The sequence below is a fragment of the Haladaptatus marinus genome (genome assembly GCF_051194195.1).
Genome location: NZ_JBLZNK010000004.1, coordinates 634,388 through 716,260, shown reverse-complemented (window position 1 = coordinate 716,260; position 81,873 = coordinate 634,388). Strand labels below are relative to the sequence as shown.

Genomic DNA, 81,873 nt, shown 5'->3' with positions numbered 1-81,873 from the left:
GAGACGGCAGTCTCACGTGTAAGCACAACGATGCCGGCGTTGACGAGACGCTTCGCGTCTCGTTCGCACACAAGAGCGAAGCTCTTGTGAACGCTGTATCCCCGCCGTAAACGACGGGGTTTTAGCGCCTGCAATTCAGATAACCCCTGCAATCAGACGAAGCGAGCGGAGATTCCGTTTTGGGCCGTCGCAATTGCTCGAACGCCACTTTTCGCTCAAACCACCGAACTCACGGATGATTTCCGTTTCGATGAGGAGGCTTTCGCCTACGATTCGAGGTAGTATATGCAACACTTGTGAGATACCGGCGTAAACGACAGTCGAGCAACGCTCGTTCGTATAGGGTCAGCAATCGAAATGATAGACACGTATCTGCTAAACCGAGGTGCGCCACGCTATGGACGTGTTTCCTAGACGCCGAACGGTCGATTGAAACGGACACAATTTCACTCCCGACCAGTCCAAGATATCGAGACGCTCTGATCGGCGGAGTTACTGGTGGTAATGAATAGTAGTTCCCTGCTCGGATGGCATGGCTTCCGTTCGAGCAGGGGGGAGGATGTGGCGGGGTGGGGTGGATCTAAAGTGATGGCGCCAGATCCATGGGAACCCGCTTAGGGCTTGTCAGAGGCGACCGCGCCACATGTATCCCTTTTCGGAGTGTGGTAAATGCTTTGTGGTAATGTTCGAAAATAATACAGTCGACTGAACGACAATGAATGGGGCTGCCAATAGTAGGTTGAAGAGCTAATGAATTGCACGTTCTCGAATCATACATTTCAGTTGTCACACCTCCGTGCCAGAGCATTTTATCAAAATATCTACAAAGCGGTTGTATATATCCTCACAGAACTATTTACAAACTAGATTAGCGAAAGTGACATCCTCCCGCGCCTGAAGACGCGGGCCTCCCACACCCACCAATGGGCGGTTCGTTGGGATGTTTACGGTTCGCACCCCGACGAGGTGCTGGCTATGCCACGTAGCCGGTACTCCTATCCCGTCCGGGGAACGGACGGGACTCGGAGTTACTTGGTTGTTTTGTGTCGGTCCGCCGTCCGAGGGCTTACTTTTTGATGCGGCAAACACCCAGTCAACTGCCAGTTGTCGGACTGTCAAACCCGATAGGGTACTATCGATTCGACACCGAGAGATACGCGGGGAGAGCACCTAAGACTATGCCGTACAGTGAAAGTAACCAAAGACGGCGATTCATCCACGCCCTCAAGGGCGTGGTATTCTCGCCTGCAATCCTATAACAGGAACGCTGATAGCGAGAAGAGATAACCGATTATTGTCTCTACTCGCTTACTTCAAAGCTATTTATTTCCACATGCACGATCCGCTTGTGGAGGCGGGTTACCATTTCCAGGTGGACTGAGCTCCGTTACTGGAGGCGTACATGTCCAGTTTCCAGTCACTGGGTCAAAGATACAGATTCCGGGCTTCGTTTCGCATGGCGGTCCTTTATGCACTGGCTGCGCAAGTACCACTCCCGTTCCGCTCGCTATAAGCAGAATAACAAGTCCAAGCGCTACGAATTGTCGCTGCATTTCGGTTTTCCCCCGCAAATGTGGGTAGAAAATGCTATTTATTGAAAACGATTGGAAGAGAATGTTCAGATCAGAAACTGGTACGGCGGGATGTAGAAAGGACGAGGATAACTAACTATGTCACTTGTACGGATCTTCCACGATTACGGTGTCCTCGCGCGCCGGGCCGACACCGACGGCGTAGATGGACGTATCGAGTTCCGCTTGGATGTATTCGAGGTAGGTTCGAGCGTTCTCTGGGATCGCCTCGTAGCCGTCACGGGCAACCACGCTCCAATCGACGTCGGGCCAGCCGTCGAACTGCCGGAAGTTCACTGAACACCGCTCCCATCCGCTAGTTGTCGGCGGAACCGTTTCCATCTCGCGACCGTCCAACTGATAGCTATGTCCTACGCGTACCTCATCGAGCCCCGACAGTACGTCGATGTGGCCCACCACGATGCCCGTAAAGCTGCTCACGCGTGCGGCGTGCCGAAGCATCGGCATGTCAAGCCATCCGACTCGACGCGGCCGACCGGTAACCGTCCCGTACTCGCCACCCTCATCACGGATGTATGTCGCGAGTTTCTCGTCTTCTTCACTCGTGTTCGCTCCACCCTCGTAACCGGGTGTCTGCCCTTCGACACCGGCTATTTCCGTCGGCATTCCGCCGTTCCCGACACGCGTGGTGTAGGCTTTTACGACGCCGATTATTTCGCCCGCTCCGATAACTCCCGGTCCGAGTCCGCTTCCCGTACAGGCGGCACCCGCCGTCGGATTCGAGGACGTGACGTAAGGATACGTTCCGTGGTCTACGTCGATTATCGTTCCCTGTGCTCCTTCGAGCATCACCTCATCTCCGTCCTCGATTCGCTCTCCGAGATAGGAACCACAATCGACGGTCATCCCTTCCTCGGCGAGTCGATCACCGTACGCACGATAGGTTTCGAAGAGATGGTCAACGTCGAATGCGTCGTCCGTTTTCGTCTCGTAGAACTCCTCGACAGTCGTCCGCTTTTTCGGGACGACGTACGTAAGTCGGTCACGCAGTGCGTCCGGGTCGAGTAGGTCTCCGACGCGAATTCCACACCGGGCGGCTTTGTCCTCGTACGTCGGCCCGATACCTCGTCCCGTTGTCCCGATGGGGTCGTCTTTGTCGTCCTCTTCGATGCCGTCGAGAATCTGATGATAGGGGAAGATGACGTGTGCGCGCTCTGCGATGCGGACGGTGGGTTCCAGTCCGCGTTCGCGGAGCGCATCGAGCTCGTCGAACAACGTCTCGGGGTTGACGACGCATCCGTTACCGATGACGCCTACTTTTCCTCGAACGACGCCCGACGGAAGCAGCGAGAGCTTGTACTCTTCGTCGTCGAAAACGACGGTGTGTCCGGCGTTGTCGCCGCCCTGATACCGAACGACGACGTCTGCGGGTTCACCGTATAGATCGACGGCGCCACCTTTGCCTTCGTCGCCGAGTTGCGACCCAACGATAGTGACAGTCATACACCACTATGACCGCACTAATATTACAAATGTGTGCCGATTTAGCTCTGAATACTAGGGGAGAAATGCACATTTGTGCTATTATGTAATTTCGACAAGTGGGTCGAGGATGCTACGTTTCCCTCACCAAGCTGACCGCATGCTCGGTGCGCGAGTCGCCGAAATCGCTCACTCTGCGTTCGTATCCATCTCCGACAACGGTTCGACACGGAACACGTACTCCGCATAGACGCCGTCGAGGTTCGTCGGACTCTCTTCGGCGGTATGTTTTCGGCACAAAAACGCCTCCGCATCGACGGCACCGTGACCGGTTTCTTCTTGATACCGTTCGAGGACGACGAACGCTGCTGGCTCGTTGCAGTCGCGACGATGGCACGCGGGAGGTGAGGCCGAATTTTCCGAGTCTTCGTCTTGGGCCTCCGTTACGTCCGGTTCGTCAGGTGCTGGCTCGGTTTCGTTGCTCCGCTCAAGCGCCTGTTCGACCTCCCACTCGCGCTGGCTGTTCTCCGCGTCACGTGCTTGCTTGTCCCGACCCTTTTTCGTGTCTGCCACGGTGAACTAGACGGGACTGATGGAGATAACGCTGTGGTCGCTACTTGCACTTACACTCGTCCCTGATTCGAACGAGATGATGCTGGAAGAAGCGCTCTTTTGTCCGTATCGGAACAGGCCACCCGAAACCGGAAATTGAGCAGTACGCTGGTTGAGCAGTACGCTGGGCTGTTTTCGCGTAACCCACAGTATTTCCACTTCTGTGAAAATGCGGTTCAGTGGTGGGTTTATGAAGATTGCAGGCGCTAAAACCTCGTCCTTTCGGGCGGGGATACAGCGCCGTCTTTGGTTGCAAACACTGAAATCGGAAGGTTTGCGTTCCCACACTGTGTTTCTGTGATTGTCGATTCGATGGTATCCCATCGGGTTTGACAGTCCGACAACTGGCAGTTGACTGGGTGGTTGCCGCATCAAAAAGTAAGCCCACGGATACCAAACCGACAGAAAATAACCAAGTACCTCCAAGTCCTTTGCGGGATCGGAGTACCGGGGGCGTGGCACTCCCTTCAACACGTCGGGTTGTAAACGTACGTTCCCAAACCAGCGCAATCGGGCGTGGGAAACCCCGTCGTTTACGACGGGGAGGATGTCACTCGTAATACGACTTTCGTTCCACGACCTCAGCGAAGGCGACGCTCGTTGTGACGTTGGTGATTTCGATGGTTACACGCTCTCGCTTCTCCGTATCGGGGACGATAATGACGTAGCCACGGCCAACACGAGCGATTCCGTCGCCCTGTTCACCGATCCCTTCGATTTCAACCGTTCTTTCATCTCCAACTTCGACCGGCGCTGCTGACCGTTCATGATTGTGTGCCGGTGCTGGGTTTGGCTCGTCCGTCGTTGAGGATTCGGAACCGAGCAGCGCTACTTGGAGCGTTTCACCGCGCTGTACGTCTCCGTCCGTCAGTTCCCGTTTGGGAATCGTGAGGCTATATGTGTCGTCGTGGCCTTCGACCCGCGCGCTGAAAACGCAGCATAATTCGTCAGGAATCTCCATCTATCCACAGCAACGTTCCGAGATTATAAGAAAGTGTGCTTGGTACCGCCTATTTGTAGGGAATATTTCGTCGATAGCGAACGGAGACACTCGGTCTCATAGATACCACAGCGCGGATACCCGCGATTTTAGGCGCGGGAGGAAGCGCGTCACTTGACTACTCGTTGAGCAATGGCCCGCCGGAATCCAACCCCTTCGCTCCGCGAAGCACAAGGCCTTTCCATGTCATCCACTGCGGAAAGCAGAATCTGTGGTCATCTCCGAGTCCGTCGCTACACGACGAGGTGCCGGTAAGTGGATGTGACAATTGGTCGGTGAGTGCGGTTTCCCACCCTCTCCTTGGAAGCAACCGCACTGTCAAACGACACCAAACCTAGCGAAACCGTCGAAAGAACTGCTATCGATTCGAAATCGCGCGAGTTCTGATATACGTCGTAATCGGCCCGATACAAAGCCCCTCGACTGCGAACAGCGGGATGATCAGGATGCCCACGACGACCGAGATGTACGCTCCGACGGCGCTGGCGGCGTTCACGTTTCCGGTAGCCAAAGCGATGTTCAGGACGCCGAGTAACGAGAGAGAAATTACTGCGGCAATTCCACCTAACAGTCCAGCTAACCCGCCGTCATAGAGCCCATCAGACATAGTCTCGGCTGTCCAACCGGCGACAATTCCGCCGGGAATTCCCCACGGTGCGAGTGCGCTACTCCCGCTTACGATACCGGCGACGATGCCCACGAAGGCCGTTACTGACGCCCCTAAATATACATTTTTGCCAACCATTACCTTTCATGCAATAGTATTCACCATATCAATTTTGTAATGTTTCCAACACTAATCGTTGCACGTTTTGATACGGACGAAATACGTTCCAACGCTGCTGCTTGCGATTGCTTAACCCGAAGACAAATCGTTGTCGCTCTGTTTCTGTGGGAGGATTTCCGGTTCTTCGAACCAATGAGGTTTACAATTCTTGCGTGATATAACAGATAACCCTCCATATTGTTTATTTGGATGTCGATTCTACGACTACGCTCAAACGTCGCCACAATTAATCACATGACACGCTTCACCGACTCACCGCCACACCACCCACCACTTTCGAGCGATAGTGTAGATTACTCGCTTTCGATTATCATCGTTGAGCAGGTCGCCGCCCAGAAGGACGTTGCACCAACGGCGCTCGACCCGCTTTACGATACGATAAATCCGGATGCGCTCGCTGCGCTGTTCGACACACGCACGAACGACGCTTCGAGAGAGCAAGTGAAAGTAGCGTTCGAATACAGTGGCTGTCGAGTAACCGTTACGGGTATGGATACTGTTCAAGTAACGCCGCTCGACGATCAGTAGTACGATCAGTCGAACTACCCACGACCGCAATTAGCGGGTCGGTCATGAACAGAATTTGGGCCCGACCTTGAAGCACTCGTCCTGTATTTTTGTCGAAGGTGATCGGACGTACTGCTAGCAATCAGCAGTTGACTGTTCGCAAAATAGACATTCTAATCACATTTATTCCCGGTTCACCAACACGATCCCCGAGGTAACCCGACTTCTGGAGCTCATCGCGGCCCACTTCGACCACTCTTATCCCTGATGTGAGGTCTCGGTGGTGTCGGACGTGCGAAGATAAGTCGGATGGAGCCGCCTTCTAACCACGATTGAACGCCTTTTCAGGAGCGAAATCGGAAGTGGTGAACAGTGGCTGAATCGGAGAAAACCCAAATACGGAGTGCTCCAACAACGACCGATTCACATCCCGAGCGATGCGATTGCCGAGAGATACAGCGCGAACGAAACGAACGCTGCTATCGTTCGAATATGGTTCCACCGTGCCCAGCGGCTACGAACGGTTGCCCATTCGTCCGGCGGCGACGATGGTGACCAGGTCGCGATGGTCTCGTTCATCGGAATATGGATTCTCATCGTCACCCCGAAGGTTCCGAGGAGGTATACGCCGACGCCTGCGAGAAACAACTGGCCAAATTGTGTTGTCCAGTCCCCCTGGAACACCACGACGACCGCGCTCCCAACCGGAACAACAACGGCGCCGAAAAACACGATGCCGAACACCACGTTGAGAACCCGCTCGTTGATCTCCTGCATCACTGTCGTGTATGCGGACGCCGAAAGCGTTTCGAGCGCCAGTACCACGCTCACCGAAAACGCGAAAAAGAACCCGGCCATCAGCCCGGCGAGGGCCGCCGACACGGTAACCAACAGGACGACGAGTTCCCCAGAGAGCACGCTTGATTGTATCATTTCGGGGAATTCTGTTCACGTGTCGGACTCTGTCCGGCGGGCACAGCGGTAGCACCAACCACCGTCGAAGAAACGTATCGCTTCATTGCTCGGTACTAGCTACGGGTGGCATGAACATGGGAGTACTGCCGAAGACTTCCGGCACAGTGACCCCCGTGTAACGGTCGCGTGGAGGTCATCGCCCGAGGGTTGGAGCGTTGTCCAGGGGCGACCAGGCCACCGAATTCCCCATGCCATCATGCCATGTAAAGACGAAAGCCGTTCGTTCGCGTCAGGTGATTCGTGATGGGTCGGTGGGTGTTCGACAAAGGGAGAGGTGAATTGGTCGGGTCGAAAATCCGACTGCGAATGAGTGTGAAATTTTCGAATGACAGTATTACGTGCGGGCAGCGTAGGGAACTCATGGGAACCGAGAATCTAGAAGAAACGCTGTTGAACCTGGAGGAACGGTTCTGGTACGGAGACAGCGCGTTCTATGAGGAGTATCTCACTGACGAGGCGGTGATGGTATTCCCCGAACCGGTTGGCGTGCTCGCGAAGTGGGAGACCATCGCATCGGTCGCCGGGAGTCAGCGATGGGCCGATGTGCGCATCGAAGACAGTCTCATCACCGTTCTCACCGATACGGTAGCGATGCTGACGTACCACGGAACGGCCGTACGAGAGGGGGACGAACAGCCATACAACACGCTGGCAACCAGTGTGTACGTCGATGACGATGCGTCTTGGAAGCTAGCACTGCACCAACAGACACCCGACACAACCGATACCGGCACGGAGAGATAACAGTGACGACCTATATCGCCTTGTTGCGTGGAATCAACGTCGGAGCGCACAACCGAATGAAGATGGCGGAGCTGCGAGAGCTGTGCGAATCGTTCGGACTCGAAAACGTCCAAACCTACATCCAAAGCGGGAACGTCGTGTTCGAAACATCGGAGAGGGATGGTTCCGTTCTCGAGAGTGAACTTGCGGACACGATCCGCGACCGGTTCGGCTACGATATCTCCGTCATGGTCAGGACACGTGCCGAGTTCGACAATATCGTGGAACGACAGCCGTTCGACGAACCGACGGACGAAAACACGACTCGGTACGTCACATTTCTGCGCGAGGGACTGGACGACGACCAGATTCAGGCAATGCTGTCCGCCGAAAACGATGCCGAAGCGTTTGCCGCACACGGTCGTGAAGTTTACAGCCGAATCCACAGAGACAAGCTGAAAAGCGGCCGTTTCACGGACGTCGGAAAACTGGTTGGTGTGCCCGCGACGCGGCGCAACTGGAACGTGGTCACCAAGGTGCATGCATTGTTGGAATGACCACGGAGTATGGAGCGAATCGTTGAGGGCATGTTCGAAATCGGAGAATTCAGATCGCCAACTGAGAAATGATATCAAATAACGAAATCTCGTTGCAGGCGGCGCTCAACGGCAATCGTGTGCATCCTGCGACGCCCCGAACGCCGGAAGAGCTCGCTGCGGAAGCGTGTGCGGCGGTCGATGCTGGCGCTGAATCGCTGCATCTGCATTCTTACGACGAGAACGACCGCGAAACCCTGGAAGCGGGGCCGTGTGCCAGAGCGCTACGTGCAGTCCGCGCCGCATGCCCGGGGATTCCGATATCTCTCAGCACGGCAGCGAGCATCGAACCCGACCCGAAGGAGCGAACGGCACTTGTCGCGGCCTGGACGGAGCTTCCAGAACTCGTGACGGCCAACATGGGTGAAGCGGGGATTTTCGACCTCTGTGAGCTTCTTATCGAACGCGACATCGGAATCGAAGCCGGGTTGCTGTCGCTTGATGACGCGCACACCTTCGTCGAGTCAGGGATTGCGCCGCATTGCGTTCGGGTGATGGTCGAACCGCTGGACTCGGAGCCTGATGATGCGCTCGGCCACGCCGAGGCCATCGAACAGGCGCTCGTTGACGGCGGTATCCAACTCAAACAGGTACATCACGGCGACGGAATCGCCTCCTGGGCGGTCAATCGACGCGCTGTGGCCCGTGGTCACGGTATCCGGACGGGTCTGGAGGACACACCCGTCCTCCCTGATAGTCGTCCGGCCGACGGTAACGGCGAACTCGTCGCAGCTGCCGCAACATTGTTGGAACGCGGTCGGTGACCGCACGCCGTCTTGCTATTCGATGGCTCGACCGTTCACGCGAGAGAAAGAAGCAATCGAGGACTGACGGTGAGTTTCCGTACTCTCATCTATGCGGTAGCGAGGAAACCTCGTCGCTTGCGGCGGGGAGGAATCGCGTTCGGTTAGCTGGGCAGTTGCACGCGTGTCGCCCGGTTGTCTGTCCTACTCGGTCGTATCGTTGGTGTCGAGTGATTCGACTCCTTCGAGCATGAGGCCTTTCCAAGTGTATCCTCGCTTGTCTTTGATTGCTTTCAGTCGGTCGTGCTGTTCTTCGTCTACTTCGAATCTGATTTCTATACCCATACATTAGTGTACCATTCGTGGAGTTTATGTGGGTTGCGGTCGTACCTTGTACTGTCTGATGACCGCCGACCCCACCGCCACGAAAACGCTCCAAGCCAGCCTCGCGCCACTCACGGCGCATAAAGAGCAAAGGCTTCAGCGTACCGTGGCGACGTACCGGCGCGCCCTCTCCGAAGCGTTCAAGAGTGGCGCGGATACGCAAACAGCGGTCAACGATATCGTCACACCGTACACGCTCACGTCCTACGCCAAAGACGCGCTCAAGTCGTTCGTCCCGAAACTTCGGGATACGTACAACGCTTCCGAGTTGAAAGACGACCATCCCGTCCGGTTCACGAACCGGGGATGGAAACTCGACCATTCCGAAGAACGCACACACGAGTTCTGTTGGCGCGTTCCCCAAGCCGGACGTGGCAACGCCTTCTGGATTCCGCTTCGCATCAACCCCGATCAGCGGGAATTGTGGACGGACTTGTTCAACGACGACGTGACGGTCGGTGAGTTCCGACTGCAAGAGCACCGAACGAACTGGGTGCTTCACGTTACCGTTGAGTACGCGGTCGCGGAACTAGACGTACCAGACGACCCAACTCCGGTCGGTTTCGACATCGGTGAATCCAAGCTCCTGGCGGGCTGTGCCTGTCAGGACGATACTCCTATTCAACCGATGCTGTTCGACGGCGGGCGGGCTCGACATCTCCGTAAGGAGATGTTCACCACGCTTCGCCGTCTTCAAGAACGTGACGCCGACTGGCGGATTGACGAGCGATTTGACCACTACCAGAACGCGCTCACTGATATTGTCGAAAAGGCGTCTCGACAGGCAGTTGAGTACGCCCGACAGTTCGGGAACCCGGTTATCGTGCTCGAAGACTTGTCGTTTATTCGCGAGCGGTTGGATTACGGCAAGTACATGAATCGGCGTCTTCACGCATGGGCGTTCGCCCGACTTGCCGGACGTATCGAGGACAAAGCCCGTGACGCGGGTATTCCCGTCCGATTCGTGAATCCAGCGCACACGAGTCAGATATGTCACACCTGCGGCCACCTCGGATATCGTGGCAAACAAGCCACGTTCCGGTGTACGAACGACGACTGTTGGGTGACGGAGTATCAAGCAGATATTAACGCGGCGGCGAACATCGCCGGGCGCGTAGACCCGTGGGGTGAGAGTCTGTCGTTGAAACTGACGGACGATGACACACCACAGGATGGGAGCACGTGTGACAGTGCCTTGGGATACCGGGAGACGAGTCGGCAACCCCAACAGACGACTCTCTCGGAGTATGGTTCCGAAACCTCCGACGATGAGGCTTCCCTTGTAGGAAGCCCCGCTCTTGAGGGCGGGTGAGGATGTCACCCAGTACGTGATTCCGAAACCAGCGTTGTACGACGCGCTTCGTGCGTCAGGAAACCTTCCCCGGTTTCCAGCGCTCATGCGGAACGGGTGGTTACACACCGAATTGACCGCCTCCCACGAGCGGTTGTCAGCGTTCACAGGTGAGCTGACGGCGTCGAAAATCCCGTATCAAGTCCTCTCGGTAACCCAATCACCCGAGCCGGTCGAACTGCTTACGGAACGTCAATTGGAGTTGGTTTCCGAAGCGGTCGAACAGGGGTATTACGACAGCCCCCGTGGCTGCACACTCACCGAACTCGCAGAGTCGTTCGACATCAACAAATCGGCCGCGAGTGGCATACTCCATCGGGCCGAGGGACGAATCGTCAAGGAGTTCGTCGAACAGCCCATGACGTGAATCTCCCGAGCTGTTGGTTTCCATTCACGGACGCTGACCCCAAAGCTCGAACGTCTCGGCCCGCATCTCCGTCGTGACGCCGTATTTTGCATCCTCGATGGAGGACGGAATCGCTTCGTATGCGTAGCGAGACCGAAGGCTCGCTCGGACGGCGTCGCGGACGCACGCCCTCGCCGCCGCTCCGACCGGCGTTCCGCTCCCGGCGAACGTTGTCGCCTCCCCGTTCGGGTCGCACGCGGCGATGACAGCGTCCGTCGTCGTGCCGGGAAATCCAGTCTCGGCGAGCAGCGTCGCAGCCTTCGCCTCGACGGCAACCGACAGCAGCGTCGCGAGGCTTCCGTCGTCGAGGGCGTGTGTCGTTCCAAGCATGACGTTCACGGTTCCCGAATCCGTCCGTTTGGCGGTCACGTCGCCGAGTGAAGCGGTCTCGTCGGTGTGCATCGGAAGGGCCGCCGGGTTCGAAATGCCGGCGGTGGCTATCGCTTCGACCGAACCGCACCGTGCCCCGCGAGCATGGCGAAGGTTTAGCCCGGTGAGGAGGTTCGGACCGGAACGGTCGAATCCGGCATCCGTCCGGCGTTCGTCGATGTAGGTATCGAGGTCCGTTCGCTCGAACCCCTCCGGAACCGAGATGTTGTAAGCGGCACTCGCGTCGAGCAGTCCACCGTTCCAACCGCTGCTGAGCCACCGGGTTCGGGGACGAGCGACTTGCAGCACGTCGTCCCGAACCGTCGTCTCAAACATCGGCAAGAACCTGTAGCAGTCGGTCGTTTTCGTAGGGCAACCGTACCGCCACCCGAACGTGGTAGTCGAGGCCGCGGAACGTCGTGGCGTCGCGAAGGGCGACACCACGGTCACGGGCGGCTCGGACGATTTCGGTAGGGTCACGTTCGCCGACATCCAGCAGCAGGAACGGCGCGTCCGAAGGATGAACATCGAACCGGTCGGCGAGGGCGTTTCGCATTCTGGTGCGTTCGTTTCGAACGCGCCCACGGGTTTCCGCGATGAACTCGGCGCAACCCATGCTGTGCGTCCCGACGGTGGCGGCGGGAGTGCCAAGTGCCCATGCCCGGCGGGCGATTTCGAGGAGTTCCAGTTCGGTTCCGGTCGCAGCCGCGAATCCGGCGCGCAGGCCGGGTAATCCGAACAGTTTCGTCAGCGAGCGAGCGACGACGACACCCGGGTGGCCCGCTATCGACTCCTGGTCGGTAAATCCGAGAAACGCCTCGTCAACGAGCAGCGCTGTTCCGGCCTCTCGACACCGTTTCGCGTAGCGACGCAGTTTGCGGGCGTCGTACGCGTCACCCGTGGGATTGTTCGGATTGCAGACGATGACGAGCGCGTGTTCTGCTGGATTCGTCTCGAAAACGCGGTCGTGCGGGACTGCCTCCGGGGTCGCACCCTGCAAACGAACCTCGCGGTCGTACTCGCCGAAACTGGGGTACGGAACGAGAACCGAATCGCCCGCCGAAACCGTGGTTTGAAGTGTCAGCCGAATCGCCGCGAGGCCACCCGGGGTCGGAATCACCTGCTCGGGTGTGCAACCGACGTAGTCCGCCGCCGCACGACGATAGTCGGGATAGTCGTCCGGCGGATACGTTCCGGACTGCGTCAACGCATCGCGGTACACCGCTTCAACGCCGGACGGAGTCCGCGGGTTGATGTTGGCGCTGAAATCGAGCAGGTTTGGGTCGTCGGAACTCCCGTGCGGGACGCGTTCGACACCATCGACGGCGTCAGGGTTCATGGGCGTCACCGTCGAGTCGGTCGTACACCTCGATAATGCTCTCCCGCACCGGTTTCATTCCGATACCTTCCCGTCGTGCGAGAGCAAGTGCACCACCCATTCCGACGCCTTCTTTTCCTTCACCCTCGACGTACCGCCGCATCGAGACGTGGTCGGCCTCGTCGAATCCGGGGTCGGTGATTTCGAGTTCGAGTTCGAGGGCGCTGCACGCGCGGTCGATTGCAACCGTTTTGTCGTCGGCGACGAACGATGTGGTCGCCAGTCCGAGCGGAGCGTCGATTCCGGCGTGGCGAACGAGCGCTGCTGCCGCGAGCATCTGCGTCCCGCCCGCGAGGGTCACGTTCGTTCCGGATTCTAGGGCACCGGCGGTTACTCCCGCCACGGTGGCGAGGACGGGGTCGCCCGCGCTCGTCACTGCGAGAATCGGTTCTCCGGTCGTATCGCCACTATCGAGTTCGCTCGTGGCCAACGCCTCCTCGACGACTCGGCGTTTGAGGCCGAGCGGATTCTCAGGAAGCGACGACGAGACGCCGATTTCTTCGCCGAGCGCCGTGAGAACGCCGAGTGCAGTCGTCGTCCCGCCGGGAATCGTCTCCCCGATCATGATCGAATCGTCGGGGAGCGCCGCGCCGAACTCGCACCCGGCCTTGTACACGTCGTTCGCGTCGGGAACCGGTTTCCCCTCCCGAATGTCGTTCCCGTGCTGTGCGCCGACGGAAACGGTCGGCGCACCGGTCGGTCGTGCCAACCCGGCGTCGATAACCGTCAGTTCGAACTCCAGCCGTTCGCGGACGGCCCGCGTGACGACGGCGGGTGTCGGACAACCGCTCGGGCTGACCGGAACGATGGGTGCCCGAATCGGTCGGCCGTATTCGACGATTTCGGCGTCCGCGCTCGGCGTGTGCGCCATCAGGTCGGGGGCTGCACCGGCAGCGCTGATTCCGTCGATTTCGGCCGTTCGCGTCGTTCCCGCGGCGAGGACGAACCTCATACGAACGCCTCCGCCACGGCAATGTCGGTCTCTCGGTTCACATTGAGAGCGAGACGGGCATCGTAAGTAATGTGGGTGGTTTCGGCGTCGCCATCGCCCACGACGTTGATTCCGGTCGGGGCGAGTTCTCTTTCCCCCTGGTCGAACGTCATGTCGGTGCTCACGCCCAACTGCCGCTTGAGGGCGGCGGGGACACAGACCGTACGCGAACCGCCGTCGTGTGCGGCACAAATTTTGTCGAGACACGAACCATCGAGAAGCGGAAGGTCGGACACGACGGTGAGTACGGGGAGTTCGACGCGTTCGAGCGCGTAGGAGAGGTCTTCCACGTAGCCCGTGCCCGGTGCGTCGATGATCGGTATCGAAAGCGAGTCGAGATGACGACGCGTCTCGGGCGTGTGCGGGGAGACGACGGCGTAAATATCGTCGATTCGGCTGTCGGCCACAGCAGTACTGACGCGCTCACCCATCGGAACACCGCCGATTTCGACCATCGGCTTCTCGACGGCTGCGTCGAGACGCGTTCCCTTGCCGCCGCACATCAGAAGTGCGTCCACATGACCACCCCCACGTGTAGCGCGACGAGTCGGGAGAGTTCGTTGGCGGCCCCGAACACGTCGCCGCTGATGCCGCCGAGCCAGGACTGCGCCCACCGGCCGACGACCGCGGTGGTGAGCAGACCGGCGCTCATCGCTCCGATGCCGACCGGTGATGGCCACGAGAGCGCCACTGCCGGAAGCGAGACGACGATTGCACCGGCGAACCTGCGGGGCGTCTGGTCGATGAGTTGTGAACCTAGCCCGTCGTGTGCGGGTGTTCCGAAAGCCGCCAGTCCCGCCATCCCGAGTTTCGCGCTGACCTCCGCGACGACTACGAGGGCGACGATGATTTCGAGCGGGAGCGCAACTACCGCCAACGCAGCGAGCGCGAGTCCGGCAATGACGAGCGCGACAGCGAGGAGGGAACCGACGCCGACCGCCGTATCTTTCAGCACGGTTCGGCGCTTTTCCGTGCCGTGCACCGCGGCCGCGTCGCCGAGGTCGGCCAGTCCATCGACGTGATTGATGCCCGTGACGCCGTACACGGTCGCGAGAAACAGCGCAGCTGCAACCGGTGCGGTAAGCGGGAGCAGGAGGGGAACGGCGAGGAGCGCGCCGATGACGTATCCGGCCAGCGGGAACGCCGCCGAGGTTCGCCGGAACGCGTCCCACGCCCCTTCGTCGTGTCCAACCGGGAGCCGACTCAGGAACCCGAGCGCGCCGCGAACCGCCGTCAAAACCACGAGACCACCCCCGCCCCGACATACGCGAGGAGGCTCGCTCGCCGAACAACGCGGACGCCGCTCCCTACGTCGGCGGCGGTCGGCAGCGACGCGCTCGGATTGAGCACGTAGACTCCCTGTTTCTCGAAGCGAGTGTCGAGCACCGCGGCGAGAGTCGCCATCGGCCACCCCGAGTTCGGCGATGGCGGTTCGCGCGCCCACGAGCGAGCGTCCGAAAGCGCGTCAGTTGCGACACCGGCGAGCGCGATGAGTACGGCGCTGAGTCGGGCCGGAATCCACATCACGGCGTCGTCCAGTCGTGCGCTCGCCCAGCCGACGGGCTTCGAACGGTAGCCAAGCATGGAGTCAAGCGTGTTGACCGCCTTGACCCACGCCGCGGCGGCAGCGGCCAACGGGAGCGAAACGGGCGCACAGACCGCGAAGGCGAGCAGGGATGCGACGAGACCGTCGGCCAAGTTTTCGGAGAGGCTTTCGGCGACCGCGCTCCGAATCTGTTCCGGTGAGAGAGCCGACGCGTCACGTCCCGCGAGCGCTCGAACTTCCTGTCGGGCCGCCCCGATATTCGTCTCCGTCAGTTCGGTCACCTCGGACGCGGTTTCGAGGAGCATCCGCATGCTCGTCGTGGTAAACAGTACGACACCGGCGAGAATACTCGCGACGAGGGGATGAATCATGAGCGCTATTTGGACGGCGATGCCGACGAGGACTGCCGCTATCACGGGCAATCCCAACGCGATGAGCACGCCTGTCTCGCGGGGAGCAGACCATTCGCGGCCAGCCGCGCCGACCGCGCTCCCGAACCAGACAACCGGATGCAATTCGGTCGGCGGTTCCGCGAATCGCCATTCCAGGAGGAACGCGACCGCGACAGCAAGAAGGCCGTACACGGTCATTTTGATTCCTCCAGCTTCGACGGCACGTCGCTCAGGGGAACCGAAGCGAGGAGAATCGCCGTGGCTCCTGCGTCGGTCGCTCCGCCGTCCGTTTCCGGGGTATCGCCGACATGGATGAGTTCGGAGAGCGGCGCATCGAGCCGATTCGTGATTTCGCGAAACGCGCGTTCGTCCGGTTTGCGCCATCCGCATTCGACGCTGCTGACGACCGCATCGAAGGTGTCCGGCTCGAACGCCGAACGAGCCAGTATCTCCGGTACGAGCCCCGGAACACTACAGTTCGAGAGGATTCCGACCGGTTCGTGCTCCGCGACGTCCTCGACGGTAGTTTGAGCCCCCGCCCGGGTACGAACGGCGGTAGTAAACGCGTCGAGAAGCGCCGCTCGGATGACCCTTTTCGATGGCCCGTCGCCACGACGATTCAGTCCCGCCGTGACGTGATCGACGAGCGAGAGTTCCCTCCCCGTCGGGGTTTCGATATGGGACGTGGTGTAAACCTCGTCCCAGTTCGAGGGGACGATGACGCCCCTTCCTTCGAGCGCGTTTGCAACGGCTCCAGCAGGGTCGTCAGGTGGGGTCACTTCGACGAGCGTTCCGAAGAGGTCGAACGAAACTGCCACTGGGTTTCGGTATGGAGGCCGCCTATTTGAATTGTGAGGGGTCTTTCGCACCTTTTCGGAAACGGTAGTACAAGGGAGTATCCGATTCGAGCCGATCGTTCTCGGTGGATTTCGGATTTCGATGGCTTCCCAAACCGGTTCGTTGAACGGTCGTCCGTGGAAAAATGCAGTTTGTTGGTGTATTGCCTCCACGTTACTGCCATCAAATTGATTTACTGGGACAGTGTTCAACCAGATGATGAGTACGTTGCCCCCGGTCCGAGCAGATTCCTAGTCGTCGGCAGTACACTCTCGTTCGTGCGAGATCCGTTCTCGACATACGAACGATGGGCCGAGGAATACGGTGATATCGTCGCCACCGATATCGCCGGGCGGACGTTCGTAATGGTCGCACACCCCGACCACATCGAACGCATCCTCGCTCACTCTCCCTCGATTTCATCGAACAGCGCGTTCACCCGACGTTCGATTTCGTCTCGGATTTCACGGACGCGTTCCGGATCCTTCCCGTCGGGATCCGTCAGTACCCAATCTCGAATGTCGACACTTGCCGACGTGTCGAGTTCGAGCGTCGAACATCCCATCGTGGCGACGTAATCACACGACTCGAGTTCTTCGGGTTCGATGGCTTGTGGCGTCCGGCCCGAGAGATCGAACCCTACTTCGGTCATGGTTTCGACGACGATTTCGTGAATCTGGTCAGCAGGATGCGTTCCACCTGTCGTGATTTCTACGCGGTGTTCCAGCCCGCGTCGCTCACGTTCGCGTTCGGCAAACGCGGTCGATATCTGGCTCCGACCAGCGTTCTGGACGCACACGAATGCAACCCGAATTGTCTCTGAAGAAGTACCGCGGTTCATTCGCGGATTCCTCCTTTCCCATCGACACTCCGGCGGAGTCTCGATGGAGTTCTCTTCATCGACGAACGAACTCTATCGACCGACCCGTTGATACCGACAGTGCAGGAATCTACGACCTCGTCCGTGCTGAAACGAAGGGTTTCAACCATGGATGAATAGTTGAACAACTCTTCTATTAAGATTTCGAACCACCCTACTCCCGAGAAGCGTCGGGGCGACAGCACCCTCCAACACGAGTATTGTCGTACGAAAAGACGGTGTAAACCGGCCGCTTCGTGGAACGTCGTGTACTCCAGAATTCTTATTGAAGTGTTCGCTCAACTGTTTCGTAATGGCAACCAACGACCGACTTCGGCGCTATCTCACCGATGAGTTGGGTGATTGTTGTGCTGAAGACGTGGAACAACGCATCGGTGAACTCGACGTTCTCGAGACACAGACCGACGAGACGACGCTCGAAACTGATGTCCAAGTACTCTCTGCTCTTGCGAACGAGACCCGCTACAAAATCGTTCGGCTACTACATGCAGCTGACGGTGAACTCTGTGTCTGTGAATTCGCACCGCTCCTTGACGTGAGCGAGAGTGCAATCAGTCACGCACTCTCAGACCTCACGAATGCAGGACTCGTCGCGAGGCGAAAGGATGGAAAGTGGCGAAAGTATCGGATAACCGGACGAGCAACTGCCCTTCTCGTCGCACTCGACGGAACGAAATCGCTCTAACAAGTAATCGAAGACTCCTCGATTCTTCCAGTTGAAACACGGTGAGGAGTTCTGACTGTCGTAATTCGGTTCCGATCTCTCGTACCTGTGTCCTCACCGGAACCAATATATGAGCGGACGTTCACATGAATATGTGTTCAGATGAAAGGCGAACCATCGACACACACAATGACCGACTCTCAACCGCCGGACGAAGCCGATTGTTGCACCACGGAACAGCCACTTTCAGCGGACGAGTTGCGAGACGATGTCAGGCTTCTCTCGGCAGCGGCGACCGACACCCGGTACGAAGCCCTTCGGCGTATCGCCGCGAGCAGCGACGGCGTCTGCGTTTGTGAACTCGCACCCGCACTCGGCGTGAGCCAAAGTGCCGTCAGCCATGCACTCTCTCGACTGCACACCGACGGGCTTGTCACGCGACGCAAGGAGGGGCGATGGCGATACTACGAAGCGACACCACAGGCTGAAACACTACTGAACGCACTCGATGCGATTCGACAGACAACCCATGAGTAACACGACCGACCCCGAAACCAACGATGCAACGACGGTAGACGCAGAGACACAACGACGAGCGGTTCGAGAGCGGTACGCGACCATCGCGACCGAAGAATCCAGTTGCTGTGGCGATTCGCTCGCCAGTACCGATACCGAACGCGACGACCGAGCGGAGCAGCTCGGTTACACAGCCGACGATATCGACGCCGTCGCTGACGGTGCCAACCTCGGTCTCGGCTGTGGGAATCCGAATGCGCTTGCGGCACTCGAACCCGGAGAGACGGTTCTCGATCTCGGCGCTGGCGGTGGGTTCGATTGTTTCCTCGCCGCCGACGAAGTCGGGTCGGAGGGCCACGTCATCGGTGTCGATATGACGCCGGAAATGGTCGAACGGGCACGAGGCAACGTCGAAAAAAACGGTGGTGACAGCATCGAGTTCCGACTTGGCGAAATCGAACACCTCCCGGTAGCGGACGACAGCGTTGATGTCGTTATTTCGAACTGCGTCATCAACCTCTCACCGGACAAGCCACAGGTCTTTCGTGAAGCGTATCGCGTTCTCGGTACGGGCGGCCGTCTCGCGATCTCCGACGTCGTGATGACCGCACCGCTCCCCGAAGCCGCCCGGAACGATATCGACTCGCTTACCGGTTGTATCGCCGGTGCCGCGACGATCGAATCGCTTCGATCGATGCTCGCTGACGCCGGGTTCGTGGACGTACACATCGAACCGAAAGAAGATAGCGACCGGTTCATTCGGGAGTGGGACGACAGTCGTGACGTGAGTGAGTATGTGGTTTCGGCGACAATCGAAGGACGGAAGCCACCGCAATGACCGAACACCCCTCGAATCATCAGATGAACATGGATACGGACGAAACTGCACGACTGATACCGGCAACCGAACAGCAACTCGACTACGTCAGGAATCTCCTCGACGAATCGGGCTTGCCGACGGACGATATAATCGAAAAGCGGGATTGTCTCTACCTTTTCACCGTCGATTCTGAACGAGTCGGTGTGGGCGGACTCGAATGCCACGGTTCGGTCGCTCTTCTCCGGTCGATTGCGGTCGACCCCGCGAACCGAGGAAACGGATACGGTTCGCTGCTGTGCCAACAGTTGTTCGAACGGGCAGTTGCGCGTGATGTGACCCAACTCTATCTGCTCACGACGACCGCTGAGACGTTTTTCGAAGATCTCGGCTTTCACGAACTCCAACGAGATGATGCTCCATCCGCGATCCAACAGACCAGTGAATTCCGACGTCTCTGCCCGGAAACAGCAACGTGTATGACGAAAGAGCTACCGTAGCGAACTCATCTTTGTTTGCACCATTTTGTGAAAGAATTAACTATCCGTTTACTACCTCTCAATGGATAGTATTACTACTTTATAATACTGGGCAATAATATTGATGAGTAATACTGATTTCAGATGGGCATCGAACGCATCTTCCAGCGACGATACCTAAAGGAAGGTATACTGAAGGCCAGAGTTGAACCATTTCATATATGGTTTAATAGTATAATGAGTGTTGAGAAAGTCGATGACATGGAGGACTCCAGCTTGGAAACGTGCCCGTGGTGTTCCGGTAATATAGAAAAACAAGCAAATAGTGTGATAATCAGCTCGCCCGACCCACGGTCTTTCTCATACACGTGGCATCTCCATTCGGATTGCGCTGCCGAGTGGCGAGAATACGTGTCGCACCTCCGGACTCTCGCAGGGCGTGGGGCATTTCGAACACTTGTCGAAGAACCACTCAGGGGAGACGTAAACGAGATGACCGAGTGGGACGATGCTGTTGACCAGCACTCTCACCGTGTCGAACTATCCTAACGAACGAGCGCTCCAGTGATCGGAATGGCTATTCGACGGTGACGCTCTTCGCGAGGTTGCGTGGTTTGTCGATGGAACGCCCCTTCGCATTCGCGACGTGATAGGCAAACAGTTGGAGGTAGACGTTCGCTACGACCGGCTCCATCACCCCAACCGACGGCACTTCGAGCGCCGTATCGAACACTGCGTTCGGGTCAGACTCGGATGTCACACCGATGACCGGTGCACCGCGCGATTCGACCTCTTTCACGTTGTGTAATGTTTCGTCTGCATTCGTTCCTTCCGTCAAGATAGCAATCACTGGCGTGTCCTCAGTGACGAGTGCGAGGGGGCCGTGTTTGAGTTCGCCACTCGAGAAGCCCTCTGCGTGGTCGTAGGAGATTTCTTTGAGTTTCAGTGCACCCTCCAACGCAACCGGATGGCCGAGTCGGCGGCCGATGAAGAAAAACGCTTCACTGTCGGCGAACGCCTCCGCCGTGTGACGTACAGTGGATTCGGCATCGAGCACCTGCTGGATGGCACCCGGAACCGCAGACAACTCCTTCAGAATGGTTGATGCCTCGTTCGAGGAGAGTGCGTTCCGTTGTCGACCGAGATAGACAGTCAGCAGCGTGAGCGTCATCACCTGCGAGGCGAACGTCTTGGTCGCAGCAACACCGATCTCCGGACCAGACCGAATGTAGACCGTATCGTCCGCTTCGCGGGCCATCGTCGATCCGACCGTGTTCGTCACTGCGAGCGTTCGAGCACCTGCGCCTGCGGCTTTCCTCAGTGCACGTAACGTGTCGGCGGTTTCACCGCTCTGTGTGACTGCAACTACGAGCGTTCGCCATGGATCCCGTCCAGCGCGGAACTCGTACTCGCTTGCGATATGCACCGAAACGCGTACATCCGCGTGCGCTTCCAGCAGTTCCGCAGCGTACAGACCAGCATAGTACGACGTTCCACAGGCGATAATTTGGATCTCATCGAGGGAGTTGCAGTATTCCTGTGACAAGGATAGGTCGAGGTCGACCGACCCAGCGAGTTCATCGACACGGCCGGAGAGCGCCTGTCGGACTGCGTGTGGCTGTTCGTGAATCTCCTTGCGCATGTAGTGTTCATAGCCACCTTTCTCCGCAGCATCCGCGCCCCAATCGACGGTTTGGCGGTCGCGTTCGACGACATCCCCGCCGTTCCAAATGGTCACATCGTCACCAGTAAGGTGGGCGATATCGCCATCCTCGAGGAACGTAACCGTTCGCGTGTGCTCGACGAACGCTGTGACATCGCTCGCGAGGAAGGATGACTCCTCGTCGTGACCGATAACGAGTGGACTGTCTTGACGAGCGGCGACGATTCCATCGTGCCCGACGGCAGTGACCGCGATTGCAAAACTACCATCGAGCATTCCGACGACGTGTTCGACGGCGTCACGGAGGTCGGCGCCCTTTTCGAGTGCATTCTCGATAAGATGGGCGATTACCTCTGAATCCGTCTCGCTCGTGAACTCGTGATCATCGCTAAGCTTCCGTTTGAACGTCTCGTAGTTGTCAATGATGCCGTTGTGCACGACCGATATCCGTTCGGTGCAGTCGGTGTGGGGATGGGCATTTTCGTCCGTAGGCGCACCATGTGTACTCCAACGGGTATGCCCGATACCGCAGGTAGCGTCCGGTGCCGACGGTATTAGCAAATCGTCGATCTGGCCGCTCTGTTTGTGGACACGTAGCGTATCATCGAGCAACGCGATGCCCGCAGAGTCGTAACCGCGGTATTCCAAGTTCTTCAAACTCTGTGCGACTATCGTTGAGCAGTCTTTCCGACCGACATATCCAGTTATTCCACACATACTTATCCTCGCTGAACAAACGCGTTGTCCGCTATCCGACCGCTGAGAATCGATCCACTGTCCGCAGTTACACCCTCGCCGACGATGGTTCCTGGCGTTATTGTGACACTACCCTTTAGGTGAGCGTTATCGCCGACAACTCCACCGAACGTCACATCTCGGTGAACTTCGTCGCCAAGTGTGATATCGGTCGAACCACCTTCGATGGTGGTATTCGCACCGATAGTGGCATTCGCACCGACGACACAATTTCGGACGACTGCACCGGGTTCAATCGTTGCATCCGGGAAGACCACGGCATCCTCGACGACAGCGTTCGCCCCGACGGTGGCGTTCTCGCCGAGCGATGTCCCTCGGAATACGGCCGCACCAGGTTGCACCGCCACATCTTCGTCTATCTCGACACCATCGTGAACCACAGCACTCGGTGCAACACGTGCCGACTGGGGGGGCTCCGATTCGTGGGTCGAGCGTTGCTGGTCGATAACGTAGTTGTTGAGCCAGAGCAGATCCCACGGATAGGAGATATCTCCCCAGAGACCGGTGTACGGAACCGCCCGAAGTGGATGAATGGCTGATTGTGTCCGTAGCGTTGTCGTCAGTGCTCGCTCGCCGCGACTCTCGGTCTGGCGAATCGCTGCAAAGATTTCGGGGCCAAACGCGTACACCCCAGCGTTGATCTGTTCTGACGATGTGATACCGGGGTTCGGCTTCTCGATAATGTCAGTAACCGTCTGGCCGTCCAGTTCGACGACACCAAACCGATTTGGCATCTCGACGCGCGTCACTGCGAGACAGGATTCCCCCGTTTGACGACGTTCGTCGATCAGATCCTCGACAACCCGTGGCTCGACATATCGGTCTCCGTTCAGTACGATGCAGTCCGATCCGATGTACGGTTCTGCCTGCAACAGCGCATCGCCAGTCCCCAACTGTTTCTCTTGAACAGCATAGGTAATATCCACGTTCCAGTGGTTACCATCGCCGAAATAGTTCTGAATCCGTTCGCGATGATAACCCACGACGAGAACGATTTCGGTAACCCCCGCAGTGGAAACCGCCTCGACGACAGATTCGAGCAGTGGCTTGTTCCCGACCGGGAGCATTGGCTTTGGGCGACGATTAGTGAGAGGTCTGAGTCTGGAACCCGCACCAGCAGCGAGAATTACCGCTTTCATCGTAGATACCACATAACTGTCAGGATATAACTCTTTTCATTGACAATCCAATCACTTGGTTACGGAATTGCAGGCGAGAAAGCCTCGCCCTTGAAGGGGGGATGAATCGCCGTCTTTGTTCACTTCACTGCACAGTAATGTCTTAGGTGCTTTCCCGTCGTTTCTATGTCTATCCGACGCGGCCTGTTTGCGCCCATACCGGGACAATCGGACAAATTCGGACCTCTCAGCCGAGACTCGAAGTACCCTTTCGGGAGAGGTTGGGTACCGACGCTAAATAACCAAGTACCCCTGAATCCCGTCCGGAATACGGACGAGATAGGAGTAACGGCTACTTGGCATAGCCAGCACCTCGTCGGTGTGTAAACCTTAAACTCCAACGAACCAGCGACAACGTTGTGGGAATCCTCGCCCTTCAGGGCGGGGAGGATGTCAAGTGTCTATCCAAAGCAACTCCGACTGAAACATTCACCACGCTATTTCGAGACTCCCTGTCCAGTGGCATCCGTCGCTATCGCCCGTGTTGAAATCTCATTCGGCGCTCTGCCTCCCCAGCGACCCACATTCATCGGTTCGTGGAACACCGCCGCCATACGTTGAAGCGTCTGTAGCGCGTACAGGAAGTATGTGTGGACGGAATGCCCTTTTCGCCGACCAACAAGCCCTTGAAGACCACTTTGACGCGAAAATCGTCACGGATGGCGGATACACGCCGCGGTACAACATCGCGCCGAGCGACCCGTTAGAAGTCATTACGAACGAGGCTGCCGGCGAAATCGACCAGTACCACTGGGGATTGATTCCGTTCTGGGCCGACGAACCCGAGGAAGGCATCATCAACGCTCGTTCCGAAACTGCGGACGAGAAGCGTGTTTTCCAGGATTCGTGGGAATCTCGACCGTGTCTGGTTCTGTCTTCGGGGTTCTACGAATGGCAAAAACGGAACGGTGGGTCGAAACAGCCGTATCGTGTTTATCGAGAAGATGCTCCGGCGTTCACGATGGCCGGATTGTGGAGCGTCTGGGAAAACGACGAGCACTCGATTCCCTGCGTGACCATCCTGACGACCGAACCAAACGAGATGATGGAGTCGATCCACGACCGAATGCCCGTCGTACTCCCGAGTGGTGAGGAAAAACGGTGGCTCTCGGCCGATTCGGACGAGCGCAAAACGTTGTGTCAGCCGTATCCAGAGGACGACCTCGCTGCGTACGAAATTTCGACGCAAGTCAACAACCCGATGAACGACGATCCGTCGGTAATCGAACCGCTGACCCACGGCCAGTCGGACTTTGGTGAGTTCACGTCGAAGTGATGCAGGGCAGAGTTACACGATTGTAGTGGTACGTCGCGATCTGTCTTACGGAATTTCAAGCGCAAAGCCTCGCCCTTTAGGCGGGGATACGCGCGACAACGAGGCTACAACCGCAATCTACAGGTAGCCCGGCGTCGAACCGTAGTTCAAGCCAATCGCGTAAACTCTCAATTGGAAGACACGGGGTCGCTTCCCGCTGATACGGACGGTTCCACGCCCACCACCGGCAAACCGGTGGGGAGTACGTGGTTCGGACGCGTTCGCCGTCCTCACACTATCCCTACCCGTCACTGGAGACGGTCGGCAACGACCGCGCAAACGAGGGGGCGACAGCACATCAAAACATGCCCCGTTCGCGGTTGCACTTCGCCACGCCGGTCGTGGCGGAGTACGGTCGATGGCACGGCCCGTGTCACATCCTTCGAAAGAGGGGGTGAATCGCCATGTTCGAACGGTCGCACGGTGCGACCGGACATGACGAGCGCCACAAGCGGATATTCAAGCATACCACGCCGCATTTGCGGCCCGACGTGGAGCGCACAAACCCGGTACTCCCACCGTGGGAGGAAGTTGGCTTCGGGGAACTCGGTGCGGTTCCGACGCCCTACGAAAGAATCCTCGCGCTTCAGCGCGGGGAGGATGTCAAGAGTAAACATAGTTCTCCTAATACACATAGGCAAGACAGGGTCGTTTCCGGTGTTTCCGAAAGTCGAAATCAGCGGAGTCGGTAGGTGCGCGCGCGGTTCTTTCCCTCGGCGACGACCAGCCGATAATGTTCCATCTTCGAGAGGTGATTTCGAACCGTTCGATTCGTTTTCGGCTCGTCAACTCGCTTCTCGTACTGTTCATACAACTCGCCCGGATTGAGTTCGCCTTCTTCTTCCAAAATCTCGTAGAGGGCGCGCTGATGTGGGTTGAGCTGGTCGATGGTTTTTTGGCGCACTTCCTGACGACCATCGGGGACTGCTTCGTCCACGATGTCGGTCGTTATCCGTTCCGCGCCGGTTTGATCGGCGCGGCGTGCTGCGTTCCTGAGAATGCCGATGGCGACCCGTGCATCGCCGGCGGCGGCATCGGCGATCAGTTCCAACTGTTCGTTTCCGATTGCGTTTTCCGAAAGTCCCCATCGAGCGCGAGCGTGGAGAATCGCGACGAGTTCGTCGAGGTGGTATTTCTCGAACGGAACCCGAACACACGTTCGGAGTCGACTGGCTAATCGACTGTCGAGGTGCGAAAACAGTTCTTCTTCGTGATTCGTGATGAGCACCATCGAGATGGTCGGCATCCGATACAGGTCGTAGAGGACGCTCTTGTCTTCGAGTTGGTCGACTTCGTCGAGGATGACGACGAACTGTGACCCATCGTACCCTTGGAGACGGTCGAGCAGTTCGTCTTTCGGCGTCGACCGGCGATGAATGTTGACAGTCTGACCGATTCCTTCGAGGATGCAATAGAGCACCTGAAACCGGGTGTAGTCCTGCCAACAGTTGACGTACTGAGTATCGATGTCGAGGACGTTTTCGCGCAGTCGTTCGACGGTGAACTTCGCAATACACGTCTTGCCCGCACCGGACGGCCCGAGGAGCAGTGACGTTTCACCGCTCTGCCCGTCCATGATGGGTTTGAGCGTGTTCGAGAGCGTGTTGATTTCCGCGTTGCGATGCTCGACTTCCTCCGGAACGAACTGTGGCTGTAGCACGCGAGCATCGTGAATCATCGGTACCGGTGTCTATTCTCCCCGACATAATAAACGGAAGTGGGCTATTTCCGATTCTTCCGATTTGCCGCTGGGTCGGCAATTTTTAATCCTTGACCGATATAATTCTGACCAGCCTGTACCCAGTCATCAACAGTCGCATTGAGAGCCTGATTGGTACGATTCGGCGGTACAGGAACCACTGTCCGATACCCGAGTGAATCAGGTAGGCACTCGAGACGGTGAGTAATTCTACGAATCTTTCCCTGATGCCGAATTTTTAACTCACTAAGCGTCTAAGGCACACCCGTCTACGATGTCGCCACGGAAACCTGACTCAACATCGCTCTCGCCGATAGCAGAGGAGGCTCTCACACATCTCCGTGATCATTTCGAGTCGGATGAGTCGTTCACCTACGAACACGCAACGCAGGTTCTACGCACCCACGATATGGAACAGCTGCTTGCCGACGATCTGCTTGAAACACTGTTGCTCCGTGGTTATCTGTATGAAGTCGAGGACGACTTGCGCATCACGGATTAACTCACCAAGCCGGATACCAATCTGAGTCAGGCAGCGTATCGCGGAGCGGTAGCACTAACGTTCGCTGAAAAGACGATTCGAGACCGATGAGTCCCGTCCGTTCAGGACAGCGTTTCGCCTCATGGGGCAGGGGATTCCGAATCGGATGCGGTGAATGTGATAATGAGGAGTGGCACCTTTCCTAATACATTATTTATTTGTATCATTGGTGAATAATCATCAACTCAATGGATGGAAAACGACGGGCATTCCTCGCGGCCGTCGGGGTCATGCCAGTTGGCGGCTGCATCGGAGCCCTCACCGATTCAGCCTCATCCGACGAGGGAGGTACGTCCGATACACCCCCCGAGACTGACGAGGGCGACGACGGTGAGAACCACGAAACGACGGTCGGGTTCGCCGGTGATACGATGGTCGGCCGAGGTCTCAACGGGATTTACGGCAAAGAAGACGTCGACCCGGCAACCATCTGGGGTGATTTCCAATCCCGACTCAAATCCCTCGACGGCGTCTTCTGTAACCTGGAGTGCAGTCTCTCGAAGCGCGGTGAACGGTTCCCCGACCGAGCATACTACTTCCGAGGTGACCCTGACTGGGCTGTTCCTGCACTCAGCGCTGGCAATATCCGATTCACAACGCTGTCGAACAACCACTCGATGGATTTCGGAGCGGTCGCCCTGACCGATACGATAGACGTGCTCGATAAGGCCGGTATCGCAAACGCGGGCACTGGTAAGACCCCGACGGCGGCATGGGAACCGGCTACGTTTTCCGTCGGTGACCTCGATGTCGCCGTCGTTTCGTTCTCGGACGAGTACGAAGTGTACGCCGCGACCGACGACCGACCCGGGATTGCCTGGGCCCAAACCGACCACGATAACCTGAGAACGCAACGACTCGTCGGGAACGCGATCGAGCGCGCGAAATCGACGAACCCGGATCTGCTCGTCGTCTCGCTTCACTGGGGGGAAAACTGGATCGAGCGCCCCAGCAATCGGCTCGTCGAATTCGGCCACTGGCTCGTCGATCAGGGTGCGGATCTCGTTCACGGCCACAGCGCACACGTCGTCCAGGCTGTCGAACAGTACGGCGACGGCGTCATTCTCCATGACACCGGCGATCTCGTCGACGATTTCGGAATCAAGGACGACTTGGGCAACGACAAGAGTTTTCTCTTCGAAATCACGCTCACCGGCGGAGAGTTCGAGGAGATACGGCTCGTTCCGTTCCACATCGACGACGGCGTCCGTCCCGCCACCGACGACGAAGCGGCTTGGCTCCGAGAGACGATGCGCGAACGCTCCGACCCGTTCGAGACGACGTACGAACGGGATGGCGACGGTCTCGTAGTTCAGCTCTAAGTCGTCTGTTCACGCCTCAGTAACTTCGCTTCGCGATCGAGGGTGGGGGTTTCCGTTTCAGCCGCGTGGGGATTTCTTCAGGTATCACCGGAGGATGCTACTATCATCTCCCTTCTCGGTAGAGGTCGCCCTGAAGATATTTGAGTCCCGTATCGACAGCGATCGTCACCACGGCGGCATCGGCCGGCCGGTTCGCTGCAACCAGGGTGGCTGCTGCGATGTTCAGTCCCGTGCTCGTCCCTGCAAAGAGTCCTTCCTCGGCGGCAGCGTGTCGAGCAATTCGTCGCCCCTCGGCCTCGGGAATGGCGACGACGTCATCGTACAGGCGACTCTCCAGATGCGGTGGCTCGAACCCGACGGCCATGCCTTCGACGTTGTGTGCCCCCGATTCTCCCCGTGACAAGACCGCGGATTCGTCGGGTTCGACCAGCGTGACGGCCACGTCGGAGGTTCCGTCACGGAGAACACGTGCGGTTCCCATCGAACAGGCACCGGTGCCGACGCCCATGACGAAATCCGTCACCTCGGGGCAGTCGGCTAGGATTTCCTCGCCGAGGCCAACGTACCCTTCCGGGAGATGAGGGTTGTTGAACTGGTCGTGATAATAAGCCCCAGTTTCCTCGATGATCTCCTCGACCAGTATCTCCATATCATCGATGATGCCTGGGTAGATTTTCCCTTCGGGTGTCTCCATGACCGCCACGTCGGCACCGAGCGCACGCATCGTTCGGATTTTCTCCTCGGCGAAACAATCGGCGGAAACCAGAGATATTGGGTGCTCCTTCACCGTGCAGACGAACGCCAGGCTGGCGCCGGTGGAACCACCGGTGAGTTCGACCACCCGTTGGCCGGGTTCGAGGTCGCCGTCCTGTTCGGCGTTTTCGATAGCCGCCAGTGCCATCCGATCTTTCATGCTCCCGGTGGGGTTCGCACCTTCCCACTTGGCGAAGACGCGAGCGCCCCCGTCGGGACGGGCGCTCGTTAGTTCGATAAGCGGCGTGTTTCCGATAGCCCCGAGCGCAGACTGGGCTTGCGTACCTGATTCGTGACGTTCGTCGTGTCGTACCATTGTACGTGTTCAGCGACGGCGTCTTGTAGAAACGATTATGTTGGACATGTCCAAATCCCTCCGCGTGCAAGAGTTCGTGTTCACGATCGATTACGAGGTCGGCTTCGATCGAATCATGGATACTTTCATCGAGCATCCAGCGGCGGTTGCCGACTCGCTCTCGATCGCCGTCTCGCCGAACGGGATGTGGCGGGTCGACAAACTCTCCGGGCCGGCAGCGTTCTTCGAGGAACTCCGAGACCCATTACTCGACCCGCAGTACTGTAACGACTGCCTGTGTGAACCAGCGAGTTGTGAAACGGTCTGGAACCACGAGGTAATGCACTCCGGAACCGCAACGCGAACGCTCTATTCGTACATGGACGAACTCGGCTTCTGTCGGTCGATTCCGTATCTGGCGATGGACGAACTCGGAGATGGACTGCTCTTTGAAGCCCAGCGCCGCGAATACCGGTACGAATGGCGACTGCTCGTCCCGGATGGCCGCGAGATCAGTTCTTTCTACGACCGCGTGAAGAGCGAACTGGGAACGGGTCGGACGCTGCGTTTCGAACAACTCACGGAACCCGTCCGCTGGGGTGACGCCGCGGTCAGCATCGCAGACTTGCCTGCCGAACAGCGAGCGGCCCTCGAAGCAGCCCTCGAACGAGGGTACTACCAGACGCCGCGCGAAACCACCATTCGAACGATGGCGACGAACCTCGACGTATCGCGGTCGACGCTCCAGTATCGGTTGCGGCAGGCCGAAAACTGGCTCGTCTCTAATCTCCTCGAAACGTCGCTATAGTCAGGGACGTCGAGACGAGATTTCAAATCGAGTTACTCGGTGGCGTCATCGAGTAACTGGACATGACTTCAGGGTACTCTCGACAACCACTCTTGGGTCTGCCGGCATCTGTCCAATTCGACCGTAATCGTGGGGTACGTTACCATTACTCCCCGAACAATTATTAGCATAACATCCATCATCAGAGCATATGCACAACTCGTCAGCTTCGTATCCAGAACCATCAATACAAACGACACCCGAAAATACCGAGTCAATCACGAATGCTGTGGTGTCGGCGGTGGCCGAGGCGAAGGGTACGAAACCTGCGACCCCTCTCTACGAAGCCATCGACCCTGACGCACTTGATGACCTTTATCAACATTCCTCACCAGAAGTGAGCTTCGAATACGTTGGCTTTCGCGTTACAATTCATTCTGACCGGACGATTACTGTAGCCGATCTCAGGAAATAGAACACTGCGTGAACTACTCCGCCCTACCGCGTTGGGGCTACCCGCCCCTCACTTGTTGAGGACGGAGCTTCCTGTTTCTGTGTCGGAACGTGCAGAAACCGTTTCCACAGTGGTTCCAGACTCCGCAGGCGACTTCCCTTTACGGGTGGTTTGGAGTGTCCCGCTCCTACCGGATGGACACTCGACTGCCACGTTCGGCGCATGCGTGTTCTTGCATTCAAACACCGAACGCATTGGAGTGAGTATCGTACTACACCGTTCGAACGCGAAGGGAGTAAGGCTATGGCGTACAGTGAAAGTGACCAAAGACGGCGGGCGTATCCCCTCCCTACTCACTCCCTTCGGTCGTTCGTTGAGGAAGGGGTCTTACCGGCCTGAAATTCAGAAAACTGTGAGAGACTGGCATTTTACTAACTGCTCGAATGGTTATTTTCGACGACTTTTCTCTGCAACAGATTACAAGAAATAGTTTTGATGAGAACTCAGACAGTTCGACGGACGAACCGAGCCGACCACCTCACGGTCGAGCCCCGATCGGGTTCACATCTACGGTCATCAGGGAATAATCGTGAGCGAAACACTGCCCGCTTTCGAGACCCGTCTGGTCGCACTTCCGATGATGGCTTCATCGACTGCACCAGTGCCGTGATGTCCCATTATAACGTGGTCGTACTCGTTTTCCGCAACGAGTCGAAGAATGCGTTTTCCAACGCGGTTTCCTGGCCGAAATTGGAGGTCGGGATCGAGTTCAATCCGGCAGTCGGCATCGGCACCTTCGTCAGAAAGTACCTCCCGAGCCATCGTGAGGATCTTTTCGGCAGTATCGGACCGTTCGTTTCGGAAGTGAACCACTTCAAGCGTCGCATCGTAGCGGCGTGCGAATCCAGCTGCAAATCGAACGGCCCCCATACTGGACTCCGACCCGTCGATCGGGACGAGGATTTTCATACGAGAGGGACGACTCGCTCGTGCATAAGTTAACGGTCGTCAATCGATTCGGCTGATACCGTATTGAACTCTCCCGTCACCCTTCGTCGGTGCAACCGAGTCTCATCGCTGACATCACCCCGTTACTGACTCGACATACCGCACTCGCGGTAGCATTATGCTCTCTGCGACGGAATCTGTCGGTAGGGGGCGTATCGATGTCAACACCATCATTCGACATACTAGAGACGACTATCGACGAGATTCACCAAGCCTACGGGGCGGGAACGCTCGATAGTCGCGAACTCGTCGACCGCTATCTCGACCGAATCGAAGCGTACGACCGGAACGGACCGACAATTCGGTCTATCATCACGGTCAATCCGAATGCCGAAGAAAGAGCCGCGGAACTCGATCAAGAGTTGCAGGAATCGGGGAACTTCGTTGGCCCGCTTCACGGTATCCCGATAGTCGTCAAGGATCAAATCGAAACGAAAGGAATCACCACAACGTTCGGATCGACTGCGTTCGAGGACTACGTCCCCGATCACAACGCGACGATTATCGATCGGCTCGATGACGCCGGTGCAATCGTGCTTGCGAAAACGAACCTCCCCGATTGGGCGACCTCATGGTTCGCATTCTCGTCGGTTCTTGGCCGAACCAAAAATCCGTATGCGCTCGACCGTGACCCGGGCGGGTCGAGCAGCGGAACCGGTGCCGCGGTCGCCGCCAATTTCGCGACAGTCGGTATCGGCGAAGACACCGGTGGTTCGATCCGTCTGCCAGCGTCGTTCACCAACCTCTTCGGACTCCGTGTCACACCGGGGCTCATCAGCAGAACGGGCATGTCACCGCTCGTCCTGTCACAGGACACGGCCGGGCCGATGACCAGAACAGTCACAGATACCGCGACACTGCTCGATGTGATCGCTGGATACGATTCGACCGACCCATACACGGTAACGAACGAACTGACGCACCTCGACGGGACGTACGTCGACCAACTCACTGATGACGGCCTGGATGGTGCGCGAATCGGCATTCTCCGCGACAGATTTGGCGACGATTCCGAGCCGGACGCCGAACCGGTCAACCGCCTCGTCGAGGGTGCACTCGAACTGATGAGCGATGCTGGTGCGGAACTCGTGGATCCGGTAACGGTCGCTGACATCGACCACTACGTTGCGGAAACGTCCTTGTATCTCGTTCAATCGAAACGAGATATCGACGAATTCCTCGCTAGCCGGGAGAACGCGCCGGTCGAATCGATCGACGAACTCTACGAACAGGAACTCTATCACGAACTCCTCGATCTTCTCGAAGGGATAGCGGAGGGGCCCGCGGATCCGACGGATGACCCGGGGTATTGGCGGAAGATCGTGCTTCAGGATACCTTCCAGCGAATCCTGCTCACTGCGTTCGCCGAACATCGACTCGACGCACTCCTCTGTCCGGACGTTCAGGTGGTACCACCGAAAGCGGACGAAGTGAAATCCGGTGCGCTCGATACGCTCACGTTTCCGACGAACACGGTCATCACTTCACAGGCCGGGTGCTGTGCGATGTCGATACCCGCGGGGATGACCGACGACGGTCTTCCCGTTGGCGTCGAACTCATCGGTAAACCGTACGACGAAGCGACGGTGTTGAAACTGGCGCACGCCTACGAACGGATAGCAGACCCCCGCGTCGTTCCGGCCACGACGCCAGCGCTCGAATCGGACGAATAGCCCACCGTTCGTTTCGAACGGCGTCGTTGTCTCCCCTACCGACGCGGTCAGCAGTGCTCAGGTGTGGGTTTCGACTCCGTCGATGACGATATCCATGCCCGTTTCGACCTGTCGTTCGGTGATGACGAGCGGCGGGATGATTCGGAGAACGTTTCCGTTCCGCCCGGCAGTCCACACGAGAACGCCCCGCTCGTAGCAGTATTGCTGAATCGCCTTCACCAGCGGTTTGTTCGGTTCCCCCGCTTCATCGACAAACTCGACGCCGATGAACAGTCCTTCACCCCTGATATCTCCGATTAGCGGCGTTTCGTCCGCAACCTCCCGGAAGCGCTCTTGAATGGTCGCTCCCATCTCGCGTGCGTGAGCCAGCAAATCGTGGTCTTGAATATATTCGATTGCGCGAACTCCTGCGCGCATCGCCGGGACGTTGCCGCGGTAGGTTCCGACGTGGCCGCCCGCCTCCCACGTATCGAGGTCTTCGTGGTACATGGTGGCGGAAAGCGGCAGGCCGATGCCCCCGATGGCCTTCGCCATCGGCATGATGTCGGGCGTCACGTCTTCCCATTCCGACGCAAACCACTGCCCGGTTCGTCCGAACCCGGTTTGGATTTCGTCGACGATGAGTGGAATTTCATTCTCCGTCGTTATCTCCTTCAATCCACGGAGGAACCCCTCCGGAGGCGTTACCACGCCGCCTTCTCCCTGAATCGGCTCGACCCAGATGCCAGCGGGGTCGGCAATACCGCTGTACGGATCTTCGACGAGTTCACGGACATCGGACAGCACCCGTTCGCACGCCTCCTCGTCCGAAAGCCCCTGTCTGAAGGGATACGGATACGGAACGTGGTACACGTCGGGTAGCAGTGGTTCGTACGCCTGTTTGTACTTTCGTCCTCCACCGAGACTGAGTGCGCCGGAGGTCGCCCCGTGATATGAACCTCGAAACGCGATGAGGCCAGTGTTTCCGGTGTTGTATTTCGCTATCTTGAGCGTCGCTTCGATAGCATCGCTTCCGGTCGGCCCGCCGAAGACCACTCGATTGTTGTCCGGAAGGCTGCCGGGTGCGATTTCGTTCAGTTTTTCGATGAGTTCGAGCCGTGCTTCGGTCGGAAAGTCGATTGTGTGGACGAGTTTTTCCGTTTGTTCCTGTACCGCATCGAGCACGTACGGATTCGAGTGGCCGACGTTGAGAACACCGATACCGGCGAAGAAGTCGAGAAACGTGTTCCCGTCTACGTCCCGTATCGTCGCACCCTTCGCTGCTTCGATGGCGATTGGAACGCTTTTCGGATACGCGACGGCAGCGCTGTCGATTTCTCGCTGTTTGTCGAGAAGTTCCTGCGACCGCGGCCCCGGTATGCGGTCGACATCGGGTGCGTCGCTAAAATGAAGCTCGTCGATTTGTGGACTGTTACCCATACACAAACTATGGAAAGGGAGGTGAAATACGTTATCGGTGGTGTTCGGTCATCCTCGATGGTGGTATCGTGTCATTCCGAATGCTCGGCCGACGAAAGTACCGAACGCCACCGCAGGCGGCCGAAGCTATTTGTCTTTCTCAGGCCACGTATTCGGTATGGTAACAATCGACGTCAACTGCGATATGGGGGAAAGCTTCGGCAACTGGAGGATGGGGCGGGACGACGAGGTCATGCCATACATCACCTCGGCCAACATCGCGGGAGGATATCACGCGGGCGACCCGCACGTGATGAACGAAACCGTCGCCCTCGCTGCCGAACACGGCGTCGGAATCGGCGTCCATCCCGGTCTTCCGGACAAGATGGGGTTCGGGCGTCGAACGATGGACGCGAGCCCCGAAGAAGTCCGCGACTACGTTACCTACCAGTTGGGTGCGCTGCAAGCGTTCGCCGACCAGCACGGAACGACGGTACAACACGTCAAACCGCACGGCGCGATGTACTCGATGCTTTCCGAGAGTGACGACCACGCTCGGGCGGTCTTGGAGGGGCTTCTCGACGTAGATGAGGAACTCATCTACCTCGCAACGGACATGAACATCTACGAGGTCGCCCAGGAGTTCGACGAACTTCGATCCGTGTTCGAGGGATACGTCGATCTCACGTATCGTCCGGACCGAAGCCTCATCGTCGAACAGCAGATGGAACCGAAAGACCCGAATCTCGTCGCGGAGCGATTTCTCGATATCGCGCTCGACGGAACCGTGGTCGCGGAAGACGGGACGGAAATCGAGGTTCCCGCTCGGAGCATCTGTATTCACGGCGACGGGCCAAACGCCGTCGAACTCCTCGAAACCATCCACGAACAGGTAGACGAACACGATATCCAACTCGCGTCACTGAACGACATCGCCTAATGGGGGGTCATCGGTTCGACCGCCGAACCGTTTCAGCAATCGAATCCCCGATTTGAATCTCTGACACGGCACCCGGCCCATCTCTCACTCCGCGTCCTCGGACGGCACGGTGAACTCCTCGTCGATGTACTTCGTGGAGTACTCGCCACCGCGGAAGGCGGCATCGTCAAGCATTGCCAGATGGAACGGTATGGTGGAGGGGACGCCCTCGATTTCGGCCTCCTGAAGCACTCGCTTCGCTCGACGGAGGAGTTGGGTTCTCTCCTCCGCGGAGACGATGAACTTGGCGATGAGCGAATCGTAGTACGGGCTAATTCTGTCGCCCTCGTCGATTCCGTCGTCGACGCGGGTTCCCATTCCACGTGGGAGTCGATATCGCTCGACCGTTCCCGGCATCGGTGCGAATTCGTTTGCCGGGTCTTCGGCGTTGATACGGAATTCCATCGCGGCTCCGCGGGTGTGGATATCGGCTTGGTCGAACGTGAGCGGTTCCCCTGCTGCGATTCTGAGCTGCCACTGGACGAGGTCGAGACCGGTAACGACCTCCGACACCGGATGTTCGACCTGAATCCGAGCGTTTACTTCAAGGAAATAGAATTTGCCGTCCTCGTAGAGAAACTCCACCGTTCCGGCGTTGACGTACTCCGCTTCGGCAGCCCCCCGTCGTGCGGCGCGCCGAATTTCCTCTCGCTCCATCTCGGTCAGCGCTGGACTCGGCGTCTCTTCGATGAGCTTCTGTTGTCGCCGTTGGATGCTACAGTCGCGTTCGCCAAGGTCTCGGACGTTGCCGTGTTGGTCACATAGAATCTGTACCTCGATGTGTCGTGGATTCTGCAAAAAGCGCTCGACGTACACGTTCGAGTTGTCGAAGTAGGCCTCCCCCTCTCGCTTGGCGTTCGTGAACTGTTCTTCGATTTCATCGTCTGCACGAACGACTTTGAGTCCACGACCGCCACCGCCGCCGTCGGCTTTGATCGCAATCGGGTACCCGTGTTCGTCGGCAAATCGTCGTATCTCGTCGGCGTCGGAGACCGGTTCCGTGGTACCGGGAACGATGGGAACGTCGGCCCGTTGCATTATTTTTCGAGCCTTCGTTTTTTCGCCGAACCGCTCCATGACATCGCTCGGCGGACCCACCCAGACGAAATCGCTGTCTTCGACCGCCGATGCGAACGATTTGCTCTCGGCGAGGAATCCGTATCCCGGATGGATGGCATCAGCGTTCGCTTTTTCAGCGGCGTCGAGCAGTGACGCTTGATCAAGATAGCTCTCACGGGCAACCGATGGACCGATGTGGTACGCCTCGTCTGCGAGGCGCACGTGACGCGCGGTTTCATCCGCGTCGCTGTAGACGGCCACTGCCTCGATACCAAGTTCCCTGCAGGCCTGAATAACGCGAACGGCGATTTCACCCCGGTTCGCAATCAAAACTCGATCGAACATCGTATGCGTGAATGGTTCTCATGTCATATAATACCGAACCTCGTCCGTTCGTATCGTCTGAAACCGGTGAAAGTTTCGCTCGAATCGGAATCCACGGTATCGCCTGTCGATAATTATACGTCGTCGGATGCGGTGTGTTTGTTTATACCATGGGTGGAACGCAAATCCAACGAATAGAGTTGCCGTCTCCACGATACGAGTACGGCGGCGACGACCACGTTTTCGTCGAGTTAGACCAGGAGATGAGCTTCGACGCCAATTTCAAGGCGATGGCGATCACCCAGCAGATTCGAGAGATGGATCTGTCCGGACTTATCGAGGTGTGTCCGGCGAATGCATCCTACCTTCTCCATTTCGACCCGGACGTCATCGAACCGGACACGCTCATCGCGAAACTGAAGGAACTTGACCGGGAGATACACCTCTCCGAATACGAGTGGGAGACCCGCATCATCGACGTTCCCGTTCTCTACGACGATCCATGGACGCACGAAACGATGATGCGCTTTCGCGACAACCACCAAGACCCGAGCGCGACTGACTTGGAATATTCGGCGCGCATCAACGGATACGAAAGCGTGGAGGCGTTCACCGACGCCCACGCCGGGGCTCCGCAAATGGTGACCATGATTGGTTTCGTGCCGGGCCTCCCGTGGACGTTCCAGATGGTACCCCGTGATGAACAGATAGAGGTTCCAAAATACGTCCAGCCCAGAACCGACACGCCAAGTCGGGCCATCGGCTATGGCGGAGCGTTCACGGCCATTTATCCGGTTCAGGGCGCTGGGGGCTACCAGCTGTTCGGCCGGACTCCGGTCGAAGTGTTGGATGTAGCGCAGGATCTCCCCGACTTCACGGAGTCCATGGTGTTCCCGCAACCAGGTGATGTGATGAAGTTTAGAAAAATCGACCGCGGCGAGTATGACCGTATTCGAACGAGAATCGAGGACGGAACGTTCGAATATCGATACGAGGAGTTCACGTTCTCGCCGGAATCGTTCTTCGAGGATCCGGAAACGTACAACGAGGAACTCGTGGAGGTGCTATACGAATGATCAAAGTGATAGAACCGGGAATTTCGACGACGGTTCAGGATCTCGGACGGTTTGGCCACTACCACATCGGGATGCCGCCATCCGGTGCGATGGATCTGTTCTCCCACAAGGTCGCGAACTATCTCGTCGGTAACGACGAATCCGATGCGACGCTGGAAATCACGTATCAGGGGCCGGATCTCAAATTCGAAGCGGACGCCACCATTGCGATCGCCGGCGCTGACATGGATGCGACGGTGGACGACGAACCGATTGCTACGTGGGAGTCACACCAAATTAACGCCGGTGATGTCCTTTCGTTCGATTTCTCGGCTGAAGGCGCTCGGAGCTATCTCGCCGTCGCCGGTGGAATCGACGTGCCGCTCATGATGGAGAGTCGCTCGACCTATCCGCTCATCGGAATTGGTGGACACGAGGGAAGACCGCTCCAAAACGGGGATACGCTCCCCATTGGTCACGTGGACGATGATTCGGTACGAAGCGACCGACGAGTGCCCGACGAACACCGGCCGACGTACAGCGATATGGAGCCGATTCGCGTCGTGATGGGGCTGTGTGAATACCGCCTTACTGACGAGAGCAAAGCGGAGTTCTTGGACACGGAGTGGACTGTGACGCCGGAAGCAGACCGAGTCGGCTACCGTGTCGACGGAATCGACCTCGAGTTCATCGAACGGGAACAACCGTTCGGAGCGGGAACTGACCCGTCGAACGTCGTCGACCTCGGCTATCCCATCGGCTCGATTCAGGTTCCGGAGCAACCGATCGTTCTGATGCGAGATGCGGTGACGGGCGGTGGCTATGCGACGATTGGAACCGTTATCAGCCCCGACCGAAACCGTCTCGCCCAGCACCGAACACACCAATCGTTTTCCTTCGAAGCAGTTAGCATCGACGAGGCGCTAGCTGCCCGGGAAGCGCTCTCCGACCGACTCGAAGCGATACACGCCGCGGTCAACAAGTAAAATACTGACACATGAAACACGTTCGTGACATGCTGCTGGACAAAGCATATACAAGCGATTCCGGAGTATCAACACTGGCACGACAACGGAGCGCACACCATGGCTGAAAAAATCACTATCCAATCACCGATGCCCGGCGTCTTTTATCGTCGCCCAGACCCGGATGAAGAACTGTTCGCCGAGGAGGGAGACAGCGTTGAAGCGGGAGATGTCGTCGGTCTCGTCGGTGTAATGAAGAATTTCCACGATATTACGGTGAAACAGTCGGGGACGATCACCCAATTTTTCATCGAAAACGAAGCGGAAGTCGATGCGGGTGAGGATGTCGTAGAGATCGAGATCGACGAGTAACGGGCAACGTTCGATGGTACCCGCATCCCTCGGTGAACGGGTACGATTTCCCTCCGCCAACTTGTCGCTCGCAGTTTACCGAGAAGCGAACCCTTATGACCCCCATCTTCGAGGCTACCGTATGCCTGCTGCCCGTTGCAGACACTGTGGTTCGCAAATGATCAGTTCGACGTACCCAAAGGCGATAAAATGGTATCACGACCATCTCCGAAACAATCATCCGACTGCCTGGCTCCACGCCTAACGGTTTTCGTCGTGGGAGCGGCCAGCATTACATCGAGATTTTCACTTGGGTAACGGGTCGAGAATCGTTACGCCGTACCGATGGCTAACCTTCCGTCGGCCGCTCTTCTTTTGGGGTCTGGACACTTATTACAGCCATGCGACGACGGGGGGTTCTCAAAGTCATATTTGGCGGCGTCACAGGGGGAACCATTGGACGTATCGGATCGGTCGCGACAGCGACGGATGGCCGTCCGGCAGATACTGGTCGCGCTGTCGGGGCGGATGCGGCCAGCGGAAATGCACCTGCAATCGGTCTCGAAACGCTCGCCAGCGGGATGCAGGTACCGGTAGATGTCGCGTTCGCCCCGGATGCCGACCGGCGGTATATCGCCGACCAGGACGGTCGAATCTACGTTCACGAATCGAGCGGCCGCCGCGACGAGTTGTTCCTCGATTTGCGCGACGCCATTGAGTTCGAGGGCGAAAAGGGACTTCTCGGTATCGCACTGCACCCTGACTTCGCAGCAAACCGTCGGATGTTCGTCCGATACAGCGCACCCCGCCGGACGGGAACGCCACCCGATTACAGTCACACGTTCGTCCTCGCTTCTTTCACGGTATCCCCAGATGGCAGGCGGGCAGTGCGTGACTCCGAACGAACCGTTTTGGAGATTCCCGAACCGGAGAGCAATCACAACGGGGGTGCGATTCGATTCGGGCCGGACGGATATCTGTACGTGGCGGTCGGGGACGGCGGCGGTGGTGGTGGCGGTATCGGCGTTCAAAGTACCGGCCAAGACGTGTCGGAGAACTTGCTCGGGAGTATCCTCCGCATCGATGTCGATGGTCGAGAGGACGGGAAGCAGTATGCGATTCCCGAAGACAACCCGTTGGTGGGCACCGATGGCCTTGATGAACATTACGCATGGGGGTTCCGAAATCCGTGGCGAATGTCCTTCGATGGCCCCGACTTCTTCGTCGGAGATGTCGGCGAGACGCAGTACGAGGAGGTGGATCTGGTCGAAAACGGTGGCAATTACGGCTGGAAGATCAAGGAAGGTACACACTGCCTCGAAGACGGTTGTTCGAACAGGGTACCAGCGGGCGCTCGGAGCGGCGAACGACTCATCGATCCGATTATCGAGTATCCGCATTCCGGTGCGGGCGTCAGCGGTGTCTCGGTTATCGGTGGCTGCGTGTATCGCGGGGCTACGCTTCCGGCACTGAATGGAACGTATATTTTTGGTGACTATCAGGCGGCCGGCCGGTTGTTCGCCGCGACGCGTTCCGATGACGGTGGGCTTTGGCCGACGGAACTGCTAGACGTGGTTGACGAAGATACGACCAAGTTGGGTCTCGTCCTGTCGTTCGGCCGCGACGGCGACGGCGAGATGTACGTCCTCGCTATCGGAGTGGACGGCGGTGGTTTCCATCGCCTGATTGCCGTCTGACCGGGGGAGAAGCAACTAACTCCATCGCAACCAGTTCGAGTCTACAGATAAGCAAGGCGAGTGCCTCGGGGCTTGACCCCGAGGCGGTTCACGAGTCTTCTCCCCGAACGCTGTCGAAGCGAAGACGGTACGGCCATCCGGGGAACTGCCGAGGATTGTGCGTTGTCGGCGTCTCGTCGTACGGCCAGCATTCAATGACGAATTCGTCCGTTTCGTGGTTGACGCGAACGATGCCGTATCCTTCCCGTTTCAGCCGTCGGTCGCCGATATGATTGCTCGTTCCGGTCTTTCGACGGGTGAACTCCTCGAAGGATAGTTTAGGATTGGCGACCGCGAGCATCCGGATTCTGTTGCCAAACGCGTCCGTGAAATCGCCCGTGTGCGGCGTGCCAGTGCCGTTCGGAAGGTCGGTGTTCGGTTCGAACCATCGCTGATAGAGCGTGGCACAGGCCGGCGCGGCGAACTGCACGATACCGTCGGTATTCGTCTCGATGCCGTGCCGAGCCAGCGTCGCCAAATGCTGATCGCCACAGAGCGAGAGCGCTCCCGCGTCCTGCAACAGCCCCACGACTGCATCACGTTCTTGCTTCGGGTATGCACTCGTGTCGTAATCTTGTTCGGGCCGTCCCGAGGGCGTCGTATGGAGGCTTGCGAGCGTCGTCTGCATAAAACAGATACGCGCCGCACTCGCGTTCTCGTCGTTGGCCCACCGTCGCAGAAATCTGGTTTGGCGCCTTCCCAACAATCGCTCGTCATTCGGAAGCTGTCGATCGTGTGGACTCGTTTTGAACTTTCGATCCTCAATGACTGCGAAATCGACACCGCCGTAGCGAAACGCCGTGTAGTAGGTCGAGATATCCCGTCGGACGAGGGCGATATCGTACGGATCCGGATTGTGACTGCACTGTGTCTGTTGGACGAGTTCGATGAATCCTGCTGCGCGGGCGTATCCACCCAGCCGGATTCTGTTCGACGGTGCGGCCCTTCCACGTTCTCCCCAGAGGTTCGACTGGTACACGTCGTGGTCGTCCGTCAAAACGATTGCTGGTCTATCCCGCGTCAGGTCGTTGAACGCCCACAGCCAGAGATACCATTTGTAGAGGTAGTCGAGCATCGGCACTTCCGAATCGACTTTCTTTGTCGGATTGCTCTGGTAGATTTGGTCGCCGACGAACGCCAGAATGTCTGGGTCGTGCGCCAGCGAGTTCTCAATGAGGTCGGTGTAGGGAAAGTAGATGTTTTCGTGCGTGTATCTCCCCAGTTTCCGTCCTCGCGGGAGGTCGAGCTTGCTGGAACCCGCTTCGAGCCATCGAGCGGTGGGGGCGACACAGCTGAAGAGGCCAATTGTGAGTTCTGACGTGTTTTCACCGGGGTCCGCAGCGATTCGTCCCCTGTAGATGGCTCGCGATTCGGACTGCTGATAGGACTGCTCTCTCACCTGTCGGTCAGTCCGCATTTCTAGGTGCGGGTCGTACACGATTCGATACTCCCAACTGCGAGTCGAATCCCACTCGTCGAGTCGGAACGGTGCCGTGTATCCCTGTTTGAGGGCAGTTGTATCGCCGATGCGCCACGGATGGTTCCCGTCTGCCGGTCTGTACTGAAACTGGACGGCTCGGGACTCGGTCTCGCCGACCGGCATGAGTTGTGCCGTGAGACGGAGTTCAGTTTCGTTCACTGAGTAGAGCGTGCCGGCGATCGGTCCGAACGTTCGTTCCGGATATTCTGCGATCTTTGCCCCACCCGTTCGGATGGTATCGAACCACCAGCGTGCTCCGGGCTGGTTGGTGGGTGGTGAGGAGACGAGCGAGATGCCGCCCGATAGATTCGAACCGGGAACGTTTCGGCGTGTCGCGCTCGCGATTCGGACGCCGCTTGGATGCTCTCGTACTGAAACGTGAACCGTAAAACGGTCGTCCCGCTCGGGAAGAATATCGACATTGAGCTGGTACCGTTGATCGGCATCCTGTCTGCGGGGGCCTCCCTGCGGATACGTTTTCCTCGACGGTAGTTCCGCAAACCGAAGCGGCCGCCTTTCGTCGGTGTGCTCACGAAATCGTACGCCCCCGTCCCGTTCGAACGTACAGAGGAACCCGCCGTCGGTACCCGACCCGCGTTGTGCCAGTGCCGCGGCGCGGTAATCCAGTGACTGGTTTCCGACGCCGAGCAGCAGGCCGCAAAAGCCATCACGGTTTGCGTTGCCCGCGATTCCCGTTCGGACGGAGATATGGCCCGGTACGGTTCCCGCGACGAGGTGTCGGGTGAGGATGCCCACCGTTCGGAGTTCGCGATTCGAATCGTCACAGACACATTCAATTCGGCCGTCGTGAAGTCGCCAATCCTGGAGGCGGTTACCCCAGAACGCGGGGCCGATCCAGGGACGAGTGACACCACGCTGGAGCGGTGCGACTGGCTCTAGCCGCTGTTCTCGAAGTGTTTCCAACGATTGAAGACTGTGGGTTGTCGGTTTGGTTCGTGCGGGGATTTCCAGGAGGCTGCCCCCCATCATGCCTAAAAACTGTCGCCGTCCGGCCCGGACAAACTGTGATGTCGCTGGTGGCGAAGGCCAGTATTCCCTCATTTGATTTCCCCCCACAAAGGGCTCTCTCGCAGAGCTATTAGCTATTTGTAGATTTTTTAGAACCAATGGAACCGTCACTCATCGGTAAATGCATGGGAGTTCAGTCACGACGGATCTCAATTGCCACCATCGCAACCAGTCGAAAGCCTGGTTCCACACATGACGTCGTAGTGGAGTTCGTTTAGCGTATTCCTGCATCGCCGGAACGTGGTGCTATCCAGTTATCGAGCGGCGGTTCGCGAATCATTCCCGGAGTTCATCGTCGCTTAGCTGACGTACGATGTTGAGGTGTATGATGTGGAGATGGGTTCCGATTCCGAACAAAATCAGGCCGAGCCCGACGAACAGGGATGGCATGATGAGGACGCCGATAGCAGGCGACGTTTCGTCGATTGTCGGGAACAGGACGACAGCGAGCAGCGTAATAAACGTGAGGAGAATGATACCAAGGCCTGCTTGTAGGTATCTGTAACAGAGTTTCGTGTTCGGCAATAAGTCGAAGCGATACTTCTCAACCATGGAGAATCTCACGTCTTCGAGGACATTGAACGTAATGACCGTGAGTTCAGCCGTAATTCTCCGGACGTCATCGGTTTCCGTCATTGACTAGATGTAACGTGAGTGAGAACGTTTGGATTCGTTTACTTCGAATACACCGACCTCGCCGTCCACCCCACAAAACTAGCACAGCGCGCCGTGACGGACGACATAACCGTATCCGTCGAGGTGCGTAACACCGGCGACAGAGCGGGCGAAACGGTTATTCCGGTGTACGGCGGCCGTGACCACGGACAAGTGCTCTACCCACGGAAAGTCGTCGTCGGCTTTGAGCGCGTCGCGCTCGAAGCGGGCGAAACCGCTCGTGTCGATATTCGGTCGTCGATTCTGCCGCTCGCGACCGTGCTCGGCGACGTGTTCGCTCGCGGGGAGTTGGTCGTCGATACAGGCGAGTACTGGCTCTCCGTCGGGGACCTGACGGAAACACTCTCGGTCGTCTGACCTCTTTCCAATTCACTCGGGAGCGTCGATGTCCATTTCGGATTTGGGAAGAGTGACGAATCGAACTGTCAGAAACGTCATCCGCTAGGCACACGAAGGAGCATGGGAGACGAACGATGACGAAACGGAGGATGCAATCGGATTCTGACGAGCGCCCACTCGTGACGATATTGGGGGATGCTGACTCACTGAGTCATGACCTGGTCGGTGGCAAAGGCGCGAACCTTGCCCGCCTCGTCGAGGTGGGATTCACGGTTCCTGCGGGATTCTGCGTGACGACTGCTGCCTATCGGACGCTTATCGATACGCCGACCGTTCGAGCGGCAATCCACGAATTGGACGGGCTCGACCCGACGGATATGGAACAGATCAGTGACAACAGCGCCACGGTTCGGGCACGGATCGAAGCCCAATCGTTTCCGGATGCCGTGCGCGACGCCGTCGAGGACGCGCTAAACGACATCGACGCGGTGGCGTATGCGGTTCGGTCATCCGCAACCGCGGAAGACCTCCCAAGCGCCTCGTTTGCAGGGCAACATGAGACGTTCCTGGGCGTTTCGCCGGACGACGTTCTCACGAACGTTCGGGCGTGCATGGCGAGTTTGTTCACCGATCGGGCCGTCTCCTACCGGCTTCGAAACGATATTTCACACGACGTGGCGCTCGCGGTCGTCGTCCAGGAAATGGTTTCTCCGGACGTTGCTGGCGTACTGTTCACGGCGGATCCGCTCACCGGAAACCGACGCGTCGCGTCCGTCGATGCGAACTACGGACTCGGCGAATCCATCGTCGTTGGAGAGGTGGCCGCCGATAACGCCCGTATCGACCGATTGTCGGGCGAGATACTCTCCTACGACATCGGCGAAAAGTCACTCGCTATCCGCGCAGGTGGAGCGAAGAGCGGCGGCACTGAACGAGTCAGTATCTCGTCGGAAAAACGAACTGCACGTGCGCTCTCCGACTCGCAACTACGAGCACTCGTCCGGGTAGGAAACGCCGTTGCGGAGGAGTTCGATAGTCCGCAAGATATCGAGTGGGCGCTAGTAGATGGCAAGTTCATCGCCCTGCAATCTCGGCCGATCACCACGCTCTTCCCGGTGCCGTCACCACCGCCGACGGACGAATCGTTGCACGTCTATCTGAGCTTCGGTCATCAGCAGGCGATGGCGGAGGCGTTACCGCCGTTGGTGGTCGATTTCTGGCGCGGATTTCTGAACAACGGTGCAGCAAGAGTACTTCCCGCCGATGCTGGGATCCGAATTGCGACCGAAGCCGCCGACCGTATCTACATCGATTTGACGCCGATGGTACGTATCGCCCCAGTTCGTCGACTGATCCTCCACGCGGTTTCCGCGCTCAGCGAACCCGCAGCGGACGGTCTCGTGGCGCTTTTAGAGCGACGGCGTGCCGATATCTCGCCACGTAGCCGACGAGACGGTCTGTTGGCGCTCGCCCGAACGGTTCGACGGGGATTCCCGCTGCTTCGCTCGGCCGCACCACGGGCGACGCTGCGATTCGTTCGGTCGTTCGTCCTCGGCCCGCCGAATCTCGGCGCAGATAGAGCCTGGGTCGAAACGTGGGGTCGAAACCTCGCAGCGAGCATCCGGCGACCCGACTCCCGTGCGGAACGCGTCCGCCGCGCGTTTAACGAGTTCGACATCCTGCTGGTGCTGAGCGACGTGCTTCCGCGAATGACCTCGCTCCCTGCGGCCATCGTGGCCGGCAAACTCCTCCGACGATGGTTCCCCGACATGGCTTACGAGATCGACGCGATCGGCAAGGGCTTCGAATTCGAGGTCGTAACCCAGATGAACCAGCAATTGGGTGAACTCGCCGATATCGCTCGCGAACATCCGGCTGTTATCGACGGACTCGCGGATGGTGCATCGATGGCATCGATCGAGGACGAACCCGGTGGTGAGGAGTTCGTGACCGCGTTCGAGGCGTTTCTCGACGAGTTCGGGCACCGAGCGACGGGCGAGATCGATCTGAGCCGTCCGCGGTGGCACACGAACCCTACCTCGCTTCTGCGAACAATACGGAGCAACGTCGAACACGGAAGTGCTGGCGGGCATCGTACCCACCTCTCCGAACTTCAGCGACGCGCCGAAACGGCTGCCGCTCGACTCGAATCACGCGCCGACCACGGACTGTTCGGATCGATTCGGCAGACGGTCGTTCGACGCTTGATTCGAACCTACCGCGGCGGTATCCAGCTCCGTGAGTACCCCAAACAGGGCGTCTCCCACCTGTTCGCGACCATTCACGATGTCCTGTCGGAGGCCGGTGAATGGCTCGCTGCCGAGAACGTACTCGACCAGCCGGACGATGTTTGGTATCTCCGCAAGCCTGAACTGCTTGCCCTGCTGTCGGGCGATGAGATGGCCGTCGATGTGACAACGCGGCGGCAAGCCCACGAACGATATGCAGCGATGGTCGCCCCACCGCTACTTACGAGTGAGGGCGAACAACCCTCGCAAAGTGACGATGACCGACCGGAGGGTGCACTGTCCGGGACGCCGGTTTCCGCGGGCGTCGTAGAGGGACACGCACGCGTCGTCCGTGACCCGGCCAAAGCGACGATAGAGACGGGCGAAATTCTCGTCGCACCCTCGACGGATCCCGGATGGACGCCCCTCTTTCTGAACGCTGCCGGACTCGTGATGGAGGTTGGCGGTCGAATGACACACGGGGCGTTGGTCGCCCGCGAGTACGGCATTCCGGCAGTCGCATCCGTCCCTGATGCGACGACGACGATTCGAACGGGTGAACGAATACGGGTCGATGGCAAACGTGGTATCGTCGAACGCATCGACCGTGAGTAGTGCGTGGTTTCCGGTGAAACACATCCACGGATCCGTGACTTCACCAACGAAACGAGTGACAGCACTCGACGAACCGTGACCGATCCAATCGAACGACCTCCTTCATCGGCTCTAATAAATGCACAGGAGTAGTGTCAGTCGAGTTCTTGTTCTGATTTGGACGCGCGGTGACCTCCTCAGCATTGTTAAGCGCTCACCGACCGTACGAAGAGTATGAGTGCGGCAAGTGGGAGTTCAATCGAAACTGACGCGAACCCTGGCCGCCGAACACTGCTGTTATTTATAATCACTTCGTTGACTTTCGGCACCGCCTTCGTCGGTATCAAAGCCGGTTTAGTCGATATTCCACCGATACTGTTCGCCGCGTTGCGTTACGACATCGGGGCAGCCATCCTTCTCTCATACGTCTATTGGCGCGGTGGCTACTGGCGGCCACGCACTCGAAGCGACCTGATGGCCGTCGCCATCGCCGGGTTCTTTTTATCAGGGCTGAATGCCGCCCTCCTCTTTACAGGACAGCAATACATCACGACGGGGACTGCCGCTGTCGTATTCAGTCTCGTCCCGGTCGTGGCACCCCTGTTCGCACTGGTGTTGTTGCCCGAGGAACGGTTCGACCCCATCGGAATGGTTGGTATCCTGCTCGGATTGGTCGGGGTAGCTGTCATCGTCGGTTTGAATTCGGTATCCACCAGCGGCGAGTCCACCGTCCTCGGTGTCACTCTCGTCGGCGGCGCTGCGGTCGCGGCAGCGTTCGGAAGCGTTCTTTTGAGCCGAACCGACCGCTCGATTCCTGGCTTGGGCATGACGGCGTGGGCACTCGTGCTGGCTGCTGGATTGGTACACTGTCTAAGCATGTTGGTGGGCGAATCACCGGGAGACGCCACGCCGACGATTCGAACGTTCATCGCCGTCTTTTGGGTCGGGGTGCCTGCGACGGCACTCGCCTTCCCCGCCTATTACGGCCTCATCGACCGCGCTGGACCGGTTCGAGCGAACCTGATCAGCTATACGGTTCCGCTTGTGGCGACGGGCGTGGGCGCCATCGTTCTCGGCGAGGTGATTCCCCTTCGAACCGTTTCCGGCTTCCTAATCATCGTCATCGGCTTCGCCCTCGTCGAACGGCGAAACCTCAAATCCGAAATTCGGAGACTGCGAGGGTTGCCCGCTCCGCCCGAACAGGACGAGGAAGTCGTTTGTGAATCCGCTCCGCGGGGATGAACTGGCGTTCTTTCCGTAATTCATTATGTTTATTATTCGGGAAAATGTCATTTTCGTATGAAACGCCTTCCATTCGACAGTTCCAGACGGCAAGCGCTTCACATGGTTGGCGTTTCGGGTATTGCTGCTGTCGCTGGCTGTCTCACACCATCGTCTCCAACAAACTCGTGTACAGAGGACATGGACGTTTCTCTACAAAAAGTTACTAACGCCCACGTTTCGAACGAGTTCAGTTCAGTTGTTAACGGCGCTCCGTACGCCACCGATACTGTGGTTTCGGACGCGTTCGATACTGGAAAAGCCACCTCACGCGGCTACTATTCCCCGGAATTACGGACGGAGTACGTCGCCGCGGGTTCGGAACCACGCTACTATCGGGTCACGACTACTGAACACGACCGGACGAAGACAACCGGGTACGAATACGCGGTCAAAATTGGAATCGATGACTCGACCCTCTCGAATGACGATACCGTCCGTTTCTTTCCCGATTTACCTGCCCAAGATCGCGAGTCGATACATAGCGCGATCGGAAACAAGGAAAAACTTCACGCTCCACATTTTACCTCGTTCTCGGTGGTTTTCGCGTATGAACACGATGCGGTGCGCGAGCAATCGATGTTCGTACCGAACACCGGCGTTCAGTACGTCGAGTGGGAAGGCACAGTGCTGCGGTTCAAATTCGAGGAAGAACGAACAGTCCAGATTACGAGTACGACCGTGATGACTGAACGCGTCGCTGAGTCGTCGTCGGGATTTTTTGAGCACGTCCGCGACGAACGTGGTGTCGTACTCGACAGCCTCACGAGTCGGCAACGAGAGATCGTCACCCGAGCAATCGAAGATGGATATTCCGAATGCAAACCATACTCGGAGCCGTACGCCGACCTCCTTGACCAACTCCGTATGAGCGACGGCGAATTCGCATTGCTCGCTCAGTACGATTCTCAGTGGTATTTCACACAAATTCACCAGCGGACTCGGTGAACACTACCCGTCAACGGTCAGACCAAGACGTGATCAATCGCAGGTGAACTACCCCACCCTACTCGCTCACGGCTGACACCGTTCGCTCCTTGAGGGTGAGGCTTCCTGTTTCCACGACGCGCTTTGCAGATACGGACGTCTCCACAGGGAGCGCAGTCTCCACAGGCATTGATTCGGAGTGAACCACTCCTACTTCTTCAAGACCGCGAGAGAGAATGTTCCACGCCGCATTCGCATCCCTTTCAGCCTCAAACCCACACGCCGGGCACGAGTGTTCACGAACCCACAACGGTTTCTCCGTCTTGACACCGCAGGACGCGCATTCCTTCGTCGTGTCCTTCGGGTCAACCGCGACGAAGTGTGTCCCTTCTCGCTTGCACTTGTATTCGAGCATTCTGAGAAACGTCCCTCATGCCGCGCCTGCTCGGTTCCGCGAGTTACCCGGCAGTTCGACCAACCCTTTCGCACCGAGGTCTTCGACTGCCACAAGGTCGTACTCGCGGGCGTAGTAGTTCGAGAGTTTGTGGAGGAAGTCTCGCCGCTTTCTCTTTAGGTCAGCGTGCCGTCGAGCCACGACAGTCCGCTGTTTCTCCCAATTTTTGGAGCTGTGTTCTTTCTGCGAGAGGGCACGTTGGGCGCGTTCGATTCTCTCACGTTCCTCACTGAAGTCAGGACTCTCGATGGCATATCCATCGGTGTCGTGAGCGTACTTGAGAAGCCCCACGTCGATGCCAACGACCTGCTCCGGCGTCTTAGGTGTCTCGGGAGTGTCTTTGTCCATGCCGATGCCGAACGTGGCGAACCACTCGCCCGTTGGTTCCTGTTTGACCGTGACCTGTTTGAGACTCGCGTTCTCGGGGATTTCTCGGTGGAGGAAAATCGGAATCTCACCAACTTTGCTCAACCACAGAACAGGCCGACCACTCGTATTCTTGAGTTTGAAGCCGGACTGGTTGTAGGTGAGCGACCGATAGTCTCGGGGACGTTTCCACTTGAGCATCCCCACGGCGTGTCCGTTCTCCTTCTATGCTTTGAGCGTGGAGAGGTTGTCGTAGACGCGCTTGACGACCATCTGGAGGACTTTCGAGTGAATGTCTCCGAGATCATCCCACCACGTTTTGAGGTCGGGAAGTTTGCCCTGTACCTCGTAGCGGGCGGGAATGTCGTCTGACTCGTTGAGCAGGTAGAGAACGTGGTTGTACAGTTGCCTACAAGTATCGACGTGGTGACGGAGTTCCTCGCGGAGGACTTCTGGTGGGCCGAGCCGATACTTGTAGTTGTACTGCATGGTCTACTCGTCTGAATTGGGTTCGGAAACACGGACGACTTTCACGTCGGCTCCGCGCCAGCGTTTGGGAACAATGACGTGGGCGCTATTTCCCGACGGTTTTGCAGTCCCATCAAGGACTTCTTTGCCTTCGATTTCAAACCTATCCATCATCGATGTATAGATCATGGCTAGACATAAATGTAGTAGTGGGCCCGTGGGCTGGGTGTCGTAGGTGGTTGAGAACTGTGCGGCGCTGTATCCCCTCCCTACTGCGCTACTCAGTCGCTTCACTCCCTGCGTTGCTCCTTGAGGAAGGGGACTTAGCGCCTAAGTCCAGTTAATAGGCATCAGTCGCGTAACCGTTTGATTCAGCAGACACGGACACTCGTCAGCGAGACGTGAGTCCAACGCCGTCGGCCAGTAGTTCGTGGGAACGAAGCGCGTCGTCGTGGTCGGCGACGACGTGCTGAATCATGACCTCGTCGACGCCGACTCGGTCGGTGAGTTGCTCCAAGATGCTGGCGAGTGTTTCCGGACTCCCGGAAATCGCCCGTGGCCACTCGTCAGAATCGAGCGTGGCAGGCGTTGGCTCGGGAACACCGCCGAGTTCGCCGATGGCTTCCTCGATGGACGGCGTCGTACCGACGACGCCGCGTCGCATTCGCTTGTACGACGCCTCAGCTACCGCTCGAAGTCGCGCCGCTTCCTCGTCGGATTCGGCACAGACTGCGTTCACCGCGACCATTCCCGCTGGCTCGTCGCTGCTCCCTGCCAGCCATGACGGCCGGAAGTGCTCGCGATACTCCTCGAACGAGTGGGTGGCGAACTGGGGTCGAATGAACGCCGCGAAACAGTACCGCAACCCGAGTTCCCCTGCGATAGCCGCACTCGACGGACTCGACCCGAGTACCCACGGAACCGGTGGCTCCGCATTCGAGCGTGGAATTTGCAGGTCGCTGTAGGTGTGCTCATCGGGGTAGTCGTCGTAGAGGTGGTTGACGACGGCTGTGATTTTCTCAGAATGATCCTCGTCGGGATTTTGAACGTGGCGTTCCGTTCCGAGGGCTTGGTCGGCAGCCGGTGAACCGTTCGCCCGGCCGAGTCCAGCATCGATACGGCCGGGGGCGAGCGCGTCCAGTGCGCCGAACTGTTCGGCGACCTTGAACGGGCTGTAGTGGTTGAGCAACACTGCTCCCGAGCCAACCCGAATCGAGTCGGTTTCGGCCGCGAGGTGACCGAGGAGCACCTCGGGTGTCGTTCCCGCCAGCGTGTCCGCCATCCCATGATGTTCTGCCACCCAGAATCGCGAGTAACCGAGTCGTTCGGCCTGTTGTGCGGTTTCGACGGTATTCGCGTAGGCGTCGGTCGCGGTGCCGTCGTCGGGAACCGGCGAGAGATCGACGACAGAGAGATTCATATTCGGTGTCGGGGACTGTGAAGGATAACGGTTTGGCTAACTGCAGGTTCTTGCTGCGAACGTGACCATCTCGATGAGAGCGGAGTGGCCATCGAGTATTTGCTCGCTCGGCTACTCGAGCAGGCAAACGTTTTTGTCTATTTACGCAAACGTCGAACCGAATGGTCAACGGCAGTCGCGACGAGACGACCGACGAGCGTGAGTGGGAGACGCCGCCCATATCGTTCGTCAACGGGGCTAACGTTACCGCCGCCGATGGTGACGCACTCCGAGAGATGGACTGGCCAGCGTGCTGGGAGTGTGCCGCCGATTTACTGGACTGGAATCGTCCGTTCGATGCGGTGCTCGACGACGACGGCGTCACGCGCTGGTTCCCCGGCGGTCGGCTGAATGCCTCGTACAACTGTCTCGACCGCCATGTCCGGGATGGTCGTGGCGACGAGGCGGCCGTGACGTGGGAGGGAAAATTGGGCGAATCCCGAACGTACACGTACCGACAACTCCTCGACGAAGTGAATTCCTTCGCGGCAGCGCTCCGCGACCTCGGGGTCGGCGAGGACGATGTCGTGACGCTGTACATGCCGATGGTGCCGGAACTTCCCATCGCAATGTTAGCCTGTGCGAGAATCGGTGCACCCCATAGCGTCGTTTTCGCCGGATTCTCCGCCGACGCGCTTGCAACCCGGTTGACCGGCGCGGACTCGGAGTACTTGATCACTTGTGACGGCTACTACCGTCGTGGCACCGCACTCTACCTCAAGGGCAAAGCCGACAATGCCTGTCTCTCCGTCGGACAGGAAGTCGAACAGATCGTCGTCAACCGGCTCGCCGATGGCGATTCAGTCGGCGACCACCATTCATATGAGAAACTCGTTCGTGACCACGCAGGGGCCGAGGTCGCCCCCGTGGAGCGCGGTTCCGACGACTTGCTCTTTCTCATTTACACGTCCGGAACGACGGGCAAGCCGACGCTCGTCGGACACACCACCGGTGGCTATCTCGCACACGTAACCTGGACAAGTCGCGCGGTGTTCGACCTCGATCCGGAGGACACACACTGGTGCTCGGCCGACGTCGGCTGGATTACTGGCCACTCCTATGCCGTCTACGGTCCACTCGCTTGCGGTGCGACAACCATCCTGTACGAAGGGACGCCGGACCATCCCGAGAAGAACCGACTCTGGGAAGTCATCGAACGCAACGAAGTCGATGTCTTCTACACCGCACCGACATCCGTCCGGTCGTTCATGAAATGGGGGAGCAAATATCCGGCACAACACGACCTCTCGTCGCTCCGACTGCTCGGCACGGTCGGCGAACCCATCGACGAAACGGCGTGGCACTGGTACCGTGAGCACGTCGGTGGCGGCGAGTGTCCGATCGTGGATACGTGGTGGCAGACCGAAACGGGTGGTGTTGTCCTTTCGACGCTCCCCGGTGCCGACCGGATGCGACCCGGCGCTGTCGGTCGGGAACTGCCCGGTATCGAAGCGGCGGTCGTGGACGAAATGGGGAAACGGGTCGCGATCGGGGAATCCGGACGATTAGTCCTCACGCAACCGTGGCCGGGAATGGCCCGGTCGCTGTGTACGGAAACGGACTGGGGTGCCCGTCGAACCGGAACCGTGGACGGCGAGTGGCAGTACGATACCGGTGACAACGCCATTCGTGACGCCGACGGCTATTTTCACCTTCTCGGGCGGGCCGACGACGTGCTCAACGTCTCGGGTCGCCGCTTGAGCACCGCGGAAATCGAATCGGCCATCGTGGGTGCCGACGGGGTGTCCGAGGCCGCCGTTGTCGGCGGAACGGACACGGTAACGGGTTCGAAAGTCCATGCGTTCGTCAGTCCCGAGTCGAACGTTGCGGGCGACGAGGCACTTCGCAAGCGCGTCCGAAGCGCGGTCGAGTCAGCCATCGGGCCTATCGCAGTCCCCGAGACCGTCACGTTCACACCTTCCCTGCCGAAGACGCGGTCGGGCAAGGTCGTTCGACGATACCTGAAAGCCATCACGAACGGCGAGGATCTCGGCGATACGAGCGCACTCCGGAATCCGGAGGTCGTTGGCGAACTCGAATCGCTCCTCGACGAGTAGATTTCGTATTTCGATGAATATCCGAAACGAGTATTACCGATGATTTGGATTTCATCTCCCGACATCTCGTGGAAAGTGCTCGTATGCAGGCCATGCTTACCGAAGTTTTATTCGGTTTGTTGAGAAAATACGAAACAGGATGCGTGGCGAGAGAAACACGGAATATCTGACGACACCGGAGTTCGAACATCTCCGCCGCGGAACCGAAACCTACCGTGAAGACCTCGTGGTGACGCTGGCGGGCCGTGTTGGACTTCGTGCCTCGGAACTGACTCGAATACGTCCCGCCGACCTCCGAGAAGGCGACCGCGCCGGCGGTCGCTCCTTCCTTCTCACCGTTCCAGAGGGGAACGGCGAAACCCGGGAAGCGTACGTCCTACCCGAAGTCGCACACGACCTTCGAAAGTTCGGCGCTGCGAACGACGTCTCTCGCTGTGACCCGTTTATCCCCGTGTCGTCCCGTCGCGTTCAGATGCTGGTTAGCGACGTGTCTGACCGCGTCGATGGTCTCCAAGATATCACCTGCCGCGACCTCCGCAAGCATTTCGCGTGGCGGTGCCTCGTCGAGGAGGGAATCGACCCGCACGTAGTGCAGGTCGTCGGCGGATGGAAGAGCCTCGAAAGCCTCTCTCCGTATCTCGACACGCCAACCACGACTACAATCATCGACGCCTTCACGAGCCAGCAATCGAGTCCTGACGTTCGCGGTGCTGAACACGACACCGACCACGTGGATTCGCATAGTTCCGAGCTTCTCAGGTGCATCGGGGAGTTGGGAGCGACACTCGCAGAGGCATCCACGGTCGAAGACGTAGAAACTATTGTCTGTGACCATCTCACCGAGGTCTATCGCGCCGTCTGGATTTGCGATATGGATGGCTCACCACGGGAGAGCGCCATCCCCATGCAAGCCGATGCTACGGTTCCCGGCGTCGTTCTCGACGGGATTGACGCGTCAGCGGACGGAAACAACGTGACGGTTCTCGAAAGTGTGTCCGTCGATGGGCCGTTGTCTCGGTGTGCATTTGCCGTGGCTCCGCTCCGTTCGAGCGAAACCGTTCACGGGTTGCTCTGCGTTGCCGACGATTCGATTCGAGCAACTGACCGAACTGTACTCGCGGATATCGGTCGACGAGTTGGCAGAACCATTACGTCGATTACGCGCAAACGCCTCCTCTTGGCGGACACCGGTGTAATGCTCTCGTTACGGAGTACGGATACCGGTGTGTTTCTCGTGTCCGTCTCGAACAACCTCGACTGTCGATTCACCCTGGAAGGCGTGGTTCCGATAGCGAACCATTCGTTGCTCTACTTCGTTCGGGCCAGCGGGGCCTCCGTCGGCGATGTTCTCGAAGGTGTGACCGCCACGGACGCCGTCACCGACGCTCGTCTCGTTCGTGACTACGAAGATGACGCCCTCTTCGAGTTCGTCGTTTCGGGCGACTCGCTCGCCACGGTGCTCGTCGAACGCGGCGGGACTGTCCGTGACCTCTCGGTCGAGGCGGGTGTCCTCGACGTCTCGGGCGTGTTTTCACAACACGTCGATGTCCGCCACGTCGTCGAGAGCGTCGAGACATCGTTTCCGGAGACGGATCTCTACTCGAAGCGCAAGGTTTCCGAACCTGCACAAAGTGCGGTCAGCGTCCAGCAAACGGTACATGATCATCTCACGGACCGCCAGTGGACGGCGCTCCGGGCCGCGTACCTCGCTGGATACTTCGAATGGCCACGCGGGAGTACAGCGGAGGAACTCGCTGCCTCGATGGACGTTTCCTCGCCGACGCTCCACAACCATCTCCGGAAGGCCCAACAGAAGGTGTTCGATACCGTGTTCGACGACATCGACCATCGATCGGCGGACACCCGACGACACTAATTGCTTAAATTCGTGTGTGAGATTAGCTCGGTTGAACGGCCTGAAAAGTTCGATTAATTCCTAAACGTCCTGTTTAGATGCTCTAGAGCGTAAAATACGTCCGTTTGGATAGTTAGATTCACCACTTATATACCCTGATGGGTCTTGTGAACTTGGTTCATGACCGAAGTTAACAACGTTGAACTCGAGGCACGTCTCGAAAACCGGGAGCGATTCGAACCCCCGGAGTCGTTCGTTGAGCAAGCGAACATCGTAGATGACGCCATCTACGACGAGTTCGAGGGCAACTGGCCGGACTGTTGGAAACGAGCGGCTGATCTACTCGATTGGGAGACTGAGTACGAGACGATTCTCGACGACTCGAACCCGCCGTTTTTCGAATGGTTCACGGGCGGGTCGTTGAACGCTTCGGCGAACTGCCTTGACCGTCATCTCGAAGACCGAGGTGACGAAGCGGCTATCGAATGGGTCGGCGAACCGGCCGACGAGGACAACCGAACGTACACTTACAATGACCTTCATCGCGAGGTGAACGAGTTCGCGGCAGCGCTCCGTGACCTCGGCGTCGGCGAGGACGATATCGTCACGCTGTACATGCCGATGGTGCCGGAACTCCCGATTGCCATGCTGGCTTGTGCGCGAATCGGTGCACCGCACAGCGTCGTGTTCGCCGGGTTCTCCGCCGACGCGCTTGCGACCCGGATGAACGCGGCGGATTCGGAGTACCTCGTCACCTGCGATGGCTACTATCGGCGCGGTGACGCCCTCGAACACAAAGCGAAGACCGACGAAGGACTCGGCGGCGTAGACCACGACGTACGGACGGTGGTCGTAGACCGACTCGGCGACGAGTACGACCATCCGATGGCGAGCGGAGAATTCGACTACGATGACCTCGTCGCCGAGCAGGCGGGCACAAAGGTGGAACCCGTCCAGCGCGACGCCGAGGACATGCTCTTTTTGATGTACACGTCGGGAACGACTGGAGAACCGAAGGGCGTAAAACACACCACGGGCGGCTTTCTCTCGTGGGCATCGTGGACGTCACAAGCGGTTCTGGACATCAAGCCAGAGGACACCTACTGGTGTTCGGCCGACATCGGCTGGATTACCGGCCACTCGTACATCGTCTACGGACCCCTCGCGCTCGGAACGACGAGCGTGATGTACGAAGGGACGCCGGATCATCCCACCAGAGACCGACTTTGGGAAATCGTCGAGGAGTACGAGGTAGACCAACTGTACACGGCACCGACGGCGATTCGGGCGTTCATGAAGTGGGGAAGCCAATACCCAAAAAGACATGACCTCTCGTCGCTCCGACTGCTCGGCACGGTCGGCGAACCCATCAATCCGCGGGCGTGGAAATGGTATTACACGCACATCGGGAACGAAAATTGTCCGATAGTGGATACGTGGTGGCAGACCGAAACCGGCGGGATGATGCTCACCACCCTTCCCGGCGTGAAGGACGCAAAACCCGGGAGTGCGGGGCCACCGCTTCCCGGCATCGATATTCGCGTCGTCGATACGCGCGGCAACGAAGTCGAACCCGGAAAGGCCGGATATCTAACCGTCAACAAGCCGTGGCCCGGGATGCTCAGAACGCTGTACAACAACGACGATCGCTTCATTTCCGAATATTGGGCCGAATACTCGGACACGGAGAGTGACGACCCCGACGACTGGGTGTACTTCCCCGAAGACGGTGCGAAAATAGACGAGGACGGTTACATCACGGTTCTCGGGCGCGTTGACGACGTTATCAACGTCTCCGGTCACCGCCTCGGCACGATGGAAATCGAATCGGCCATCGTCGGCGTGGAGGGCGTCGCGGAAGCCGCCGTTGTCGGTGGAAACCACGAACTCAAAGGCGAGGCCGTCTACGCCTACGTCATCACGGAAGAGGAATTCGACGGCGGCGAAGAACTTCGCTCGCGCATCGTAGAGGGCGTCGAGGACGCCATCGGCCCGATTGCACGCCCCGAAGAAATTGTTTTCACGCCCGAACTGCCGAAAACCCGCTCGGGCAAAATCATGCGTCGATTGCTGGAGGATATCGCCAACGGCGAGGAGTTGGGCGATACATCGACCCTGCGCAACCCGGATGTTGTACGGGATATCGAAGCGACGGTCGGAGACGACTGAACGCCGTTCGAAACTGACCGACGATGAAAGACAATCACGACACAATCAACAATGTCAGATAACAGTACTCACGATAACGCGACGACCCCCGACGTCGAGACGGACGGCGGTGTCCAAACCGGTCGGAGAAATGTCAACTATCTTGACGCACAGATCAATATTTTCAAACCATCGACCCCGTTCATGCGCGACCATCTCAAAATCGTCTGGACGATGTTCGTCGCGTGGGCCATCATTGTCTTCGGGCCGGTAACGGCGACGTTTCTCGCGCCCGACGTGATGACGAGCATCACCGTCCTCGGGTTCCCGCTACATTACCTTTTGACCGCGATGGGGGCACCCAGCGGTGCACTCATCCTCTCGTTCATTTACGCACGCAAGCGTGACCAGCTGGACAGCAAGTACGGCATCGACCACACCACCAACAAACCCACGTCCAATACTGAGACGGTGGCATCCGATGGTGGTGTCGAGCAATGATGTTGACACCGCTGAAACTCCTTCCCGACGCGCTTAACGCCTCGTTCAAGATCGTCCCGGCAGCCATGGTTTCGGGCATGTTGCTGTTGTTCTTGGGCATCGGCTACGCGTTCCGTGTGGCCGATACGGAAGACCTGTGGGTCGCCGGGCGCTCCATCGGAAACGTTGAAAACGGGATGGCTATCGGTGCCAACTGGATGTCAGCCGCGTCGTACCTCGGAATGGCCGCGCTCATCGCGCTGTCGGGCTACTACGGCCTCGCTTTCGTGGTCGGGTGGTCGACCGGCTACTTCGTCCTGCTCATCTTCATGGCCGCACAGATGCGACGGTTCGGAAAGTACACCGCGCCCGACTTCGTCGGTGACCGATTCAACTCCGACACGGCGCGTGCTATCGGCGCGCTGACGACGATTCTCATTGGGTTCGTCTACTCGGTCGGACAGGCTCGCGGAATGGGACTGGTCGGCATCTACGTGTTCGGTGGCGACTACGCGACCATGGTCATCCTCATGATGGGAATCACCGTCGGCTATCTCGCGCTATCGGGGATGCTCGGCGCGACGAAGAACATGGCCGTCCAGTACGTCATCCTCATCGTGGCGTTTCTGGCTGGCCTCTACGTCGTCGGCTACACGCAAGGCTATTCGACGTTCCTCCCGCAAATCGAGTACGGCGCGTTGCTGGGCTCGCTCAACTCGGAGTTCACCGAACCGTTCAGCGGGAGTGGCTACTACCTGTGGATTGCGACGGCGTTTTCGCTCATCGTTGGTACCTGTGGACTGCCACACGTGCTGGTGCGGTTCTACACGGTCGAAAGCGAACGAACCGCCCGCTGGTCGACCGTTTGGGGGCTGTTCTTCATCTGCCTGCTGTACCTGAGCGCCCCTGCCTTCGCGGCGTTCGGAACGGATCTCTACGCAAACAACGTCGGTCCCGTCTACGGGGCTAACGGGATGAGCGGTGCGGAGGGTGACGTCATCGTTGTCCTGGCCTCGCAACTCGCAAACCTCCCGACGTGGTTTGTCGGCCTCATCGCGGCGGGTGGTATCGCCGCCGCAATCGCGACGACTGCCGGGCTGTTCATCGCCGCCTCGTCCGCGGCCGCCCACGACATCTACACGAACATCATTAATCCCGACGCGACCCAGCGCCAGCAGCTCCTCGTCGGTCGCGCCACCATCATCGTCCTCGGTGCCATCGTGACGGTCACTGCGCTCGACCCACCGGCGTTGGTCGGCGAACTCGTCGCGCTCGCCTTCTCGCTGGCCGGTCTCGTCCTGTTCCCGATGTTCTTCCTCGGGCTCTGGTGGGAGAACGCGAACCGACAGGGTGCCCTCGCCGGGATGACGACCGGACTCGTCATCTGGACGGGCGCCGTATTCAACGAACTCATCCTCGCAACCGAGTCCGGTCCACTCGTGCCCGCATACGCCGAAATCTTCCCCGCAGTCGGGGCTGCACTCGCCGGGACGCCCATTGTGTTCGCCGTCACCATTGGTGTCTCGTTGGTGACTGATGAACCGCCGGAGCGAATCAAAAGGATTGTCCGGCAGTGTCACAGCCCCGAACCGATGGGGCAACAGCAGAGTGCGGAAGACATCGTCGATGCAAAGGGCGGGAACTACCCGGCGGACGACTAACCGATGTACGAACGCACCCTCATTCCCACGGACGGGAGCAAACCCGAGGAGCTAGCGGTCGAATCGCCGCTCGATATTACGGAACAGTTCAGTGACACCGTACACACACCCCACGTCGTCGATACCGACGCCATGGAGGTACGCCTCGGCACCGATCAAATCGACCGATGTCGTGCTGGTCGGTTCGACGAAACGGATGACCGGGAGGGGGAGTAACGTGCCGCTCGTCGGTACCCTGTTCGACCACGTCCGCGAGCACCGGGACGGTATGGTCATCGACCTCGCGTTCGCCATCATTTGGGTCGCAGTCGTAACTGCCCTCTTTGACCTACTTCAGGGGCCAACGTGGGCATATCATCTGTCGCTGGCCACTGGCGTCGCCGGATATTTCGGCTTCTTCATGTCACTCGAGGCGGCGCTTAACGCCGAGAACTAGCGTTCGAGGCGTTTCTTTTCGGAGTTGGGCAGTTGCGTTGGGAAATCAGAGTTTTGTTTTTGGAGAGCCAACGGTTAAGCGTGGGGAACAATGGGGGTCACAGCAGAACTCAAAAAGAACACTGTCGGCCTACAGATCGATGTCGAGTCGATCAACACGTTTGAACGAATCGGGGGAGTATTGGCGATTATCACAGGTATCGTCCATCTATATCTGTATTGGGAGACGGGCTTCGCTCCATTCCTGCTCGCTGGGTTGGGATTTATCGGTGCTGTCGGATTGCTATTCACGACGTTCTCTCGCCGACTGTTATACGCGATCGGAATTCCGTACATCGGTATTCAAATCCTGTTGTGGATTGCGTTTGGGATGCAAAATTTAGTCCTCGGTGTGTTCGACAAGTCAGTTCAGATTTTGCTCGTCGGCTTGCTTATCGCTCTCCTCTTGGTAGAATTGGAGATTGATTTCATCTTGGAATTCTCCGCTTGGTTTGACGAAGATCAAAGGGGTGACGAGTAAGCTACCACGCCCTAAAGGACGTGGCATTCCCCCACAATAAGGTTTCAGACACACCCTCGGCAACGAAGTGGCTCCAATCAACGCCCTTGGAACGCAGTCCTTCCGCGTTCCTCTCGCCCAAGACGGGCGAACCACCGGCGAGAATCTTCCGACACGGACGCAGGATCTGCTACGCCCCTAACCTGGGTCGGCTTGTCTTGTGTCGGCCGCTTATCCCGATCCATCGGCGGCGATCACTCGGATTTAATTCCACATGTCCTTGGGGTCTGTCGATTCAACCCCGGAGGGTTGTATCGCGTGAGGGGTTTGTGTCCCAATCCTTCCCGTCATTGTTTCGTGGTTCGGGGCCTGCCTACGGAGGCCCGTACAAAGAGGCCGTTTTGGACTCTATGCACTATCATGATAATCGTTACTAACACTACTAATGCTTGCGATTATGTGGTGAAACCGTCGCAAGTAACAGACAGCGGTTGTACAGATAGCGAACGCATTCCTCCCGCGCCTAAAGTCGCGGGTTTCCTGCTGTGGTATCTATGAATATTGCAAGATTGGCGACAGTCAAGTAGTGATTATTTCTTCCCGACGAGATAGCTATTTTTCATTAAAAATACTTGATAAAAAGATTTACAACCCGTGTTTAGTATTCGTACTACACACAGGTGATACTAACAAATGGAGTTTGAAACTGAATTGGTTCCAGCCCTCCACCCCACAGACCCTCCGAAATCGGCTTCGAGTTCGACGACGCGACCGATATTCAACTCGTTGAGCGCAAATGAACCCCGTTTAGAATCCGCTTTCTTGCCATGTCAGTGATTCATCTGGTGAACCGCGGATTCGGCTTCGTACTTTCACGAACGAAAGACACTGAACCCGAACAACGTATCGAACACGAGAAGGATGCCACGGAAGAACGGAGTAAGTCATCACGGGGGAACTCTAATCGACTGAAAGCACCGGAATACGTTACGGATGACGTTCGAATCCTCCAATTTCTCGTTTCGAATGGCAAAAAGATGTATCAAGAAGAAATAATCGAATCAACCGGGTGGTCGAAGTCGAAAGTGAGTCGAGTACTGTCCGAGCTGGAGGCGGAAAACGTAATCACGAAAACACAGGTCGGGCGCAAAAACATCATCACAATCACGGGTGTGAAACTGCATGACCCTTATTGATGCGGAATCGTCCACCTTTCCGAACGAAGCGCAACAGACGCAGTGAATGTCACCGCTCCGGCGAAAACCCCGATAAACGCAATATTCTGTAGTGCGACCGGCGTTCAACTGTTTCGGGTACTCCCTTCCACTGAAGAGAACAAAACATCGTGATCAGTTCGCCGCGAAAGTAGCGTCGGGTGAGCGAATATTCGTCCAAAATTTTCATTTCATTCCAACAATCGTCACTATTTCTGCCCAATTGTATGTCTGAGTGAACACAGGGGATGGAAATGTAAATACTCCAATGAGGCGGATTTATTATAGCATATTTATCATGTTTGGGCGCCTACTTACATACGACCATGGAGATCAACTGGAGAGCAGTAATAACCGGATTCCTGACCGCGTTCGTCCTCGGACTACTCGTGGCATGGATCGTCCCACCGATGGAAATGTCCGGGTTGGCACAAGCGTTCCCCGGCCTCGTCGGTGGATTCGTGGCCGGCTACATGGTAGTCGGAGCCGGACGTGGTGCTGTCCACGGTGGACTTGCCACAGTCCTCGGTGGGCTCGTCTTACTCATCGTGTTGGGTGTCGCAGGAACCCTCTTCGCCGGTGTCATCCCGGCGCTCACGGGATTCGCGCTTGGTCTGTTCGTGCTAATCGCACAGGCGATTCCCGGTGCCATCGCCGGCGCTATCGGCGGCTGGGTGAAGGGACGGCGCGAACCAACCCGTGAAACCACCGAAACCGTCCGATAAGGGACGGTAAACGGTCGCTAACAACTTTTGATTTGGGAGTACAGCAGTAGTCGTTGCGAGCTCAAGTAGCGATCGACAGGGCGTTTCGGCGACGAAATTTGCTACGGTGGATAAACCTACGAATCAGTTCATGCAATTAATTTAATTTTAGCATTTTTATAGTTCGATAGAATTAAATTATTATGTCAAATAATAACAATTATTCAAAGTTGGACGTAACGGGGTCGGAACTCACTCGGCGTGCCTTCACCCAATCGGTTGCCGGGGCCGCCGCACTGGCGGCGGTCGAACCTACCACCGCCGCAGAGGGAGGTTCGACCACGACAGACTTCACACCTTCCCCCGACTCAAAGCGGTCGCCGAGAGCAGCCTTCAGAAGAACCTCGCGCTCCCGAAGACCGAGAACGCCGTGGACGGCACGCTCCCGATATTCGCACTTCACGGCGGCAAAGACACGTCCGTCCCGTCGCTTCATCCACGAACGTACCTCCGAGCGCTGGCGAATCGCGGTCTCTCGGTGAATGGTGACGTCGGCGAGCGGTACTCGAATCCCGATCCTACCGACGTGGACGTGGCGTATCTCGAAGTGCCCGGTCAACCCCACTGGTGGGACCCGGGCATCGGCGAAGGGAACGACTCGGTGAACCACCCCGACCTCCGGACATTCCTTCGCTCGACCACGCGGAACCCCTACCCCGCTCACGTCCATCTGTTCACGACGAACCTTCGGATAGAACATCGGAAGTACTGGGTCGTGGTACACGAACAGGAGACGGTTCACGCCCCGACGCGGGTGGACGCCGAGATTTCGAGCGACGGACTCCGTATCGACACCGAGAACGTCGCCGTCCTTTCAATCGACCCGCGAGCGTTCACTGAAGCAAACGTTCGGGTTCGTGGGAGACCAACCGCGACGGTGAACGGTGAGACGGTGAAGCTCCCCGGAAAAGGTGATCAAAAACGTATCATCGTGAACCTCGAGGACGGCCCATCCGCGTTCCGAGGTGGACGATGGCGACAGGGTGGTCTCCGAAAAATGCCAGACCAGTACGGCCCGCTGAAGGAAATCCGTCACGACCCCTACCGGCTCGTCTACGGAACTCGGGGAAGCAACGCCGAAACCGCCGTCAACCGCAATCTCGCGAACGTTCGCTCACAGCGCCTCGTGGAACGCGCTCGGGTACCCGCCACCGTGATTCCGGACACCGCCGTCGATCGGTCGCTGATTGCCGAGTACAACCTCGTCCTGTTCGGCCGTCCGTCCTCGAACGCCGTCTTCGACGACTCGATTCGCTACCAGTCGTGGAACGCCTGTCGCGCCGCCGGTTTCTTCGACAAACGTTGGGAGGTCGCACCGGAACTCGGCTACCTGCGTTCGACCAGTTCCATCTGAGTCGGTCGCGACGACTGAGCCAACCCCTGTTTACTGATCCCTGTTTTCGTTATTCCAGGACACTCACCATGTCATGATGGCAAACGCACCTCAATCGACCAGATACATAAATTAATTTATAGAATATATTCCTCACTAAATTTTATGTTACTTAAAAATAGTGTTCCATAATACATGGTTGAGTTTACCAGACGGAAGTTGATGTCAACGTCAGTAGCTGCAGCACTCGGATCGAGTGTTTCCGGAGTTGCGAGCACCACGCCTCCTGCAGACAAAGACAAAAACACGCCACGAGCACCCTCCGTGAAAGGAGAACTCAAGCGATTTTCATCGACCGCATTCGGTGCGGAAGTTACTGGCCCATTCGTCTTTGGGGACGGAACTCCTCTCTACAGCCTGCAACATCCCAGTCGGGATAACCCTGCACCGTACAACGAGTCAGGAATTGGATATTTTAAGGGATTCCAATTCACTATGGATGGGAGCAATGACGACTTTTCGGAACTCTCAACGCCGCAAACTAACGAAGAAAAAGGCACAGTCCGAGGTGCGAACGGTGACTACGAGTTCCTTGCCCAAGGGGGTGACCTGATCAACGGCGGTACCGAACGACTTGGCGTTACTCAAACACCAGACGGAATGGACATCACCTTGGAATCGTTCGCAGGTACCCAGTATGGGGACGCTGCGTACAATCCCGACTGTAACCAGTTCGTCGCGACAAACGATGAAGGGACAGAAGGATATCTGTTCACGAATTGGGAAAACAGCCCGGGCAATATTTCGCGGATCCCGCTCGCTCAGGAAGCGAACGGCGAGTGGACTGCCGACTTGGAGAACGCAATCAACATCGCTAACACCGAGCCGTTGCGTGATCTCGGCGGGACGAGAATCAATTGCTATGGCGACCTCACGCCCTGGAACACGATGGTATCTGGGGAGGAAAACTATGCTCATCCACGCGTTTCTCTCACGGCAACAGTAGGAGATATCGTAGAACAGGGAACCGGCAAAGGTCTCATCGGTGCAGGTCAGTTTTGGAATCGACCGAATCCAAACGGAATCCAGGAAGCCATCGAACAGTATTATGGTGATGAATCCTGGAGCATCCAGGGCTACTGGGCCTTGACGGGTCTCGAATTCCTTGCCTACTACCTCGGTGCGGATCCAGTCGATCAATCCTGTGACGACCAGAATACACTGACACCGATTTCCGACCGCTATCCGAATCCATACCGGTACGGATACTTCGTTGACGTACGCGAACCCGCTGCGGAGACACCACAGCCGGTGAAGTACTACGTGATGGGTCGCGCAGCATGGGAAGCACCGGACATCCAAAATGACCTGCGAACAGTCTATGGGTGCTCCGACGGCGATAGCAAGGGCATTTACAAGTTCGTTGCCGACGAGGAGATCCCAAGCTACGAAGATCCGATGGATATCGCAGGAACCCTCTATGCTCCGAAAGTAGTCAACGAAGAAGCTGCAAAGAAGAATCCACCCGCCGACGTCGATCTCAAACTCGAGTGGATGGAATTGGGTCACGCCACCAACCGCGAAATTGAAGCTTGGATCAGTGCCTACGACGACATCACCCAAGCGGACTATCTGGAAACTCACGCTACCACCGATTGGGAAGATGACCTGCCAACGGCACTCGAAGAGGCCGACAGAGAGGTAATTGAGAACGGTAACCGGAACTATATCTCGAACCAAGAGATCCTGGAGTGGGCAACGCAGTACAAGCGTGATGGACCGGGGGGCGTCGACGAAGAACTCCGAAAGGTGCCATTCCTCGAAACTCGTGCAGCCGCCAAGGAGATTGGCGCGACCATCGAGTTCAACAAGGCTGAAGGAGTCGACAGCCACGATGATGCCGGTCCGGGCGACGACATTTACTTTGCCATCTCCGAACTCAACGACGACATGGCCAACGACCAGGGAGACATCCAATTAGGGCGCGTCGATGGTGGAGTCGTTTACCGGGGCACTCTTGAAGACGATTACAACGTTTCGACGCTCGAATCCGTCATCGTGGGCCCGGATGCGAGCGACCCAGCCGCCATCGCGGATGATGCCCTCATCAACGTCGATAATATCTATGTGATGGACGACGGTCGCGTTCTCTGCTGTGAAGATGCGGACAAGTTCGGGCGCTCGTACAGCAACGATTGCATGTACGTTTACGATCCAAGTGAGGACTCTGGTCGCCGACACGGAAATGGCGGAGACGACGAGTCGGATGAGGGTGAATCAGATACCTAGAGAAGAAAGCTCTCACAACGTCGAATGAGCGACTCTTTTTTGGTGTGACTCGAACGAGATTGCAATTTCACACCTGTCGAGACGAAACGTGCTCGAATCCGTCGAACGATACAATTGACGCCGGACTCTCTGACAGACAATTATGAACGGAGTCTCGTGGAAAATCCGAGCAACTCTTATTCCATTCCTCTTTCTTTTGCACCCTCGCGAATCTCCTGGGCACGTTTTCGAACCGAAGCGACGTATCGTTCTATTTCAGACGGCTTTTTACCGTAGAACGAAGCGACCCAGTTGATATCCGAATATGGTTGAGTGAGGAAGTACGCCGCTAGTGTATCACGGCCAGCCTGAATTATCTCGGGGGGAACACCACGCTCACCCGTTCCCGCCTCCTCAAAACCGTTCACGTCAAAATAGACGTCGGCATACAATTCCGCCATCTCCTGACTTTCGAACAGAACCTCGGTGTGACTTGGTGCTTCGAACCGGTACTGAGTCTGTCCTCCATCGGAGTGTTCTACAGCGACGATTCGAACCTCTAATAAATATTCTCTGTAAATCGATTCGTGCTCCGCGTGAGTAGTGCTCTGATTGAATCCAGACATAGTGCATGATGTACGGTGGTTCGTTCGACGTCAGAACGAGTGAAGATTGGTTGTCTGACGGTAATATGATGGTGGGATCATCATTAGTACTTTTGGGATACCATCATATCCAAATCATGTGAATTCTTGGTATAGTGTCTGATGCTGACGTGGATTAGTCTCCGAAAGAATTCCAAAGGGTGGTTCTGATTACCCGAGGAGATGGACGTAGTCGTCCAATGCCAATGCAAACTCGCTGGACGACGGCAGTTCAATCCACGAGTATTCGAACTCAAGACCGGTTTCATCACCGTTTCCAGTGACGATATGAGTCCAGTGGTCGCGTGGCTCGCGAACGGTCGTGTGGAAAAAATGCCGGATATACCGCTTTAGCGGCGACTTTCGGCGCGTCCATACATCAGTCGTTAGGTGAGTCGGCGTCCCGACTTCGCCGAGACCGCTTTCCTCCGCGATTTCCCGCACTACCGCCGTGCGGGGGTCTTCATCGGGTTCGATGGTTCCTTTTGGCACCTGCAATCCGTCGTGTTCCGGACTTTCGAAGACGAGCAGTTCGCGGCCACGTCGCGTAATATAGGCACAAGATTTCCGGACATATGTTCCTGATTCTTCCCCCATAGCCACTATACAACAACAATTTTGCTTAAAGCTCTTCTGTCTATGTGGGGTAGTCAGATTAAAGGAATACAATCAAATTTACGTACCATATCGCAGTACCGCGATGACCAGTGGTGGGGCTTCGAACTAGCTCGGTTGTCGGTGATCCGAGTGTTTCATGGCGCGCCAGCAAGGACGAACAGTGACTCAGTATCGCCGTTTCGAATTTGGCGCGTGGCTTCCGGTGGAAGCCGAAGTGCATCACCACTCTCCATTGGTACCTCTTCACCGTTGCACTCCCGTCGATAAGGAGGTATACTTCCTCATGTTCGCGGTCAACGTGTGCGTGTTCTTTTCCAGTCCACCCTGCCTCGCATTCGAGGACTGAAATGCCAAACTGCTCGCAACCAAGCGGTTCCCGAAGAAAGCGTGAACTACCGCACCCTACCGCTCGCCTGACGGCTCGCGCTTGAGGGTGGGGCTTCCTGCTTCGACGACGCGCTTTGCAGGAACCGTAGTGGTTCCCGTAGGGAGCGCAGTCTCCACAGGCGTTGATTCGGAGCGTCCCTCTCCTAACCGCTTGATACCGCGAGAAAGAATGTTCCATGCCGCGTTCCAGTCTCGGTCAGCGGTGAACCCGCACGACGGACAGGAATGTTCACGGACCCACAGCGGTTTGTCTGTTTCGACGCCACACGCCGCGCACTCCTTGGTCGTTCCTGCTGGTTCGACCGCGACGAAGTGCGTTCCTTCGCGCTCGCACTTGTACTTAAGCATACAGAGGAACGTTCCCCACGCCGCGCCAGCGCGGTTTCGAGAGTTGCCCGGCAGTTCAACTAACCCGGCGGCGTCCAGGTCCTCTACGGCCACGAGGTCGTATTCTCGGGCATAGTGGTTCGACAACTTGTGGAGAAAATCCCGGCGCTTGTGCTTGAGGTCGGCGTGGCGTTCGGCCACGATACGGCGCTGTTCCTCCCAGTTGTTCGACCCGTGTTCCTTCCGCGAGAGGTCGCGTTGGGCGCGTTCCAGTCGCTCGCGTTCGTCCGAGAGGTCGAGCGACCCCACGGCGATCCCGTCGGTGTCGTGGGCGTACCTGAGTATACCAACGTCGATACCGACGCACTTGCTAGGCACTTCCGGCTTCCCCGGCGGGTCGTCTGGGGTTTCGACGTCGAGGATAGCGTACCATTTGCCGGTCGGTTCCTGCTTGACCGTGACGGTCTTGATGTCGGCGTCGTCGGGGAGGTCTTGGTGGAAGGTGAGCGGGATTTCACCGATTTTCGAGAGCCACAGTTTCGTCCGACCACTCGTGTTCTTGAGTTCGAAGCCGGATTGACTGTAGGTGAACGAACGGTACTCGCCGTCTCCCTTCCACTTGAGCGTCCCGACTCGGTGGCCGTTCTGTTTTCGACCGCGAAGCGTCGAGAGGTTGTCGTATAGGCGTTGCACGACCTTTTGTAGCACCTTCGAGTGGACTTGTTTCAGGTCACTCCACCACTTCTTGAGGTCGGGAAGCCGCTTCTGTTCGGAGTACGCGGAGGTGTCGTCGTTCCGATTCAGCCGGTGGAGGAAGTGGTTGTAGACCTGTCTACAGGTATCGACAGTCTCCGCTAACCGCTCTTGGAGTGCGTCTGACGGCCTGAGACGGTACCTGTAGTTGTAGTTCATCTATGAACGTTCTTCAATAAGTTCGTCCAATTTCTCGCGGATGAATGACGAGAGATTCAGGTGATTGTCCTGAATCCACTCGTCTTGGTCTTCGCGGATGTTGATTGTCTTCCGTTTCACTGTATGCATGTATTGCATGGAGTGCGTATTGGATGCTTCGATTGCGTGGGCCTGTGGGACTGCAACAGAACAGTGTATGAACAGATGATGACGGCGCTGTATCCCCTCCCTACTCGCTCCCTTCGGTCGCTCCTTGAGGAAGGGGCCTTAGCGCCTGCTTCAGGTAAAATCACGCGGCCGTATGACAAGATTGGAGCAATTCGGATTAGCCTATCTTCACGACAGAACGGGAGTCGTATTGGTGTCTGCTTACCTGTGTCAAAAATCAGAACCCAACCACGTTCATGGATCTATTCCGTTTCCTCCGTCTCATCGTGTAGAAAAGGGGCTAACGACTGTTCGATGATTTTCTTGTTTGCTCGGCGGAGCCGTTCAGATGCGGCTTGGTGACTAATTCCGAGCAATCGACTGACATCTTGCTGCGAGGATCGGCGAGGAATTTCGTAATATCCCTGATTGTATGCAGCACGGATCGCTTCCAATTGCTCAGGGGTGAGCCCAAGCCGAGTCACGTCAGGCGGATAGATGTCCCGTAATTTATCGAGGGTAAACTGGATCTCGTGCGTCTGGCAGTACTCGTCGAATCGAGAGAGGTCGGCCTGCGTGCCGAACCGGAGGCGTACTATCCATTCCCCGTGCTCACCATATCCCCCGACGATCGTTCCCTTTGTCTGGCGTACACCCTCAAGTAAGCTCGTGCCTGCTGGCTCCCAGTGAAGCCGATTTAATCGTTTTTCTTCGACGGTAGTCAACAGATTGAATTCCGTGATGTCTTGACTTTCAGCGAATGCACTTTCGATTTCTTCCGGGTTCGGTGCCGTTTCAGTGGCCGCAACCCACACGAACGGAAGGAACTCATCTTCACGTCCCATCGGGACGATGCGATCAAATTCGATGCGCAGGCCGGACATCGTCTGAAAGACTTGTCCGAAAGCGAATTCCTCGGCGTCGATACGAAGGTCAATCTCAATGGTCATTGAGGGAGGTACGCTCGCAATGGCACAGTTCATTTCTCTTCTCAGAAAAGTTGTGTTGTGACCCACAGAGTTGATGAGACCTCCGTCACAGTGGTTCAACCCTTCTGGCTTCCCAAAACTAGCATTCGGCCGATTCTGAGAGGCAACATCGTATTCTCCCACGCCATTTACTAGGAAAACTGACTATACAGACTATCTAGTAACACTGTTCAGTATTACTAACTAGGAATCAGAAGCACCGATAACGCCGAGAAAAGGGAATACAGACCATTCACAGTACGTTAAAATCTCCGTGAAATTGAATTGAGTTCACGGCGTGAGTACAGCTCGAAACCGAACCTTGTTTTCCATCATCCGTTCATTCGCATCAGCGGCCTCCGTTAGCACCTGTACCGATCGCTCAGCACGACATCCGTTGATGGACAGATATGTACGGAAACGGTAAGGATATTGCCTCACAATTTGGGGAGGAGTCACGAAATCGGATACAACCCCAACCGGCAGATATGGAAGTTTAATACATACGCACCCGCTTATCTAATCAATAGCCTCTATGTATACGCGTCGGGTCTGTCTCAAATCGGCTGTAGCGAGCGTAGTGGGAATCACTAGTCTTGCCGGTTGCTCATCTGATCGGAACGACGTCGAAAAAACAACGACCGAAGAAAAAACGCAAGACGAACCCTCCTCGCTCGAAATCCAGCATTCCTGGACTAATGCCGGTGAAAAAGATGCGATTACGTCACTCTTCGAAGGGTTTCAGGAACTCCATTCCGATGTAGAAGTCGACGAACAGGGGGTTGCAGGTCGGGGCGGCGGCGATCTACAGACAACGGTAAAAAAGCGGATCATCGACGACAATCCTCCCGACTCGTGGCAATCCTGGTCGGGGCAAAACCTGCGAACGTATGTAGATGCGGGGGTTCTCCAACGTCTCCAAAACGGAATCGATTTCGAAGAGATGGATTGGAACGCGTTTTCACCGGTATCGAAACGGCTTTCCAAAATCGACGGATCGTTCGTCGCCGTCCCATTGAGTGTTAGCAATCTGAACAATCTTTTCTACAATGTCGAAATCATGGACGAGGTGGGTATCGATCCACGAACCATTCAGACGCCGCGTGCGCTGGTGAACTCCGCGCAAATAATCGAAGAGTCGACGGATCATAGAGGGGTCGTCCACGCGACGAAAAACGTCTGGCCAACACTGGAACTATGGGAATCGGTGTTGCTGGGCGAATTTGGTGTAGAGACGCACCAATCTATCGTCAACGAGAAAATGCAGTCGAACGAGCGAGCGGTGAGGGAGTCGCTCCGCATTGTCGATGAATATCATGAACAGTCCCCCGACGGTATCGTTTCGTCCAACTGGCGCGAAGCAGCAAAACGGTTTCAAAACGGGAACGTTGCTTTCTTCCACCAAGGTGATTGGGCGGCGGCGGCATTTCGAAACGACGACTTTGAGTTCGAAACCGACTGGAACTGTGTTGCGTTTCCCGGGACAAACGATCAGTACCTGCTGAGTATGGATTCATTTCCGTTTCCGAAGAACAGTTCCGCTACGACGGCACTTCCCAAATTCCTGCAGTACGTTAGTTCGGTCGAAGCCCAACAGCGATTTACGCAGAATCGAGGTTCGATTCCGCCGAGGACGGATGTGCCGGAAGCGGGATATGGCCCCTTTTATCGTCGCCAAATGAAGCGATTTCGAGATACAAATAGCCGACTCCCGTCGATAGCACACGGACTGGCAGTTCCACCCGCATCGCGGGCTAATCTGACCAACGCGATGCAGGATTTCACTTCGACCTGGGATGTCGAGCAGACGACACAGAAGATTCTAACAATGTTCGATTGAGCAAAAACGATGTTCTATCCATTGTTCGAAGCGGGGATGTCCGGCTTGCGTTCGTAGATAACGACGCCCCGATTTTGGTATACCTGTTGATACTCGTTGGATCGATTCAGTTCCGTAATGAATGCTCGCTGCTGCTTGTACTTGCGCCCATACACCGTGTACGCGCCTTTCGGCACGTAGATGTAGTCCGGATTCGTTTCGGTAAGCGCGATATTTTTATCCAAATCATCGACATTTGTGACTGTGGATATCCGCTGATATGCCGTGTGTTGCCACTGGTATGCGACCGAACTCCGCTCCCATTCGACGCCCCACGGACCGACGACGTTTGTCCGATTCGCCAGATACGGAAACCATTCTGCGGCATCGCCAATGACCATGAACTCGGCAGATGGCTCGATGTTCCGTTGCACCCACTGCATCGCGGCGTAATCCTCTTCATCGATGAACGAAGGCATCGAATTGCTCCCCTCGTACTCGTTCACCGACCCGGAGACATACAGAGTCGTGACGTTTGCCCCAAGGAGTGAAAGCACCAGGAGAATCGCAGTAAGTGTGTGTTGTCGAGATAAAACCGGTTCTATCCGCTGTGCAATCCATGGTACGGCACCATCGAGAATAAATACGGCCGTCACCAGCGATCCGACCACAGCGATGAATCGGGTCTCACCGGTCGTCCCACCAACGAGGAGAAGCCAGGACGGAAGAAAGAGCCGACGATCTGCGAGTAAATATACGACCCCAGCGGCCGGAATCGCATACCACAGGGAAAGAAGAACCACACCGAATAGATTCGGAGATGGGGAAATTCCCGCTGACAGTTGCTGCTGGGTAAACACGGCGTCTACGACGACACCGAGACCCCCTCCGATACCACCGTGCGTACTCGATGCCGAAACGAGGTTATCGAGACTATAGATGGAGATGATCCTGCCCCACCAGGGGACAGTCAGAATAACGCCACAGATACCGACGAGGGCCGCGTCCGTGAATCCTCGAACCGTCGGAGCGTACGTAACGGTAAACACGACGATACCGATGGTAAGAAACACGGTATACTCCGGGTGAGTGAGTGCGGTCAGCGTGAACCAGACGATCGTCGGAACGATCCAGCGACGGGAACCGGTTTTGAAGAGACGTAAGGCCGTGTACAGTCCGGCGAGCGAAAAAAAGAACGCTGGTGCTCGAACGATACCGCCTGCGGAGAAGTGCCATCGAACGAACGCTGGCGTCACTGCGAGAACGAAACTCGCCAACCCGGCTCGCTTTGGCGTCTGTAGCAACAGTTTGGAAAGTAAATAAAACGGCACTAAACTTGCGATAGTGATGACTCCCGGGAGATAGCGGGAGAGCGTGAACAAATCGACACCCAGGATACCATGGAGAGCCGAAAGGCTGTAAAAAACCAGCGGTGGATACGCGAACGGAACTCCGTTCGCCGTGTATTGGGGCACGACGCGAGGGAATTGATATCCGTTATTCGCTATCTGTTCTGAGATAGAGAGGAAGAGTCCACCGCCGAAGGCCGGAAACTGATGTGTGGCGAGATAGCTACTGTATGCCAGAATAGAGATGAAAAGAGCGGGCGTAAGCCAGAGATACTCCAATAACCATTCATTTATATTCTCGTATTTGTAGTCAGAATTAAGTAAATCAATTTGCATCTTGATGATCGGTTTGGTGGGTCAAATTTTCAATAATCGTGGCACCATCTTCTATGTTATGGACTTCCCTGAAGGCACCAATCCTATTGACGTAGTTCATCTCGTTCGTTCGAACGCACACTTCGGTAGATCGGTCACCATATTGGCCATAATCCCTATTACAATTAGGATATCCTATATAAATAACTGACGAGCATTCATAATGAGTAACACAAGAGCGGATACTGACAAATATCAGGAACGATTGGAGACTGTCTTCAACAGACTCTATGAGGGTTTCTTGTCCACCCTTTTCAGCGGATACCGAAGAATCATCTTCATTTTCGCGACGTCCCTTTTCGTGAGCAGTATCTATCTCCTCACCCATCCATATCCTGCGTACGGTGCTGGTCTCTTTCTTAAGACAGCCGAGACCATCATGAGCCAAAACTATGCACTTCCAAAACAGGTGGCTGGGTATACACATGGCGGCATTCCTTTTGCATATCCCCCGCTCGCGTTCTACGCTACCGCGCTCCTCCTCGATGCCGGTGTCCAGCCACTCGAAGTTACGCGTGTGATTCCAGCCGGTATAACGTCCATCGCTTTCATTCCGTACTATCTTCTTGCTCGCGAATGTCTTCCATCGCCACGGCGAGCGGGTATCGCGGCCCTTATCGCCACCGTCACTCCCATGTTGCTTCAATGGCATCTCTCGGCTGGCGGAATCGTTCGTGCACCTGCGTTCTTCGTTCTCCTCACGGGGCTGTATGTTGGCATTCGATTATTCCGCCATGGAAAACGATCCACCCTGGTTGCTGCGTCAGTTCTTTTCGGCATGATTCTATTACTTCACCCGACATATTCGCTCTTTTTCGGTGTGAGCTATCTCCTCTTTTTCCTCGTTGAAAACCGGTCGCTTAGGGGATTTTTCAGCGGTAGTATCGTCGCTGGAAGTGGATTGATGATCGCAGGGCCCTGGATTGCACAGGTTGCGACATCCCACGGCGTTTCTGCTTTTACATCGGCGGCTGGAACTCATGGTGGATTGGGTGCGGGCGTAATAATGTTTTTCGAACGACTTACTGATCCCTTCGTCAGCTTTCCCGCCGTTATTTTGTGGTATACACTCCTCTGTTTTGGACTCTATTACTTCGGTACCAGACGGCAGTATTTCCTCCCTTTCTGGTTCGGGATCTCGGTTTTCTTGATGGACGAGATACGATTCGCGTTCATTCCTGGTGTTATGATCATCACCGTCGGACTGACTGATATCGTGCCGACGCTTCACACCCGACTTCGGAAGTCAAATCGGACGGTCACATCACACGTTGCAGTTCCGGCACTCGTACTCGGATTGCTTGCGTGCCTCGGTATCCTGTTCGTCGGAGGGCACTCGGTAGGGAGCCAATCGTCGATGCCAGCGTTCATCGATCACGAGGATACAGAAGCGATGGAATGGGTACGTTCGGAAACGGCAACCGATACGGAGTTCGTGGTTCTCGGCGATGCCGCGGAGTGGTTTCCGTATTTTTCAGAACGGACGATTCTTGTCGGTCCGTGGGGCGTCGAGTGGAAGTCACCGGACGCGTATCAGCGCCAGAAGGAGTCCTATATTACTCTCTCCGAGTGTCACACTGCCCGATGTTTGACGAACAATCTCCGGTCACAACCCGGACAACCGGACTATCTCTATATCCCGAAAGGTCGATATACGGTTCGCGGACAGACTGCTGACCAACCCGACGAGATGCATCTGTCGCTCGAACGAAGCGATCGATATCGCATTGTACACGAGAACGACGGCGTACTCATCGTTCGAACTCTCGATACGGACTGAGCGCCGAGGAAACACCCATTCCTGTATTTTTCTTGGCAACAGTTTTTATAATTCGACTCCACTATCGCTCCACTAGGAATGGATGATTGGCTTAGTCGCCGCCGGTTTCTCGAACTAAGTGCAACGACGTACACCGCCGGTTCCGCTGTGAGTGCGGTTCATCATGCGTCAAAAGAGGGCGATTCGAAACAAGCATCTCCGCGACTGCGATCTGCCGGGGCATCGCAACTTCGGTCTCAGGATTCAAACACCGCTCCTGTCGATGTCCGCGGTGCAGTCTACGTCCCGACGCGTGCGTTCAACCGTTTTCAGATGTGGCGGGAGTATGACCCCGATGTCATCGAACGTGACCTCGGCTACGCAGCTCGCCTGAACTTGAATTCGATTCGAACGTGGCTTAGCTACGAGTATTGGCTTGAAGACCGCGAGGCACACGGCGAAAAACTAGAGCACTTTCTGGAGACTGCGGATGCCCATGGGCTTCGTGTTCTCCTCGGTCTGTTCGACAGTATCGGCGAGGAACCGACGCTCGATAACCTGCTCGGCTCCGATTTACATGCCGGCGTGCAAACGTATTCCCCATCGACCCGGACGATGCGGAATCCATCCCTCTGGGACAACCCTCGCGATTTTATACTGTGGTTTATGAGACGATACAGTGACGACTCCCGATTGCTTGCGATCGAACTCTCGAACGAACCGGGGTGGAGACCTGAACGCAAACGCTTTGTCAAAGCAATGTCGGAGCTATTTACCCTCCACCGTGGTTCGATTCCGCTGACAATCGGATCCACGAGTCTCACGAACAATACCGACTATCTGGAGTGGGGGATGGACGTTTTGCAATTTCACTACAACTTTGCGCAATCCCCGTCCCATTTCCGCCGAGCACTTCGACAGGCGAAACATATCCAATCGAAATACGAAGCCCCCGTGTGGCTGTCCGAGTGGCAACGAATTCGGCCGGGAGAGGGGTTCTTTGCTGATCTCGACGGCGAAGCACGGTTTCCGGACTATTCATCGCTGGCTCGACTACTCCAGACCACAAATATCGGCAACTTCTTTTGGTCGCTGATGCTCCGACCGGCCTCCGAGTTACACTTCCGTCACCAAGGGATGGTAAACGGACTCTTTCATGAGGATGGTGCCGTCTGGAGTTTGGATGACGCTCGGGCGATTACAGCGATGTCCGGTGACTCCTCGTTCGAGGGAACCGAACGAAAGGAGTATCCGGACTGGATGGCCGGATTACTGCCCTCGAGATACCCACGATCCGAACCGTATCCGCGGTGATCGGGTTCGATTGCAGCCCGTATTCGGCATTCTCTCCTGTGCAACGACGGCCGTCGCTTGAACCGTCCGCAACCCCGCAGGCTACGGTCGTTCGTGTCTCATCGCTCTGTGTACCATTTTCGCTTCTTTTGCTCCTGTTCTACGTTTTCCTGTACTTCGGCCAGTTGCTCCTCCAATTCATCTATTTCCTCCCCGAGGGTCTGAATAGTGGTACACAGGAGGCCGATGATTTCCCGGTTTTGCTGGGTTGTACTTTGAGCCGCGAGTCTATTGTTCAGCTTCTGTTCTAACTGATCTCGTGCCTCTGACATTGTCCCGGTATTTGGTCGAGAACCACTAATTCTTTACCCTGTTTTAACCAACAATCAAACCATCATATATTAGAGCATATAGCGAGTAATCAGGTCAAGAAGCGCGAGTAACGGTGATTGATTCCGCTGATTTGTTATTTAATTAATAGCCCCAATATTTGAACACTCGAGTCGTGGGAAAATTTTTTGATATTTATTGTCACGGACATCGAAAACCACACCATATTCGGACAGCAGAAAACCCATCCGTTTACGACTATGCGACGTCAAGACGATCATGCAAATGCGTTGTTAAACATTTTAGTTTCCAGTAGCACAAAGTGGTTCGGAGCGGGGAGTTCGAACCAACTGGGACTGTGATATTATATTGAACTAAAGAATCCTTGAATCCTCCCCGTCCTGAAGGCCGGGGATTTTAATTCCATCTCTTTATAAATTTTATTTTATATAAAACCCTGACGACGATACACGACAGCCCTACTATTCAGGTTTCCAATCCAATTTAATCGTCACTGATTCGCGATTCCCACGGAGCACAGACGACGATTCACGAGTGCTGATTTCATAGGCGACAGCGTCCGGTGGTGAGAGCGTCACCGTCTTGTTGCCAACATCGATATCTGCGTCCCCATTTTCTCGAAGTTCGTGGGCAATTGCTTGCAACCGATCGGCTACTTCTTCTCGTGAAATTTTCTCCTCATGAAGTGTTTTTTCGGCCATCAGATGCCTATATCTCAAACCACTCGAATAGATGTTTTGGGCAAGAGATTCGGGTACAAACGAACACCAACCCAAAATCCGGAATCTATGACGGTTCACGCGACAGTTTCTCCCATGGACGTTTATTTGAGGCGATAATGAACTGGCCGCCATTCCATTACAACCGTATCAACATCCTATCGGGCGGTCACTGCTAGAAAGTCGGACTCACGAATCACGCTACAAATATCGACGTCGCTGGCTTCCCCTGCGTGTCGCGTTTGCTCGTTGCGTTCACTCTCTGTCACAGTCCATAGTATCTCAGCCACTCCCTCTCTGATTGAAAGTGTCGCATGTGATACTACATTAATTCTTTTGATATAAATATTATAGTGATAAAAATATTGGTAAAAGGAACTACTCGACCAACCACAAGAGGTAAAGTTATATGTCTCAGGTTTGACCACCCTGGTGTGATGATATCAAATGCCACGGACCGGGTGAAGCGCAGGTCGTTTCTTAAACTCGCTGGCGCTGGCGGACTTACTGCTACAGCGGGCTGTATTGGATTTGGAGGAAGTGGTGGATCGGGGGAAATCGTCTTCGGCCAACCTGCAGCGCAGACTGGTCAGTGGGACTTTCTCCAACCTGGTGTTTCCCAAGCGACTGATGTCGCACTTCAGGGCATTAACGACGCTGGAGGACCGTTAGATTCAAAACTGAAGGTAGTTCGACGTGATACGGCTGTCAACCCACAGGAAGCCAGATCAGTAGTCACCCAACTCGTTGAAAACGACGACGCGGTAGCATTGCTTGGACTGTTTTCTAGTGAAATCAATCCGCTCTTTAACTTTCTGCAAGAACAACAGACACCGATTGTGACTCCCTGGCCGGGTTCGAACTTCCTTGACACTCGCGGTGGTGACAAAGGAACGCCGAAGAATATCGATGATGACGGCTGGGTCTGGCGAACTGTGATAAGCGACACTGTTCACACCGCTGGCGCTGCAAAACGCGCGCTTGAGCAAAACCATGACAAGATCGGAATTATAAACGGTAACTCAGAGGGGGCACGAAGCTGGGCTGACGGATTTAAGACTGCATATGAAAACGGTGGAGGAACCGTCACAAAGCAGGTCGAAGTCAGCCAAGGGGGGTCGAGCTACCAGTCTGCACTCGACCGCCTATTCGGAAGCAACTTTAGTGCATTTGCAGTAAGCATTCCTCTGGAAGATGCGATTACGCTATTGTCTGACTGGGCAGACGGCGGCTACGGTAAACAGCCTATCCTCTCAGATCCACTTTCACAGAATGACCTTGCTAAACAGGTTGGAAGTGATCTCAATGGGGCATGGGCAGCTAGTCCTGGCCAGTCCGGCCCGAGCTACGATACCTTCCAAAGCGCCTACAAAAAAGCCGACGGTAACGCTGAAATCAACGCGTGGACAGCCCCGGCCTGGGACGCAATTCAGGTGACTGCACTAGCCACTGAACGTGCTGGTGAGGCGAGTGCGGAGGCCATTGAGAAAAATCTCGGACCGGTCACTCGAGGGAACGGCACTGAAGTCAGCACATTTGCTGAAGGGAAGAAAGCGTTAGGGAATGACAAGGAGATTGTTTACCGTGGTGCTGCAACATCTATGACTTTCACCAAGTTCGGAAATGTATTTGGATCGGTGAATATCAACGCCGCAATGAATGGCAAGTTCACCCAGCAAGAAGTCATCCCAGCGAAAGAACTTCGCAAGTTCGTCAGCGAAGACGAGTACTGAGCATGGGACTCGCACAAAATATCATCTTTGGGCTTGTAACCGGTTCGTATATCGCCATCGCAGCAATCGGTTTTACCCTGATATACGGTATTGTAAACATGATAAACTTCGCATACGGCGAATACCTTACTATCGGAGCGTTTGTCGGTGTCGTTACCGCTAGCTCGCTTCCACTCCCGTTGCCAATCGCAGTGCTTATCGCGATGGGTGCTGGCGGTCTTGCCAGTCTCATCCTCGCTCGAGTATTCTTCACTCCTATCAACAACACTGGCCCTGTGCCGATGTTGCTAACTTCTATTGGATTGGGACTAGTATTGCGGAATGCTATCCGTCTGACTGCAGGCCGAAGTGGTCGCTATTTTGACACCCAAGTGACAACATTCCGGTTCGAGAACCTGCCGGATTTCTCGATCGGATCGGTAGATCTCCTCGGTGATCTTTTCGTTACTTCCCAACAGCTCGTGGTTATCGGAAGCGCAATTATCGTCTTCCTCACGCTTCACACGTTGTTGACCCGTACCGACATAGGAATCGCGATGCGTGCAATGGGTGACGATGAGAATTTGGCTCGCATCCGCGGTATCGACACACAGATGATTCGGGATAGTGTCTGGATACTAGCTGGAGTACTCGCGGGACTAGCAGGTGTGCTTATCGGTATCCAAACGAATGTCAGCGCTGGGACAGGGTTCAACCATATCCTCCAAATATTGGCCGCCGCCATCCTTGGTGGTGCCGGAAGTCCATACGGTGCCATTGCAGGGTCGTACATCATCGGCATCGTGTTGGCGCTGTCGGTGGCGTTTCTTCCCTCGGGAATGACCGGCATCTCGTCAGCCGTAGCATTCCTCCTCCTCATCGTCGTCTTGCTCATCAAACCGAGCGGTATTGCCGGCCAAGAGGTGCGGGAAGCGTGAGCCTCATCGATCGACTCCCACGGGATGACTCAGGACGGGCGTTTTTATTGGGTGGTGTCTGTATTCTGCTGGCATCGATATTCGCGCTCACACCCCTGCGTACGACGCTCCCTGACGGATTTTTTGTCTTTTTCGAAGTCGGGATTCTGTTCACGATGTATGGCATATTGGTTCTGGGACTAAATCTCCAATACGGCCACACCGGTCTCGTCAACTTCGGTCACGTGGTCTTTTTCGCTGTCGGTGCATACTCGGTAGCGATG

Annotated in this window: 78 protein-coding genes and 2 pseudogenes (1 of these 80 running past the window's edge); 46 read left to right on the top strand and 34 right to left on the bottom strand. The window is 56.8% G+C overall.

Annotated elements, in window-relative coordinates; all coding sequences use genetic code 11:
- Positions 1–1,673: 1,673 nt before the first annotated feature.
- The 4 genes from ACN2TU_RS17145 to ACN2TU_RS17130 all read right to left on the bottom strand — a co-directional run bounded on the left by ACN2TU_RS17145 (position 1,674) and on the right by ACN2TU_RS17130 (position 5,371).
- A complete protein-coding gene (locus tag ACN2TU_RS17145; protein ID WP_435157030.1) occupies positions 1,674–3,035 on the bottom strand; it encodes an adenylosuccinate synthase in 1,362 nt (453 codons plus the stop codon).
- A 168-nt stretch (positions 3,036–3,203) separates the two neighbouring features.
- A complete protein-coding gene (locus ACN2TU_RS17140) occupies positions 3,204–3,587 on the bottom strand; it encodes a hypothetical protein (protein ID WP_435157028.1) in 384 nt (127 codons plus the stop codon).
- A 589-nt stretch (positions 3,588–4,176) separates the two neighbouring features.
- Positions 4,177–4,587, bottom strand: a complete 411-nt coding sequence (locus ACN2TU_RS17135) for a TRAM domain-containing protein (RefSeq protein ID WP_435157027.1) — start codon at positions 4,585–4,587, stop codon at positions 4,177–4,179.
- 397 nt (positions 4,588–4,984) lie between these two features.
- Positions 4,985–5,371, bottom strand: coding sequence for a hypothetical protein (locus tag ACN2TU_RS17130; protein ID WP_435157025.1), 387 nt, complete (start codon positions 5,369–5,371; stop codon positions 4,985–4,987).
- Between the two features lie 276 nt (positions 5,372–5,647).
- On the opposite strand from ACN2TU_RS17130, the gene ACN2TU_RS17125 reads away from it, so the two are divergent.
- A complete protein-coding gene (locus ACN2TU_RS17125) occupies positions 5,648–5,941 on the top strand; it encodes a HalOD1 output domain-containing protein (RefSeq protein WP_435157024.1) in 294 nt (97 codons plus the stop codon).
- A gap of 402 nt (positions 5,942–6,343) precedes the next feature.
- Here the strand turns inward: ACN2TU_RS17125 and ACN2TU_RS17120 are convergent, their stop codons facing one another.
- A complete protein-coding gene (locus ACN2TU_RS17120; protein WP_435157023.1) occupies positions 6,344–6,853 on the bottom strand; it encodes an anthrone oxygenase family protein in 510 nt (169 codons plus the stop codon).
- Positions 6,854–7,255: 402 nt separating this feature from the next.
- Here ACN2TU_RS17120 and ACN2TU_RS17115 point away from each other — a divergent pair, with 402 nt between their 5' ends.
- The 3 genes from ACN2TU_RS17115 (at position 7,256) to ACN2TU_RS17105 (ending at position 8,978) form a co-directional block, all read left to right on the top strand.
- Positions 7,256–7,639 carry a nuclear transport factor 2 family protein gene (locus ACN2TU_RS17115; RefSeq protein WP_435157022.1) on the top strand — a complete coding sequence of 128 codons (384 nt, stop codon included), beginning with the start codon at positions 7,256–7,258 and terminating at the stop codon, positions 7,637–7,639.
- A 2-nt stretch (positions 7,640–7,641) separates the two neighbouring features.
- On the top strand, positions 7,642–8,175 hold the full coding sequence (locus ACN2TU_RS17110) for a DUF1697 domain-containing protein (RefSeq protein ID WP_435157020.1): 534 nt from the start codon (positions 7,642–7,644) through the stop codon (positions 8,173–8,175).
- Positions 8,176–8,243: 68 nt separating this feature from the next.
- Positions 8,244–8,978, top strand: coding sequence for a 3-keto-5-aminohexanoate cleavage protein (locus tag ACN2TU_RS17105; protein ID WP_435157018.1), 735 nt, complete (start codon positions 8,244–8,246; stop codon positions 8,976–8,978).
- Positions 8,979–9,161: 183 nt separating this feature from the next.
- Here ACN2TU_RS17105 and ACN2TU_RS17100 read toward each other — a convergent pair whose 3' ends face one another.
- On the bottom strand, positions 9,162–9,302 hold the full coding sequence (locus ACN2TU_RS17100; RefSeq protein ID WP_435157017.1) for a hypothetical protein: 141 nt from the start codon (positions 9,300–9,302) through the stop codon (positions 9,162–9,164).
- A 58-nt stretch (positions 9,303–9,360) separates the two neighbouring features.
- Here ACN2TU_RS17100 and ACN2TU_RS17095 point away from each other — a divergent pair, with 58 nt between their 5' ends.
- Positions 9,361–10,653 (top strand): RNA-guided endonuclease TnpB family protein, encoded by a 1,293-nt coding sequence (locus ACN2TU_RS17095; protein WP_435157015.1) that lies wholly within the window; start codon positions 9,361–9,363, stop codon positions 10,651–10,653.
- A gap of 16 nt (positions 10,654–10,669) precedes the next feature.
- Positions 10,670–11,059 carry a helix-turn-helix domain-containing protein gene (locus ACN2TU_RS17090; protein WP_435157013.1) on the top strand — a complete coding sequence of 130 codons (390 nt, stop codon included), beginning with the start codon at positions 10,670–10,672 and terminating at the stop codon, positions 11,057–11,059.
- A gap of 24 nt (positions 11,060–11,083) precedes the next feature.
- On the opposite strand, the gene ACN2TU_RS17085 is transcribed toward ACN2TU_RS17090, so the two are convergent.
- From ACN2TU_RS17085 to ACN2TU_RS17055, 7 genes are read right to left on the bottom strand one after another with little or no spacing between them, the layout of a single operon-like run.
- Complete coding sequence (locus tag ACN2TU_RS17085; RefSeq protein ID WP_435157011.1) at positions 11,084–11,803, bottom strand: adenosylcobinamide amidohydrolase; 720 nt, start codon at positions 11,801–11,803, stop codon at positions 11,084–11,086.
- Positions 11,796–12,806: a threonine-phosphate decarboxylase gene (locus ACN2TU_RS17080; protein ID WP_435157009.1), complete on the bottom strand. Its 1,011-nt coding sequence runs from the start codon at positions 12,804–12,806 to the stop codon at positions 11,796–11,798. The genes ACN2TU_RS17085 and ACN2TU_RS17080 overlap by 8 nt, the downstream gene beginning before the upstream one ends.
- Positions 12,796–13,797 carry a nicotinate mononucleotide-dependent phosphoribosyltransferase CobT gene (gene cobT / locus ACN2TU_RS17075; protein WP_435157007.1) on the bottom strand — a complete coding sequence of 334 codons (1,002 nt, stop codon included), beginning with the start codon at positions 13,795–13,797 and terminating at the stop codon, positions 12,796–12,798. Before cobT ends, ACN2TU_RS17080 begins: the two co-directional genes overlap by 11 nt.
- Positions 13,794–14,339: an NTP transferase domain-containing protein gene (locus ACN2TU_RS17070; RefSeq protein ID WP_435157057.1), complete on the bottom strand. Its 546-nt coding sequence runs from the start codon at positions 14,337–14,339 to the stop codon at positions 13,794–13,796. Before ACN2TU_RS17070 ends, cobT begins: the two co-directional genes overlap by 4 nt.
- A complete protein-coding gene (cobS, locus tag ACN2TU_RS17065) occupies positions 14,339–15,079 on the bottom strand; it encodes an adenosylcobinamide-GDP ribazoletransferase (RefSeq protein ID WP_435157006.1) in 741 nt (246 codons plus the stop codon). The genes ACN2TU_RS17070 and cobS overlap by 1 nt, the downstream gene beginning before the upstream one ends.
- The gene (cbiB, locus tag ACN2TU_RS17060) at positions 15,070–15,972 is read right to left on the bottom strand and encodes an adenosylcobinamide-phosphate synthase CbiB (RefSeq protein ID WP_435157005.1); all 903 of its coding nucleotides are present in this window, start codon (positions 15,970–15,972) and stop codon (positions 15,070–15,072) included. Before cbiB ends, cobS begins: the two co-directional genes overlap by 10 nt.
- Positions 15,969–16,592: an HAD family hydrolase gene (locus ACN2TU_RS17055; protein ID WP_435157004.1), complete on the bottom strand. Its 624-nt coding sequence runs from the start codon at positions 16,590–16,592 to the stop codon at positions 15,969–15,971. The genes cbiB and ACN2TU_RS17055 overlap by 4 nt, the downstream gene beginning before the upstream one ends.
- A gap of 33 nt (positions 16,593–16,625) precedes the next feature.
- On the opposite strand from ACN2TU_RS17055, the pseudogene ACN2TU_RS17050 reads away from it, so the two are divergent.
- Positions 16,626–17,069: pseudogene (locus ACN2TU_RS17050) on the top strand (cytochrome P450); the annotation flags it as partial.
- On the opposite strand, the gene ACN2TU_RS17045 reads toward ACN2TU_RS17050, so the two are convergent.
- A complete protein-coding gene (locus ACN2TU_RS17045) occupies positions 17,015–17,452 on the bottom strand; it encodes an arsenate-mycothiol transferase ArsC (RefSeq protein ID WP_435157002.1) in 438 nt (145 codons plus the stop codon). The pseudogene ACN2TU_RS17050 and the gene ACN2TU_RS17045 sit on opposite strands and share 55 nt — an antisense overlap.
- Positions 17,453–17,783: 331 nt before the next feature.
- Between ACN2TU_RS17045 and ACN2TU_RS17040 the strand changes: the two genes are divergently transcribed.
- From ACN2TU_RS17040 to arsN2, 4 genes are all read left to right on the top strand, one after another.
- Complete coding sequence (locus ACN2TU_RS17040; RefSeq protein ID WP_435157000.1) at positions 17,784–18,176, top strand: ArsR/SmtB family transcription factor; 393 nt, start codon at positions 17,784–17,786, stop codon at positions 18,174–18,176.
- Between the two features lie 168 nt (positions 18,177–18,344).
- On the top strand, positions 18,345–18,692 hold the full coding sequence (locus ACN2TU_RS17035; protein WP_435156998.1) for an ArsR/SmtB family transcription factor: 348 nt from the start codon (positions 18,345–18,347) through the stop codon (positions 18,690–18,692).
- The gene (locus ACN2TU_RS17030) at positions 18,685–19,509 is read left to right on the top strand and encodes an arsenite methyltransferase (protein WP_435156996.1); all 825 of its coding nucleotides are present in this window, start codon (positions 18,685–18,687) and stop codon (positions 19,507–19,509) included. Before ACN2TU_RS17035 ends, ACN2TU_RS17030 begins: the two co-directional genes overlap by 8 nt.
- Entirely contained in the window at positions 19,506–19,988 is a 483-nt protein-coding gene (gene arsN2, locus ACN2TU_RS17025; RefSeq protein WP_435156994.1) for an arsenic resistance N-acetyltransferase ArsN2, read from the top strand. The genes ACN2TU_RS17030 and arsN2 overlap by 4 nt, the downstream gene beginning before the upstream one ends.
- Before the next feature lie 556 nt (positions 19,989–20,544).
- On the opposite strand, the gene glmS is transcribed toward arsN2, so the two are convergent.
- Both glmS and ACN2TU_RS17015 read right to left on the bottom strand, forming a co-directional pair.
- On the bottom strand, positions 20,545–22,347 hold the full coding sequence (gene glmS, locus ACN2TU_RS17020; protein WP_435156993.1) for a glutamine--fructose-6-phosphate transaminase (isomerizing): 1,803 nt from the start codon (positions 22,345–22,347) through the stop codon (positions 20,545–20,547).
- Between the two features lie 2 nt (positions 22,348–22,349).
- On the bottom strand, positions 22,350–23,525 hold the full coding sequence (locus ACN2TU_RS17015; RefSeq protein ID WP_435156991.1) for a sugar phosphate nucleotidyltransferase: 1,176 nt from the start codon (positions 23,523–23,525) through the stop codon (positions 22,350–22,352).
- 625 nt (positions 23,526–24,150) lie between these two features.
- On the opposite strand from ACN2TU_RS17015, the gene ACN2TU_RS17010 reads away from it, so the two are divergent.
- The 3 genes from ACN2TU_RS17010 (at position 24,151) to ACN2TU_RS17000 (ending at position 25,571) form a co-directional block, all read left to right on the top strand.
- Positions 24,151–24,840, top strand: coding sequence for an SOS response-associated peptidase (locus ACN2TU_RS17010; protein ID WP_435156990.1), 690 nt, complete (start codon positions 24,151–24,153; stop codon positions 24,838–24,840).
- A gap of 245 nt (positions 24,841–25,085) precedes the next feature.
- Positions 25,086–25,277 carry a hypothetical protein gene (locus ACN2TU_RS17005; protein WP_435156989.1) on the top strand — a complete coding sequence of 64 codons (192 nt, stop codon included), beginning with the start codon at positions 25,086–25,088 and terminating at the stop codon, positions 25,275–25,277.
- A 6-nt stretch (positions 25,278–25,283) separates the two neighbouring features.
- On the top strand, positions 25,284–25,571 hold the full coding sequence (locus tag ACN2TU_RS17000; protein WP_435156988.1) for a hypothetical protein: 288 nt from the start codon (positions 25,284–25,286) through the stop codon (positions 25,569–25,571).
- On the opposite strand, the gene ACN2TU_RS16995 is transcribed toward ACN2TU_RS17000, so the two are convergent.
- Complete coding sequence (locus ACN2TU_RS16995; RefSeq protein WP_435156987.1) at positions 25,556–26,557, bottom strand: Cdc6/Cdc18 family protein; 1,002 nt, start codon at positions 26,555–26,557, stop codon at positions 25,556–25,558. The genes ACN2TU_RS17000 and ACN2TU_RS16995 overlap by 16 nt on opposite strands.
- A 295-nt stretch (positions 26,558–26,852) precedes the next feature.
- On the opposite strand from ACN2TU_RS16995, the gene ACN2TU_RS16990 reads away from it, so the two are divergent.
- Together ACN2TU_RS16990 and ACN2TU_RS16985 are read left to right on the top strand one after the other, a co-directional pair.
- Complete coding sequence (locus ACN2TU_RS16990; RefSeq protein WP_435156985.1) at positions 26,853–27,080, top strand: hypothetical protein; 228 nt, start codon at positions 26,853–26,855, stop codon at positions 27,078–27,080.
- Positions 27,081–27,307: 227 nt separating this feature from the next.
- Positions 27,308–28,441 (top strand): CapA family protein, encoded by a 1,134-nt coding sequence (locus tag ACN2TU_RS16985; protein WP_435156983.1) that lies wholly within the window; start codon positions 27,308–27,310, stop codon positions 28,439–28,441.
- 103 nt (positions 28,442–28,544) lie between these two features.
- On the opposite strand, the gene ACN2TU_RS16980 is transcribed toward ACN2TU_RS16985, so the two are convergent.
- On the bottom strand, positions 28,545–29,510 hold the full coding sequence (locus ACN2TU_RS16980; protein WP_435156982.1) for a PLP-dependent cysteine synthase family protein: 966 nt from the start codon (positions 29,508–29,510) through the stop codon (positions 28,545–28,547).
- 64 nt (positions 29,511–29,574) lie between these two features.
- Between ACN2TU_RS16980 and ACN2TU_RS16975 the strand changes: the two genes are divergently transcribed.
- Both ACN2TU_RS16975 and ACN2TU_RS16970 read left to right on the top strand, forming a co-directional pair.
- Positions 29,575–30,297: a helix-turn-helix domain-containing protein gene (locus tag ACN2TU_RS16975; RefSeq protein ID WP_435156980.1), complete on the top strand. Its 723-nt coding sequence runs from the start codon at positions 29,575–29,577 to the stop codon at positions 30,295–30,297.
- Between the two features lie 190 nt (positions 30,298–30,487).
- Positions 30,488–30,751 carry a HalOD1 output domain-containing protein gene (locus ACN2TU_RS16970; protein WP_435156978.1) on the top strand — a complete coding sequence of 88 codons (264 nt, stop codon included), beginning with the start codon at positions 30,488–30,490 and terminating at the stop codon, positions 30,749–30,751.
- A gap of 555 nt (positions 30,752–31,306) precedes the next feature.
- Here ACN2TU_RS16970 and ACN2TU_RS16965 read toward each other — a convergent pair.
- Positions 31,307–31,699, bottom strand: a complete 393-nt coding sequence (locus ACN2TU_RS16965) for a universal stress protein (RefSeq protein WP_435156977.1) — start codon at positions 31,697–31,699, stop codon at positions 31,307–31,309.
- A 197-nt stretch (positions 31,700–31,896) separates the two neighbouring features.
- Here ACN2TU_RS16965 and ACN2TU_RS16960 point away from each other — a divergent pair, with 197 nt between their 5' ends.
- The gene (locus ACN2TU_RS16960) at positions 31,897–33,411 is read left to right on the top strand and encodes an amidase (RefSeq protein ID WP_435156976.1); all 1,515 of its coding nucleotides are present in this window, start codon (positions 31,897–31,899) and stop codon (positions 33,409–33,411) included.
- Positions 33,412–33,468: 57 nt separating this feature from the next.
- Here ACN2TU_RS16960 and ACN2TU_RS16955 read toward each other — a convergent pair whose 3' ends face one another.
- Positions 33,469–34,830, bottom strand: a complete 1,362-nt coding sequence (locus ACN2TU_RS16955; protein WP_435156975.1) for an aspartate aminotransferase family protein — start codon at positions 34,828–34,830, stop codon at positions 33,469–33,471.
- Positions 34,831–34,987: 157 nt separating this feature from the next.
- Between ACN2TU_RS16955 and ACN2TU_RS16950 the strand changes: the two genes are divergently transcribed.
- Complete coding sequence (locus ACN2TU_RS16950) at positions 34,988–35,749, top strand: LamB/YcsF family protein (RefSeq protein ID WP_435156974.1); 762 nt, start codon at positions 34,988–34,990, stop codon at positions 35,747–35,749.
- 84 nt (positions 35,750–35,833) lie between these two features.
- Here the strand turns inward: ACN2TU_RS16950 and ACN2TU_RS16945 are convergent, their stop codons facing one another.
- Positions 35,834–37,192, bottom strand: a complete 1,359-nt coding sequence (locus tag ACN2TU_RS16945) for an acetyl-CoA carboxylase biotin carboxylase subunit (protein ID WP_435156972.1) — start codon at positions 37,190–37,192, stop codon at positions 35,834–35,836.
- A gap of 149 nt (positions 37,193–37,341) precedes the next feature.
- Here ACN2TU_RS16945 and ACN2TU_RS16940 point away from each other — a divergent pair, with 149 nt between their 5' ends.
- From ACN2TU_RS16940 to ACN2TU_RS16925, 4 genes are all read left to right on the top strand, one after another.
- Complete coding sequence (locus ACN2TU_RS16940; RefSeq protein ID WP_435156970.1) at positions 37,342–38,247, top strand: 5-oxoprolinase subunit B family protein; 906 nt, start codon at positions 37,342–37,344, stop codon at positions 38,245–38,247.
- Complete coding sequence (locus tag ACN2TU_RS16935; protein ID WP_435156968.1) at positions 38,244–39,212, top strand: 5-oxoprolinase subunit C family protein; 969 nt, start codon at positions 38,244–38,246, stop codon at positions 39,210–39,212. The genes ACN2TU_RS16940 and ACN2TU_RS16935 overlap by 4 nt, the downstream gene beginning before the upstream one ends.
- A gap of 99 nt (positions 39,213–39,311) precedes the next feature.
- Positions 39,312–39,563 carry an acetyl-CoA carboxylase gene (locus tag ACN2TU_RS16930; protein ID WP_435156967.1) on the top strand — a complete coding sequence of 84 codons (252 nt, stop codon included), beginning with the start codon at positions 39,312–39,314 and terminating at the stop codon, positions 39,561–39,563.
- A 380-nt stretch (positions 39,564–39,943) separates the two neighbouring features.
- A complete protein-coding gene (locus ACN2TU_RS16925) occupies positions 39,944–41,239 on the top strand; it encodes a PQQ-dependent sugar dehydrogenase (protein WP_435156966.1) in 1,296 nt (431 codons plus the stop codon).
- A gap of 88 nt (positions 41,240–41,327) precedes the next feature.
- On the opposite strand, the gene ACN2TU_RS16920 is transcribed toward ACN2TU_RS16925, so the two are convergent.
- Together ACN2TU_RS16920 and ACN2TU_RS16915 are read right to left on the bottom strand one after the other, a co-directional pair.
- On the bottom strand, positions 41,328–43,748 hold the full coding sequence (locus tag ACN2TU_RS16920; RefSeq protein ID WP_435156965.1) for an alkaline phosphatase D family protein: 2,421 nt from the start codon (positions 43,746–43,748) through the stop codon (positions 41,328–41,330).
- Positions 43,749–44,063: 315 nt separating this feature from the next.
- A complete protein-coding gene (locus ACN2TU_RS16915) occupies positions 44,064–44,423 on the bottom strand; it encodes a hypothetical protein (protein WP_435156964.1) in 360 nt (119 codons plus the stop codon).
- Between the two features lie 18 nt (positions 44,424–44,441).
- Between ACN2TU_RS16915 and ACN2TU_RS16910 the strand changes: the two genes are divergently transcribed.
- From ACN2TU_RS16910 to ACN2TU_RS16895, 4 genes are all read left to right on the top strand, one after another.
- Positions 44,442–44,819, top strand: coding sequence for a fibronectin type III-like domain-contianing protein (locus tag ACN2TU_RS16910; protein ID WP_435156963.1), 378 nt, complete (start codon positions 44,442–44,444; stop codon positions 44,817–44,819).
- Between the two features lie 116 nt (positions 44,820–44,935).
- Positions 44,936–47,644, top strand: a complete 2,709-nt coding sequence (locus ACN2TU_RS16905) for a PEP/pyruvate-binding domain-containing protein (protein ID WP_435156962.1) — start codon at positions 44,936–44,938, stop codon at positions 47,642–47,644.
- 213 nt (positions 47,645–47,857) lie between these two features.
- Positions 47,858–48,865 carry a DMT family transporter gene (locus ACN2TU_RS16900; protein WP_435156961.1) on the top strand — a complete coding sequence of 336 codons (1,008 nt, stop codon included), beginning with the start codon at positions 47,858–47,860 and terminating at the stop codon, positions 48,863–48,865.
- A gap of 57 nt (positions 48,866–48,922) precedes the next feature.
- Positions 48,923–49,852, top strand: a complete 930-nt coding sequence (locus tag ACN2TU_RS16895) for a hypothetical protein (protein ID WP_435156960.1) — start codon at positions 48,923–48,925, stop codon at positions 49,850–49,852.
- A 58-nt stretch (positions 49,853–49,910) separates the two neighbouring features.
- Here ACN2TU_RS16895 and ACN2TU_RS16890 read toward each other — a convergent pair.
- From ACN2TU_RS16890 to ACN2TU_RS16880, 3 genes and pseudogenes are all read right to left on the bottom strand, one after another.
- Positions 49,911–51,140: pseudogene (locus tag ACN2TU_RS16890) on the bottom strand (RNA-guided endonuclease InsQ/TnpB family protein).
- A gap of 3 nt (positions 51,141–51,143) precedes the next feature.
- A complete protein-coding gene (locus tag ACN2TU_RS16885) occupies positions 51,144–51,293 on the bottom strand; it encodes a DUF2080 family transposase-associated protein (protein ID WP_435156959.1) in 150 nt (49 codons plus the stop codon).
- A 217-nt stretch (positions 51,294–51,510) separates the two neighbouring features.
- A complete protein-coding gene (locus ACN2TU_RS16880; protein ID WP_435156958.1) occupies positions 51,511–52,539 on the bottom strand; it encodes an LLM class flavin-dependent oxidoreductase in 1,029 nt (342 codons plus the stop codon).
- A gap of 161 nt (positions 52,540–52,700) precedes the next feature.
- Between ACN2TU_RS16880 and acs (ACN2TU_RS16875) the strand changes: the two genes are divergently transcribed.
- The 10 genes from acs (ACN2TU_RS16875) to ACN2TU_RS16830 all read left to right on the top strand — a co-directional run bounded on the left by acs (ACN2TU_RS16875) (position 52,701) and on the right by ACN2TU_RS16830 (position 63,652).
- The gene (acs, locus tag ACN2TU_RS16875) at positions 52,701–54,635 is read left to right on the top strand and encodes an acetate--CoA ligase (protein WP_435156957.1); all 1,935 of its coding nucleotides are present in this window, start codon (positions 52,701–52,703) and stop codon (positions 54,633–54,635) included.
- 139 nt (positions 54,636–54,774) lie between these two features.
- The gene (locus tag ACN2TU_RS16870) at positions 54,775–56,511 is read left to right on the top strand and encodes a bacterio-opsin activator domain-containing protein (protein WP_435156955.1); all 1,737 of its coding nucleotides are present in this window, start codon (positions 54,775–54,777) and stop codon (positions 56,509–56,511) included.
- 159 nt (positions 56,512–56,670) lie between these two features.
- Positions 56,671–58,659 (top strand): acetate--CoA ligase, encoded by a 1,989-nt coding sequence (gene acs, locus ACN2TU_RS16865; protein WP_435156954.1) that lies wholly within the window; start codon positions 56,671–56,673, stop codon positions 58,657–58,659.
- Between the two features lie 51 nt (positions 58,660–58,710).
- Complete coding sequence (locus ACN2TU_RS16860; RefSeq protein WP_435156953.1) at positions 58,711–59,139, top strand: DUF4212 domain-containing protein; 429 nt, start codon at positions 58,711–58,713, stop codon at positions 59,137–59,139.
- A complete protein-coding gene (locus tag ACN2TU_RS16855; protein WP_435156951.1) occupies positions 59,136–60,779 on the top strand; it encodes a VC_2705 family sodium/solute symporter in 1,644 nt (547 codons plus the stop codon). The genes ACN2TU_RS16860 and ACN2TU_RS16855 overlap by 4 nt, the downstream gene beginning before the upstream one ends.
- A 3-nt stretch (positions 60,780–60,782) precedes the next feature.
- Positions 60,783–60,995, top strand: a complete 213-nt coding sequence (locus ACN2TU_RS16850) for a hypothetical protein (protein ID WP_435156949.1) — start codon at positions 60,783–60,785, stop codon at positions 60,993–60,995.
- On the top strand, positions 60,976–61,215 hold the full coding sequence (locus ACN2TU_RS16845) for a DUF8119 family protein (RefSeq protein ID WP_435156948.1): 240 nt from the start codon (positions 60,976–60,978) through the stop codon (positions 61,213–61,215). The genes ACN2TU_RS16850 and ACN2TU_RS16845 overlap by 20 nt, the downstream gene beginning before the upstream one ends.
- Before the next feature lie 90 nt (positions 61,216–61,305).
- Positions 61,306–61,734, top strand: coding sequence for a hypothetical protein (locus ACN2TU_RS16840; RefSeq protein ID WP_435156947.1), 429 nt, complete (start codon positions 61,306–61,308; stop codon positions 61,732–61,734).
- Between the two features lie 824 nt (positions 61,735–62,558).
- Positions 62,559–62,909 (top strand): helix-turn-helix transcriptional regulator, encoded by a 351-nt coding sequence (locus ACN2TU_RS16835; RefSeq protein ID WP_435156946.1) that lies wholly within the window; start codon positions 62,559–62,561, stop codon positions 62,907–62,909.
- Between the two features lie 344 nt (positions 62,910–63,253).
- The gene (locus ACN2TU_RS16830) at positions 63,254–63,652 is read left to right on the top strand and encodes a DUF5518 domain-containing protein (protein ID WP_435156945.1); all 399 of its coding nucleotides are present in this window, start codon (positions 63,254–63,256) and stop codon (positions 63,650–63,652) included.
- A 199-nt stretch (positions 63,653–63,851) separates the two neighbouring features.
- Here ACN2TU_RS16830 and ACN2TU_RS16825 read toward each other — a convergent pair whose 3' ends face one another.
- Positions 63,852–64,094, bottom strand: coding sequence for a hypothetical protein (locus tag ACN2TU_RS16825; RefSeq protein WP_435156944.1), 243 nt, complete (start codon positions 64,092–64,094; stop codon positions 63,852–63,854).
- On the opposite strand from ACN2TU_RS16825, the gene ACN2TU_RS16820 reads away from it, so the two are divergent.
- Together ACN2TU_RS16820 and ACN2TU_RS16815 are read left to right on the top strand one after the other, a co-directional pair.
- On the top strand, positions 64,062–65,045 hold the full coding sequence (locus ACN2TU_RS16820) for a hypothetical protein (RefSeq protein WP_435156942.1): 984 nt from the start codon (positions 64,062–64,064) through the stop codon (positions 65,043–65,045). The genes ACN2TU_RS16825 and ACN2TU_RS16820 overlap by 33 nt on opposite strands.
- 174 nt (positions 65,046–65,219) lie before the next feature.
- Positions 65,220–67,313 (top strand): alkaline phosphatase PhoX, encoded by a 2,094-nt coding sequence (locus ACN2TU_RS16815; protein WP_435156940.1) that lies wholly within the window; start codon positions 65,220–65,222, stop codon positions 67,311–67,313.
- 176 nt (positions 67,314–67,489) lie between these two features.
- On the opposite strand, the gene ACN2TU_RS16810 is transcribed toward ACN2TU_RS16815, so the two are convergent.
- From ACN2TU_RS16810 to ACN2TU_RS16795, 4 genes are all read right to left on the bottom strand, one after another.
- Positions 67,490–67,918 carry a hypothetical protein gene (locus tag ACN2TU_RS16810; RefSeq protein ID WP_435156939.1) on the bottom strand — a complete coding sequence of 143 codons (429 nt, stop codon included), beginning with the start codon at positions 67,916–67,918 and terminating at the stop codon, positions 67,490–67,492.
- A gap of 189 nt (positions 67,919–68,107) precedes the next feature.
- The gene (locus tag ACN2TU_RS16805) at positions 68,108–68,533 is read right to left on the bottom strand and encodes an NUDIX hydrolase (protein ID WP_435156937.1); all 426 of its coding nucleotides are present in this window, start codon (positions 68,531–68,533) and stop codon (positions 68,108–68,110) included.
- A 423-nt stretch (positions 68,534–68,956) separates the two neighbouring features.
- Positions 68,957–70,180 (bottom strand): RNA-guided endonuclease InsQ/TnpB family protein, encoded by a 1,224-nt coding sequence (locus ACN2TU_RS16800; protein ID WP_435156935.1) that lies wholly within the window; start codon positions 70,178–70,180, stop codon positions 68,957–68,959.
- Positions 70,181–70,590: 410 nt separating this feature from the next.
- Complete coding sequence (locus ACN2TU_RS16795) at positions 70,591–71,277, bottom strand: helix-turn-helix domain-containing protein (protein ID WP_435156934.1); 687 nt, start codon at positions 71,275–71,277, stop codon at positions 70,591–70,593.
- A 598-nt stretch (positions 71,278–71,875) separates the two neighbouring features.
- On the opposite strand from ACN2TU_RS16795, the gene ACN2TU_RS16790 reads away from it, so the two are divergent.
- The gene (locus ACN2TU_RS16790) at positions 71,876–73,135 is read left to right on the top strand and encodes an ABC transporter substrate-binding protein (RefSeq protein WP_435156933.1); all 1,260 of its coding nucleotides are present in this window, start codon (positions 71,876–71,878) and stop codon (positions 73,133–73,135) included.
- A gap of 14 nt (positions 73,136–73,149) precedes the next feature.
- Here ACN2TU_RS16790 and ACN2TU_RS16785 read toward each other — a convergent pair whose 3' ends face one another.
- Complete coding sequence (locus ACN2TU_RS16785) at positions 73,150–74,589, bottom strand: hypothetical protein (protein ID WP_435156932.1); 1,440 nt, start codon at positions 74,587–74,589, stop codon at positions 73,150–73,152.
- Positions 74,590–75,139: 550 nt separating this feature from the next.
- Here ACN2TU_RS16785 and ACN2TU_RS16780 point away from each other — a divergent pair.
- Positions 75,140–76,618, top strand: coding sequence for an ArnT family glycosyltransferase (locus ACN2TU_RS16780; RefSeq protein WP_435156931.1), 1,479 nt, complete (start codon positions 75,140–75,142; stop codon positions 76,616–76,618).
- Positions 76,619–76,696: 78 nt separating this feature from the next.
- Positions 76,697–77,911: a glycoside hydrolase 5 family protein gene (locus tag ACN2TU_RS16775; RefSeq protein WP_435156929.1), complete on the top strand. Its 1,215-nt coding sequence runs from the start codon at positions 76,697–76,699 to the stop codon at positions 77,909–77,911.
- A gap of 98 nt (positions 77,912–78,009) precedes the next feature.
- Here the strand turns inward: ACN2TU_RS16775 and ACN2TU_RS16770 are convergent, their stop codons facing one another.
- A complete protein-coding gene (locus ACN2TU_RS16770; RefSeq protein ID WP_435156928.1) occupies positions 78,010–78,222 on the bottom strand; it encodes a hypothetical protein in 213 nt (70 codons plus the stop codon).
- A 480-nt stretch (positions 78,223–78,702) separates the two neighbouring features.
- On the bottom strand, positions 78,703–78,942 hold the full coding sequence (locus tag ACN2TU_RS16765; protein ID WP_435156927.1) for an amphi-Trp domain-containing protein: 240 nt from the start codon (positions 78,940–78,942) through the stop codon (positions 78,703–78,705).
- 455 nt (positions 78,943–79,397) lie between these two features.
- Between ACN2TU_RS16765 and ACN2TU_RS16760 the strand changes: the two genes are divergently transcribed.
- The 3 genes in view from ACN2TU_RS16760 to ACN2TU_RS16750 are tightly spaced (at most 2 nt apart) and all read left to right on the top strand, a layout consistent with a single transcriptional unit that may run on beyond the window.
- Positions 79,398–80,693 (top strand): ABC transporter substrate-binding protein, encoded by a 1,296-nt coding sequence (locus tag ACN2TU_RS16760; protein ID WP_435156925.1) that lies wholly within the window; start codon positions 79,398–79,400, stop codon positions 80,691–80,693.
- A 2-nt stretch (positions 80,694–80,695) separates the two neighbouring features.
- Complete coding sequence (locus tag ACN2TU_RS16755; protein WP_435156923.1) at positions 80,696–81,610, top strand: branched-chain amino acid ABC transporter permease; 915 nt, start codon at positions 80,696–80,698, stop codon at positions 81,608–81,610.
- Positions 81,607–81,873 carry the beginning of a branched-chain amino acid ABC transporter permease gene (locus ACN2TU_RS16750; protein WP_435156922.1) on the top strand. The gene runs 777 nt beyond the window's last position, so only the first 267 of its 1,044 coding nucleotides appear in the window; it begins with the start codon at positions 81,607–81,609; its stop codon lies off the right edge, out of view. The genes ACN2TU_RS16755 and ACN2TU_RS16750 overlap by 4 nt, the downstream gene beginning before the upstream one ends.

Excerpts from the sequence above, each read along its gene's own strand:
- ACN2TU_RS17145 (WP_435157030.1), bottom strand. The coding sequence starts at position 3,035 with ATGACTGTCACTATCGTTGGGTCGCAACTCGGCGACGAAGGCAAAGGT.
- ACN2TU_RS17135 (WP_435157027.1), bottom strand. The coding sequence starts at position 4,587 with ATGGAGATTCCTGACGAATTATGCTGCGTTTTCAGCGCGCGGGTCGAA.
- ACN2TU_RS17130 (WP_435157025.1), bottom strand. The coding sequence starts at position 5,371 with ATGGTTGGCAAAAATGTATATTTAGGGGCGTCAGTAACGGCCTTCGTG.
- ACN2TU_RS17125 (WP_435157024.1), top strand. The coding sequence starts at position 5,648 with ATGACACGCTTCACCGACTCACCGCCACACCACCCACCACTTTCGAGC.
- ACN2TU_RS17120 (WP_435157023.1), bottom strand. The coding sequence starts at position 6,853 with ATGATACAATCAAGCGTGCTCTCTGGGGAACTCGTCGTCCTGTTGGTT.
- ACN2TU_RS17115 (WP_435157022.1), top strand. The coding sequence starts at position 7,256 with ATGGGAACCGAGAATCTAGAAGAAACGCTGTTGAACCTGGAGGAACGG.
- ACN2TU_RS17105 (WP_435157018.1), top strand. The coding sequence starts at position 8,244 with ATGATATCAAATAACGAAATCTCGTTGCAGGCGGCGCTCAACGGCAAT.
- ACN2TU_RS17100 (WP_435157017.1), bottom strand. The coding sequence starts at position 9,302 with ATGGGTATAGAAATCAGATTCGAAGTAGACGAAGAACAGCACGACCGA.
- ACN2TU_RS17095 (WP_435157015.1), top strand. The coding sequence starts at position 9,361 with ATGACCGCCGACCCCACCGCCACGAAAACGCTCCAAGCCAGCCTCGCG.
- ACN2TU_RS17085 (WP_435157011.1), bottom strand. The coding sequence starts at position 11,803 with ATGTTTGAGACGACGGTTCGGGACGACGTGCTGCAAGTCGCTCGTCCC.
- ACN2TU_RS17080 (WP_435157009.1), bottom strand. The coding sequence starts at position 12,806 with ATGAACCCTGACGCCGTCGATGGTGTCGAACGCGTCCCGCACGGGAGT.
- cobT (WP_435157007.1), bottom strand. The coding sequence starts at position 13,797 with ATGAGGTTCGTCCTCGCCGCGGGAACGACGCGAACGGCCGAAATCGAC.
- ACN2TU_RS17070 (WP_435157057.1), bottom strand. The coding sequence starts at position 14,339 with ATGTGCGGCGGCAAGGGAACGCGTCTCGACGCAGCCGTCGAGAAGCCG.
- cbiB (WP_435157005.1), bottom strand. The coding sequence starts at position 15,972 with ATGACCGTGTACGGCCTTCTTGCTGTCGCGGTCGCGTTCCTCCTGGAA.
- ACN2TU_RS17045 (WP_435157002.1), bottom strand. The coding sequence starts at position 17,452 with ATGAACCGCGGTACTTCTTCAGAGACAATTCGGGTTGCATTCGTGTGC.
- ACN2TU_RS17040 (WP_435157000.1), top strand. The coding sequence starts at position 17,784 with ATGGCAACCAACGACCGACTTCGGCGCTATCTCACCGATGAGTTGGGT.
- ACN2TU_RS17035 (WP_435156998.1), top strand. The coding sequence starts at position 18,345 with ATGACCGACTCTCAACCGCCGGACGAAGCCGATTGTTGCACCACGGAA.
- ACN2TU_RS17030 (WP_435156996.1), top strand. The coding sequence starts at position 18,685 with ATGAGTAACACGACCGACCCCGAAACCAACGATGCAACGACGGTAGAC.
- arsN2 (WP_435156994.1), top strand. The coding sequence starts at position 19,506 with ATGACCGAACACCCCTCGAATCATCAGATGAACATGGATACGGACGAA.
- glmS (WP_435156993.1), bottom strand. The coding sequence starts at position 22,347 with ATGTGTGGAATAACTGGATATGTCGGTCGGAAAGACTGCTCAACGATA.
- ACN2TU_RS17015 (WP_435156991.1), bottom strand. The coding sequence starts at position 23,525 with ATGAAAGCGGTAATTCTCGCTGCTGGTGCGGGTTCCAGACTCAGACCT.
- ACN2TU_RS17010 (WP_435156990.1), top strand. The coding sequence starts at position 24,151 with ATGTGTGGACGGAATGCCCTTTTCGCCGACCAACAAGCCCTTGAAGAC.
- ACN2TU_RS17000 (WP_435156988.1), top strand. The coding sequence starts at position 25,284 with ATGTTCGAACGGTCGCACGGTGCGACCGGACATGACGAGCGCCACAAG.
- ACN2TU_RS16995 (WP_435156987.1), bottom strand. The coding sequence starts at position 26,557 with ATGATTCACGATGCTCGCGTGCTACAGCCACAGTTCGTTCCGGAGGAA.
- ACN2TU_RS16990 (WP_435156985.1), top strand. The coding sequence starts at position 26,853 with ATGTCGCCACGGAAACCTGACTCAACATCGCTCTCGCCGATAGCAGAG.
- ACN2TU_RS16985 (WP_435156983.1), top strand. The coding sequence starts at position 27,308 with ATGGATGGAAAACGACGGGCATTCCTCGCGGCCGTCGGGGTCATGCCA.
- ACN2TU_RS16980 (WP_435156982.1), bottom strand. The coding sequence starts at position 29,510 with ATGGTACGACACGACGAACGTCACGAATCAGGTACGCAAGCCCAGTCT.
- ACN2TU_RS16970 (WP_435156978.1), top strand. The coding sequence starts at position 30,488 with ATGCACAACTCGTCAGCTTCGTATCCAGAACCATCAATACAAACGACA.
- ACN2TU_RS16965 (WP_435156977.1), bottom strand. The coding sequence starts at position 31,699 with ATGAAAATCCTCGTCCCGATCGACGGGTCGGAGTCCAGTATGGGGGCC.
- ACN2TU_RS16960 (WP_435156976.1), top strand. The coding sequence starts at position 31,897 with ATGTCAACACCATCATTCGACATACTAGAGACGACTATCGACGAGATT.
- ACN2TU_RS16955 (WP_435156975.1), bottom strand. The coding sequence starts at position 34,830 with ATGGGTAACAGTCCACAAATCGACGAGCTTCATTTTAGCGACGCACCC.
- ACN2TU_RS16950 (WP_435156974.1), top strand. The coding sequence starts at position 34,988 with ATGGTAACAATCGACGTCAACTGCGATATGGGGGAAAGCTTCGGCAAC.
- ACN2TU_RS16945 (WP_435156972.1), bottom strand. The coding sequence starts at position 37,192 with ATGTTCGATCGAGTTTTGATTGCGAACCGGGGTGAAATCGCCGTTCGC.
- ACN2TU_RS16940 (WP_435156970.1), top strand. The coding sequence starts at position 37,342 with ATGGGTGGAACGCAAATCCAACGAATAGAGTTGCCGTCTCCACGATAC.
- ACN2TU_RS16935 (WP_435156968.1), top strand. The coding sequence starts at position 38,244 with ATGATCAAAGTGATAGAACCGGGAATTTCGACGACGGTTCAGGATCTC.
- ACN2TU_RS16930 (WP_435156967.1), top strand. The coding sequence starts at position 39,312 with ATGGCTGAAAAAATCACTATCCAATCACCGATGCCCGGCGTCTTTTAT.
- ACN2TU_RS16925 (WP_435156966.1), top strand. The coding sequence starts at position 39,944 with ATGCGACGACGGGGGGTTCTCAAAGTCATATTTGGCGGCGTCACAGGG.
- ACN2TU_RS16920 (WP_435156965.1), bottom strand. The coding sequence starts at position 43,748 with ATGATGGGGGGCAGCCTCCTGGAAATCCCCGCACGAACCAAACCGACA.
- ACN2TU_RS16915 (WP_435156964.1), bottom strand. The coding sequence starts at position 44,423 with ATGACGGAAACCGATGACGTCCGGAGAATTACGGCTGAACTCACGGTC.
- ACN2TU_RS16905 (WP_435156962.1), top strand. The coding sequence starts at position 44,936 with ATGACGAAACGGAGGATGCAATCGGATTCTGACGAGCGCCCACTCGTG.
- ACN2TU_RS16900 (WP_435156961.1), top strand. The coding sequence starts at position 47,858 with ATGAGTGCGGCAAGTGGGAGTTCAATCGAAACTGACGCGAACCCTGGC.
- ACN2TU_RS16895 (WP_435156960.1), top strand. The coding sequence starts at position 48,923 with ATGAAACGCCTTCCATTCGACAGTTCCAGACGGCAAGCGCTTCACATG.
- ACN2TU_RS16885 (WP_435156959.1), bottom strand. The coding sequence starts at position 51,293 with ATGATGGATAGGTTTGAAATCGAAGGCAAAGAAGTCCTTGATGGGACT.
- ACN2TU_RS16880 (WP_435156958.1), bottom strand. The coding sequence starts at position 52,539 with ATGAATCTCTCTGTCGTCGATCTCTCGCCGGTTCCCGACGACGGCACC.
- acs (WP_435156957.1), top strand. The coding sequence starts at position 52,701 with ATGGTCAACGGCAGTCGCGACGAGACGACCGACGAGCGTGAGTGGGAG.
- ACN2TU_RS16870 (WP_435156955.1), top strand. The coding sequence starts at position 54,775 with ATGCGTGGCGAGAGAAACACGGAATATCTGACGACACCGGAGTTCGAA.
- acs (WP_435156954.1), top strand. The coding sequence starts at position 56,671 with ATGACCGAAGTTAACAACGTTGAACTCGAGGCACGTCTCGAAAACCGG.
- ACN2TU_RS16860 (WP_435156953.1), top strand. The coding sequence starts at position 58,711 with ATGTCAGATAACAGTACTCACGATAACGCGACGACCCCCGACGTCGAG.
- ACN2TU_RS16855 (WP_435156951.1), top strand. The coding sequence starts at position 59,136 with ATGATGTTGACACCGCTGAAACTCCTTCCCGACGCGCTTAACGCCTCG.
- ACN2TU_RS16850 (WP_435156949.1), top strand. The coding sequence starts at position 60,783 with ATGTACGAACGCACCCTCATTCCCACGGACGGGAGCAAACCCGAGGAG.
- ACN2TU_RS16845 (WP_435156948.1), top strand. The coding sequence starts at position 60,976 with ATGACCGGGAGGGGGAGTAACGTGCCGCTCGTCGGTACCCTGTTCGAC.
- ACN2TU_RS16840 (WP_435156947.1), top strand. The coding sequence starts at position 61,306 with ATGGGGGTCACAGCAGAACTCAAAAAGAACACTGTCGGCCTACAGATC.
- ACN2TU_RS16830 (WP_435156945.1), top strand. The coding sequence starts at position 63,254 with ATGGAGATCAACTGGAGAGCAGTAATAACCGGATTCCTGACCGCGTTC.
- ACN2TU_RS16815 (WP_435156940.1), top strand. The coding sequence starts at position 65,220 with ATGGTTGAGTTTACCAGACGGAAGTTGATGTCAACGTCAGTAGCTGCA.
- ACN2TU_RS16810 (WP_435156939.1), bottom strand. The coding sequence starts at position 67,918 with ATGTCTGGATTCAATCAGAGCACTACTCACGCGGAGCACGAATCGATT.
- ACN2TU_RS16805 (WP_435156937.1), bottom strand. The coding sequence starts at position 68,533 with ATGGGGGAAGAATCAGGAACATATGTCCGGAAATCTTGTGCCTATATT.
- ACN2TU_RS16800 (WP_435156935.1), bottom strand. The coding sequence starts at position 70,180 with ATGAACTACAACTACAGGTACCGTCTCAGGCCGTCAGACGCACTCCAA.
- ACN2TU_RS16795 (WP_435156934.1), bottom strand. The coding sequence starts at position 71,277 with ATGACCATTGAGATTGACCTTCGTATCGACGCCGAGGAATTCGCTTTC.
- ACN2TU_RS16775 (WP_435156929.1), top strand. The coding sequence starts at position 76,697 with ATGGATGATTGGCTTAGTCGCCGCCGGTTTCTCGAACTAAGTGCAACG.
- ACN2TU_RS16770 (WP_435156928.1), bottom strand. The coding sequence starts at position 78,222 with ATGTCAGAGGCACGAGATCAGTTAGAACAGAAGCTGAACAATAGACTC.
- ACN2TU_RS16765 (WP_435156927.1), bottom strand. The coding sequence starts at position 78,942 with ATGGCCGAAAAAACACTTCATGAGGAGAAAATTTCACGAGAAGAAGTA.
- ACN2TU_RS16760 (WP_435156925.1), top strand. The coding sequence starts at position 79,398 with ATGATATCAAATGCCACGGACCGGGTGAAGCGCAGGTCGTTTCTTAAA.
- ACN2TU_RS16755 (WP_435156923.1), top strand. The coding sequence starts at position 80,696 with ATGGGACTCGCACAAAATATCATCTTTGGGCTTGTAACCGGTTCGTAT.